Raw genomic sequence first — 110040 nt, 5'->3', positions numbered from 1 at the left:
GCGCAGTTCGAATGCGAAGGCCGTCGCACCGCCGACAGGAGGTTCGGCGAGCGCCGAACGACCGCACATTCCGGTCGCGTCCCTAGGGGACGTAGTGAGCAACGACCTCAACGACGTCGCGGGCCTCCCCGACGAACTCGGTATCGGGGACGACCTCGCCCGGGCGGAACAGCGCGTCTCCATCACCGTCGACACCCGGCGGTACGGCAAGGCGATGACCGTCGTCTCCGGGTTCGACGACTCGACGGACCTCGACGGCCTCGCCTCGACGCTGAAGTCGCGTCTCGCCGTGGGCGGGACCGTGACCGACGGGCGCATCGAACTGCAGGGCGACCACGGCGGTCGGTTGCCCGACGTCCTCCGCGAGGAGGGCTTCCGGGTCGACGGCTGACCGTCCGGTCCCCGCCGCGCACTCAGGCCTCGCTCTCCGGTGTGTCGACCGCCCGTCTCGCGAGCGCCACGTCCCCGAGCGTGGAGTGTTCGACGAAGTGGGTGACGATCCACGACTCGGCCTGCTGGAGGCGATACTGGAGCGTCGAGCGTGGCACCCCGAGCGAGTCGGCGAGGTCCGACAGCGAGAGGTCGCGGGGCGTCTCGTAGTAGCCGTTGGCGACGGCCGCCTCCACGGCGGCCCGTTGCTCGTAGGGGAGTTCTGCGACTGACACCGACCGGCCGAGCCACCTGGTGGGTTCACCCAGTTGTTCGAAGTGGAGCGAGAGCCCCGGTTGCAGGTGGGATTCGAGCGAGTCGTACAGGTCGCCGAGGCCGCTGTCGTCGCGCATGAGCAGGTGCCACTCGTAGACGTTCTCCCGGCGTTCGGCCTCCGCGATGACACCGTCGCCGAGGTAGTGGGCCGCGAGACAGGGCACGGAGTGACAGTCCGTCGTGGCCGCCCGGTACATGTACAGCGTCCGGGTGTGGCGGTCGGCGTCGAGGAGTTCGTACTCCCAGTCGGGGTGGTCGTGGGTGCCCGTGACGCACTCGAGGCAGTTCTCGTGCTCGTCGTACACCGCGTCGATTCGTTCGAGTGCCTCGTGCGGTCCCCCGATGCGGTCGATGCGCCAGATACCGCTCTTCGAGACGTGACAGGAGAGTGTCCTGGCGTGCGCGCTCGGGTACTCCATGAACAGATCCATGATGGGGTCGGCCCCCCGCTCGTACTCGACTCTGAAGACGAACTCCCGCATGGGAACCGGTTGGCACTCGCCGAACAAGAACCCACCTGCCGACGATGGGACCGGGTGGCCTCGGCGCTCGCCGAACGACCTCTTTCCCTTCCGCGGGCCGTATCCGGGAGTACCGATGGACACAACCCAGACGAACGACCCGCACGTCACGCGCCACGACTACGGCGACCGCTGGGTCGTCGCCGTCGACCTCGCCCCCCTCGGCGTCGAAGACGCGGACGTGACCGTCGACGTCGTCGGCGACGGTGCCGTCGTCGCCGTCGACACGCCCGCCGTCCGCACCCAGTTCGACCTCGACCTCCCCACCGACGAGGCCGACCACTCGATGAACAACGGCGTTCTCGTCGTCGAAGGCTCGCGGTAGCCCCGGAGGAACGGGGCAGTCGCCCCCGAGTCACGCCACGACGGGTGCGCGAGAGCGGCCGTCTTACTTTTCGCCGTCGCCGGGCGGCGTCTCCACGTCGAAGTCCGCGGGATCGGCCCTCGCGACCGCCGGAAGTTTCCGGAGGCGCGGGCGAAGGAGGACGTACAGCCCCGTGAACCCGAACCCGAAGGCCGCCAGCGCCATCGTGGTGGTCGTCCCCAGCGTTCGGGCGACGAGACCGCCGACGAGCGAGCCGAGGGGGAGCGTCGCCCCGGAGGCCGTCCCCTTGGTGGTCGAGACGCGGCCGAGCAGGTCGGCCGGGAACACGGTCTGGTTCAGCGTCGCCGTGAGCACGCCGCTGGCTCCCGCGGGCACCCACACGAGTCCGAACAGGACGACGGTGAGTGCCGTAGAGGGCGCGTACACCGCACCGAACCAGCAACACGCGGCCAGCGAGTGACCGACGAGGAGGAGTCGCCCGTATCCCACGCCCTCGAGTGCGGGCGCGACGAGCGACCCCACCAGTCGTCCGACGCCGAGCGCACCGAGCAACAGGCCGTAGACGGCGGGCCCGCCGAGTCCATCCCCGAACGCCGGCAGGATGGCGAGGGTCACTCCGGTCGCCAGATTGACCACCGCCGTCAGCAGGACCAGTTCGACGAAGACGGACCCGCGAAGCACGTCGACACCGGCCCGCAGGTCGCCGACGTACGACTCGAGGACCGACTCGTCGGTCTCCGCCAGTGCGTCGTCGGCCGCCCCCGAGGGGGGAACGGCGATGCCGACGAACAGCAGGCCCGCGAGGGCGAACGTGGCCGCGTCGACCAGGAGCAGCGTCGCCGCGCCGAAGACGGCGATGAACGCGCCGCCGAGCGCGTCGAACACCATGTCCAGCCCGAGCGTGACCGTCGCGAGCGCGGAGTTCGCCCGCGACAGCCGGGTGTCGTCGACGATGCGGGGGACGAGCGTCGCCTGCATCGGTGCCATCACCAGTGTCGCCAGCGTCAGAATCGGGACCACAGCGAGAAGGACGCCGACGCTCAGCCGTCCCGTCGCCGCCGCGAGCGGGAGCACGAGAACGACGACGCCCTGGACGACCTGTGACCCCACGAGCACGGGCCGGAGCGGGAGGCGGTCGACCACCGGCCCGGCGAGCACCTGCAGGAGCCACGGGAGCAACAGGAGCGCGTTCGCGAGCCCCGTGAGGACGGTCGATCCGCTGAGGTCGAAGACGAGCCACAGGATGGCGACGGTGTAGAGGCTGTCACCGGCGTTCGTCACGAACTGCCCGGCGAAGAAGCGCCGGAAGTCGCGGTTGCGCCAGAGCGACCGGTCCCGGCCGACCGGGTCGGTCGCGGTCATCCCGACCCACCGCCGACGGGCGTCGGTCGTGGTTCGACCGGTCTGCGTGACCGGGGGCGATGCGACTGCTGGCGCTGATACGGTGCGTGGACGGGCGAGCCCCGGCGACGGGCCGGTGGCTCGACGGATATTGGCATGTGCGTGCGTGTTCGACGGATGGACTGCGACTACCGGAGGTAGCGGAGCGAACCCGAGTGCTGCAGCTATCGGGCCCGCCGCGCGGCGGGGGGCGAGAGGGGGTCGAACACCGGGCGAGACGCGAACCGGCGGGTCATAGAACGCTTCGTACCGAGCGTGACCGACGACGAACATAGGTCTGGCGGTCCGTGACACGCTGACGCGGTCGGATACTCGGACCCACCGCGACCAGAGGGACCGCGAGCTGCACACTCGCGCAGACTGCGGGGAGGTGGTCGGATGGAAAATCCACCCCGCGACGACCGGCGAAACAGCTTCCCGAACCTCGGGTTCGGTGGGAGGAACTACGTATAGCGACATACGATGTACGAGCCCGCCACCGAACGCGGCTACCAACCTGTGTAATCCAATCTACACTGGGTGCCGACTCGTTTCCGCCGGGCTGCCGCCCGTTCTCGTGGTGTCGGCGGGGAGTCACCGTCTTCGAGCACGTCCGTCGGTGTCGCCTCTCTCACGGCGCCACGTCATACACGGGAACCGGGCGATACTCCGGCCACCCCCATATCCGTCGGACGGCCCGCTCGCAGAGCGTACCGGGGGCGGGCGGCGGGTCGGTCGAAGCCGAGGGCGACCCGCTTCGCTCACACACGTGCCCGTCGCGGGCCGACGACGGCGGCCCACGCGCGAGTCCGTGTGAGCCAGCGACCCCGGTCACGTACCGGACGTCCAGCCCAGCGAAGTGACCCCCGCCGGCCGGCGAGGTCCGTCGAGGCCGACCGAACGCGACGACCGGGCCCCCTACCACGGCGAGGCCTGAGCGGCCACTGAGTGGCCCCACGTCGAATCGCGCCCGACGCTCGTCGGAGAACCCATCCGACGCGAGAACGCTCCTGAAACAGCCCCTCGACAATCGAGGGGTCGACCGGGGCGTGCCCATCCACTCCCGACCGAGTGTCGACACCCCCATCCGACACGCGCCGAGACTCGACCCGGCGGAGTAGTGGACGCCCCCGGAGAGGCCGTCGGGTCGCTCTCGCCGTCGCCCACTCACCCACTAATCGTGGCTGGTGCAGTCATCGTCGATATCTACTAATCGTTTGTTGTACAGTATCTGCTAAGGTAATCGTCTATTGCGCTTGCAAAGTTACTGCTCTTTCAGTTCCACTCCCGACGATAAGGTGCATTATCGTCGTGTCTGACGTAGATTGATGTGGGGCCCGTTCGTCCCCCCGAAACATGACCGAACGCGACCGCGTGGCGGTCCAGACCTACGTCACGCGCGACCAGAAATCCCGGTGGGCCGAGGAAGCCGAGTCCCTCGACATGAGTCAGGCCGAGTTCGTCCGGACGATGGTGCAGGCGGGCCGGAGCGGCCTCCTCGCGGGGGGCGACCGGACGAACCCCGTCGAAGGCGGTTCTACGGACGCAACCCCAGGGGGTGACGGGATGAAGACGGCCCTCCTCGACCTGCTCCGCGAGGAGCCCCGGTCGTGGGAGGAACTGGTCGCCGGACTCACCGGTGACATCGAGGACCGCATCGAGGCGACCCTCGACGAACTCCAGAGCGAGAACCGCGTCCGGCACGACGGGCGGCGGGGCGGGTACACGCTGGTGGGCGATGAGCACTGAGAGTCCGCCCGCGGACGCGGAGGACCCCGTCGCGTACTTCCTCCAGGACATGACCTACCACGGCCGGGCCGAGCGAACCCGCGACGCCTACGAACGGGTCCTCCGCGACTTCGAGCGGTTCGTCGGGACGCAGGGGGCCACCCCCGCGAGCGCCAGCCAGCGCGAGTGTCTCGCGTGGGTCCACGGGTTGCGCGGCGACCTCGCGCCGAGTACGGTCGCCACCTACGCGACGTACGTCCACCGGTTCTACGCCTACCTCGTACAGGCGGGCGTCTTCGAGGAGAACCCCATGGCGCTGGTGATGGCCGAGATGGACGAGTCCATCGACACCGACCCCGCCCGCCGCGAGGTGAGCGTCCCCGCGATGCGCGAGTTCGTCGCAGATATCCCCCACCCGCTCGAACGGGCGCTGGTCGTCACCCTGCTCAAGACCGGGATGCGCGTGGGGGAGCTGTGCAACCTCGACCTCCGGGACCTCAACCTCGACGCGCCGACGGTGGACGAGCACTTCGACGCGCGCCCGCGACCACAACTGGACGGCCGGCCCGACTCGCTGTTCGTCGCGAGCGACGTGGCGCGCGGCCAGACCGTCAACGGCGAGGAGCGGACGGCCTCGAACAAGCGCAAGCGGGCGACGGTGGTGCCCGTCGACGACGAACTCGCCTCGGTTCTGGTCCGGTGGCTCGCCATCCGGCCCGACACCCCCTCTCCCGCCCGGCCCCTGTTCGCCGGCACGGGTGACGGATGGGGCGACCGTCTCACTCCGTCGCAGGTCCGCCGGGTCGTCAGGACCCACGCGACAGCGCGCGGGTGGTACCGCGCGGGCGGCGACGCGAGCGAGAACGTCACCCCGCACTACTTCCGGCACTTCTTCACGACCCACCTCCGGGACCGCACCGGGGACCGCGGCATCGTGAAGTACCTCCGCGGGGACGTCGCCACCGACATCATCGACACCTACACCCACAACTGGGGCGACCGGGTCCGGGAGGTGTACGAGGCGAACATCTACCGCCTCTCCTGACTCCGGGCCGACGTCCGACTATCCTGACCTCCTTCAGCCGACAGGTAGGACGTTCGCCTCGCGACTAGTAAATCCTATTTCGCTATATCAAATCGAGCCGGCGGCTCGCGCCGGAGCCCTGCTCACGAGGCCTGTGCGGAGTGGGTTCGGTGGGTTCGGGTCGGGAGGTCACCCATCGGGGCGCTCGACAGTACGTGAACCGTCCCGTCGAGGCCGGGTCCGTGACGTTCCGGGCGGTCGTCACGTCGTGCGAACCTGATAAAGCCGCAGCGCGCCTCGCTAGCGTATGAGCGTGGCTGTCGAGCTGGCGGTCCCCGGCGACTCCTTCGAGCTAGGGGAGGTCCTGACAGCCATGGAGGGAGTGTCGATCGAGATCGAGCGCGTCGTCCCCGTTCGCGAGCGCATTATCCCGTACGTGTGGGCGCTGGGTGACGAGCGCGACGTCGAGGCGGCCTTCGTCTCGCTCCCCTCCGTCGAGTCGGTCCGCCGAATCGCCGAAATCGACCAGTGGGGGCTCTACGAGGTTCGGTGGCACTACCCTATCAACGGACTTGTCGCCTCGCTCGCCGAGGCAGACGCCGCCGTCGTCTCGTTCGTCAGCCGGAACGACGAGTGGTATCTCGACCTCAGGTTCCCCTCGCGCGAGGACGTCACCGCGTTCTACGAGCAGTGCCAGTCGAACGACATCCCGGTCGCCATCTCCCGGATCAGCGATAGCCCGGGACCGACGGCACAGTCGAACCTGACTGACAAGCAGTACGACGCGCTGCTCGCGGCCTACGAGTCCGGGTACTTCGACATCCCACGACGAATCACGCTCACCGACCTCGCCGAGGACATGGACATCAGTACGCAGGCGCTCTCACAGCGCCTCCGGCGGGGCAACAAGGCACTCGTCGAGGAGTCGCTCCTCGACCGTGGTGCCCCTCCGACCGAGTTCGGCGTGGAATAAACGGTAGCAACGATGCTACCCAGCGAGTTTGTTCGTCGAGTGTCCATACCTGTCATGGACATCTCGTGTTCCCGGCAGGGGCGAGGTGGGGGGCAGTGAGTCGGCAGATGGAACGCGACGCGCCCGCACCGTCGACCGAGGAGGTCTTCGGGGCGCTCGACGACGAGACGTGCCGGTGTATCCTCGACCAGACGGCCGACGAACCGCTGAGCGCGAGCGAGATCGCCGGGGTCTGTGGCGTCTCCTCGTCGACCGCCTACCGGAAGATACGCCTGCTCGCGTCCGCCGGACTGCTCGCACGGACCACCCGCGTCCGGGTCGACGGCAACCACGCGAGCCAGTACCAGCGGTCGTTCGCCGCCGTCGTCGTCTTCCCCGGTGACGAGGGACTGGAGGTGAGCGTCCTCGCAGAGGAGTGGGTCGACGACAGCGAGGGGACCGATCCGCTCTCCCGGGACACGTACGAGCGACTGTCCGACGCGGGCGGTCCCTGACGCGGCGAAACCCGAAGCACGTCGGGTCCGACTGTTGGGACCTGATCACCACACTCATCTCATGCCGTTGACTCTCACCCTCAGCGACGAGATCCGCGACCGCCTCGATACCCACCTCGAAGAGGACGAGACCTACGAGGAACTCATCGAGGAACTGCTCAACATCTACGAGAGCACACGGTTCGTTCAGGAGGGCTTCTCGGAGTAGCGTCCCCTGCAGGGAGGACCAGTCGACGAACCCCCGCCGACAGGAGTGACCACGCCCTCTGCGAGAGCTTATCAGTCGGGACGCGGCCATCGCCCCCGTGACGTGACTGTCACCCGGCGATGGCACACGGGTGTGCGGCGCACCACCGCCGGGGTCGCCTTGCGCCGCCTGTTTGCCCGAGGCCCCACGATCAGCCGACCGTCCCGGTGACCGCCGCGTCGCGCTCGCGCGCCCGCCGAACCGTCCACCCGACGGCGGCGAGCGCGGGGAGACCGACCGCGAGCGTCCCCGCGAGGACCGCCCAGTCCCCAAGACCGAGCGGAACCGTCCCGAAGTACCCCGACAGCGGCGTGTAGAGCACGGTGAGGTGGAGCACGATCGAGGCGGCGACCGCGAGCGCGAGGTACGGGTTCGAGCGCAGGGAGGCCCCCCGCGTCCACCGGACGACGTACAGTTTGCCGAACTCGACGAGGACGAACCCGGTGAACACCATCGTCATCGCGTACGGGGTGACGCTCGGCGCGCCGTCGAGGACGACGACGAGGAGGCCGAGCATGAGGAGCGTCGTCACCCCACCCGCGCCGCCGACCAGCGAGAGCATCGGCCGATCGATGATACCCCTGTTGCGGGCGCGCGGGCGACGCCGGAGGACCTCCTCGTCGGACGGGTCTACGCCGATGGCGAGGGCCGGCAGCCCGTCGGTGAGGAGGTTGATCCAGAGCAGTTGGACGGCCGGCAGGACGAGATAGCCGAACAGCGACGCGACGAAGACGAGGGCGACCTCCGCGAGGTTCGCACTCAGGAGGTACGTGACGAACTTCCAGACGTTGTCGAACACCGTTCGCCCCCGACGGACCGCGTCGCGGATGGACGCGTAGTCGTCGTCCAGCAGGACGATGTCGCTCGCCTGTTTGGCCACGTCCGTCCCCCTGACCCCCATCGAGATACCCACGTCCGCGCTCTTCAGCGCTGGCGCGTCGTTCACGCCGTCGCCTGTCATGGCGACGGTGTGGCCCGAGGCCTGCAGCGACCGCAGGATACGGACCTTGTGCGTGGGCGTCGCGCGGGCCACGACCCCCACGGCCGTCAGTCGCTCTGCGAACGCCTCGTCGTCGAGTGCGTCGAGTTCGTCGCCCAGTACCACGTCGCCGGCGATGCCGACCTGTCGCGCGATGGCCGCCGCCGTCAGCCGGTTGTCCCCTGTCACCATCTTCACGTCGATGCCCGCTCGGTAGGTGTCGGCGATGGCGTCGGGCACCTCCTCGCGTGGCGGGTCGATGAGTCCGACCAGCCCCGCGAACACGAGGTCGGTGTCCGGGTCGCCACCTGATTCGTCGCCCGCCCGGTCGCGGGAGGCGACCGCGAGAACCCGGAGGGCGTCGTTCGCGAACGCCTCGACACGTTCGCGGATTCGGTCGCGGGCCGCGTCGTCGAGCGGTTCGGGTCCGTTCGGCCCGTGCAGGCGGGTCGAGCGGTCGAGGACCACCTCCGGCGCGCCCTTGACGAACACCACGTCGTCGTGGACCGTCGCCATCCGCTTTCGCTCGGCCGAGAACGGGACTTCGTCCCGACGGGGACGAGCGGCCCGGAGCGAGTCGGGGTCGAGTCCCGCCTCCCGGGCGGCGTCGACCAGCGCCCGCTCCGTCGGGTCGCCGGCACCGTCGGCGGCGTCGTTGCAGACCGCCCCGATTTCGAGGACGCGGCGGACCCGCGGGTCGCCGGGAGCGCCGCCGAGGGTGCTCGTCGCGTCGTCCACCCACACGCGCCGGACGCGCATCTCCCCGCGCGTGAGCGTCCCCGTCTTGTCGGTGCAGACGACGTCCACCGCGCCGAGGGCTTCGACCGCCGGGAGGGTCCGGACGAGGACGTTCTCGTCCGCCATCCGGCGGACGCCAAGCGCCAGCGTCAGCGTGACGACGGCCGGGAGTCCCTCCGGGATGGCCGCGACAGCGAGCGAGACGGCCGTCAGCGCCGCCTGCACGACGGAGGTCCCGCCGAGGACGAGGAAGGGAACGACCAGCGCCGAGAGCGCGAGGACCGCGACACCGAGACGCCGACCGAGGACATCCAGGTCGCGCTGGAGGGGCGTCTGCGGGCTCTCCGCGCGCGCGAGTTCCGCCGCGATGGCTCCCACTTCGGTGTCCATCCCCGTCGCCACGACGACTGCGGTGGCCCGCCCACTCGCGACGCTCGTCCCCCGGTAGACGAGGTTGGTCCGCTCCGCGAGCGGCGTCTCCGGGGGGAGCCGCCCGACGGCCTTCTCGACGGGGACACTCTCGCCCGTCAGTGCCGCCTCCTCGACCGAGAGCGACCGGCACTCGACCAGTCGCGCGTCCGCCGACACCACGTCACCGCCGGTCAGGTAGACGACGTCGCCCGGCACCACCTCGGTCGCCGGGACGGTCTGTCGCTCTCCGCCCCGTCGGAGTGTGACCGTCGGCACCGCGAGTTCCCGGAGGGCGTCGAGGCTCCGCTCGGCGCGGTAGTCCTGGACGAAGCCGAACCCACCGTTCGCGAGGACGATGACGGCGATGAGTACCGCGTCGACGACGTGGCCGACGGCGGCCGAGAGGACGACGGCTCCCACGAGGACGAGGACGAGCGCGCTCTCGAACTGGGCGAGGAGGACGCGCGAGGGGGACCGCGAGCCGTCGCCGACGACGTCGTTCGGTCCGACGGACGCGAGACGGGCGGCCGCCTCCTCGTCCGTGAGGCCCGGCTCGTCGGTTCCGAGCGCGTCGAACACCTCGGGGAGCGGGCGGGCGTGCCACTCCGTCGACGACTCGTCGAGCACCCCGACTGTCGACCCGTCGGCCTGTCTGCCCATCGCCGCTACGGGCCGCCCTCGTCGGCGGGGGCGACCCGGACGGCGGAGTGTTTGTACTCTGGGATGCGTGAGACGGGATCGAGGGCGTCGCCAGTGAGACGATTGACGAGCGGGTCGGCGAAGTGGAACGTCGAGAAGACCGTCCCGCGCCGAATCGCCGGGGTCAGGTCCGCGGTGGCCGTGACGGCCCCGCGGGCGCTCTCGACGGCGACCCTGTCGCCGTCGGCGATGCCCCGGTCCGCCGCGTCGTCCGGGTGTATCTGAAGGGCGTCCGCCGGCCGGAGTCGCACGAGAATCCCCGACCGGCGAGTGAGCGCCCCGCTGTTGAAGTGTTCGAGGACGCGCCCCGTCGTCAGGACGAGGTGGTCGTCGTCCACGCCGTCGGCGGGGTCGACGTGGTCGACGATTCGCAGGTCGGCCCGTCGTCGTCCGGACGCGAACCGGTCGCGGTGGAGGACGGCCAGGCCCTCGCTGGTCCCCTCGGGGAACGGCCAGCGCTGGCTCCCCGTCCCGATACCGTCGTAGGACATCCCGGCGTACAGGGGCGTCACGCGGCGGAGTTCCTCGAACACGGCCTCGGGACCGTCGTAGTCGAACGGGAGGTCCGTGAGCCGTCGGCCCACCGCACAGAGGATGTCGAGGTCCCTGCGGGCGTCCCCCGGCGGGTCGCCGTTCGGGCGCATACGGAGGACTTGCCGGTCGGTGTTCGTCACGGTACCGCCACGTTCGGCCCACGCGCTCCCGGGGAGGACCACGTCCGCGACGCGGGCCGTCTCGGTGAGAAAGAGGTCCTGCACGACGAGGCAGTCGAGGCGGGCGAACTGCTCGCGGACCCGGTCGGCGTTCGGTTCCGTGACGAGGGGGTTCTCGCCCAGCACGTAGGCAACGTGGACCGACTCACCGAACTCGTGGGTGGCCTCGACTTCCGTCAGCCCCGGCTCCGCGGGCGGGTCGAAGCCCCAGACCGCCGCCACCTCGCGCCGGGCGTCGGGGTCCGTGACCCGGCGGTATCCCGGGAGGACGTCGGGGAGGGCACCTACGTCGCCCGCACCCTGCACGTTGTTCTGCCCGCGAAGCGGGTTGACGCCCGCCCCGCGCTTCCCGACGTTGCCGGTCAGGAGCGCGAGGTTCAGGAGGGCGTGGACGGTGTCGGTCCCGCAGTGGTGCTGGCTCGTCCCCATCCCCGTGAGCATCGCGGCGCGGTCCGCCCCAGCGTACGCCCGGGCCGCCTCGCGCAGGGTATCGGGGTCGACGCCGGCGAGTTCGGCGGTCGCGGCCACGTCGACGCCCTCCGCGAACGCGCGGAACGCCTCGACGTTCGAAACCCGGTCAGCGAGGAACGTCTCGTCGGTCAGGCCCTCCTCGACGACGACGGCCGCCATCGCGTTGGTGAGAGGGATGTCGTAGCCCGGCCTGACCGGGAGGTGGTGGGTCGCGACGCGCGTCGTCTCCGTCTCGCGGGGGTCCACGTGAATCAGCGTCGCCCCGTCGCGTATCGCCGGGAGGAGGTACGACCGGAAGATGATGGGGTGGTTGACGGCGGGGTTTGCCCCCCAGACCAGCAGTGCGTCCGTCTCCCGGATATCCACGAGGGTGTTCGTCATCGCGCCCGCCCCGAAGCGCTCGCGCATGGCCGCCACCGTCGAGGAGTGACAGAGGCGCGCGCAGTTGTCCACGGTGTTCGTCCCGAGGGCGCGAGCCAGTTTGGCCAGCAGGTAGTTCTCCTCGTTCGTGCAGTTCGAGGAGGCGAAGAAGGCCAACGATTCGGGACCGTGGACCGCGAGGGCATCCGCGAACGCCGTCGCCACTCTGTCGAGGGCCGCCTCCCACGTCGCGGGGACGAGTTCGTCGTCCTCGCGGACCAGCGGGCGGGTTAGTCGCTCCTCGTGGTCGACCACGTCGAAGGCGGCGACGCCCTTCGGGCACACCTCGCCGCGCGTGTTGACGGGGCCGCGCCACCCACGGGCCGCCCCCGTCGCGGGGTCGTACTGGACACCACAGCCCACGCCACAGAACGGACAGACGCTCTCGCGGGGGGTGAACGTGCGTCCCGACGGGCGCTCCATGTGATACTATGTCTCGGGGAGGGGCTTAGCTGTGCTGTCGCTGTCACTATTGCTTTCTCCCCCCGCGACCAACGAACGGACGTGTCCGAACGCAGCGCCGAGTCGGGGACGTCCGGCCCTTCGCGTCCCGCGCACCTGTTCGCCGACGCGAGGAGTAGGCGGACGACGCTCCTCCTAGTCGTCGCTGTCGTCGGCCTGACGCTCGTCGGGGCCGCCGTCCTCCGGGCGCGCGTGTCGGCGCTGTCCGACCCCGTCGCCGTCCGGGCGTTCGTCGCCGGGTTCGGCGTCTGGGCGCCCGTCGCCTTCGTCTGTCTGCAGGCCGCACAGGTGGTGGTCGCGCCCGTCCCCGGACAGGTGCTCGGGTTCGTCAGCGGCTACCTCTTCGGCGTCGTCGCGGGGACGGCCTACAGCCTCCTCGGTGCCACTATCGGCAGCTACGTCGTCTTCAGGTTCTCGCGGGCGTACGGACGCCCCTACGTGGAACGGGCGCTCGACCCGGACGCGCTCGGCCTGTTCGACGACTTCGGCGACGAACAGGGTCTCCTCGCCATCTTCCTCGTCTTCCTCGTCCCCGGCCTCCCCGACGACGCAGTCTGCTTTCTCGCCGGTCTGACGGACATCGACCTGTCGAAACTCGTCGCCGCCTCGCTGGTCGGGCGCGCGCCGGGGTACTTCCTCGCCAACCTCGCGGGCGCGCAGGTGGCGGACGCACACCTCGCGGAAGGTCTCCTCGTCGTCGCCGCCCTCGTCGCCCTCACCCTCGTCGGCTACCTCCGCCGGGAGGCGCTTCTCGCGGCCGTCGCCGGCCGGTGACCCCTCTCGCTGGCGGCGAACCTCAAATCCGCTCGCGCCCGATCGTCAGTATGTACCGAACCATCCTCGTACCGACGGACGTTGACGAGAGCTACGGGATGACACCGGCGCCCGGGAGCTTCGAACTCGCGCTGGAGGCGTGGGAGGAACGCGGCCAGTCCGCCCTCGACGCCGTCGTGGCGGCGGGCGTCACCGTCGAGACCCACTGCCTGCGTGGCTCACCCTACGAGTCCATCCTGTCGTTCGCCGCCGACCACGACGTCGACCTCACCGTGATGGGTCGCCGCGGGGCGGGCGGCGTCGCGCGCCTCCACATCGGGAGCGTCACCGACCGCGTCATCCGACTCTCGGAGGTCCCCGTCCTCCCGGTCTGAGTCCGGGGCGCTCGTGCCTCACGACCGTTCGGTGACGAACAGGGAGAGGACCGTCACGACGAACACGGTCGCGACGACGCCGACGGCGAGGCCGGTGGCCCGGTGTGGCATTCCGTCGAGCACCCAGAGGACGCCGAGGACGCCCGTGTGGAGCGCCGCGAGCGCGTAGCACACCGGCCGCCAGAGCGGGGAGAGATAGAGGGCGACCCCGAAGCCGTAGGTCGCCCCCACGAGCGCGAACACCGGATCGCCCGTCACCATCCCGAGGCCGACATTGACGGCCGCGATGAGGAGTGCCGACCCGACGGCGACCCAGCGGAGCATCTCACGGCGCGTCGGGGAGGGGGTCCGCTGCCCGGTTATCGGTCCCGCCATCGACGTCACGCCCCCCTCCCGGCGGGGGTCCCCGGGCCGCCACCGTCCGGGCCGTCCCCTCGAACCGTCAGGACCGGCACGGGCGACTCGCGGACGACGCGTTCGGCGACGCTCCCGAGGAGGTAGCGCCGCAGATCGGTCCGCCCGTGCGTGCCCATCACGACGAGGTTCACGTCGTGGTCGGCGGCGTAGTCGATGACCTCAGAGGCGGGGACGCCCGCCCGGATGGACCCGACGCACTCGACTCCCGCCCGGGTCGCGACGGCGACGGCCTCGTCCGTCACCGCCTCGCCGACCGCCCGGATGGCCGCGACGACGTCGTCCGCGTGGGGGCTGGCCGGAATCGCCCGCGTGTCGACGACGAAGAGGACGTGCAGCGACGCGCCGTACTGCCCCGCGAGGTCGATGGCGTGGTCCAGCGCCCCCCGCGCGGGGTCGCTCCCGTCACCAGAACGTGACGGTTCTGGCTGGCTCACGAGAGCTTCGCTCTCGTGAACGTCCGTCGGCACGAGGATAGCCCGGTACATGGGGAGGGTAGGTCGCGGGTGGCCAAGAAGTGATTGTCGGGCGAGAGCTTAGGCCGACGCCCCGCCACCCTCACCCATGCTCGAACGGGTACTGGGCGACGACATCGACCCGCCGGGGCAGTACATCGCGGAACTCATCTACGGCGCGAACGACGGCATCGTGACGACGTTCGCCGTCGTCGCGGGGGTAGCCGGGGCCGCGCTCGACCCCGCCATCGTCCTCGTCCTCGGTGCCGCCAACCTGTTCGCGGACGGGTTCTCGATGGGGATGAGCAACTACCTCAGCCGACGGTCGGAGCGGGACTACCGTGCGGCCCGCAGCGGGGAGACGGCCGAACCGGGCGGCCGTCCACGCGACGACGGGAAGCGCCCCACGCGGACGGCCTTCGCCACGTTCGCGGCGTTCGTCACCGCGGGGGTGCTCCCGCTCGTCCCCTACCTCCTCGCGGTCGAACCGCTGTTCCCGCTGTCGGTGCTGTTCACCGGCGTCGCCTTCTTCGTCGTCGGGGCGAGCAGAAGTCTCGTCACCGCCCGGTCGTGGCTCCACAACGGCAGCGAGATGTTCGTCGTCGGGATGCTCGCCGCGGGCGTCGCGTTCGCCGTCGGAACGCTGTTGAAGGGGCTGGTCTGAGCGAAGCGGCCTACTCGGGAACGACGACCGACCGGAAGCGCGCCTCGTTGTCCATCATCGCCTGATACGCCTCGTCGGCCTCCTCCAGCGCGAACTCCTCTACCATCGGCGTCACGTCGCGCAGGTCGCTGAACTCCAGCGTGTCCTGTGAGTCCTTCGCGGTCCCCGAGGCCCACCCGGATACCGAGCGCTTGCCCATCACGAGTTGCTGGACGTCCACCGACACCGGTTCGCCGGGGACGCCGACGGCGACGAGTTCGCCGTTGTCACCCAGTCCGCCGACGACGGACTCGATGGCGTCCGCGCTCGGGGCAGTGGCGAGGACGACGGACGCGCCGCCCAACTCGGTGAGCGCCTCCGCGGGGTCCTCGCTCTCGGTGTCGACGTAGTGGTCCGCGCCGAGGTCCAGCGCGAGGTCCCGCTTCTCGGTGCCCCGCGAGAGCGCGACCGTCTCGAAGCCCGCACGACTGGCGTACTGCACCCCGAGGTGGCCGAGGCCGCCGATACCCTGCACGGCGACGAGGTCACCGGGACCGGCGTCCGTGTTACGAAGCGCGTTGAACGTCGTGACCCCCGCACAGAGCAGGGGTGCGGCGTCGACCGGTGCGAGGTCCTCGGGCATGGCGGCGAGTGCCTCCGCAGGGGCGGTCAGGTACTCGGCGTAGCCGCCGTCGAAGGCGATGCCCGTCACGAGGGCGTCCTCGCAGTTGATGAAGTCGCCGCGGCGACAGGCGTCACAGGTGAAGCAGTGCCCGCCGTGCCAGCCGACGCCGACGCGCTGACCCGCCTCCCACCCCTCGACGTCCTCGCCGACGGCGTCGACGCGCCCCGCCACCTCGTGGCCGGGCGTCCGGGGGTAGTCGATACCGGGGAACGCCCCCTCCTTGACGAAGGCGTCGCTGTGACAGACCCCGCAGGCGTCCACGGCGACTCGCACCTCGTTCGGTTCCGGGTCGGGTATCTCGCGGTCGACGGCCTCGAAGTCGCCGCCGGGTTCGGGGACCTGTACCGCTCGCATCGTGCTGTCGCTGGAGTCGGACATGTACCACCCGCTAGCCGCGGCGCGCGGATAACGTCGGGAGAATCGGCAGGACGTGGGGGCTACCGCCAGTTGGTACGGCGCGCTCCGGTGCGCTCCGACGCGCTACAGCGCCGCCAGTTCCGTCTCAACGGGGTCGAACAGCGCCTCGACCTCCTCGTGGACCGGCGTCGTCTCACGGTGGTTCTCCAGCAGGACCGTCTCGCTGGGGAACAGGCCGTCGCCGACGACGAGGCCGTGGTCGCGGGCGGTCGACCCCGTCACGGTCACGTAGACGCCGAGGCCGGCCTCGGAGATGGCGGCCTCCTCCTCCTCGCCCCCGCCGGGGTAACAGAACGTGACGTCTTCGAGGGCATCGGTGCCGAGGACCGCCTCCACGAGGCGTTCGTAGCGCGGGGAGATACACAGGGGACCCTCGTAGTCGGCGACGAACGAGCGGTCGAGGTCACCGCTCGCGACCTCCGGCGTGGCGAGGAGCGTGTGGTACACCGTGTCTCCGAGGCCCGTGACGACGCGCACGTCCGTGTCGCGCGGGTCGATGCGGTCGTTGATGTCCGCGATGTCCGCGAGGGGATCCGGGTCGAGACGGACGACTTCCTCCAGGACGAGGTCGGCGCTGTCGAACCCGAGCGCGAACTCGTGTTTCCGGAGCGCCCGGAACGGTTCCTCGCGGCCCACCAGTTGCAGGTCGTGGTCGCCCAGCGGGAACGTCGCAGAGTCGAAGACGATGCGCCGGGGGAACCCCTCGCGGGCGTCTCGCAACAGGGAGAACTCGGCGTTGCCGTCGCTGTAGTCGGCCAGTCGCTCGTAGACCGGACGGTCCGCGGTCTGGTCGTCCTTCGTCACCGCCTTCTCGTAGCGTAGCGTCGAGATGACCTCGTCAGCGAGTCCGGCCGTCTCCGTATGCGCGGCCACCCGTTCGAGCACTGCTTCGAGCGGGCGACCCTTGCGGGGGACGGCGACGCTGATGGTTGCCATTGTCGGGAACTCCACCTCCGGCGGTAAAACGCGTCCGATTGCTCCCCGCGCGGCGTGTTACTCGTCGTCCGACCCGTCGTCGGAGTCGTCGTCGGCCGCCGGTCCGCCGCCCGCCGCCGCGAAGACGCTCGCCATCCGCTCGCGGAAGCCCTCGAACTCGGCGAGGTCGGTCTCGATGGCGTCGACCCGGTCCCCGAAGTCGGATTCGACCGCGTCGACGCGCTCCGAGAGGGACTCGACCCGGTCGAGGTCCTCCTCCAGGTCGTCGAGGCGACCCGCGAGAGTCTCCATCCGGTCGAGGTCGTCCTCCAACGTGTCGAGTCGGTCGGTGAGCGACTGGACGCGGTCGACCTCCGCCTCGACGTCGTCCAGACGAGCGACGACCGCCTCCACGTCGTCGGCGACGGCGGCCTCCTCGCGCAGGTCCTCCAGTTGGGTCTCGGCGGCGAGTAGGTCGGTCCGGAGGCCGTCGACGCGGGACTCGACCCCGACGAGGCCGTCCTCTACGTCGTCGGCCGTGGCCGCGACGTCGTCCGTCCGGTCGTCGAGCGAGTCCAGTCGGGACTCGACGGCCCCGAAGCGGTCGTCGGTCTCGTCCTCGACGGCCCCGAGTCGCTCGCTCACGCCCTCGGCGCGCTCGTCGATGGCAGAGACGCGGTCGTCCACGGCGGTGACGCGCTCCCCGACGCCGTCCACGCGGCCGTCCAGCGCCTCGACCGACGTGCGGAGGTCGCCGAGGACCTGTTGGGCCTCGCCCTCCTCGTCGATGAACGCCTCCAGCGCGTCGACGTACGCGCGCATGTCGCTCAGTCCGCTCTGGACGTGTTTGAGTCGCGTCTCGACGCTGTTGGCCGCCGCGCCGCCGTCTCCACCCGCGGCGCGTTCCTCGGCGACGCCGAGGTGTTCTCTGAGTTCGGCGGCGACCTCGTCGTCGACCGTCCCGGTGCGGAGTTCGTCGACGAGGGCCGCGGCGACCCCGGACTCGAACGCGGGAGGTCGGTCGGCCGCCCCCACCCCCGCGCTCGGGACCGCGTCGTCGGAGCCGGCGGACTCGACGTCGGTGTCGTCCTCGGGCGAAGGCGTCTCGACGTCGGTGGTGGGGTCGTCGACGACGGCCTCGTCTGCATCGTCCGCCTCCGGTTCTGCGGGGGCGACTGCTCGCTCCGCGTCCGCCGCCTCGTTCCCGCCGGCCGGGGCGCCGACGGCGCCGGGGTCGTTCAGGTCGAGGGGGACGATCTCCTCCTCGTCCGTCTCGTCCTCGAGGCCGGGGACGGTGTCGGCGGTCCCGGCGATGACGTCCCGGACCACCTGGCTGTTGTTCGTCCCGACCGGGTCGTTCGCGGTGCGGTTCGTCTCGACGTCGGGCGCGCCGAGGAACTGGTCGCCGGAGCCGAACTCGCCGTCTCGAAGGCCGTACACCGTGGTGAACGACTCGCCGGGGTCGAACTCGCGCTCGAAGACGATTCGCGTCCCCTCGACGGTCCAGTACTCTTCGCCGTAGTCGGGGTGGAAGCCGACGTCCTCCGGACCGACCCCCTCGGGCAGGTCGTCGACCAGCCGGAAGGTGGCGGGCGTGTCTCGCTCCGACTCGACGACGAAGGCGATGGCCGGGACGGGGAACTCGTCCGGTTCGAACGATTTCTCCACGGAGATGCCGTCGGCCGCGACGGTGACGGCATCCGTATCAGCGGTACTCATCTGATTGAATCTACTCCTAGCCAGTAATAAAAGTATTCGTGACTATCGTAGCCGCCGGCTCAGACGGCCGCGCTGTCGCCGATTTCGAGCAGTTCGAGCGAGCGGGGGTGCTCGAAGCTCCGCGCGTGGTGGAACAGGGCGGTCGGGTCCGCGGTCAGGCCCTTCCACATGTCCCAGTGGGTGGGGAGCAGGCGGTCGAGTTCTAGCTGTGCGGCCGCCTCGACGACCATGTTCTCGTCGGAGTACCACTGCGTGCGCTTCGGTTCGCGCGTCTCCTTGTCGGGGAGCATCCCGACGCTCCCGAACGCGAGGGCCCCGAGGTCGACGTCGTATCGCTCGCCCACGGCCGCGAAGTCCTCGCTCGGGCGGGCGTCGCCACCGTGGAAGAACGTCCGACCCGCGTGCTCGAAGACGTAGGAGACGGGGTGCTCGGCGTCCGGGTCGTGGGCCGGTTCGACGTGGACCGTCAGTTCGCCGAGTTCGAGGGTGTCACCCTCCTCCACCTGCGAGAAGCGCTCGGCGTCGAGGTCCCACTCGTCACGCCAACCCTCCTCTTCCACCGCGTCGATGGACGCGTCGGGCGCGTAGAACGTCGCGTCCGTGTTGGCGAGGATGGGTGCCTGACTCGGCCCGTGGACGTGGTCGGTGTGTTCGTGGGTGGCGAGGACGGCGTCGGCCTCCCGGACGTCCGCCGAGTCGAACGGAACCGGGACCATCCGGACGGTCCGCGGCGGGTCGCCCGTCCCGAGGTACGGGTCGATGTACACCACAGTCCCGTCGCTCGCCTTCACGACGAAGCCGTTACAGCCGAGATACCAGACGCGCAGGCCGTCGGGGTCGCTCTCTTCGACGGCGCGCGGGAGCCAGTCGCCCCAGTCGGAGTGGACCTGTTCCATGGGCGTGGGTCCGGGCGAGCGCACCAAAAACGTCCACCTTCTGGTCGCGACGGGGGGTCGCTCGCGGTCCGACCCGCGGCCGCACGACCCCGTCCGAGGTGTCGCGAGACGGTCAGAACGTCAGCCGTTCGAACAGTCGACGCGAGAACCGCGGTCGACGCGACGCGTGCGAGTACACGGTGACCGTCGTGCACCCCGGCGTCGGGAGGACCGGCCGGTCGTCGAACAGGACGCCTCGAAGCCCCTCGTCGCTGCCGCGACGGACGACGACGTCGGGGTCCGACGACCGCCCGCCGTCGGCTCTGATGGGTTCTACGGAGACTGGAACCGAGCGGAGCGCCGAGAGTTCGGTCTGGTAGTCGCCGATCGTGCGCTCGTACTGATCGGTGCTCGCTCGGCCGGCGGGATACCGAAGCGAGAGGTCGCTCCCGTTCGCGACGGCGATGGCCTCGGCGACGTTGACTGCCAGTGGCGGGTAGGGGCCGCCGTCTCCGGAGAGCGCGACGCGTTCGGGCCGGTCGTACCCGAGGTTGTCCACGAGGAGCACGTCGCACGTGGCGTGACGAACCACCCAGTCGATGGGGTCGCCGAGCAGACGGGACCGGAGCCAGAGGGGTTCGTGTTCCGCGACGATGGCGTCGACCCCCCGGTTCGTCGCGAAGTTGACGACCGCGTGTTTCGTATCGTGGCTCACGACCTCGTCGGCCTCGATGTCGACGCCCACTCCCCCGAGAGCGACTCGATGCGGGTCTCGTAGGAGATGTCGGACGGCGACTGAGCCGTCACGTTCTCCGTGAGGGGGGCCTGGTCCGGTACCTGGGCGACTCTCGATGCGACCGTACACGACCGCTCCGTCGTAGCCGCATCCAGCAGGCATAACTACTCACGTCGTGCCCACGAACGTGTTCTACAGTGATCGACCTCTCAGAAGCGGGCGCGGGTGTCTTCTTCGGCGGAGTCACGATGGTTGCGTGGGGAATCTGGCTGGTCGTCGGGAACGCCGCATCCGAATCGATTGACCCGAGGACTGCCGCTGCGATCTCGTACGTCGTCGCGACGACCCTCGCCGTAGCCTACGTCGTCACCTCCGATGCGTCGCTCGCCGTCACCCCGCGGGGCGGAGTGCTCGCGGCCGTCGCCGGCGTCTTCGTGGCGATCGGCCTCATCTCGACGTACATCGGCCTCTCCGTGGGGACGACCACGACCGTTTCGACGGTCGGTGCGATGTACTTCGTCGTCGCGGCGCTCATCGGGATGGCCGTCCTCGGCGACGAGTTCACCGTGGGGAAGGGTGTCGGTCTCGTGCTCGCCGCCGTCGGGGTGCTCCTCGTCGCCCGATAGTCCGATACCGGTCGGGATATTTACGGTCCGTGCGTATCGTTCGGCGCGTGCCACGAGCCCGGTACCGCGAATCCTTCCAGGTAGCGCGCATATCGGCTTCCGTTCTGCCGGATGGAGGGGGTGAATCCATCGTGGCGGTGGTCTCCCTCACCCCGCATCACGGGGTCGGAGAAGGGTTTTGCCGGAGTGAAACGAACGCAGGTCGTGATTCCTAACTACGGGGACAAATACGGCGCGGAAGCACTGTTCTCGCCGAAGGAGGTGATCGAAATGGGGGGTGGGGGACTGCCCGACGTTCCTCCGGCGGTGGTCCTCGGCTACCAGCCGAAACTCACGGAGTTCGTCGAACCGCGGGCCGACTCGCCGGTCCAGATCGTCCGTTCACAGTCCCTGTACCCGGTGACGGAGACGGTCGGGTACGTTCCCGTCCACGAGTGGGGAACCGGCGCCCCGATATCGGCGATGGTCACCGAGAACGTCATCGCGGCGGGCGCCGAGGCCGTCGTCCTGTTGGGTGGTGCAGCAGGACTGCAGACGGACACCCCGCCCGAAGCGGCCATCCTCCCGACCGATGCCATCAGAGACGAGGGAGTCTCCTACCACTACGTCCCCGACGAGGTGTCGGTGACACCGACGGCGTCGCTCGTCGACAACCTGGACGGTGCTCTCTCGGAGGCGGGCTTCGACACACCGCGGGGGACGACGTGGACGACGGGCGCCTTCTACCGCGAGACGGTCCCCGAGATTAGGGCGTACGGCGACGACGGGGTCATCACGTTGGACATGGAATCCGCGGCCATCTGGGCGGTGTGTCAGTACCGCGGTGTCGACACCGCCTCCGTCCACGAGCAGGGAGGTGTTCTCACGCCCGAGGAGTGGCAGCCGGAAACCCACCAGAATCGGGGCGTGACAGAGATGTTCGACCCGGTCGTGGTCGGCTTGGAGAACCACCTGTCTGACACGTAGCTCCGCCGGACCGGAGGGGTCGGAGGTCCGAACGGCGTCCGGCCGACCCTGAATCTGCGTTCCGTGTCAGCGCGCAGAAGCGCGTAGAACGTCGAGCGGTCGTGTCTCCCCGCGGTAGACCCGCGCTCTCCGTCCGACCGGTCGATTCGGGCTATCGGCGACGCGAACAGTCCTCGCGGAGCGTCCGCGTGAGTGCGGCGAGCGCAGTTCTCGGAGTTCTCGTACCCCGGACGGCGAGTTCCAGAACCCGGCCTTCTCGTCTCGTTGTGAGACAGCGGAGGCGTCTCGCTTCCCACGGGCGACTTACGGGTCGTCCGTGGAGAACGGTGCCCGCAGCGATGCCGGGGGCACCGCGATGACATCCGACGAAGAAAACGGTGGGGGATTTAGTCCTGACAGCACCCGCCGGCCTTCTCGCCGAAGTCGACGGAGAGGGGTGCCGAAATCATCTCGTTGAGTTCCTGCAACTGGAGTTCGAGGTCCGAGCGGGCCTCGAGGAAGTCGGCCATCACAGGCACGTCGTGGAGTTCCTCCTGTGCGGCCTGCAGTTCGCGGAGGTCCTCGTTGGTCGCGTTGCCGGTCTGGCGGGCGAGCATGAACTCCTCGCGGAGTTGCTCGAACTCGCGGATACGCTCCTGGGCGTCCTCGCTGGCCTCGACCGCCTCTTTGGCCTCTGCGAACTCCCGGTAGGCGGGGAGTTCGGTGATGGCGTCGCCGAGGTCGGAGGCGAGTTCGGTCGCACGGGCGGCGGGGTGCTCGACAGCGTCGTCAGCCGGCGATTCGATGCTCATGGTCCGGCTTGGGACCCCGACGGTTTAGGCTTGCCGAATGTGCGAGTCGGGGCCGGGGGCGAAAGGTGTCCCGGACCGCCGGCACACGCGGTGGATTCATCGTCTCGGCGAACGTGGGTCGAGGGGAACATGAGCGACCAGACGAGCGACCGGACCACCGAGGGACGAGTCGTCAAGCCCGGCCAGACCGTGTACGACGAGGACGGGACCGCACTCGGCGTCATCCGCGGGTTCTCCGAGGAGGGGTTCCAGGTCCGCACCGACGAGTCCGTCGACCACATCGACTTCGAGGTGGACCCCGGCCAGGAGTTCGGCGAGGGCTACCTGATGTGGCGCTGTGCGGAGTGCGGCGAGATGGGCGACCTGGAGGGAGGGTATCCGGAGGAGTGTCCCAACTGCGGCGCGCCGAAGGAGGACCTGTACGCCTGGCTGGAGGACTGAGCTCCGACGACCAATCGCGGAGGTTAACCGCACCCAGCCATTGACGTCGGTAATGAGTCAGGAACCGCAGTCCGAGTACACCGAGGGCGACCTCCGGAACACGGGGATGTCCCTCAAACACGAGCGGACGTGGGACTACGAACTCGACCGCATCGTCGAGGCAGTCGAGGAGCGGGGCGCGAAGAAGGTCGGCCTGCAGTTTCCCGAGGGGCTGAAACGGCGCGCGCCGCACGTCGCCGACGACCTGCGCGACCTCCTCCCGGACGACGTGCGCGTGCTCATCTCCGGGCAACCCTGCTACGGCGCCTGCGACCTCGACACGTACATGATGCGCCGGACCGACGTGTTCGTCCACTTCGGCCACTCGCCGATGAAGGAGTCGGAGAAGATCATCTACGTCCCGCTGTTCTCCAACGTCGAGGTGACGCCCATCATGGAGGAGTCGCTGGCGGAACTCTCCGACCCCGCGGAGGACCCCGATGTGGGCCTCGTGACGACGGCCCAGCACATGAACAAGTTCGAGGAGATGCGGACGTGGCTGGAAGCACGGGGCTTCACGGTCCACACCCGCCGGGGCGACGACCGACTCACCCACGAGGGGCAGGTCCTCGGGTGTAACTACGCGAGCGCGGACATCGACGCCGATCAGGTGCTGTACGTCGGCGGCGGGAAGTTCCACCCCCTGGGCCTCGCGATGGAACATCCCGACAAGAACGTCGTCATCGCCGACCCCGTCAACAACGTGGTCACCGTCGCAGACACGGAGAAGTTCCTCAAACAGCGCTACGGTGCCGTCCACCGCGCGATGGACGCCGAGACGTGGGGCGTCGTCTTCTGTACGAAGATCGGACAGGGCCGCTGGGAGGTCGCAAACGACATCGTCGAGAACAACGAGAACGCCTACCTGCTGACGATGGACGAGGTGACGCCCGACCGCCTGACGAACTTCGGGTTCGACGCCTACGTCAACACCGGCTGTCCGCGCATCACCACCGACGACGGCCCGCAGTTCAAACAGCCGATGCTCACTCCCGGCGAGTACGAGATAGCCATCGGGGAGAAGCCCCTCGACTCGCTGTCGTTCGACACCTTCCACGGCACCTGGTAAGCGTCCGCTATCCCGACTCGGGCGTCCCTTCCGTCACCTCCGCGCTGATTCGGTAGTTCGATCCCTCGTACTCGAACACCCGCGGTTCCCCGACCCCGAACGGGGGACTCGACCCGGTCTCCCCGGTCAGTCGCACCGTCGCCGCGTCGTGTTCGACGGCGAGGGCGAGGGCGTCCCGAAGGGGGCGCGGATGCAGTCCCTCCTGTCGTACCTGTTCGGTGATGAGACGTCCCTCCGCGCTCTCGTCGGTTCGTTCCAGCGTGAACGTCGCCACCCGGTCGCCCGCTTCGAGGTGGCTCACGTTCCAGCGCCCGGTGACCGTCCCGCCCTCGACGGAGACCTTCGAGAGGCGGTCGGTCGTCGTGAGTTCGGCCGGCGGCCCCTGCAGGTCGAAGATGGCGACGGCGGCGGTCTTGGACTCGTGAGAGCCGCCTGCGAACCAGCCGTCGTTGCCGAAGGCGTAGCGCCCGCCGCCCAGTCCGCCGACGGTGCGGTCGGTCTCCCCCGCGTCCGGGCGCTCTCCCTCACCCCCGGCGAACTCGACCGTCCACGTGTACGACCCGCCAGCGGAAATCGGGGTGAGGGGTTGCGGCCACGCTCGCGGCGCGACGTGGAACCACTCGCCGTCGACCCGTTTGTGCAGGCGGGCGGCGTAGTGGTTGGTCTGGAACTCGGCGTCGGTGTCGTTCGAGAGGGTGAACGAGAGGTCGCCGGGGAGTTCCGCCGACGACGCCGAGGGCGTCATCCGCAGGGGTACGTCGTCGGGTGCCGCGTCCGAACAGACGACGGTGGTGGCATCGTACGTAGGACAGTCACCGGGGTAGGCCCGGAGATCCGGCGGGTCCGGTTTCTCGGTCGTGGTCGCCGTCTCGGTGTCGTCCGTGGAGGGGGTGGTCGTGGGTGCGTCGGTCGGTTCGTCGGTCGTGCCGTTCCCGGAGCCGTCGGGGTCGGAATCGGAGAGACAGCCACCGATTCCGACCGCCGCGAGCGCGAGGACCTGTCTGCGTCGCATACATCCACTCGCCGACACGTCGGTAAATACTTTCTCGTGAATCAGAAGGACTTCTTCAGGTCGTCCCCGATGGCGTCGAACGCCTCGCCCGCCGCGTCCATCGCCTCGGCGAAGTTGACGAAGGCGTGGATCATCCCCTCGTAGTGGTGGCGCGACACCGTCACACCCGCTTCTTCGAGTCGGTCGGCGTACGCCCGCCCCTCGTCGCGGAGGGGGTCGAACCCGGCCGTGATGACCGTCGCGGGCGGCAGGCCCGAGAGGTCACGCGCGAGGAGTGGCGCGGCGTACTCGTTTCTGCGCTGGGCCGGGTTGGGCAGGTAGTTCCCGTAGTAGTTGACCATGCTCTCCCACTCCAACAGGTAGCCCTCGCCGTTCTCCTCGTAGGAGTCGAAGCGCTGAATCATCGGAGAGGCCACTGCGGGGTAGATGAGTACCTGATGGGCGATGTCGGGGGCCGATTCGGGGGCGTCCCGCGGGCCGTCCCGACGCTCCGAGAGGCGGGCGGCCTCCCGGTCGTCGCGCGCCATCAGCGTGATGGCGGCGGTGAGGTTCCCGCCCGCGCTGTCGCCGCCGACGGCGACGCGGTCGGTGTCGACGCCGAAGCGGTCGCCGTGGGCACAGACCCACCGCACGGCGGCGTAGCAGTCCTCCAGTCCGGCGGGGAAGGGGTGTTCGGGCGCGAGGCGGTACTCGACGCTGACGACGACGCAGTCCGCGCGGTTCGAGAGGGCCCGACAGACGCCGTCGTGCGTGTCGCGGCTACCGAGGGTCCACCCGCCGCCGTGGAGGTAGACGAGCGCGGGGTGTGGGCCGTCGCCCTCGGGGTGGTAGACGGTCAGGGGGACGTCGCCTGCAGGACCGGGAATCGAGAACTCCGTGACCTCGTCGACGGGTTCGGGATCGGTCGGTGCGAAGAACTCCTCGGCGACGGCGCGCGCGTTCGCCGTCGAGAGCGAGTACGTCGGCGGCATCGGCGACTGGTCGATGGTGTCGAGGAGCGCCTGCGCCTGTGGATGCGGGTCGTCGGCCATGGGGAGGGTGCAACTGTCGGGACCGTAAGGGTTTCCTCGGTGAGCGTGGCTGTTCGGTGGACCGAAAGCACGCCCGCGACAGGTCGAAGCGCCCGAGGGGTGTCTCCCGCGTGTAGCTCCGTGACCGGGGGGTGCGTCGACCACGGCGACCGACGCTCCAACGGGCGCGCACCGGGCCGTCGGACGGCCCGCTGTATCCGTGATCGTCCTGACCCGTCAGCCCAGTCACGAGCGGGAGGAGCTATCCTCGTAGGGCCAACAATCATATACTCCAACTAGTAATGGTGTGCAATGAGCGACTTCGGCGACGTGGAGGAAACGCTCGTGGGGTGGTATCGACAGTACATCGGCGAACCGGAGCGACGCATCGACGTCTACCTCGGGTTCGCGCTCTTCTTCGGGGGGCTGGCCCTCGGCGTCGCGGGGCTCGTCCTGTTCGTCGCCGAGCAGGCCGCCTCCGGCGAGGGGAAACTCTACTGGCTCCGCGAGATAGCGTTCGCCATCGGCGCGCTCGGCCTCCCGGCGCTGCTGGCGGGCGTGACGGTGCTCCTCCCGGTCGAACGGCGTGCTCGGGTGGGCGCGTTCGCGGGCGGGGCTATCACCCTCGCCGCCGTCGGCTTCTTCGTCTGGGCGTACCCCTACCAGTGGGACACGACCAGCGGGGTGGACTACAGCATGCAGGGCGTCGCCGTCTACGCCGTCGGTCTCGTCACTGTCGTGGCGGTGACGGCGGCGGCGCTCGTGAGCTACCACGTCGAACGCGTCGCCCCGACCGAGAGTGGCGAGGCGGCGAGCGCCGGCCCCGAGGTGACGGACGAACAGGTCCGCCGGGACATCGACGAGGCGATGTCGGGCACCGAACTCACGTGGGGTGGCGTCGCGAAGGACGAGACGCGGCGTATCACGTTCAGCAGCGAGCGGGCGTCGGCTGACGCTGGACTCGACACCTCCGGGTTCGACGGCGTGGAGGCGAAATCCGTCCGCTCGTCGGGTGGGAGCGTCGACGCCGCCGTCGCCGGCCTGCAGGGGATGCGCGGGGACGCCGACCGGAGCGAACGCGGCGCGGGCACGGACGACCAGGCCGAGGCGCTCGCCGCCCTCCGCGACCAGCAAGCCCAGGCCGAGGCGGAGCGACCCGACGGGTTCGTCGCCCGCCTCCGATCGTGGCTCAGTCTCGGCTGACACCACCGACTACCCCTCCCCGATATCGCGCTCACAACCCCGCTGCACCCGAATTTACCGGATTCAGATACGCAATTAAAACAATACGATTAGAGAGAACGTTTATAACGATTTCCTCGAATTCAGAGGTATGGCGAAAGGCCTAGACGTCGGCACGATGAACCTGGTATCGGGTCGGCAAGACGAGGGCGACACCGTGTTCGTCCAGCAGCGAAACAGTTTCGTCGAAATCGAGTACTCCGACATGGCAGAGCAGATGCTCTCGCGGTCGGACGTCCTCCACATCCGCAAGGACGACACCGTCTACGTGGTCGGCGACGACGCGCTCAACTTTGCGAACATCTTCAAGCAGGAGACGCGCCGCCCGATGCAGCGCGGCATCCTCTCCTCGGACGAGAAGAGCGCCATCCCGATGATCAAGCTCATCATCGAACAGGTCGTCGGCGAACCGGACTACCCCGGCGAGACCATCCACTTCTCGACGCCCGCGGATCCCATCGACTCGGACCTCTCGACGCTGTACCACCAGAAGACCTGCGAGTCGTTCCTCGCGGACATGGGCTACAACCCCGAACCCATCAACGAGGGGATGGCGGTCATCTACAGCGAACTCGCGGACAACAACTTCACCGGCCTCGGCATCAGCTTCGGCGCGGGCATGACGAACGTCTGTCTCGCCTACTACGCCGTGCCCGTCATGACGTTCTCCATCGCCCGCGGCGGCGACTGGATCGACGAGCAGGCCGCACAGGCCACCGGCAAGCCCGTCGACAAGGTCACCTCCATCAAGGAGGACGACTTCGAACTCGACTTCCGCACCGACGTCGGCGGCGTCGAGGGTGCGCTGGCCATCTACTACGAGAACCTGCTCGACTACGTCATCCAGCACATCGCGCGAGAGGTCGACGACGAGGACGTCGAGGAGGGTCTCGACGTGCCCGTCGTCGTCACCGGCGGCACGGCGAGCCCGAGCGGCTTCGAGAAGCTCTTCGAGGACCACCTGAAGGACGCGAACCTCCCGTTCTCCATCAGCGACGTCCGGAGCGCCGACGAGACCCTCTACAGCGTCGCCCGCGGGTCGCTCGTCGCCGCCCGCAGCGAGGAGGACCGCGACGCTCCCAAGAAGAGCGCACCCGTCTCCTCTTCGAAGTCCGGGTCCAAATCTGGGTCCAAGTCGAAGGGCAAGTCGAAGTCCTCCGACGCCGGCAGCGACAAGAAAGAGGAGGAAGCCGCGGCGACCGAGGACTGACTACTCCGACCGGAAGCGGTCGATTGCCGCCTGCCAACTCTCGATTTCTCGCGGTTCGCTCCGGTGTTCGACGGTGACGCCGAGGTAGCCACAGGTCTCGCAGGCGACGGCCTCCCGCCCGAACAGGACGTACGCTTCGAGCGGCGCGTCACAGCGTGGACAGTCCATACCTCGTGTTCGGGTCGCGCGGGATGAATCTAACCCCCGGTCCGTTCCACCGAGTGTCACAACCGATGCGCCCGTGGGTCGCCCGTCGGCGTGCAGTTCCCGGACGGTGGCGGGTTCGTCGCGGAAGGCGGCGTCGAGGAGGCGGAGGGTCCGCGGACCGACGACGCCGTCGACCCGCAACGTTTGACCGCCCGCCCGCCGAACCCACGGCAGATGAACCGTCGCTCCCTCGAACGCCGCCTCGAATCGGTCGCCGGGTTCGACGACCCGCGCGTCGAGTGGGAGCAGTACCCGACGCCCGCACCGCTGGCGGCGCACCTCGTCCACCTCGCCGCTCTGCAGGGCGACTTCGACCGACCGGTCGTCGACCTCGGGACGGGCACCGGAATGCTCGCACTCGGTGCGCGCCTCCTCGGGGCGACCGAGGTGGTCGGCGTCGACCGCGACCCCTCGGCGCTCGCCATCGCCGTGGCGAACGCGGACCGGGTGGACGCGCCGGGCGTCTCGTGGGTCCTCGGCGACGCGACGCGACCCCCGCTCTGCCCGCGCGAGGCGACGGTCCTGATGAACCCCCCGTTCGGCGCCCAGCACGGCCGGGAACACGCCGACCGAGCGTTTCTGGACGCGGCCCGTCGCCTCGCGCGGGTCACCTACTCGGTACACAACGCGGGTAGTCGCGGGTTCGTCGAGGCGTTCGCCGACGACGCGGGCGGGACGGTCACGCACGCGTTCGGCGCGGAGTTCGACCTGGACCGGCAGTTCGCGTTCCACACGAGCGAGCGCCACACGCTCGACGTCGAGGTGTTCCGCGTCGTCTGGGAGTGAGCCGGCGAGAGGCCTTGTCATATCAACGGTTTTCGTCCGGACCCGCAACGTTCAATATCGGTCTCGGGTACTTCCGGGTGGTGTCGAACCGGCCGCTGAGCGCGTCTGTGGCGCGCTCAGTGGGCCGCCGACACCTCTCGGGGCGAGTGGCCTCCCCGCGGTCGGTCCCCCATGCGGACCCCCTCGCGTGGGCGAGGTCGGACCCGCCCCGACTCCCACTCGGTGCGCCCCCGCGGCACTCTCGTGGGGCTGACACCGTTCCGTGTTCTGCCGGTGGCTCAGGGTCTGCTCGGTTCCGTCGCGATGCGCACGCGCGTCCCGTTCGCGGTGCTCACGTAGATGCGGTCGCCGCGCGCGTGGTCCTCGCGCGAGAAGGTCAGGCCGCCGGCGCTGGTGGTGCGATTGACGCCCGGGAGTGCCGCCTTGCCGACGGTCTCGTCGGCCCGCGAGACGACCAGCGTGAACTCCCGACCGGGGACGAACGTGACGTTGCGCCCCTCAATGGTCGGGTCGGCGGTGCTCGGCTTCGAGGCGAACGCGAGGCGGCGGGTGTCGTCGTGTTCAAGGGAGACGACGTACGCCGTCCGGTTGCCGGCGGGCGTCCACCCCGAGAAGTTCGCGACGACGGTGTCCCGCCAGCCGAGGCCGCCCACACGGACGTAGCTCCGCCCGTCGTACGCGAGGCGACTCGTCGGGACCACCTCCCACCACACCTCCCGGTCCGCGCTGGCGACGATGACGCCGCTGGCGTTGACGCTCGAACTCGCGCCGAGGGCGTCGACGTCCACCGCGGAGACGTACTGGTTGGGCACGTCGTGGGCGTAGAAGACGGTGTAGTCGTGCACCTCGACGCTGTTCTGTTCGGTGACCCCCGCGTCTGGGTTCGCCACCGCGAAGAGGTTGAACGGGACGGCGACGAGTGCCAGCGCCAGCGTCACGCCCACCACGAGGCCGAACGTCGCCTCGCGGTACGAGAGGTCGATTCTCGACAGGAGCGTCCGGTCGGGGCTCCTGACCGCCGAGACGAACAGGGCCGCGAGGACGAACACGAGCGCCGTTCCCACCGCACGGTAGAGCCGGAACTGCCCGCCCGAGAGCGGGACGTACACCGCCCAGAGCCCCTGCGAGGCGGCGAACAGCAGCGTCGCCAGCCAGAGTCGAAGCGCGGAGGGGCGGGCGTCGCGCCGCCGCACGAGGAGGACGGCGAGGACCGCGCCGATGAACAGGCCGAGCGCGTGGCCCTGGATGGCGATGTTCGACCACCAGGGCGTGACGAACGCCGGCTGTCCGCCCGCCTCGACTGTCGGGGTGCGGAGCGCGCTGTACAGCAACGAGAGCACCTGCCCCGCCGTGAGGGCGACGACGGTGCCGATGGGGTAGCGAAGGAGGGCGAAGCCGGCGAAGCCGAAGACGACGCCCGAGAAGCCGATGGACGGGCCGAGGACGAACAGTCCGGTGAGGACGCCGACCGCGAGCGTCCCGGCGACGAACAGGGCGATGCGGGCGAACGGGTTCGTCCCGAGCGAGGTGAACGTCTGCCGCCCGCGCTCTCGGGGGTAGTGGCTCCAGGCGTACTCGGCCATCGTCCCGAAGGTGAGCGTGCCGACGAGGTTGCCCACGAGGTGGCCGAGGCTGGCGTGGGCGAACGGCGAGACGAGCATCCCCAGCGGATAGAAGTACGACCACGCGCGATACGGGAGGACGGTCGGTGAGTAGGGGTGGTGCCACCCGCCCTGGACGACCAGGTACACCCAGAGGACGAACAGCGTAATCGAGAACGTCCCCCACGGGACGCCGAGGACGAACCGCGAGCGGAGTCGAGGGCCGACGCTCTCGCCCACCCCCGCGAGTCGGAGCGCCACCCCGAACGAGAGGAGGGCGACGGCGACCAGTAGGAGTTGCTGGGCGGGGAGCCACCCCGGGGCCGTGACCATGTGAGGTGTCGGCGTCGCTCGCTATTTGAGGGTTTGCACCGCGACGGGGCGCTCGTGCTGGTCGGTCGAAGCTACCGAAAAGCGGACGGTGCCGATTCGCTCGACGCCGTCACGCGACGGGAGTGACGGTCTCGCCGACACGTCGTCCCGGTGCCGGCGCTCAGTACGTCGCCTCGGACGATGAACCTGTCCTCTCGGCAGGAGTACCGTCTCGGACGGTGGGCGATGGGACCGACGGCGCTCCCGCCGCCACGGACGCGACCGCCCCCTCCGAACACGTCACCTGGAAAGGAAGTTCCATCGTGACCGCCTCGTCGGGGCCGACGGGGACCGAGTCGCTGAACCGGTACGACCCGTCGGGAAGACAGCCCTCGGTTCCTGCGGGGGTGTACAGTTCGTACGTCTCGCTCACGGACGCGCCGGGCTTCAGGGGGACGACGGTAGCGATCGCGTTCACCGCCGCCGCGGGGGCGTCCGGCGGGAACCGCCAACAGCCGTCGATTCGGTCTTCGGGCGCGGTGGCCGGCCCCATCTCCGGGTGGAACAACAGGAGTCGGGCACCCGACGCCGACGGGTCCGAGCGCGGCACGGTGAACGGCGGCGTCGCGCCGAACAGCAGTTGCGTCTCGGTGCCCCCGACGTTCCGCAGGCGGAGTTCGACGCCGGCCGGGTGTCCCTCGGTCGCGTCCCGCGCGAGGGTGGCGGTCCACTCGAAGTCCGACGGTTCGACCGGCAACGCCGGGGACAGAGTTGGCGGGGACGAGGTCGGTTCCGAGCGTGACGTGGGGCGGTCGTCCGGTCGCTGGTCGACGGAGCGAGTCGAGCAGCCGGCGAGTGAGGAGAGCGCGGCCGCCCCGAGTCCGAGGAGCGTCCGGCGGGTCGGTGGAGGGACCATACGGACCTGTCGGTGTACGTGTACGAGTACGTTTCCCCGGAGGTCGGTTCGGGCGGTCGGTCTCGTCGCCCTCCTCAGAGCGGTTCCTCGCCGTCGATGATACGCCGTGCGCGGGCCGCTAGTTGCGGGACGCCCTCGCGCATCTTCGGGTACATCGGGTCGTCGGAGTTGCCCTCCAGGTACCGCCGGAAGAACATCTCGCCGAGGCCCGCCAGTTTGTAGACGGCGAGCGTCCGGTAGAAGCGGTCCGCCTCCCGGTCGTAGGTGAACCCGGTCGCGTCCTCGTAGCGCGCGACGAGTTCCTCGCGGGTGGGGTAGGCCTCGTGAGTCATGAAGTCCTTCGTGAGGGTGTCCGTCGCCTGCGGGGGGTCGGGATCCTTCGCGTCCCACCAGTACGACAGCATCCACCCGAGGTCCGTGAAGGGGTCGCCGAGCGTGCTCATCTCCCAGTCCATCACGGCGACGATCTCGGGGTCGTCGTCCGGCCCGTACATCACGTTGTCCAGTTTGTAGTCGCCGTGGACGAGCGTCGAGGGGGCGTCCTCGGGGACGTTCTCCGAGAGCCACTCCATCACGTCGTACAGTTCGGGCACCTCGCGTTCCTCCGTGGTCACGTCGAACGCCCACGTCAGCTGCTCGGACCAGCGCTCGACCTGTCGCTCGGTGAACCCCGGCGGGTAGCCGAAGTCCTCCAGCCCGACGGCCTCGTAGTCCACCAAGTGGATCTCGGCCAGCGTATCGACCAGTTCCTCGCCGATGCGCCGGCGCGCGTCGTCGTTCTGGAACCGCTCGGGTTCGCCCGTCCGGAGCACGTCGCCCTCGACGCGGGCCATCACGTAGAAGTCGCTGCCCATCACCGCGTCGTCGTCGCACGCGAGGATGGTCTCCGGGAGGGGTACCTCGGTCCCCTGCAAGGAGTCCATGACGTGGTGTTCGCGGAGCACGTCGTGCGCGCTCTCGGCCGTCTCGCCCGGCGGCGGGCGTCGGATGACGAGTTCGCGGTCGCCCCACGTGACGAACAGCGTCTCGTTGGAGTGGCCCTCCTGGTGGCGTCGCACCTCGTACTCCTCGACGGGGCCGAGTTCTGCCTCCAGATACTCCGCCAGTCGGTCCACGTCGACGAGTCGCTCGAAGTACTCGGTCCCCCGCTCGCCCTCGGTGCCGTCCTCGCTCACCGTGAATCACCTTCCATTGTTCACACTCTGGGAACCACGTGACGAATAAGTTGCGTCCATCGCGGTTCTGACGAACGGCGTATCTGCCGCAGCGCCAATCGATTTACATTGGTGTGTCCGTAGGGGAGGGTATGGAGTACGACGACTCCCCGCAAGCGGAGGACCTGCGAGCGCGCGCAAACTCGTTCATGGAGGAGGTGGTCATCCCGACCGAACGGGAGCACCTCGGCCACGGTCCCATCGACCCCGAGGTCGTCGAGGACCTGCGCGACCAGGCACGCGAGTACGACGTCTTCTGCCCACAGATCGGCGAGGAGTACGGCGGCATGGGCATGGACTTCCGCGACGTCCTCCCCCTCTTCGAGGAGGCCGGGCGCTCGGTCCTCGGCGCGCCCGCGATGCGCGTCGACGCCCCCGACGAGGGGAACATGCACACCCTGGAGATGTTCGGCACCGAAGAACAGAAAGAGGAGTACCTGAAGCCCCTCGTGAACGCCGAGATTCGCTCCGGGTTCTCGATGACCGAACCCAAGCAGGGCGCCGGGTCGGACCCGAAGATGATGAAGACCACCGCCGAGAAGGACGGCGACGAGTGGGTCATCGACGGCCACAAGTGGTGGACCACGAACGGCGGTATCGCGGACTTCTTCATCGTGATGGCGCTGACCGATCAGGACGCCCACCCGTACAACGGCGCGTCGCTCATCCTCGTCGACCGCGACGTGGAGGGCGTCGACGTGGTCCGCGACATCCCCCACATGGGCCAGTCGCTCATGGACGAGACGCACTCGGAGGTGCGCTTCGACGACGTCCGCGTCCCCGAGGAGAACCTGCTGGGCACCCTCAACGAGGGGTTCACCCACGCCCAGCAACGCCTCGGCCCCGCCCGTCTCACTCACTGCATGCGCTTTACCGGGATGGCGACCCGGTCGCTCGAAATCGCGAAGGCGTACGTCAGCGACCGCGAGGGCTTCGGGTCGACGCTCTCGGAGAAACAGGACCTGCGCTTTTCCATCGCGGAGGCGGAGACGAATCTCCACGCCACCCGGACGATGGTTCGCCACGCCGCCAAGCAGATTTCCGAGGGCAACGAGGCGCGCATCCCCGTCTCGATGTGTAAGGTGTTCGCCGCCAACGCCACGCAGGAGACCATCGACCTCGCCGTGCAGGCCTGCGGGGCCAACGGCATCGGGAAGGACCTCCCCATCGCGGACTTCTACCAGGCCGTCCGCGCGTTCCGCATCGTCGACGGGGCCGACGAGGTCCACAAGCGCGTCATCGCCCGCGACGCCTTCGAGGAGGTGGGCGACCAGTCGATGGAGAACCTGACGACGTTCTGAAGTCGGTCAGGTCGCGTTCGAGTCGTTCTCTCTCGTTTCTCTCGTCCCGTTCTCCACGTCCCCCGAGCAGTCGTCGGAAGCGGGGTCGACGCGGTACGTCTCGACCGCGTGCCCGAACGAGACGGCGTCGCAGTGGTTCGTCCCGAACGACAGGGACTCTCGGTTGACGAGGATACCGCCCGCACGGTTCGCTCCCGACCCGCGGTACCGACCCGGACAGACCACCGGGTACCACTCCGCCGACACCGACTCGCCCGACGCGAGCGACGCGCGCACCTCGTGGGTCGTTTCGAGTTCGCCGACGGCGGTGAACGTCAGGCCCGACCCCGGTTCGAGGCGGAACTTCCCGTCGACGAGCGTCTCGTCCCCGCGCGTGACCGACAGCGAGAGGCAGTACGCCCGGTCGTCGTAGTTCTCGACGTAGAACGGGTCGGGACCCTCGCGGGGTGGACGGGTCGTTCTCCGAGTAGTTTCCCTCGAACCGTACTCCCTCTCCTCTGGCGTCTCCGTCGGCGGGGACTGTCCCGGCGGGTCGGGGAGTGACGAGCATCCGGCGAGAGGGGGGAGGGTACTGCAACAGGCCGCGAGGAAAGCGCGTCTGGAGGGACGGGACATGGGTCGAACGTTCTCGTGCCGAGACAAGTACTTTCAGGGGGTGTCGAGTCAGTCGAACTGCGCGACCCACGTCTCCCAGTGGAAGACGGCGTAGTCGGCCTTCGCGGGGCTGTCGAGCGTGAACGTGTTCGCCTCGGCGTCGTGAGTCGCCTCCACGCGCACGAACGTCTGTGCCTCCCGGTCGAACCGGACCAGCACGAGGCCCGACTCGTCGCCGTCGGGGACCCGCGACTCGTCGTACTCGACGGTCAAGGACGACTCGCCGTACGTCTCGGGCAGGTCGAGGCCGACGATTTCCGAGGCGCGCGAGGCGTTCGTCCCCTCGTTGTAGAGACAGCAGAACCACGGCTCCCGGACCTCGACGTCGGTGTACTGCCCGCCGACCGCGTGGCGTTCGCCCGTGACGCTGAGCGTCGCCCCCCGGTCGCTGTCGGTGCGCGTGACGACGTCGTCCGGTCGGGGGCGGTTCTCGATGGACCGCTTCGCCTCGTCGTACCAGGCGGGTTCCTCGACGCTCGTCTCGCCCACGTCGGTGACGCGGAGCGTCTGCGAGACGGTCCGCTCCCCGCCGTAGTCGTAGACCATGTGGGCCTCGTAGCGGACCAGACGGCCCGCCTCGGTGAAGTAGGCGTCGCGGGTGAACGCCGAGATGTTCTCCGGGGACACCTCGCCCGTGACGGTGCCAATCTCGCGGACGACGACCTGGTCGAGCGACGTGACCGTGTAGTGGTGGAGCGTCGTTCCCTCCGCCTCGACGGTGCCCGCATACTCGAAGTCGTACTTGTCGAACGCGCCGGCCTCGACGCCCGCGAGGGCCTTCCGTCGTTCGACGGCCCGTGCCTCGTGGTAGCGCCGCTTGCCCGTCGAGAGGACGCTCATCTCGACCGCCCCCTCGCCGAACGACCCGTAGGTGACCGCCGTGAGGCCGTCGATGTGTTCGATCGAGCGGTTGTAAGTCTCGGCGTCGAGGTCCGAGCGGATGGTCGTGTTCTGCGTGACGTCCACGCTGGCGCTCCGGAACTCGAACGTGGACCGGACGGTGACGGACCCCCGCTCCTCGACCAGTCCGGTGTGTCTGGCGAGGATGGCCTCGCCGTCGGGGAGCGTCGCCGGGTACGGCCTGCCGTCGGCCGTCGCCGTTTCGTCCGCCCCGCCGGGCGCGTCCGTCGTCCCGACCGGTGTTCCCGGCGCGTCAGTGGTCGTCGTCCCGTCGCGCTCCGACCCCGTCAGGCCGCCCAGACACCCCGCCGTGACGACCAGAACCGCACAGAGGAGCGCCGCCAGCGCGCGGCGCGACCGGCTGTTTACAACTACATTCATGTTTTCATACTATACTGGCGACACATAATCGTACCGCCGCGCGGCGGACACCGACCACCTAATAGCGAGACGGGACGAACGCCGGGCATGACTGTGGACGAGTCGGCGCTCCGGGGACTGGCGTCGTCGGTACGGGACGCCGACCGGGTCGTGGCGATGACTGGCGCGGGCGTCTCGACGGCGTCCGGCATCCCGGACTTCCGTGGGCCGGACGGCCTCTGGACGCGCTACGACACGGGGGACTTCCACGTCTCGCGCTTCCGGTCGGACCCGGCGGGGTTCTGGCGAGACCGTCTCGAACTCGCCGCCGAACTGTACGACGGGGACGTGGAACCGAACGCCGCCCACGAGGCACTCGCGGAGTTGGCCGGGGCGGGCCACCTCACCGGTCTCGTCACGCAGAACGTCGACGGCCTCCACGCGGCGGCGGGCCATGAGGACGTGGTCGAACTCCACGGGAACGGACGGCGGGTGGTCTGTACCGACTGCGGACGGCGGTTCGACGCGCCGCCGGTCCGCGAACGCGTGCGGGCGGGCGAGGTGCCGCCCACCTGCGAGGAGTGCGAGGGCGTGTTGAAACCGGACGTGGTGCTGTTCGGCGAGCAGTTGCCCGAGGGCGCCCGCCTCCGGGCGCACTCGCTCGCCCAGCGCTGTGACGTGTTCCTCGCCGTCGGGTCGTCGCTGACGGTCGAACCCGCGGCGGGGTTTCCGCGCGAGGCGGCCACGCGCGGGGCGACACTCGCCGTGGTCAACTTAGAGAAGACGCCCGTATCGGGGCGGGCGGACTACGACCTCCGGGTGGACGTGACCGAGGCCCTCCCGCGACTGGCCGAACTGGTGACCGAGTAGGGCGCGCGGGCGAGGAGTTTTGGTACCCCCCTCCGTGGGTCAGCCTGCCATGGGATACGAAGTGGTACACACCGACGACGTGGCGCTGACCGACCTCTCGCAGGTCGAGGAGATTCCCCCGGACCTCGACATCCGGGCCGTGGACGAGGCGCTCGGCACCGAACAGATGAAGGTGAAGGTCTGGTACTTCGACCCCGGCGAGGAGATTCAGTACCACGCCCACAGCGAACAGGAGGAACTCTACTACATCATGGAGGGGGAGTTCTCCCTGAAACTCGGGAAGTCGGGCGAGGAGGAGTTCGTCGAGGCCGGGCCGGGGACGTTCTACGTCGCCGGCCCGGAGACGGGTCACGGCCACCGGTACGTCGGTGAGGACCGGGGCGTCGTCCTCGCTCTCGGCGCGCCGGCCGTCGACGACCCGGGACTCGACCCGCACAGCCTCGACGACTGAGTCGCGGGGGGTCGAGACTAGTTCCCGCGCGAGGAACGCGCCTCGCGTATCTCCGCGCCGTCACGGAGTTTGTCCTCGCACTGCGGGCAGACACGGACGGAGTTCATCCCGTCCGGCGCGAACACTCGGACGTACGCCTCGGTGACGAACGACTCGCAGTTTTGGCACGTAGGCATCGTGACCGAAGGTAACCGACACCGACGTAAATACCTGTGTCACTCGGAACGAAATGACAGCCGCTCAGTTCGCGTAGGACGTCTCGATGTACTCGTTGATGCGTTCGGACTCCGCCATCGTCAGGCCCCGCGAGTCGTCGACGAGGACGGGGACGCCGCGCTGGCCGGAGACGCGCTTGACCTCGTCGCGCTTGGAGTGGAGGCCCTCCACCCAGACGCTCTCGAAGTCGAGGTCGTGTTCCTCCAGTTTGTCGACGACGAGTTCACAGAACGGACAGCCCTCGAGTCGGTAGAGCGTCAGCGTCATACTGGTACGCTGGTCCCCCAGCGACAAAAACCCCACCTCCCCCGGGTCGTCGTGACGAATCCTCGCCGCGCGCGCCACGCTTTTGCCGGGCGGGTGTGAGGTCCACCCATGCCACCGCAGGAGGGTGACGACGCGCCCGATTTCGAGACGCTGTTGTGTACCGGCGAGACGTTCCGTTCGACGCGCTTCGCCGACGTGGCGAGCGAGGGAGCCGTCCTCGTCTTCTCCGCGTTCGCCTTCTCCGCCATCGCCGAGAACTGGTGGAAACGCTACGAGCGCGCCGGGTGGGCCGACTTCGACGTGCCCGTCGTCGGCGTGAGCCGCGACGGCCCCTACGCGCAGAACGCCTTCCTCCGCGAACTGGAGAGTCCGTTTCGTCTGTTCGCGGACACGGACGGCACCGCCGCCGACGCCTACGGCCTCCGCCGGGAGCGCGACGGGATGGCGAACGTCACGACGCCACAGCGCGCCACGTTCGTCGTCGACGGGGAGATGCGCGTCGCCTACCGGTGGGTCGCCGACGACTGGATCTCGCCGGCACCCCGAGACGAGGTGGAGGCGGCCGTCGCGAACCTCTGACCCCGCTCCGGGGTCGAGGGTCCTGCCAATTCTGTGATGTGATCCGTGGTACCTATACACGTTCGGCGACTGCGGGGGAACATGCCCGCCGACGCGGTTCGAAAGGGGTTCGTCACGGGACTGGTCCTGGTCGCGCCGCTCGCTATCACCGTCTGGGTCGCCCTGTTCGTCTACGGCCTCCTCCTCGGCCTCGTCCAGCCGTTCGTGAGCTTCGCCATCCGGGACAACCCGCTGTTTCAGGTGCTCGCCGTCGTCTGTCTGTTCGTCCTCGTCACCGTCCTCGGCCTCGTGGTCCGCAGGGGCATCGGCTGGGGGGCGTTCACGCAGTTCGACGAGGGCATGGAGCGCATCCCCGTCCTCCGGGCGGTGTACTCGAGCGCCCGGCAGGCCTCGAACGCCATCGTCGGCCGCGAGGGGCAGTTCGAGCGCACCGTCATCGTCGAGTGGCCCCGCGAGGGGGCGTACACGCTCGGGTTCGTCACCAACGACACGCCCGACCGGGTGAGCCGGGAACTCGCCGACCGGGTGGACAGCGAGCGCTGTTACAACGTGTTCGTCCCGATGAGTCCCAATCCGATGGGCGGCTTCCTCGCGGTGTTCCCCGAGTCCGACATCGTGGCGACGGAACTCACCGTCAAGGAGGGCCTCCAGATGGTCATCACGACGGGGATGACCGGCGAGGAGCGCGTGAATCTCGAGGAACTCACCGGGAACGGCGGGTCAGTGGCCGCCGGGACCTGACCGGGCACCAAGACAGATATCCCCCCGTCGAGAGTCCCTGTCATGGTACATGAGAACGTACTCGACCAGTTCGACCTCGCGGGGTCCGTTGCGCTCGTGACCGGGGCCGGGAGCGGTATCGGTCGCGCGTACACCACGGGCCTGTCACAGGCCGGGGCCGCCGTCGCGTGTCTCGACGTCGACGGCGACCGGGCCGAGTCGACGGCCGCCTCGCTCGACGGCCCCGCCCTCGCCGTCGAGGCGGACGTGACCGACGAGGACGAGGTCGACGCGGCGGTCGACCACACCGTCGAGGAACTGGGCGGTCTGGACGCCGTCTTCCCGAACGCGGGTATCGGCGGTGCCCGGGAGCCGTTCTACGACCTGTCGCTCGCAGACTGGCGTGCGGTCCTCGACGTGAACCTCACCGGCGTCTTCCTCACGGCGCGTGCCGCCGCCCGGGCGATGATGGACGCGGGCACGGCGGGCCGAATCGTCAGCACCGCGTCCATCTACGGGTTCGTCGGGAGCTACACCGGGACCGCACCGGCGTACGCCGCCTCGAAGGGCGGCGTGACGAACCTGACACGCGAGATGGCCGTCGCACTCCTCCCGCACGGCATCCGCGTCAACGCCATCGCGCCGGGGTTCGTCAGCACCGACCTTGCCGACGATGCCATTGGGACGCTCTCGGAGACGGCCGTCGCGGAACGCGACGAGGCGCTGGGCCGTCGGACGCTCTCCGACCGCCCCGCCGACCCGGCGGCCCTGATGGGGACCGCGGTGTTCCTCGCCTCGCCCGCCGCGTCGTACCTGACCGGCCAGACGATTCCAGTCGACGGCGGCTGGCTGGCGCGCTGACCGTGCGGTCCGGGGACGCCTGCACCCGCCCCGTCGCACGTCAAGACGGATATAGCTCCGGCGAGAGCCCCTGCTATGGGAGACGGGAACGGAGACAGGAGCATGCCGGAGCAGTTCGACCTCGCGGGGTCGGTCGCGCTCGTGACGGGCGCGGGCGGGGGCATCGGCCGCGCGTACGCCGAGGCGCTCTCGGAGGCGGGCGCGGCCGTCGCGTGCCTCGACGTGGACGCCGACGCCGCGAGCGAGACGGCGGCGGGTCTCGACACCCGCTCGCTCGCGCTGGATGCGGACGTGACCGACGAGATGGCGATGGAAGAGAGCGTCGCCCGGACCGCGGCGGACCTCGGCGGCCTCGACGTCGCGTTCGCCAACGCGGGCGTCGGCGGCGTACAGGCCCCCGTGGCCGAGTACGACCTCGACGAGTGGCGTGCGGTCCTTGACGTGAACCTCACCGGCGTCTTCCTCACCTGCCGGGAGGCGGCGCGGGCCATGCGCGAGACGGGCGGGGGGAGCATCGTCACGACGGCCTCGATCTACGGCCACGTCGGGAGTCTCGCGGGGACGCAACCGGCCTACAGCGCCGCGAAGGGAGGGGTGGTGAACCTGACACGCGAGATGGCAGTCTCCTTCGCCAGACACGACATCCGCGTCAACGCCATCGCGCCGGGGTTCTTCGACACCGACCTGCTCGATTCGGGCCTCGGTGCCCTCTCCGAGGAGGGCCGCGAGCGGTTCGACCGGGCCATCGACCAGCGCACCCTGCTCGGGCGACGGGGCGACCCGTCGGAACTGAAGGGCCTCGCCGTCTTCCTCGCCAGCGAGGCGTCGAGCTACGTCACGGGACAGTCGTTCCCCGTCGACGGCGGGTGGCTGGCGCAGTAGTGTGGTCGGCGCTCGTTCATCTCCCCGGCGCGCCTCCTCGTACCATGACCGACCCGGAACTCCTCCGTCGCGTCGACGCGGCCCTCGCCCTGCGTGGGGCGTGGCTCGTGCTCACGGTTCTGCTCGCGTGTTTCGCGCTGATGACGGTGAACCTCGCCGTCGGCCTCCTCGCACTGGCGACGGTGCTGGTCGGGGCGCGCTCGTATGTCCGGGCGAGACGAACGCAGTCGGCGGATGACTTCGACCCCCGACGACCGGCGGGCCGGTAGGCGAGCGCGCTACTCGACGCCCATCTGCTTGGCGATGGTGTTGAGCTGAATCTCGTCGGTGCCCTCCACGATGCGCAGGAGGCGCGCGTAGTGGAGGTGGTCCATGAACGGGTTGTCCTCCGCGAGGCCGTTGCCCCCGTGGACCTGCACCGTGTCGTCGGCGATGTCCCACATCGCGTTCGTGGCGACGTACTTGAACACGGAGGAGTCCTCGATGGCCTCCTGTCCGTCGTCCATCTTCCAGGCGAGTTTCAGGCCCGCGGCGTCGGCAGCGTAGTTGTGCGCCCGCCCCTTCGCGACCTTGTGGGAGATGCCCTGGAACGACCCGATGGAGTGCCCGAACGCCTCGCGGTCGTTCGCGTACTGGACCGCCCGGTCGAGGAGGTACTCACCGAAGCCGACCGCCTCCGCGCCGAGTTCCATCCGGCCCAGCGAGAGGAAGCCCATCGCCTCGTAGAACGCCTCGTCGGGCGTCCCCAGCACCCGCGAGTTGGGCACGCGCACGCCGTCGAGGTGGACCTCGGCCTGCAGTCCCTCGGCCCCCACGGCGTTGTTGAAACTGCCAACCTCGTACTCGTCGGCTTCGACGAGAAAGCAGGTGATGCCGCCGTAGCGCCCCGCCTCCGCCTGTGGCGTCGTCCGGGCGAACACCTGCAGGAAGTCGGCGTAGGGGGCGTTCGTGATCCACTGTTTCGTGCCGTCGATGACCCACTCGTCGCCGTCCTTCTCGGCGCGCGTCTCCATGTTCGGCGAGTCCGACCCCGCTCCCGGTTCGGTCTGGCCGAACCCGGTGGACTTCTCGGCGCGGACGACCGGTTTCAGGTACTCCTCGACTTGCTCGCCCTCGGCCTGTAGGAGGAGCGGTTTCGGTCCCTCCGGCCCGGCGAGTATCTCGCTCGCGAGTCCCGTCCCGTGGCTGGCGACGTGCTTCTTCGCGCGGTACCACGTCACGTTCGAGACGCCTTCGCCCCCCGCCTCCTCGGGGAGGTTCATCGCGTAGAAGCCCGCCTCGGCACTCTTGCGTCGGACCTCACGTATCGCCTCCAGCGCCTCCTCGACCAGTCGCCCGTCGTCCTCGTGGCGCTTGCGCGGGTTCGACCACGTCTCGCCGAGGTCGTCCTCCAGCGGGTCGACCTCCCGCTCGACGAACTCGTCGAGGCTCCCACGAATGAGCCGCCACTCCTCGTCCTCCTCGAAACTGACCCCGGACGGGACCGTGTCCTGCGTTGCCATACCGCCACCTCCGGGCGAGGGGTCTTAACCGCTGGGTGGCCGCGCTCGGTACCAAGGGCAGGGACCGCGGCTTCCGTCAGTCTCGCTCGCGGTTCCCGGACCCTTCAGATCCCGCGATTCTCGCTCGCGTAGCTCGCTCCGAATCACGCACTCCGACCCGCGCTACTCGCGGGTCACTATCGTTCCCCGCTCGTTCTGTTGGAGGTTCTCGCTACGCTCGAACCTCCCTACTCCTCACGGCACCCGACAGTCGCCGTTCGGACTCCGCGGTTCTCGGCCCCTTCGGGCCCTCCGAACCGCGCTACTCCCCCAGTCGCACATCCCCGAACTCCTCGCGGAGGGTCATCTTGTCGAACTTGCCCGTCGAGGTGCGAGGGATGGCGTCGACGAAGCGGTACGTCTCGGGGAGCCACCACTTGGGGAACCGGTCTGCGAGGTGCTCGCGCAGGTCCTCGTCGGTCGCGTCGTGGCCCTCCCGCAGGACGACGCAGGCCATCGGCCGCTCCTGCCACTTCTCGTGGTCGACGGCGATGACGGTGGCCTCCGCGACGGCCTCGTGGGCCATCAGTTCGTTCTCCAGTTCGACGCTCGAAATCCACTCCCCGCCGGACTTGATGACGTCCTTCGTCCGGTCGACGATGTCGACGTACCCCAGTTCGTCGACGGTGGCGATGTCGCCCGTTCTGAGCCACCGCTCGCGAGACGAGTCTCGCTGCTCCCCGCTCGCGTCGCTCGCGGGGACGTCCTCGACGAACGACTCGCGGTTCGCCTCCGGGCGGTTGTGGTAGGAGTCGACGACCCACGGGCTTCTGACCTGCAGTTCGCCCATCGCCTCGCCGTCGTGGGGCAGGTCCTCGCCGTCTTCATCTCGGATTCGCAGTTGCATCCCGGGGACGGGGACCCCCGCCATCGCCCGGCGGCGGTACTGTTCTTCGGGGTCGGCGTCCGCGACTTCCTTCCGGAGGGTGCTCAGCGTCCCCAGCGGGGAGGTTTCGGTCATCCCCCAGCCCTGCAGGATGGGCGCGTCGTATCGCTCGTCGTACTTGCGGATGAGCGACTCGGGCGGGGCGGAGCCGCCGACGGTGAGGCGGTCGATGTTCGAGATGTCCACCTCGGGGTTCTCGTCGAGATACTGGGCCATCTCCAGCCAGATGGTCGGGACGGCGGCGGACATGGTCACCTCCTCGCCGTCGATGAGTTCCGCGACAGAGCCGGGGTCCGTGTGGACGCCGGGCAGGACCTGCTTCGCGCCGACGAACGTGGCGGCGTAGGGGATGCCCCACCCGTTGGCGTGGAACATCGGGACGACCGGAAGGACGGTATCGGCCTCCCCGATGCCGTTGGCGTCGGTGTGCCCCGACATGAGGCTGTGGAGGTGGATGCCCCGGTGGGTGTAGGCGACGCCCTTCGGCTTGCCCGTCGTCCCGGAGGTGTAGCACATCCCGCACTCGCTCTCCTCGTCGATGTCGGGCCAGTCGTACTCCGTCGGGTGGCCGTCGAGGAGGTCCTCGTAGGCCACGACCGGGTCCAGCGAGGTGTCGGGTACCTCGTCGGCGAGGACGACGTACTGTTCGACCGTCTCCAGCGAATCCGCGTTCGCCTCCACCTTCTCGAGGAACGCCGGATCCACGAACAGTACCCGGTCCTCGGCGTCGTTGACGATGAACTGGAAGTGGTCGTCGGGCAGGCGCATGTTGCACATGTGCATCGACCGACCCGAACACGGCGGCCCGAAGTACAGTTCGAGGTGGCGGTAGTTGTTGGCCGCGACCGTGGCGACCCGTTCGCCACGGCCGACGCCGAGGTCGTCGAGGGCGTGGGCGAGTTGCGCCACCCGCACCCCGAGGTCCGCGTAGGTGTAGCGATGGAGGTCGCCGGAGGGGGTCTTCGTCACGATCTCGCGGTCCGGGAAGAGGTCGACGGCCCGGTCCAGTAGCCCGTTCAGCGTGAGTGGAACGTCCATCATGGCGTGTGTAGCCACATGCCATATCACACACCATAGCTGTTCGGACTCCCAGTAAGTGACACTCGGCGAGATATTTATATCCCCTAACACCTACTGGGACATACTGACGGCTGGCACACGCGGCTGGTCGTCGGTAGTGGGACACGCGATGTACGGCGGTGCGAGCACACACGGTCGGAACGGACACAGGTGGGCCGACTCGACAGACCGCCAGTGCGCAGGGGTGACCACCCGTCTCCCCCTCGCGCGCGGCCCGGAACGCCACGGTGGTGGCACACACCCTCGCCGCTGCGCGTCGGGGAGAATGGCATCCGGACACTCCCCGGGACGCGAACGATTTATCCTTCCAGACCCATGATTCACGGTATCGCGAGTCACACATGACGGGAAACAAACGGGGGACTGACAGGAATGCGGGAGGCGGGGAGCCACGGCGCGGGGAGACCACGGGAGGACTCGCGGGCCTGTCGCTGAGTCGCCGGACCGCACTCGGGTTGCTCGGCGTCGCGGGGGGTCTCGGTCTGGGGTCGGCGGGGACGGCGGGCGCGCAGATGGCGAGCGAGGCGTTCTCGGCGTCGCTCGGGTCGTCCATCGACCTCCCGCAGTCGTCGGGGCGGGTCGTCACGTTCGACCGGGTGGCGTTCGACGACGGGGGGAACTACGACGCCGAGACGGGCCAGTACACCGCCTCGGCCTCCGGGCGCTACCGGATAGACACCGCCGGCGAGTTCCACATCCCCACGGTGCGCGGCGCGGGGGTGAAACTCCTCGTCCGGGTCAACAGCACTCCGCGGGCGATGTCCGTCGCCGCGGGCGCGACGGACGTCAACACCACCGCCTCCGTGTCGAAACTCGTCGACCTCCACGCGGGGGAGTCCGTCGACGTCTTCGTCACCTACAGCAGCACCGCACCCTCCGACCCGGCGGTCGTCGTGGGACAGCTCCAGCCGCTCACCTTCCTCACCGTCGACCGGGTGGGGTGAGCGCGGGACTGAATCTTAAGCCCCCCGCCCCCTCACCGCGTGGTATGCGCCTCGATGGCATCCGCGTTCTCGACCTGACCCGCCTGCTTCCCGGCCCCTACGCCACCCAGTTGCTCGCCGACCTCGGCGCCGACGTGGTGAAAGTCGAAGACACCGGTGCGGGCGACTACGCCCGACACATGCCCCCCACCACCGACCGCGGGGTCGGCGGCGTCTTCGACGGCGTCAACCGGGGGAAGCGCTCGGTCGCCCTCGACCTGAAGGACGACGACGCGTGCGAGGCGTTCTACGCGCTCGTCGAGGAGAGCGACGTGGTCATCGAGGGCTTCCGCCCCGGCGTCGTCGAGCGCCTCGGTGTGGACTTCGACACCCTGCGGGAGTACAACCCGGACCTCGTCTACTGCTCGCTGACGGGGTACGGCCAGACCGGTCCGCTGTCGGACCGGGCGGGTCACGACCTGAACTACGTGGGTCGGACGGGCTTTCTCGACATGAGTCGCGACGGCGAGGACGACGCCCCCTCCACGCCCGGCTACCAGGTCGCCGACCTCGGCGGTGGACTCTGTGCCGCGTTCGGCGTCGTGAGCGCCCTCCTCTCGCGCGAACTCGGTGGCGGCGGCGGCGAGTACGTCGACGTGTCGATGACCGACGTGGTGCTGTCGTTCTCCCAGACGGTCGCCCACGGGGCGCTCACGGCGGCCGACGGGGGCGGCGAGGGACCGCGACCGGGCGGGACGCCGCTGACCGGCGGCTACCCGTGGTACGACGTCTACGAGACGGCCGACGGGCGGTTCGTCACCCTGGGGGCGCTCGAACCCCAGTTCTGGGAGGCGTTCTGCCGGGGCGTCGACCGCGAGGACCTCGTCTCGTACCACGGGACGGAGGACCCGGCCGAGCAGGCGGCCCTCCGCGAAGAACTCGACTCGCTGTTCGCGGGGCGGACGCGCGACGAGTGGGCGGACGCGCTCGGCCCCGACACGGCGGTCGAACCCGTCCTCACGCCCGCGGAGGCCGTCGCCGACGAACAGTTCGCCGCCCGCGACGTGGTCCAGGGCGGCGACCACCCCCGCGTGGGCTTCCCGGCGGTCTGTGACCGCCCGGAGACCGACGAGTCGGTGCCCGGCCACGGCGAACACACCGCCGAACTCCTCTCGGCGGCGGGCGTGAGCGACGAGGACCTCGAACGGCTCCGCGAGGGGGGCGCGATTCGCTGAGCGCCGTCGGCCGCGACCCGCAGGTCGCGTGGCACGGATTTATCCCGTCGGCGGGGCACGTGGTGCCATGCGACTTGGCGTACTTGTACCAGCAGTCGACGACCCGACCGCCTTCACCGTCCGCGCCGAGGACCTCGGCTACGAGTCCGCGTGGATGGGCGAACTCTGGGGCGAGAGCTCCGTCGTTCGCCTGACGGACGTGGCCGCCCGGACGGACGACATCGAACTCGGGACGGCCATCCTCAACGTCTTCTCGCGCACCCCCGCGGTGCTGGCGATGACAGCGAAGACCATCGACGACCTCTCCGACGGGCGGTTCACGCTCGGCGTCGGCACCAGCACCCGGAAGGCCGTCGAGGACCTCCACGGGATGGAGTGGGACGACCCGAATCCCATCCGGCGCGCCCACGAGTGCATCGAACTGACGAAGGCCTACCTCTCCGGTGAGGGGCGCGTCACCTACGATGGCGACGTGTTCCACGCCGCCGACTTCCCGTCGCTGGACCACGACGTGCCCATCTACCACGCCGCCCTCGGCAGCGCGAACCGGCGGGTCGTCGCCCGCCTCTGTGACGGCTGGATCCCCCACAACGTCCCGTTCCCGGACCTCGCCGACTCCTTCGAGTACATCGCAGAGCACGCGGCGGAGGCGGGCCGCGACCCCGACGCCATCGACGTGGCCCCCTACGTCCCCGCCTGCGTGAGCGACGACGCCGACGAGGCCCGCCTGATGGTCCGCAAACACCTCGCGTACTACGTCGGGAGCGGGAAGGGCTACCAGCGAGCAGTCGGCGGACGGTTCCCCGAGGAGGCCGACCGGGTCGCCGACCTGTGGCACGAGGGCGACCGGGGGGCGGCCGCCGAGGCCGTTACCGACGAGATGGTCGCCGCCCTCGGCGTCGCCGGCACGCCCGAGGAGGCCCGCGAGCAGTTGCGCGAGATCGGGGAGATGGACGTCGTCGACCGACCGCTCCTGACCATCCCGAACAGCGCGGGCCACCTCGCCGAGCGAACGGTGGAGGAACTCGCCCCCGTGCGGTTCTGAGGCTCTGAGGCTCTGAACCGGCTCAGCGCCCGCCTGCCAGTTCCGACCGGTGGACGAGTACGGACTCGTCGAGGTCCGAGACGCTCGCCGTCCCCGTGTTCGACAGCGAGACGTCGAGGTCGCCCCGGACGTTGGAGAGCACCTCGCGGACGCCCGCCTCGCCGCCGACGGCGAGGCCGCAGGCGAACGGGCGGCCCACCATCGCGGCGTCCGCCCCGAGGGCGAGGGCCTTCACGATGTCCGGTCCCCGCCGGATGCCGCTGTCGAAGGTGATGGGCACGCGACCCATCACCTGGTCGGCGATGCCGGGCAGGGCTTCGAGCGCCGCGATTTCGCCGTCGAGTTGGCGGCCGCCGTGGTTCGAGACGGCGATGGCGTCGACGCCGCGCGAGATGGCCTCCTCGGCGTCGTCGGGGTGGAGCAGGCCCTTCACGACCACCGGGAGGTCGGTCATCCCGACGAGGTCCTCGACGTCGTCCCAGTCGAGCGCCGGGTTGCCGAACACGTCGAGCCAGTGGTAGATGGCCGCGGACTCGTTCTCCTCCGGTGGCTCGTCCAGCCCCTCGCGGAAGGCGGGGTCCGAGAAGTAGTTGCCCAGTCCCGCGCCGTCGAGACTTGGGCTGTAGCCGCCCTGCAGGTCGCGCTCGCGCCACCCGAGGATGGGCACGTCGACGGTGACGACGATGGCGTCGAACCCCGCGTCCTCGGCCCGCCCGACGAAGCTCTCCATGATGGCCCGCTCCGACGACCAGTAGAGCTGAAACCACTTCGGCGTGTCACCGAGGGTGTCGGCCACCTCCTCGATGGTGTGCGAGGAGACGGAGCTGAGGCACATCGGGACGTTCAGGTCGGCGCAGGCACCGGCGGTCCCGAGTTCGCCCGCCTCGTGGAAGATGGTCTGGTTGCCGATGGGCGCGACCATGAACGGGACGTCGAACTCCCGGCCGAGGAGGTCGACCGAGAGGTCACGCTCGGAGACGTCCCGCAGGAGGCGGGGGACGATACGCCACTCGCGGAACGCCTCGCGGTTGGTGCTCATCGTCGTCTCCCCGCCCGCCCCGCCCGCGAGGTAGTTCGCCGGACCCGACTCCATCGCCTCCACCGCGCGCGCCTCCAGTTCCTCGTAGCGGACCGGGAGGTCCGGCGGGTCGTCCGCGAGCATCCCGGAGGCGATGACGTCGCGCTGTCGGTCCTGTCCGTACGGCTCGGAGGGGTCCTCGACCATACGCGGGCGTCGGAGGGGCGGTACATAAGTGGTGTGTGGGAAGGTGGCAGACTGGGCACCAGTACACGAGAGGGACTCTCGCACACAGTCGAATACAGAGCCGAGCTGAATTAATATTAAATCGACTCTGAGTGGACGTTGTATCGTCATGTCACGAAAAGACGGCGGTCGAAGCCGGGATGCGGGCGACCACGCCGACCTGTCGACGAACCGGCGGTCCTTCCTCGCCGGAACGGCGGCACTCGGCGTCGGGATGGTCACCGGCGGTGCGGGCGTCGTCGCCGGCGACGACGGCGACGGCACAACGCAGGACGGCGAGATGCCCGCCCCCAGCGTCGCCCGTGCGGCGGACGGGATGGTCGCCTCCGTCCACCCACAGGCCTCCGAAGTCGGGAAGCGCGTCCTCGCAGGCGGTGGCAACGCCGTCGACGCGGCGGTTGCCGTCCAGTTCGCCCTGAACGTCACCCAGCCGCACACCTCCGGCATCGGCGGCGGCGGGTTCATGCTCGTCTACGACGCCGACGAAGACGAGACGTACGCCGTCGATAACCGCGAGCGCGCCCCGCTGAACGCCGAGAAGGACATGTTCCTGCAGGAGAACGGCGAACCCATCCCGTTCGGCGAGCGCATCGGTCTCGGGCAGGCGGTGGGCGTCCCCGGCACCCTCCGTGCCTGCGACGTCGCGCTCAAGCGCTTCGGGAGCCGCGACATCGCGGACCTCATCGAACCGGCCATCCAGTTGGCGAAACCTAACGGGACCCGGGTGGAGGTGGACGCCTTCGTCGCCCAGTCCATCCGCGAGAACATGGGCCGCTTCAACGACGCCGCGCGCGACCTGTTCGTCCCGGACGGCGAACCGCTCTCGGAGGGAGACACGCTGGACCAGCCTCACCTCGCGGAAGCCTTCCGGCGCATCCGCGACGAGGGAATCGGCGCGCTCTACGGCGGCGAGCTCGGACAGGCGCTCGCCGACGTGGTCCAGGAGGAGGGTGGCTCCATGACAGTCGACGACCTCGCGCGCTACAACGTCACCATCGACCACGCCGAGCACGCCGAGTACGACGGCCTGACGGTGCGGACGATGTCCCTGCCGAGTTCCGGCGGTCTCACCATCGGGCACATCCTGAACCTCGTCGACCCCCTCGACCTCGGGCAGTACGACCCCCGCGACGCGGCGAAGTACCACGCGCTCGTCGAGGCGTTCGGCCTCGCGTACGCCGACCGGGGCGAGTACATGGGCGACAAGGCGTTCGTCGACGCGCCGTGGCAGGGGCTCTTCGACGAGGCGTACCTCGCGGAGCGCCGGGGCCTCATCCCGCCGCACAACGCGAGTCCCGGGCGGCCACAGCCCGGCGACCCGTGGAGCTATCAGCCCGGGAACCCCTACGTCGTGGAGGCACCCTCCGTCGACGTGGGGAGCGAACCCGGCGGGTCCCGCGCCTCCTCGCGGAACACGAGCCACACGACGCACTTCACCGTCGCGGACGGCGACGGCAACCTCGTCTCGTGGACGTCGACCATCGAGCAACTGTTCGGTTCCGGCATCGTCGTCCCCGAGTACGGCGTCGTGCTCAACAACGAACTGACGGACTTCGACGCGGTACCGGGCGGTCCGAACGAGGTGGCCCCGACGAAACGGCCCCTCAGTTCGACCAGCCCCACCATCGTCTTCGAGGACGGCGACCCGCTCATGACCGTCGGCTCCCCCGGCGGCAAGACCATCATCACCACCGTCGCGCAGGTCATCGTGAACGTCGCCACGTTCGGCCTCTCGCTCCCCGAGGCCGTGCGTGAGCCGCGCATCTACAACGACACCGACCCCGAGGTGCTCTGGGAGCCGGCGGTTCCCGACGGGACCGTCTCGAACCTCCGCGAGCGGAACCACACGCTCCAGCCCGAACCGCGGCAACTCGGCAACGTCCAGGCAATCCGCGTGACCGACGACGGCTACCTCGACGTCGCAGACGGGCGACGGGCGGGGCTGGCGACCGGAACCGGCGGGGACGAGGAGGACGACGACTGAGGACGGTCGGTACCCCTCCCCGGCGCGGAGTCCCGTCCCGACAGACGGTACCCGCTGGCGGAAGGTGAGGTTTTAATCTAACCCCGTCGTCCGTGCAATCGATGCCTGTCAAGTTCGAGTGTTATCAGACTGGGTGTAGCTTCATGATCCGTGCGGACTCGGAGGACGAACTGGTGTATCTCGTCCAGGAGCACGCGGAACGGACCCACGACCTGTCCCTCGAAGGGGAGGCGATCCGCTCCGAGGTCGAGCGCGCGTAACGAGTCACCCGGCAGTCGCTCCCGGACCCCGAAGACGGGGTCGGTTCGTGCTATCACTACCACCGGAAGTCGGTCGGGGAACGCGACCGACCCACTCACTGCGGACTGCACACCATGGAACGTGACGACGCACCCGAGATAATCAAGCGGGCAGAGTTACTGTCACACCTCCGCGAGGGACCGGCAGACACCGAAGCGCTCGAACGGAACTCGAGTGCGTCCCGGTCGACGGTCCACCGCGCGATGCGGTCGCTGACGGAGAAGGGACTCGTCGAAGACGTCGACGGCACGTTCGGGCTGACCGGCGTCGGGGAGGTAGTCGCCGCCCGCACCGACACGTACCTCTCCGAACTCGAGTCGATAGCGCGGCTCGAACCGCTCCTCAACGTCGTCGACGCCGACTCGGTCGACCTCCCGCTCGAGCACCTGACGGACGCGACGGTCGTCCGCCCGCGAGCGGGACATCCACACCTGGCGGTCAAGCGACTGCGCGACATGCTCGCCGACGCCGACTCGATGCGGATGTTCTCGCGGGTCGTCTCCCCGATATACGTCGACATCGCCAATCGCTCGGTCCGGAACGGGGCCGAAATCCAGGCCGTGTTCAACCGGGAGGTCGTCGACGTCCTCTTCTCCGAGTACGGCGCGGAGTCACGCGAGTCGGCCCGGACCGGGCGGTTCGAGGTGAAGATACACGACGAGTGCCCGTTCGAGTTGTTCCTCTTCGACGAGCGGGTCGGTCTGACCGCCCACGACTCGGAGGGACTCCCGACGGCGTTCGTCGAGACGTCGAACCCGGCGGTCGCCGAGTGGGCCGAGTCCCTCTTCGGGCGCTACTGGAGCGACGCCGAGTACGCGACCCTCTTCTGAGCCGGGACGCCGGGGACACGGACGTCCGCACCGGCGGCTGTTCACCGCTGAAACCTGTGTCATCACTGCGACTGATGTCTTTTTTGAACACCACCACCAGCAGATATAAATCCGACAGGCGCGACCTCCGCCCGTAGCGACGTCCCCGCGCCCGACGAGCGCATCCAATCGACGATGACACACGACTCATACGACTCGTTCCGGTTCGACGAGACGACCGGGACTTACCGGAGCGAGTACGACGCGTCCAGTACAGCAGACGCCGAGCGGGTACTCCTCGGTATCGCATCAGCCGTCGCGAAGATCCGGGGGGTGCCGGTGACGGAGTCGACGTCCCTGAGCGACGTAGTGGCCGTCGAACGGGTCGCGCACCTCATCGCGGACCGGCAGGATCGTCCGGAGTCCCCCGTTGTCACGTTCACCTACGAGGAGTCGCGGGTCACGATTACCGACGGTGAGGTCGTCATCCGACCGCCTTCGGAAACCTGACCGGCCATATCCGGCAATCGGCCATTAAATATATAGCTCGGATCCTGCTTGAACTAGTAGGAGTTCCTGATGGCCGACAAATCAGACCGGTCTCTGCCCCGCGAACGGCAGGATATCGTGTCGGACGGTGGCGAGGACGAACTGTCGCTCGACCGCCTGTTCTCGGCACTCGCGACGGCCCGCCAGCGGGCCGTCCTCTCGCTCCTGGTCGACGAGGAACGGGCATCTCGGGACGAGGTAGCGTCGCAACTCGCGGCCGTGGAGTACGACGTCCCGCGGGAGGAGGTGACCGACGACCAGCGCGAGTACCTCGTCACGGCGCTCCACCACATCGTCCTCCCCAAACTCTGCGAGGCGGACCTGGTGGAGTACGTCAGCGAGTCCGGGACCATCTCCCGGGGGTTCTCCTTCGAGCGAGCGAAGCCGTATCTCGAACTGGCACACCAACACGAGGACGGGAGCGGGACCTGACCGGCACCGCGCACGCCCCCGACCGCGGTCCGGGTCGACGCGGACGACCACGCCACCGTTCGCGTCGTACCGCGACGAACCGGGGGTTCCGTGGCACGTCGGGTGGCGTTCGGAGCGGTTCCCTCCGGGAGGTCCCCCGTACCGGCGCGATCGTCATGCCGTAGCTTGAACACCCCCGCCGGGGAACGAACCGTCGTGAGACGAGCGCTCCCCGCAGACGACACGACGACGAGCGTTGGCGAGGCGACCGATGGGGGGTGAGGCACTCCCGGACGTCCGACCGTCGGCACTCGCGGACCCGGACGACGCCTTCGACCCCGGCGACGTCGACGACTCGGCGGCCAACTCGGTGTTCCCCCAGTCGGTGGCCAGCGGGGGGCCGACGCCCGCCGGCGTCGTCCTCTGGACGCGCCTCGACGGGGAGCGATACGACCCCGCCGACCCCGTCCGCGTCGTCGTCGCCGAGAACCCGGACTTCGAGGCGGTCGTCGTCGACGCCCACCTGCCCGCCGACCGCGTCGACCCGGCGTTCGACTACACGGTCCGCCTCGACCTCGACGGCCGCCTCGAGGTGGACACGACCTACTACTACCGCTTCGTCCACGACGGCGTCGCCTCCCGGACCGGGCGCTGTCGGACGCTCCCCGACCCGGAGGCGAGCGTCGAGTCGGTCCGGTTCGGCGTCCTCTCGTGTCAGGACTACGAGAACGGCTACTACGGCGCGCTGGCCCACATCGCCGAGGAGGACGTCGACTTCCTCCTCCACCTCGGGGACTTCATCTACGAGTCGGCGGGCGGCCTGTTCGCGGCCGACGACGGGGCGCGCTACCCCGACCGCAACCCGACGCTCCCGAGCGGGACCGACCGGGCGACGACGCTCGCGGACTTCCGGGCGCTCCACCGCCTCTACCGGTCCGACCGGAACCTCCAGTGTGCGCTCGAAGCGCACACGCTCGTCGCCGGGTGGGACGACCACGGGGTCTCGAACGACCGCTACTGGGACGACGCGCGCGACGTGCCGGTCCTCCCGGACCACCCCGAGGGCGACGACCCCGAAGTCGCGACGGCTCTGCTCCACGCCGGCATCCGGGCGTGGTACGAGAACGTCCCCTCGCGGGTCCACTACGACCCGGACGAGGAACACCCCCACGAGTCGTTTCGCCTCTACCGGTCGCTCCGGTTCGGCGACCTGCTCGAACTCCTCGTCACCGACAACCGGTTCTACCGCGACGGACCGCCCCCACGGGCGCTCTCGCTGTTCGGCGTCACCCTCGGCCTCGGCGGCGAGGGCGACCCGGACCGGTCGATGCTCGGCGACGACCAGCGGGAGTGGTTCGCCGACCGGACCGCCGCGGCGGACACCCGGTGGCTCGGGTGGGCCAGCGCCGTCCTCACGATGCCGTTCCGCGTCGGCGTCGGCCCGTTCGCCGTCCACCCGAAGGCCGACTCGACGTGGGACGGCTTCCCCTACGAGCGCAAGCGAGTGTTCTCCGACCTCCACGACGCAGACCCGGCGGTCGTCACGCTCAGCGGCGACCTCCACTGCTCGCTCGCGGGGACCCAGCGCCTCGACGGGAGCGACGGCCCGGCCGTCGGGACGGAGTTCATGGGACCGCCCGTCACGAGCGTCAACTTCTCGGAGACCTTCGGCGTGGACGACGGCCTCGCGGCGCGACTCGCGCGCCCGCTCTTCCGGCGTGCGATGCCCGCGATGAACCCCCAGATGGCGTTCTTCGACAGCCACGAGTGGGGCTACGCCGTCGTCGAGTTCTCGCGGGAGGCGTGTACGTACACCGCCTACGCGGTCGACAAGACGGTCGACCGGCCGAACGACGACAGACGGGTGCTGGCCCGCGCGCGGCGACACTTCGGCCGGGAGGACGGCGACGGCACCGCGACGGACGCACGCTGACCGAGCGAGTACCGCCCACACCGGGCGTGTGGGCCCCAATGAGGACGTCCAAAACAGTTTGGTGATGGCTATACCCTGCCGCGCCGTGTCGGTCCGGGTACTCCCATGCCGACCGACGAACCCCCGCAGTCGAGGCAGGTGAGTCGCCGATGAGCAGTCGCGCAATCGTCACGTGTACGGCGTGCGGTCAGGCCTACGCCGGACGCGAACGCGCCGACGGATCGTTCATCCTCCCCACCGAGGACGGAGAGTGCAGGTGCGGCGAGACGGCCGTCGAGCGGTTCAGCATGGACGGGCCGACGACGTCGGCGACCTGAAGCGGGCTACGCTCTCGTCCCGCGACGTTCTGCGAGGAACCGCGCCAGGGAGCGGCGCTGGAGGAGGACAAACCCGAGCAGGATGACCGCGAACCCGACGACGGTGAGCGGCGTGATGGGTTCGTCCAGCAAGAGTGCGCCCGCGACGGTGGCGACGACCGGCACCACGTAGGAGACGAGGTTGCTCTGGAGGGGACCGTAGGTGCCGAGCAGGTGGAAGTAGATGAGGAAGGCGACGGCGGTGGCGAGCGTCCCGAGGTAGACGACGGCCGTCAGCACCGCCGGCGAGAGCGCGCCGGGGACGGACTCCCCGGTGGCGAGGCTCCCGACGTGGAGGAACACCGCCCCGGCGAGCATCGACCACCCGGTCAGCCCGGCATCGTCGAGCGACGGCGACAGCCGCCGGATGAGGACACTCCCGAGGGCGACGCTGGCGGCGGCCGCGAGGATGAGGAGTTTGCCGACGACGCCCGCCGCGAGCGGGTTCCCCGGTTCGGGTCGGGCGATGATGACGACGCCGACGAGGCCGAAGCAGACCCCCAGAAGGCCGGTCCGCGAGAGGCGCTCGTCCGCCAGCAGGAGGAAGGCGAACACCGTCGTCAGGATGGGGATGAGGCTGTAGATGATGGCGGCGACGCCGCTGGTCGTCGTCTGCTGACCGACGAACAGCAGGCTGTTGCCCGCGACGAGGAACACCCCGCCCGCGAGCACCGCCAGCACGTCGTCGCGGCCGGTCGGCCGCCAGCGCTCGGTGCCGAAGACGGCGTACGCGAGGAGGGCGACGGCGGCCACGTCGTAGCGCGTCGCCGCGAAGAACAGCGGGTCGAGCGCCGACAGCCCCACCGTGATGGCGGGGAACGACAACCCCCACAGGAGACCGAGCGAGAGGAACAGCGCGACGGGGCGGAGGCGGGACACGCCTCCCGTTGGTGAAGTGGGGTGAAGAACCTACGCCACGTCCCGCCGGGTCGACTCGACCACCTCGTGGGTCGGGAGGGCGCCCATCGCGCCGTGGGCGGTGGTCGCCGCCGCGCCCGCCGCGACGGCGAACCCGAGGGCGTCCGGGAGCGACTCGCCGTCCCGGAGGGCCGCTATCGCGCCGGCGGTGAAGGCGTCGCCCGCGCCCGTCGTCTCGACGGCGTCGACGGGGACGCCGTCGTGGTCGAAGCGGCCCGCTCCCCACGGCGCGTCCTCCGTGGCGAGTGCGCTCGCGCCGTCCGCGCCGCGCGTGCGGAAGACCGTGTGCGGGCCGCGGTCTGCCAGCGCCGACACGGGGTCCGGGAAGTCGTAGCCCGCGAGCGAGAGGTCCTCCTCCGAGACCTTCAGCACGTCCGCGCGGGCGACGAGGCGGTCGATTGCCGCCCGCATCGTCTCCCCGTCGGCGAACACCTCCGGGCGGACGTTCGGGTCGAACGAGACGGTACACCCCCGACTGCGGGCGCGTTCGACGAGGCGGACCGTCGCCCGCCGTGCCTCGGGGAAGCCGAGCAGGAACCCCCCGACGTGGACCCATCCCACCGAGTCGAGGACGCCGTCGGGGACCCGGTCGGCGTCCAGCGCCACCGTCTCCGTCCCCGACGCGTAGAAGCGAAAGCGGCCCTCGACACCCGGTTCGGTGAACGCCAGCGCCGTCGTCCCCGACCCGCGTTCGACCAGCGTGTCGGAGACACCCTCGTCGGCGAGCGTAGTGGCGAGGAAGTCGCCGAACCGGTCGCCGCCCAGTCGCGTCCAGAACTGCGGCGGGTCGCCGAGGCGGGCGAGGCCGACGGCGACGTTCGCGGGCGCACCCCCGGCGTGACGATGGAAGGTCTCCCCGTCGGTTCCCGCACCACCGGCCGGGAGCATGTCCACCAGCGTCTCGCCGGCCACCAGCACCCCGTCGTCGGTCATGGCGGGCTTACTCGCCCCCTCGGTTAAGTAGTTCAGCACTGAAGCCGGGGTATGGCCCTCCCCGCCCGTATCCTCGCCCTCGTGGCGCTCCTCGCGCTCGTCGGCTGTCTCGGCCTCGGCACCATCGACCCCCCGCCGGCCCCCGACCACCCGGAGACGCTGACCGCAGACCGGGTCGCGGACTACGCCAACGCCAGCGAGACGACCAAGCGGCACCGGGCGGCCGCGGACCGGGGCGCGACCGAAGAACGCCTCGCCTGCGGCGCGACGACGCTCGGGACGACCGACCGGGCGGGTTACGCGTTCGTCGGGTGTAGCGGCGGGTTCAGCTACGGTGACCAGACTGGCACCGGGCGCTGGCAGTCGGTGTACCGGGTCACCACGTCGAGCGAGACGCGCATCGGCGAGGGGACGGTGACGCGGCGGGACGGCGGCGACGGCCGGGACGACCGGAACCTCGCGCTCCGCGTCTACAGTTTCGCCGAGGAAGGGCGGACCGTGACGGTGACACTCGAACCCGTCGGGCCGAACGCCTCGGGGGACGCGACGACCGACGAGTTCTCGGTGGGTCCCGACACGGGCGTCTACGTCTCCGCCGTCGCGGACGACCCGCGGACCGACGCCTACCGGGTGACGGCGACGCTCGACACCGGGGAGTCGGTCACGTTTCGGTGGGATTCGGGAGAGCGGCGGTCGCTCGCCGGGACGGTCCCCGTCGTGGTCGTCACGAGCGAGGGGAGCGTGGTCGGGGGAGTCGCCCCCGTCCCCCGCTAGAACGAGAAGAGGTCGATGCCGCCGGTGACGCCGACGACCTGTCCCGTCACGTAGGAGGCCTGCTCGCTGGAGAGGAACGCGACCATGTCGGCCACGTCGCGCTCCTTCCCGAGTTTGCGCATCGGCGTCGCCTTGGCGATGCGCGCGAAGTGCGAGTCGAACTCCTCCAGTTCCTCGATGGACATGTCTGCGAGCGCCTCGACGACGATGTTCGGCGCGATGACGTTCGAGGTGACGCCGGACTGCGCGCCTTCGAGGGCGAGGGTCTTGCCGAAGCCGATGAGCGCGGCCTTCGTCGCGGAGTAGGAAATCTGCCCGAAGCCGCCCTGCCACCCCGCCATCGAGGACATGTTGATGACGCGGCCCCACCCGCGGTCGCACATCGCGGGGAACACCTCACGGGTGACGTTGTACGCGCCGGTGAGGTTGATGGCGACGTCGCGGTCCCAGACGTCGTCGTCGAAGTTCGCCACCCGGTCGCGGGCGTCCACCATCGCGGCGTTGTTCACGAGGACGTCGACACCGCCCGTCTCCTCACGGAGGGCCCCGACGGTGTCGGCCACGTCCTCGCGGTCGGTGAGGTCGCAGACGACGGCGTGGGCGGTGCCCCCGTCCTCACTGATTTCGTCGGCGACGGACTGGGCGGCGTCCTCGTCCACGTCGAGGACGACCACCTCGGCGCCCTCCTCCGCCAGCACTCTGCAGTCTTCGCTCCCGATGCGGCCGCCGCCGCCCGTCACGAGGGCAGTGCGGTCACTGAGTCCAAGGTCCATTGCGACCCTGATGTGGCGGGTCCGTGATAAATAGCTATCCCGGGGTCACGCCGGTCGGTTTCAGGGGCGCAGGAGGTTTACTGTCCCGCCGCCTCACGAACGCCATGGACGAACACGAGGAGTGGGCGGCGGACCTCCAGCGCCAGCGCACACAGAAAGACGAGTACTTCGCTCAGAACCCGCGCTCGCCCATCCCGGCGAGCCAGCGCGGCGACTTCGACGGCCTCTCGTACTACCCGCCGGACGAGGACTACCGGTTCGAACTCCCCCTCCACGAGTTCGACGAACACGACGAACTCGAGGTGGAGACCACGACGGACGGCCGGCGGACCTACCTCCGGTGGGGCGAGTTCCGCTTCTCGCTCGACGGGTCGGAGTACACCCTGACGGCCTATCGCGCCGACGCCGACGACGGCCGCCTCTGGGTCCCGTTCACGGACGCGACCAACGGCGAGACCACCTACGGCGGCGGGCGCTACCTCGACCTCGAACCGGAGGACCGCGCGGCCGACGGCTCCTGGGTGCTCGACTTCAACGACGCGTACAGCCCCTTCTGCCTCTACTCGGAGCGCTACGAGTGCCCGCTCGTCCCGAGCGAGAACCATCTCGACGTCCCCATCGAAGCCGGCGAACGCGCCGACTACTGACCCGCGACGACTCGCGACGATTACTGACGACTCGCGACGACTACTCCCGACGCACGCCCGCGATGTCCAGAATCTCGCGGAAGTCCTCGACGACGTAGTCGACGTTCTCGGCCGGGCCGTCGGTCGCCTCCTCGCCGTAGGCGACGGTGACGAGGCCCGCCTCCTTCCCGCCGCGCATGTCGTGGTCGTAGCGGTCGCCGACGTACAGCGAATCGCCGGGGGCGACGGGGGCCTTCGAGAGCGCCGCCTCGAACATCGCGGGGTCCGGTTTCGTCCGGCCCACCGCCTCGGAGGTGGTGACGTGATGGAAGCGCTCCCAGATGCCGAACTGCCCGAGCATCCGTTCGGCCTCCCACGTGTCGATGTCGCTGATGACGCCGAGGTAGACGCCCGCCCTGTCGAGCGCCTCCACTACCTCGACGGCCCCGTCGACGGGTCGGATGTGCTCGGCCGTCGCCTCCTCGAAGAGCGGCCGCCACTCCGCTTCCGCCACCTCGCGGCCCGTCGCTTCCTCGATTGCTCGCTGGTAGCCCGGCAGGGCGCGCCGGTACTCGGTGCCCTCCCGCCCGGAGAAGTACGCGCCGAGCGCGGACCGCCAGTCGTCCGCGAGGGCGTCGCTGTCGGCGATACCCTCGCGTTCGGCGAACCGGTCGAGGAAGGTGACGTAACCCGCCCGCACGGAGGCGAGGTCCAGCAGGACCCCGCCGATGTCGAAGAACGCGCCCTCGTAGTCCGTCATGGGCGGAGAGGGGAGGCCGAGCGGGATGAGCCTACGGGTTCGCGCGAAGGCGGCCGACCCCTCAGGGGGCCGGGCGGTCCGTGAGCGTCACGTCGAGGGTCCGGCGCTCGCCGTTGCGCAGGACCGTCACCCCGACGGTGTCGCCGGGGCTGGTCTCCAGCGCGAGATACGCCGAGAACGCCTCCAGCGTGTCCACGGGTTGCCCGCCGAGTTCGAGGACCACGTCGCCGCCGACCGGGACCGTGACGTCGTCGACCTGTTCCTGACTGCTCCCGCGCAGGACGCCCTCGGCGGGACTCCCGGGGACGGTCCGGAGGACGATGAGGCCCCGCGGGCGGTCGGCCGCGAGGTCGTTCGCCCGCGCGACGGTGGGGGTCACCTCCGTCAGCGAGACGCCGACGAACGAGTGTTCGAAGGTACCCGACTCGACGAGCGCGGGAACGACCCGGCGTGCGAGGGGGGCGGAGATAGCGAACGCGATGTTGTCGCCGCCGCCGGAGTTGACGACGCCGAGGACGTCGCCCCCGAGGCCGACGAGTGGACCGCCGGAGTTGCCGGGGTTGACTGCCGCGTCCGTCTGGATGGCGTCCGGTATCGGAACCCCCGCGGGACTCGGGATGAGGCGGTCCGTCCCGCTGACGATGCCCGCCGACACCGACCCCGCCAACCCGTAGGGGTTGCCGATGGCGACCACCTCCTGTCCGATGACGGGGTCGCGGTCGGCGAACGAGACCTGGGCGGCGCCGTCGGGGAGGTCCTCGACGCGCACCACCGCGAGGTCGGCGAAGATGTCGCGGCCGACGACCCGCGCGGCGCGCTGGCTGGCGTCCTCGAACCGCACCGACACCTCCTCGGCGGCGGGACCGGTCGGCGACCCGGTGGAGACGCCGGGCGTGACGACGTGGTAGTTGGTCACGAGGTGGCGGTCGTCGACGACGAACCCCGTCCCCTGTCCCCCCGACCCGACGACCACCTGGGCGATGGCGGGCGAGACGTCCCGATAGACTTCGGTGTAGACGCTCTCGGCGCGGGCCGTCGAGAGCGACCGGGTCACCGTCGGGGACGTGGTCCCCCCGGACTCGGTGGGCGCATCCGTCGTCGCCGACGAATCGTCCGGCGAGTCCGACCCGCCGAATCCGCTGCACCCGGCCGCGAGCGCCGACCCGACGACGCCGAGGACCGCCCGCCGCCGCATCGAATCAGTCATGCCGGTGAGACGAGCGGGTGCGACAAAAGGCTACGGCGCGGGCGAGGCGTCCTCGGGGAGCGAGTAGCGGCGCACGCCGTCGACCGTCTCGCTCTCGAGGCGGCCCGCCGATTCGAGGTGGCGGAGCGCGCCGACCACCTCGGCGACGATGTACTCGATACCCCGGTCGCGGACGCGGCCCTCGGTCACGTCGAGTGCCGACGGCGGTTCGTCGGCGTTTCTGACGGCCTCGACGGTCCGGTCGAGCATCCGGTCGAGGGATTCCCGGTCGCGCCGGACGACGCCCGCGAGGTCCGCGTGGGCCGGGCCGTGCCCGGGGAGGACGCGCCGGGGGTCGTCCGTCTCCGCGAGGTCGTCCAGTCGGTCGAGTGCGGCGTAGAAGGCGTCGATGGCCTCGTCGACCTCGCGGTCGAGGCCGGCGTGGAGCGCGACGGGCCGGAACGGTTCGATGGCCATGTCGCCGGCGACGAGGACGCCCGACTCGGGCAGGTGGTAACAGCAGTGGTCGGCCTGGTGGCCGGGGGTGTGAATCGGCTCGACGCGGGTGCCGCCGACCTCGAACGGGTCGCCCTCGCGCACCCAGTGGTCGACCCGTTCGGGGGGCAACAGTCCCCGGTTGCGCCGGAGCGACTCGACGGCCATCGAGACGGCCCCCTCCAGTTGGTCGTCGGTCAGGCCCGCCGCCGTCGCCGTCTCGCGCACTGCGGTCTCGAGGTCGTCGAGGTCGCGCTCGAAGCGGTCCCCGACGCCGGCGGGGACGTACACGGTCGGGTCGGCCTCGTCGAGGACCGTCCCGACCTGCCCGACGTGGTCGACGTGCGGGTGGGTGAGCACGAGGCAGTCGAGGTCCGCGACGTCGAAGTTCCGGTCGGCGAGTGCCCCCCGGAGGACCGACTCGCACTGGGGGCCGGGCATCCCGGCGTCGACGAGCGTCAGGGTGTCCTCGCACTCGACGAGGTAGCTGGCGACGTGTCCCGGCGGCCAGTCCACCGGGTACTCGATGCGGTGGACGCTCGACGTGTCGGCGTGCCCGTCCATCGGGAGAACCGTCGGACGGCCCGAGGATAAACCGTTCCCTCCGTGGCCGGGCCGGTCGGGTAGCCGGTGCCTGCCGACCGGAGGGGGCCGTTGGGCACTGCTTAACTTAGTGCCCGCAGGGTGACAGACGACCAACAATGAAACGACGACGGTTCCTCACACTCTGTGGCGTCGGGACGGCCGGAACGCTCGCCGGGTGTGGCGAGGACACCCGTCCGTCGATGTCCTCCCGGCGGCTCACCACCGTCGCGGGCCCCGCGCAGTTCGGTGACGTGGTGGTGCAGTCTCTCGGCGGCGTGACAGTCGACGAGACGGCCACCCTCACGGTATCGGCGTTCAACTACGGCAGTGAACCGGGCACGTTCACCGACCGCCTCGTCGCCATCGAGGGCGGCCTCGACTTCGCGACCGACGTCCGCATCGAGAGCGTCGCGGCCGGCGAACGCGGGAGTCAGGAGGTCGATCTGACCTTCGACAGCGCCGGGCGCTACCGGTTCCGACTGGAGGGGGCGGACGTGTTCGCCACGGTCAACGTCGCCGGCGAGACGGCCGAACTCGGCGAACCGCTCACGGTCGGCCCGCTGGAGGTGACGTTCTCGGAGGTGGCCTACGAGCCCGACCTCTTCTACCAGTACAAGGAGCGCTCGCGGACCATCACCGACCTCATGTGGACGGCACCCAGCCAGGCGCTCGCCGTCGTCCGCGGGACGGTGAAGAACGTCGGCGACCAGCAGGCGGCCCTCGACCCCGCGACCCTCTCGGTGCAAGACGGGGAGGTCCTGGTCGAGGTGGAGGGCGAGGACCTCTCGGCCATCCGGGTCGACGGCCGACCGCTCGTCGGGCGGGCCGTCGCCCCCGGCGCGTCCGCCACCGGGTGGGTCGTCGTCGAACTGACGCGGAACCGGGCGCTCGGGGGGCCGGCGCTCGGCTGGCAGACCGACGGGGACCTCGACTCCGCCCCCGAGAAGCAGTGGTCGCTCCCCGCCGCCGACCCCTTCCCCGAGTTCGAACTGGAGGCCTTCGAGGTGCCCCAGCAGCAGTCCGTCGGGACGGTGAACTACGAACTCCGGGTCCGCAACGTCAGCGAGGTGGGCGGGACCTACCGCGGGGCGGTCCACTACCGCACCGAGGGGTGGGGCTGGCGGCCGAGCAGCGTTCAGGAGGCGTACCTCGAACCGGGAGCCTCCCGGACGTTCACCGGGCGGACCCGGTGGCCGTTCGTCGACCCGGCGCGGTGGCGCGCCCTGCCGTTCGAGGCGAAGCGCGACGTGACGTTCGAACCGCTTACCGTTCCCTTCGGCGAGCAGGTGACCATCGCGGACGGGTCGACCGCGGTCGTCAGAAACCCGCGGTTCATCGACAGCTACGAGTACGAGGTGACGGTCACGGAGACGCCCCAGACGCCCGCCCCCGGCGGGAACAACACCAGCGGCGGGCCGACCGAACCCGTCGAGCGCGTCGTGCGGCGCACCCAGCGACCCGCCGACGTGGGCGACGGGAAGTTCCTCCTCGTGGACGTGGCGACGCGCGCCGGGCGCGACGACGCGCGCGTCGCACAGGAGGACTCCTTCGACGTCGTCGTGGACGGGACGACCTACGAGGTGGACCACGCCCACCAGTCGGTCGCCCCGCGAATCCGCTACTTCGACGTGAGCGGCGACACGCGCTACGGCCAGCTGTTCCGGGGGACGCTCATGTACGGCGTTCCGTCGCGCGCCTCGCTGAACACTCTCTCGGTGCGCTACCGCGAGGACTACCACAACACCTCCGTTCAGGCGACCTGGCAGGGGTAGCGTTAGCGTATCGCGCTAACCGCTGGACTAATGTAACGGCGCACGGTTGTTCGCGTGAACAATGGTAACACAAGGTGAGACGCGATGACGACGGAACAGTTCAGCGTCGCCGGCGAGACGGCCATCATCACGGGGTCCTCACAGGGCATCGGTCGGACCACCGCCGAACGGTTCGCCGAGGACGGCGCGAACGTCGTCGTCACCTCCCGGTCCCAGGAGAAGGTCGACGAGGTGGCCGACGGCATCAACGAGTCCGACGCCGCGGGTCGGGCCATCGCCGTCGAGTGCGACGTGCGCGAGCGTGACGCCGTGGAGGCGCTCGTCGAGGCGACCGTCGAGGAGTTCGGCGGCGTCGACGTCCTCGTCAACAACGCCGGGGCGTCGTTCATGGCCAACTTCGAGGAGATCAGCGAGAACGGCTGGAAGACCATCGTGGACATCAACCTCCACGGGACGTACCACTGCTCGCAGGCGGTCGGCGAACACATGCGCGACGGCGACGGGGGCGTCATCGTCAACCTCGCGAGCGTCGCGGGCACGCGCGGGTCGCCGTACATGAGCCACTACGGCGCGGCGAAGGCCGCCGTGGTGAACCTGACGACGACGCTCTCCTACGAGTGGGCGAGCGACGACGTGCGCGTCAACTGCATCGCCCCCGGGTTCGTCGCCACGCCGGGCGTCGCCAGCCAGATGGGCGTCGAGGCCGACGACGTGGACCGGAGCGATGTGAACCGGCGCATGGGGCTGAGCGAGGAGGTGTCGGACCTCGTGCAGTTCCTCGCCTCGCCCGCCTCCTCGTACATCGTTGGCGAGACCATCCAGATTCAGGGCGTGCCCCGAATCGACGAGAGCGTCGAGGTATGAGCGCGGACCGCGACGTCTTCCTGCCGGTGGCCGCCCAGCCGAGCGTGGAGGCACTGGTCGAACAGGCACAGCGTGCCGAGGACCTCGGCTACGACCGGGCGTGGCTCCCCGAGACGTGGGGCCGGGACGCGGTGACCGTCCTCACCAGCATCGCCCGCGAGACCGAGTCGATAGGCATCGGGACGAGCATCATGCCGCTGTACTCGCGGTCGCCCGCCCTCGTCGGGCAGACGGCCGCCACGCTCCAGGAGGTCAGCGACGGGCGGTTCCGCCTCGGTCTCGGGCCGAGCGGTCCCATCGTCATCGAGAACTGGCACGGCGTGGAGTACGGCAACCCGCTCAAGCGCACCCGCGAGACGGTCGAAATCGTCCGGCAGGTCATGACGGGCGAGGAGGTGCGCTACGACGGCGACCAGTTCGAACTCGGCGGCTTCCGCCTGCGCTGTGCGGCCCCCGACCCCGCCCCGTCCATCGACGTGGCCGGGATGGGGCCGAAGGCCGTCGAACTCGCCGGACGCTTCGCCGACGGCTGGCACGCCCTCATGCTCACGCCCGACGGCCTCGAAGACCGCACCGAGGACCTCGAACGCGGCGCGGAACTGGGTGACCGCGACCCCGACGACCTGCAGGTGACGCTGTCGCTGACCTGCGCGGCCCTGGAAGACCGGGAGCGCGCCCGCGACATCGTCCGCCAGCACACCGCCTTCTACGTCGGCGGGATGGGGACGTTCTACCGCGACAACCTCGCCCGGCAGGGGTACGAGGAGACGGCGAACACCGTCTACGACGCGTGGAACGACGGCGAGCGCGAACGCGCGACCGAGGCCATCGACGACGACCTGCTCGACGAACTGGCCGTCGCCGGGACGCCCGACGAGGCCCGCGAGCGAGTCGAGGCGTTCGCCGCCCTCGACGGCGTGGACGCGGTGTCGATCTCCTTCCCCCGCGAGGCGACACAGGAGGAGATCGCGGCGACCATCGACGCGCTGGCACCCTAGCGAGTCCCGAGACACCAATTGCCACTGTTCGTGGTAACACTATACACATTAACAGTCGGGGTAACTTTCCGAGTTGCGGCGAACGATGTTGAATTGGAAGCTGATTTAAGCGTCAACTGGTAGTTCCCTCCATGGCAGACAGCAACAGGTTCCATCGGAGAACATTCCTCAAGACCGCCGGCGTCGCCGGCGCCGCAGCGCTGGCCGGCTGTACGGGCGGCGACGGCGGCGGCGGGAACGGGTCGGGCGGGTCCGGTGGCTCCGGCGGGTCGGGCGGCGCGACGGACATGGTCATGCTCACGTCGACGGAGACCACCGCGGCCTACGCGATGAGCCAGGGCATCTCCGCGACGGTCAACGAGAACAGCGACGCGGTGCGTGTCGACGCGCGCCCCAGCGAGGGGACGAACGCGAACGTCGGCCGCCTCAACCGCGAGGAGGCGCAGATCGCCTACATCCAGAACTGGACCGCCGCGAAGATTCGCAACGGCGAGGACCCCTTCGCGGACCTCTCCTTTACCCCCAACCAGGTCCACCACCTCTACGACCTCGGCTGGTTCCTCTGTAGCGCGAACGACGGCTGGAAGAGCGTCACCGACATCGAGTCGGGCAGTCGCGTCTCGCCGACGCCCCGCGGGTCGGGCACCGCCGAGATGCTCGAACACGCCCTGGGCTACGTCACGGACGACTACGAGCGCATCAGCGTGGACTACGGCGGACAGGCCAGCGCGATGAGCGAGGGTCGCCTCGACGTCGGCGCGGGCACGTTCGTCAACTTCTCGGTCGAACCCGGCTGGCTCCAGGAGATGAAAGGCACTGTGGACCTCCGCCTGCTCGACTGGCCGGACGACATCACGGCGAAACTGGAGGAGGACGGCTCGCTGCTCGTCACGGAGATCGATACGAGCGACTTCGAAGGCTTCGGCTACAAGCCTGACACGCTCACCGCCCCCTCGCTGTCGTACAACTTCATCGTGCGCAACGACTTCAGCTACGACGCGGTCTACAGCTACCTCGAGACGCTCCACGCCAACCGCGAGGGCCTCGGCGAGTTCCACGGCCTGCTGAAGCCGCTGGCCGACGAGGGGTACTTCCTGAAGAACGCCTACGACATGCCGTTCCACCCGGCGGCGGCCGACTTCTACGAGGAGATCGGCATCTGGAGCGACGAGTTCACCCGCGGCGAAGAGTGACCTCATGAGCACGTCAACTGACGTCTCCGAGGGTCTCTCGGGGATGGACGACGTCCGCGCGGCGGTGCGCGGGTGGTTCGACCGTCCCCGCGGCGAACTCACGCTCCGCGGGGTCATCGCCACGCTGGCCATCGTCCTGAGTGCCTACACCTTCTACTACGCGAACACGCTCGTGTTCGTCCGGGTGCGCCACTCCAACATCTTCCTCGGCCTCGGCATGGCGCTGTTCTTCCTCTACGAGGCGCTGAAACACCGCTACGGGACCGACGACGTCGTGGCGTACCGTGACCGCGAGCGCGCCCCGCAGGACTCGATTCTGGCGCGGGCGCGCACTGTTGGCGGGTCGTTCGACTGGGTCGTCACCGTCGTCGAGGCCGTCCTCATCCTCGGTGCGGCCTACTACGTCGAGACGAACTTCGACCGCCTGCTGAACGACGCCGTCGTCATCGGCTACACGGACACCGACTTCCTCGTGGGAGCGGTGATCGTCCTCCTGGTCGCCGACGCGACCCGGCGGGCCTACGGGTGGGCCATCACGAGCGTCGTCGCCGCCGCCATCGCCTACGCGATGGCCGGCCCGTGGCTCCCCAGTTTCCTCGGCCACACCGGCATGTCGTGGCAGGAGGTGGCCCGCTACGGCGCCATCGGCCTCTCGGGGACCTACGGCTTCATCCTCGGCGTCGGGACGACGTGGGTCGCCATCTTCATCATCTTCGCCGGGATGGCGAAGACGTTCGGCGCACTCGACTACATCCTCGACGCAGGCCAGAGCGTCGGCAAGCGCATGCGGTCGGGCGTCGTGCAGGTGGCCGTCGTCTCCAGCATGGCGATGGGGTCCATCACGGGCAGCGCGGCGGCCAACACCGCCACGACGGGGAGTTTCACCATCCCGATGATGCAGCGTCAGGGCGTCCGCGACGACTTCGCGGCGGCCATCGAGAGCGTCGCCTCCTCGGGCGGGCAGATGATGCCGCCCGTGATGGGCGTCGCCGCGTTCATCATGGCCGACATCCTGCAGGTGGGCTACGTTCGCATCATCCAGGCGGCCATCATCCCCGCGCTGCTGTTCTACTTCAGCGTCGGTATCGCGGTGCAGTTCGTCGTCCTCCGGTTCGGCTGGACGACCGAACGCGACCGCTCGGGCAACAGCTTCGCCCAGACCCTGTTCAGCAGGGGGACGCTGTTCACCATCGGCTACCTCCTCGTCGCCGCCGCCGCGTTCGTCGTCGTCCGCGGGTTCGCGGGTGCGCTGGTCGCCGGCGCCGCCGCCCTCGCGGCGATGCTCGCGGCGCGCTTCGTCCAGTCGCTCGTCACCCAGTCGGGGACGACGGCCGTCCGCGAGGACTTCGGCGGGTCCGTCGCCGGGTTCTTCTCCGGGGCGCACTTCGCCGTCCCGATGGCCGTCCTCGTCTACACGCTCGTCGTGATGCGGTTGACGCCGCTCTCGGCGGGCCTGTACACGGCGGCCACCCTCGTGGCGACCATCTTCGTCCGCCGCCTCGTCGTCGACGACTCCCCGCTGTGGGGGCTGGTCAACGCGACGACGGGGACGGTAAAGGGTCTCCGCGACGGCGCGGTGGACATGTCGCCCCTCGTCGGCGTCCTCGCCGCGATGGGCATCATCATCAGCATGCTCACGCAGACCGGACTGGCCCAGAAGATATCCATCCGGATGGTCGGCCTCGCCGGCGGGGTGCTCATCGCCGTCCTCGTGATGGCGATGTTCCTGTCCATCCTGTTCGGCCTCGGGATGCCGACGCCGGCGGCGTACATCCTCGTCGTCATCCTCGTCGCGCCGGGTATCATCGACGTGGGCGTGCCGGAGATCATCGCCCACCTGTTCGTGTTCTACTTCGCCATGCTGTCGGCCATCACCCCGCCCGTCGCGGTGGCGGTGGCGGTGGGGTCGCGCATCGCGAACGCGAACTTCATGCAGACGGGGTTCCAGGCGCTCCGAATCGGCGCGCCCGGGTTCCTCATCCCGTTCGCACTGGTCGCGAACCCGAGTCTCGTCTACTGGGAACTGCCGGCGACGCCCATCTACACCGTCATCGTCTTCGTCGGCGTGGTGGCGCTGGTGACGGCGACGACGGCCTACGACGGGACCCACGAACTCGGCTGGGGCCACCGAATCGCGTACTTCACGCTCTCGGTGGCCGCGCTGTACGCGCCCATGCTCGTCGTGCAGGCCGCGGCGGCACTGCTGGCCGTCGCGGGCCTCGCACTCGCCCAGATGGGTCGCCTGCCCCTCTCCGGGACGAGCGAGAACGTCGGGCGCTGAACCGGGTCCACCCGACCCGGTGACGGACTCTCCAGTCCGGGTCCGTCGCTCGTCGCCCGGTGGGGGACGCACCCGACCCGAGACTCGACGGCGCGGGTGCCCGCCCGTCCCCGGACGACCGGGACGCGGCGACTGACATCGATGTTCCTCGCCCGCGTCGTTCGATAACACACAGCTATATCGTCCCCCCGTCGCACAGTTCCTCCATGACCGACACCCCCGAGGACTACACCGGCGCGGACCTGTTCGTGGACATCCTCGAACGGTACGGCGTCACCCACCTGTTCGGCAACCCCGGCACGACCGAACTCCCCATCATGGAGGCACTGGGCGACAGCGAACTGGAGTACGTCCTCGGCCTCCACGAGGACATCGCGGTGGGGATGGCCGGCGGCTACGCCCAGACGAAGCGCTACCACGCGCAGGACGACGACGAGGTGATGCCCGCCTCCGTCGTGAACCTCCACGTCACGCCCGGCCTCGCCCACGGACTGGGCAACGTCTACGCCGCGAGCATGACCGGCGCGCCCGTCGTCGTCACCGCCGGGAACCACGAACTCGACTTCCGCCACGAGGAACCCATCCTCTCGGGCGACCTTCTCGAACTGGTCCAGCAGTTCTGCAAGTTCAGCGCGGAGGTCACCTCCGTCGACGCCCTCCCCCTCCTCCTGCGTCGGGCGTTCCGCATCGCGCTCACACCCCCGATGGGACCGGTCTTCCTCTCGCTCCCGGCGGACGTGATGATGACGGAGACGGAACAGACACCGGAACCGCTCGGCGCGATTCCCACGGCGGGGCGGGGCGACGCCGCACAGATAGCCGAGGCCGCCGAGTTGCTCGTCGAGGCGGAGAATCCGGTGCTGGTCCTCGGCGACCACGTCGCGCGGGCAGGCGGGGCGGAGGCCGCCGTCGAACTCGCCGAGGCGACGGGGGCGCGCGTCCACGGCGAGATGCTCGCCTGCGAGGTGAGTTTCCCCGGCGACCACGACCAGTGGCTCTCGTTCGTGCCGCCCAGAGAGGAGTTCGCCTCCATGCTCCTGAACACCGACACGCTGGTGTTCGTCGGCACCTCGACCAACACCACGCTCCTCCCCCACGAGTCCGACCTCGTCCCGCCAGAGGCGGCCTGCGTCCACGTCGGGAACGACGCCGACGAGGTGGGAAAACTGTACCAGGCGGATGCCGCCGTCGTCGGCGACCCCGGCGAGGTGATGGGCGAACTCGCGGGCCTCGTCCGCGAACGACTCGACGACGGCGAACGCGACCGCCGCATCGAGGACGTGATGGAACTGAAGGAGTCGATGGCCGGCACCCTCGCGGGCGTCGGCGCGGGCGACGCCGAGGAAGGCGACACGCGCGCCTCGAAGGCCGAACTCGTCGACGCCATGGGGTCGGTCGCCCCGGACGCCTACATCGTCGACGAGGGCGTCACCTCGAAGTACCCGCTCATGCTCCGCTGGCCCCTCCAGCCGAACCAGTTCATCTCGAACAAGGGCGGGGGACTGGGCTACGGCCTCCCGGCCAGCGTCGGGGCTGCCCTCGCCGAGAGCGAACGCGACGACCCCCGGGACGTGGTGGGGTACGTCGGCGACGGCTCGTACCTCTACTACCCCCACTCGCTCTATTCGGCGGCGCGCTACGACCTCGATTTGACGGTGGTGGTCTCGGACAACCGCAACTACCGCATCCTCAAGGACAACACGAACGCCCTGTTCGGCGGGACCGACGAGGACCACACCTTCGTCGGGATGGACTTCGAGCCGCCCATCGACATCCCGAAGAACGCCGAGAGCCACGGCGCGGAGGGGCGGTTGGTCGAGAGCGCCGACGATATCGCGGGCGCGTTCGAGGACGCCGTCGGGACCCCCGGGCCGGTGGTGCTCGACGTCATGGTCCACGACTGACGGTCGGCCGAATACGGGCACGCGCCCCTACAGCAGCCACGAACGGCGACGAACGCGGCGAGCTCAGAGGTCTTTCTCGATGACGTACCCCCACCGTTCGTAGTCCCGGCTCTCGTAGTACTGGTGAACGCCCTCCCGCTCCAGTGGCGACGCCAGCGCGACGGCGTCACAGTCCCGGTCGTCGGCCCACCGCTCGACGGCCGCCAGCAGCGCCGACCCGTGTCCCTCTCCCCGCCGGGATTCGTCAACGACGAGGTCGTAGAGCCACGCGTGACGGACGTGGTGGAGGACGTGCGCGACGAGCACCCCCGCGACGCCGACTAGCTCGCCGTCGACGAACCCGCCCAACAGGTGATACTCCTCCTCACCCGTCCACTCCAGTACTTCCTCGGGGTCGGCGTCGCTCCAGAGTTGGCGGAGGACCGGAACCGCCTCCCGTCGCTCGTCGTCGGTCAACTCGCGGGCGTTCATGCCCCCGCATGACGGACCGGGGCGGATGAAGCTGTTCGATGCGTGGTACCACGCCTGGAGACGACGACGGTCCACAGTCGTTCATCGAACCCATCGAGAGTCCAGTTCGGCCGAGTTCGCCGGTTCCGGTCTCAGTCGTCGGCCTCCGCCGTCCGCATCCGCTCGCCGTCTGCCGTCTCGGGGAATATCTTCCCCGGATTCAGCGTGTCGTTGGGGTCGAGCGCCCGCTTGACGCGGCGCATCGCCTCGACGCTCGCCTCGCCGTGTTCGAGGTCCATGTACTCGCGCTTGCCGAGGCCGATGCCGTGTTCGCCCGTGGCGGTCCCGCCGAACTCGATGGCCTTCTCCACGACGCGCGTGTACACCTCCTTGCCGGCCTTCCGCGCCTCCGGATTCCCCTTCTCGACGAGGGCGGTGTAGTGGACGTTGCCGTCGCCCGCGTGCCCGAAGCAGGGGACGGGTATGCCGTACTCGGCTTCGAGGTCCTTCGCGTAGGCGATGATCTCGGGGAGTTTGCTGATGGGGACGGTCACGTCGCCTGGCTGGAGGGGTTCGAGGTCCGGGTCCCACGCCCGGAGGGCGAACGCCAGTTCCTTTCGCGACTGCCAGAGGGTGTCCATGTCCTCCTCCTCGGCCATCTCGAAGCGCTGGACGTCGTGCGACTCGAAGATAGCCTTACAGAAGTCTATCTCCTCCTCGATGCCGTGGTTGGCGTGGAACTCGATGAACGTCATGGGGGCGTCGGGGAGACCAGTGTCGAGGTACGCGTTGGCGATTTCGGCGCTCGTCCCGTCGATGAGTTCGATCTTGGCGACGTCCACGCCCGAGCGCACGGCGTCGAAGACGGCCTCGGCGGCGTCCTCCAGCGTCGGGAAGATGGCCCGCCCGCCGCGAATCTGCTCCGGGAGGCCCTCCAGTTCGAGGGTGGCGCGCGTGACGACGCCGAGGGTCCCCTCGCTCCCGACGAGGAGGTGCTTGAGGTCGTAGCCGCTGGAGGTCTTGACCGCCTTGCTCCCCGCCTTCACGACCGACCCGTCGGCGAGCACCGCTTCGAGTTCGAGCACCCAGTCACCCACCTCGCCGTACTTCACGGTCTGCATCCCACTGGCGGCGTTCGCGATCATCCCGCCGATGGTCGAGAGGTTGCCCGAGGAGGGAAGCGGCGGGAAGAACAGCCCGTGGCCCTCGACCGCCTCGTTCACCGCCGAGCCCATCACGCCCGGCTGGACGTCTATCTGGAAGTCGTCGGGGCGCACGTCCAGCACCTCGTTCATCTCCATGAGGTTCATGCTGACGCCCGCGTGGGCGGGGACGGCGTTACCCTCCAGACTCGTCCCGGCGGCGTAGGGCGTCACGGGAACGCCGCGTTCGTCGGCGGCCGCGAGGACGCGCGAGACCTCCTCCGTGGTCTCGGGACGGACGACGGCGTCCGGCACCACGGCGCGGTCGCTCCCCTCCGTCCCCCAGTCTGCCGAGTGGTCGGTCCGGTCGCCCTCCTCGAAGGAGACGGCGACGTCGAGGTCTTCGAGGAACGAGCAGTCGTGTGTCATACGCTCACGTCGGGGTCGCCGGGTGGTTAAGTCTAGCGCGTCACACGGGGATCGTGGAGGCGGTCGGGATAGCCGCGTCGCCCGCTTTTATCTCACCGCGGTCCGACCATCGCGTATGCGAGCCATCGAGATCACGGAGTTCGGCGGGACGGAGACGATGAACGTCGTGGACCGGGACGTGCCGGACCCCGGCGAGGGGCAGGTCCGCATCGAGGTGCGGGCCGCGGGCGTCAACTTCGCCGACATCATGCAGCGGCGGGGCCACTACCACGGCGGCCCGGAACCGACGTACGTGCCTGGGATGGAGGTCGCGGGCGTCGTCGACGCCGTCGGCGAGGGCGTCGACCGCGAGGAAGGCGAGCGCGTCGTCTCGCTGGTCGGGCGCGGCGGCTACGCCGAGTACGCCGTCGCGGACGCGGGCGGCCTGTTCGACGTCCCCGAGTCGATGTCCTTCGAGGAGGCCGCCGGCTTTCCCGTCCAGTTCCTCACCGCGCACAACGTGCTCCACGAGTGGGGCGGACTGGAGGAGGGCGAGTCGGTCCTCATCCACGCCGCCGCAGGGGGCGTCGGGACCGCCGCCGTCCAGATAGCGCGTGAGGCCGGCGCGGAGACGTTCGGCACCGCGAGCAGTCGTGAGAAACTCGACCTCGCCTCGGACCTCGGACTGGACCACCCGATAAACTACACCGAGGAGGACTTCGCCGCGCGGGTGAACGACCTCACCGACGGCGACGGCGTGGACCTCGTCCTCGACGGCATCGGCGGCGAGACGACCCAGGAGAGCCTCACCTGCCTCACGCACTTCGGGCGGATGGTCAGTTACGGCGCGGCCAGCGGCGAACCGGGCCACCCCGACACCGCCACTCTCCTGTTCAACAACCAGCGTGTCATCGGCTACCACCTCGGGCAGGGGATGGCCCGCGACCCACAGCGGGTCATGCAGGCCGTCGGACCCCTGACGGAGATGCTGGCCGACGGTACCCTCGAAGTAATCGTCGGCGAGACGTTCGACCTCGGGGACGCCGCCGAGGCCCACGAGTACATCGAGAACCGCGAGTCGAGCGGGAAGGTCGTCCTCGTTCCCTGATCAGGGAAGCCACCCGAGGTCGATACCGTCGCGCCGCCCGTCGAGGACGGCGAACGCCTCCCCGCGGCGGAGTTCCAGCCACCGGAGCAACCGCTCGGCCCAGACCAGTTTCCTGTGTTTCGTGGGGTCCACGCTCGGGTCGTCGAAGTCCCACCCGGGGAAGACGAGTTCCCGTGCGCCGAAGTGGTCCGCGAGGAACGCCGCCCGGTCGCCGTCGGTGAACCCGCCGAAGTTCTCGACCCCGCCGACCGGTTCGGCCTGCGTCGTCGGGAGGACCCACTCCCCGTCCATACGGGGGACCCACTCCTCGACGGCGGGGAGGTTGTCGCCGTGGGCGTGGGCGGCGACGGGGACGCCCTCGCGGGTCAGCTCCACGGCGGTCCCCGGGTTCTTGTCGAGGTCCGTCACCATCAGGTCCACGTCGATACCGGCATCGAGACAGACATCCGCGGCCGCGGAGGCGGCGACGACGTACTCCGCCTCGCGGACCAGCGGGAGGTCCTCGGGGAGGGAGGGAGCGGCCCCGACGACGGCGACGAACGACCCGTTTAGCCCCTGCAAGCGCTCCTTATCGAACGCGTTGGTCAGGTCGGCGAGCCGGTCGCGGGCGCGTTCGTCGGCCGCCCGCCCGAAGCCGAAGTCGGCCAGAATCGCCTCGTAGACGGGTTCCCACGCTGTGTAGTGCATGCTATCGGGAACAAATATCGATGGGCCGGGCGGTCACGAGTACCCCTACCCGTGTGACCGACCGGCTCGCATCCTTCGGTTCCGGCGGGTGCGGCATAAGTTTTCTCTTACTTGCTGAGTGTTTGTCGGACGGACGTATGACGCGACTCCTCGTGCGAACGGCACTCACTCGACCGATTCGCGGAGCACCCCGGACAGGGCATCCAGTGCGTCGGGGAGGTCACGGGACAGTCCCCGGAGCGCGCCGGGCGTCCCGACGAGCAGGCCGCCCCGCTCGCCGGGCACGTACCGCGCCCCGTGTTCGACAGCCAGCGCCGAGAGCGTCTCTCGCTCGTCGGCCGTGAGTCCCGTCACCTCGAAGACGCGGGTGACGGCGTGCGCCGCCGCGTCGGAGTCGCCGCCGACCCGGTCGAGGTGGCGTTCGGCCTCGCGTTCGGTCGTCACGTCCAGTTCCTCGACGGTCGGGTCGCGGACCCGGTGACGCGAGAACGCCTCCCCGACGAGGGCGGCGTCGCGCGTCTCGGCCACGTCGTGCGTGCGGACGACGTGCGCGCCGCGTTCGACGGCCATCGCGGTGGCGGCCAGCGAGACGGGCAGCGCCCCCTCGGTGTCGCGCCCCGCGATGTCGCGCAGGAAGTTCTTGCGGTTGATGGAGACGAGGATGGGCCGTCCGAGGCCGCGGAACTCCCGGAGACGTTCGAACGTCTCGCGGTCGTGTGCGAGCGTCTTGTCCTCGGACCACCCGCCGAAGGCGGGGTCCACGATGGTCTTGTCCGTAAAGCCGTTGAGCGAGAGGGCGTCGTAGATGTCGTCGACTTCCTCGACCGCGCCGGGTCGTTCGAGGTCCGGCGGCGAGGCCATCTTGGCGACGGCGGCGTCGTACTCCTCGCAGACGCGGGGCATCTCGGGGTCGGCGAACCCACAGATGTCGTTGACCATGTCGAACCCACGGTCGAGGGCGGCCTCGGCCACCTCGTGGTAGCGCGTCTCGATGGAGAAGACGGGGTCGCCGGAGACCGACTCGATGGTCTCGACGGCGGTGTCGAGGCGTTCGAGTTCGCCCTCCGCCGAGAGCACCTCGAAGCGCTTGTTCGCCGATTCGAGGCCCACGTCCACGATGTCGGCCCCCTCGCCGACGAGCGACTCGTCGACGAACTGCGCCGCCTCGCCCGGGTCGTCGAAGACGCTCGGCTTGTACGGCGACTCGGCGGAGACGTTGAGCACACCCATGATGCGCGGTGGGTGGTCGTCGCCGATGCCGAGGCCCGCCGCGTCCACGTTTCGCATACCGGACTGGAGGGGTGGGCGACTCATAGCCGGTGCGATCGGCGAAGGGTTATTCACGGATTCGAACTATTCTGACTCGTGTACTGGCGACCGGACCGAGGCCTGCAGGCGCGGATGGCGCTCACGCTCGTCCTCCTCGCGGGGGTAGCGGCGCTGCTCGCCGGGAGCGCGTTCGTCCTCCTCGTCGTCGCCTCCCTGCTCCTCCTCGCCGCCCTCGCGTTCGCGGGAGGACTGCTCGCGGACGCCCTCGGCTACTCCCTCGCTGCGGTCCCCGGCGGAGTGGCCGCCGCCGCCCTCGGCGTGGCGGTGCTCCTCGCCGCCCTCACGCTCCTCGTCGCCACCGTTCGACTCGTCGTGCGGGAGTTCCGCGGAGACGGGATGGTCCTCGCGTCGCTGGACGCCCGTCGCCCCGACGGGGCCGAACGGACGCGACTCGCACCCCTCGTGGGACGGTGCGCCCAGCAGGCGGGCCTCCCCGCGCCGAGCGTCCGCGTCCGTCCCGTGGACGCGCCGGAGGCGCTTTCGGTCGGCTACCGTCCCGAGACGACGACGCTCGTCGTCTCGACGGGGCTGCTCGACGCCCTCGACGACCGGGAACTGGAGGCCGTCGTCGCCCACGAACTCGCCCACGTGAAGAACCGCGACGCCGCGGTCATGACTCTCGCCTCGCTCCCGGTCGCCGGGGCCAGGGCGCTCGCCGACCGGGAGGCGGCCGACGAGGACGCCGCGTCGTTGCTGGTCTACCTCGTCGGGGCGACCACGGGTGTCCTCGGCCGCGCGCTGGTCGCCTCGCTGTCGCGGGCCCGCGAGGTGGCCGCGGACCGGGGTGCCGTCGCCATCACCGGCGACCCGTCGGCCCTCGCGAGTGCGCTCGGGACGCTCGATTCGGCGCGCTCCCGGCGACCTGCACGCGACGGCCGACACCGCAGCGACGTGGCCGCGGCGCTCTCCATCCTCCCGACGGACGCGGGAGCGGCGGTGGACGGGGACGACCTGTTCGCCTACGAACGACGCTGGCTCGCGCGGAAGGTCTATCACACCCACCCGCCGACCGACGAGCGACTCGCCCGTCTCCGGGCGCTCGAACGCGCGAACGAACGGTAGTGAGCCGAACCGTTATGTCGGTGCCCGGGTACGTCGAAGTATGAACCGGTCCCCGGACCCCTCCCTCCGGCGACGGATGGCGCTGACCCTCCTCGCCCTCGCCGCGCTGACACTCGCCTTCGGTGCCGCTATCGCGCTCCTGCTCGCGTGGGGGCTGGCGTGGCTCACCGGCGCCGTCGGCCTCGCAGTCCCGACGCCCGCACTGGTCGCCGTCGGGGCGGTGGCGACCCTCGTCTCGGGGGGCGTCCTGCTCCGGCGCGCCCTCCGGCAGGACGCGGCGAAGACGTTCGACGCCGAGCGGGTCGGGCCGGGGGAGTTCCCCGCCCTCCACGCGACGGTCACGCGACTCGCACAGGCCGCCGACCTCCCAGTGCCGGCAGTGTACGTCGCAGACCGCGAGACGCCGCTGGCGATGACGACGGGGCTCTCGACGGACGACGCCGAACTCGTGGTCTCGACGGGGCTGCTCAACGCACTCGACGACCGGGAACTAGAGGCCGTCGTCGCCCACGAACTCGCCCACGTGAAGAACCGCGACGCGGCAGTTATGACCCTCGTGGAGCTACCGCTTGCGAGCGCCCGGAAACTCGCACACGTGCTCCAGAGCACTGCCGGCGTCCACTTCGCGCTCGTCGGCGTCGCCATCGGGTCGTTCCTGTTCTGGGCAGGCGGGCGGACGCTGGTCGCCTCGCTGTCCCGGAGCCGTGAACTCGCCGCGGACCGGGGGGCGACGGCGCTCCTCGGCGACCCCGCACCCCTCGCGAGTGCGCTGGAAACGCTGGCCCACGACGCCACTACGGCTCCGAAACTCGACGCGCGCGAGGAGGGACTCGCCGCCCTCTCGGTCGTCCCGGCACCCGAGGACGACCCCGGCCCGAAGCTCACGTGGGAGAAGCGTCGGCCCATCGCGTGGAGCATCAGACACCCGGTCCGCCGCCTCCGACGGTACGTGACCGTGAACTACCTCCGGCCTCTGCGAGCGACTCATCCACCGACCGACGAGCGGATCGCCCGCCTTCGCCGCCTGTCGAACGACGCCGCGGGCCCGTGACTCGTCGGTCGGGGCCGACATCGAGAGTGGCCTGGTCCCCCGACCGTTCCCTCTAGAGAGAGATGGCTGCGGCGCTCCTCGACTCCGTTTCGACCGTCCTGGTGGCGACGCTCGCACCTCGCCACCCTCGCCATCGCGGAACCGGCCACCGACGGGAGTTCGGGGGCGGGGGTTCTGGCTCCCGGCCGGGCGCGCGTCCTCGCGACCCACCCCCGACCGGGGAGCGGGTCGACCGCCTTCGCGCCCTCGAACGGCCGACAGAAGGCACGAGCGAGTGATATCGCCGACAGAGACCTCCAGGCTGGCGATTTTCACACACTGAGGACAGTAATCGGAAATTCCCTAATCCTTTGGGCGGGACTGCTATCTCACTCTCCAGAGTAGCGAGAGTCGAATGTCGGGACGTGGCACGCGAACTGACGTGGAACCGCGCGGAAACACGACGCCGTCGCCCTCCACCGACGAGCCGGTCCAGCCGTCGCTCGGCCTCGACGGTCTGTTCGACGTCCTCGCCGACGAGGAGCGCCGTCGCATCGTCCGCTGGCTCGTCGACCAGGAGGAGGACGTCGACCGGACGGACCTCGTGAGCGCGATGGGGACGGGTGACGAGGAGGAAGACCGTCACCTCGAGACGTCCCTCCACCACGTCCACCTCCCCACACTGGACGACGCCGACGTGGTCGACTACGACCCGGAGACGGGCGACGTGCGGCCGGCCGCACACCTCGACGTCACGATGTCCTGTCTGGCGACGGTCGAGGGCGTCCACATGTTCGCGGAAGACCACGCCTGAACCGACGGCCCGACCTGGCCGGGACCGGTGGGACTACTCCTCCGACGCCTCGTACAGCGACCCGAGGAGCTTGTTCAACCCCACCTGCAGGTGCTGGTGGAAGGTGGGCGGAGAGATGTCGAAGGAGGCGGCGATGGCCTCGCCGGAACTCTCGCGCGGCCACGAGAAGTAGCCGGCGCGGTAGGCCGCCTCCACCATCTCCGACTGGCGGTGGGTGAGGCCCGCGTCCTCCGCCGGGTCGGCCCGGTTCGTGTCCGCCGCCCGGTCGCGGTCGCGCCGCGCCAGCAGGTTCGAGTCCGGGTAGGCGGCGGCCAGGGCGTTCGTTAGCGCCCGGACGTCCGCGTTCGGTTCCGCCTCGACGACAGTGCGGAGGCCGCCGTCGCTCGCCGTCGCCGAGCGGACGTTCACCCCCTGCGTGGCGAGTTCCACGAGCGGCGAGCGCTCGAGCGCGCACTCGAAGAGGTGGACGTCCCCGCGCTCCGTGACGTGCCGGACGCTGTCGACAGCGGGCGACTCCTCTGCGAGGGCGACGAACCGTTCGGGTTCGGTTCCCGAGACGGCGAGGTAGGCGACGGCCGCCCCACGGGTGACGGGGACGAACCCGTCGAGGCTGACGGTGCAGTCGGCCTGTCCCGAGACCCACGCGAGGAACGAGGACTCGTCGGCGACGCCGAACTCCAGTTCGAGGACGGCATCGCCCGCGAGGAGCTTCTGGCTCCTGATGGCGGCGGTGGCGTACCCCATCGTCTCGCCCAGTGCGCCGAGGGCCGCCGCCTCCCAGTCGTCGAAGCGGGTGCGCTGGTACTCGGACGCCGACGGGGGGTGGACGACCAGCGCGCCGAACGTGCTCCCGCGGTTGACGATGGGCACGGCGAGGTACGCGTCGGTGTCCAGCGCCCCGAGGACGGGGTCGGACGGGTCGCGCCTGACGGCGGGGCCCCCGGCCTCGATTGCGGCCCCGACGCCGCTGTCCGCCACAGCGGTCGACGTCAGCGACTCGACGCCCGAGCGCTCGGCCACAGAGAGGTCCGGCCCCGTGCGGACGGTCAACCCGCCGTCGGAGACGTCGCGCTCGACGGTCCAGACGCCCTCGTAGAACGACGACTCGCCGAGGCGAGAGCAGACGAGTTCCTCGACGGCCGTCCGGGACCCGACGTCGAGGAGCGACCGGACGACGTCGCGCACGAGGTCGCCGACGGCCGCGAGCGTCCGGAAGTCCTCCGAGCGCCGGCGGACGCGCAGTTCGGCGAGTTTCTGGTCGGTGACGTTGAGGTGGACGACGAGCGCGAAGCGCTCGCCCTCGTGGGCGAACGGCACCGCCCGCATGGTGAACCAGCGGTGCTCGTCGGGGCCGTGACACGGGTAGCCGAGCGAGAAGTCGTGTCGGTCGCCCGCGAGCGTGGCACGGAGGCCCGTCGCCGCCTCGGCCGCCCGGTCGTCGTCGCTGGCGTCACACACGGCGAGGTAGTTGACGCCGATGCAGTCGGCGTCGTCGAAGTCGTTAGCCTCGCCGAACGCCCGCCACGCGCGGTTGGTGTAGACGATAGTGCCCGAGGCGTCGACGATGGCGAGTTCGGTGGGCAGGAGGTCGAGGCCGCTGCGGGCGAGCGGTGCGAACTGGGGAGGCGCTCCGAGGTGGTCGACCGCGGCCGCCACCTCGTGGTCGTCTGTGCCCGTCATGGGTGTGTGATGGGTGTGATAGTTTCACTCGATTATCCGAACGTAAATACACTGTGTCAACACGCACCGGGTCCGAGGAACGGGGTCCTTTTCACGCCCCGACGGATAGCTCGGGTATGGCGAAGGTCAGCATCGGTCTCCGGGGGTGGCGCTTCGACGAGGAGGCCGTCCTCGACGACGACGGGGCGATACGACCGCTCGCGCAGATGCCGGAGGAGGCCCGCGAGCGCATCGCGCGACTGGCGACGCTCGTGAACAAACCCTGTGACGCCTGCTGGCTGATTCACGGCGAGGAGGAGAAGGAACGCTCGAAGCAGGCTCGCGTGGTCTACGGCGAACCCCTCGGCGAGGTCCTCCTCTGTAACGACCACGAGGCGGACTTCCTCTACTGGTTCCGTGAGGAGGACGGCAGCGACCTCGCGGGCAACCGCCTCATGCAGAACGCCTTCCACCAGTGGTTCGACGACGGCGGGCGCGCACCGGAGGACTACGGCGGGATGGACCACGTCGACACCGACCCCGACTCGGTGGTCCAGCCGGACCCCAGTCAGGACCTCCCGGACCTCGAACAGGAACTCGCCGACATGACCGACGAGGAGCGCGAGGCGCTGGACATCGACCTCTCGGACCTCGACATCTGACGCTCGACCGGGTCGCCGGGAACGACCCGGAGCGCGGCGAGACGCGCCGCTTTTCCCCCTCGGCCGGCAACCCGCACCGATGAGCATCTCGGTCGCCGTGGTGGACGCGGAGACGCCGGGCAACGTCGGCACCATCGCCCGCGCGATGAAGAACTTCGGGTTCGAGGACCTCCTCCTCGTGGACCCGCCGGAACTCGACCCGGACGGCGAGGCGTACGGCTTCGCCGGCCACGCCCGCGAGGACGTCCTCCCGAACGCCCGCAAGGTGAGCTTCGACTACCTCGTCGAGCACTACCACACCGTCGGAACGACGGCGACGACCAACGAGGACCACCGCCGACACATCCGCTATCCCTTCACGACGCCCGCCGACCTCGCCCAGTCGCTTCGGGGGGTGGAGACGGACACCTGCCTCGTCTTCGGGCGCGAACGCGTCGGCCTGCACAACGAGGAACTCGAACGCATCGACGAGGTGTGCGCCATCCCCGCGAGCGCCGAGTACCCCGTCCTCAACCTCGGACAGGCGGCCACCGTGGTCCTCTACGAACTCCGCGAGTTGACCGTCGAGGAGACCCAACTGCCCGACGCCATCGAACGCGCTCCGGAAGGCGACATCGAGGGCCTGCACGACCAGTTCGCCTCGTTCCTCGACGCCCTCCGACACGAGGACTCGCGCCGGCCGAAGACCGAACGCCTGTTCCGACGACTGCTCGGGCGCGCCCACCCGACGACGCGGGAGGTCAGCACGCTTCGAGGCGTCTTCCGGAAGGCGGAGGACGGCCTCAGGTACGGGTTGCCGGGCGACCGAGAGGAAGGGGAATAGTCGGATTCAGGCGCGCTTCTGTATCTCCTCGCGGAGGACGGAACTGACGACTTCTCCGTCCGCCTTCCCGCGGAGTGCGCCCATCGCCTCGCCCATCAGCGCCGAGAACGCCCCCATGCCCTGCTCCTCGACCTGTTCTTCGTTTCGCTCCACCACCTCGACGATGGTGGCACGGACCTCTTCGTCGTCCACGCCGCCCAGTCCGGCCTCCTCGGCGGCCTCCTCCGCCGACAGGTGGGGGTTCTCCGCGAGGACGCGAAGGACCTCCCCGACGCCCTCCTTCGCGAGGTCACCGGACTCGACGCGGTCGAGGACGGCGAGGAAGTGTTCCTCGCGCAGGTTCCCGACGGGCACGTCGTCGCGTCGGAGTTCCGTCACCGTCGATTCGACGGTGCCGGCGGCGAGGGTGGCGTCCACGCCGCGGTCGACGGCCGCCTCGAAGACGGGCATCCGGCGGCCGTAGGCCACCTGCTCGGCGAGGCCCTCGTCGAGGCCGTACTCGGCGGCGTAGCGCGCCACCTTCTCGGTGAGCAGCTCCGGCGTCTCCACCTCGGTCATGTCCAGTTCGACGGGCGGGACGTCCGTCTCGGGGTACATCCGGGCCGCGCCGGGGAGCGGTCGGAGGTACCGGGAGGTGCCGTCATCGTTCGCGCCACGCGTCTCCTCGGGGACGCCCGCGATGGCCGCCTCGGCACGTTCGACGACGGCGTCGATGGCGCTCTCGGCGACCGACGCGGAGGCGGCGACGAGGGCGACGGCGTCCTCCTCGCTCGCACCCACCGCGTCGCGCAGGGCGTCGACTTCCCCCTCGGTGACGCCGTAGGCGGGCAGTTCGTCGGTGTGGAAGATGCCGCCCGCGCCCGAGCGCTTGGCGTGGTCGGAGAGTTCGGTCCCCAGTCGGCGGTCGGGCTGAATCTCCCGACCGACGAGACCGTCGAACCCGTAGAGCGGGACGGCGAGGACGGCGTTCGCGGAGGCGATGATGCCACTTTCGGAATCAGTGAACACGTCGGTGACGTCCTTGGGGTCGCCGACGCTCGCCCCTCGCTCCGCGAGTTCGTCGCGGATGTCCACGAGGGCGACCTGTCGGGCGACCTCGTTGCGGACGATGTCGTCGATGTCGTCGAGGCTCTGGACGCCCTTCAGTTCGACGCGGGCGCCCTCCGCGATGGAGATGTTCACGTCCTGCCGGATGGTCCCCAGCCCGCGTTTGACCTGCCCGGTCGAACGCAGGAGCATCCCGATCTGCGCCGCCGCCTCGCGGGCCTGTTCGGGCGAGCGGATGTCCGGGTCCGTGCCGATTTCGATGAGCGGGATGCCCAGTCTGTCCAGCGAGTAGACGACCCCCTCGTCGGTCTCGTCGACGCGGCCCGCCGACTCCTCCTCCAAGAGCATGTCGGCGATGCCGACCGGCCCCTCGCTCGTCTCTATCTGGCCGTCGGTGGCGACCAGCGACGAGCGCTGGAACCCCGAGGTGTTCGAGCCGTCCACGACGATCTTCCGCATGACGTGGGCCGTGTCGACGGGCGTGGCGTCGAGCAACTGCGCGATTTCGAGGGCCACCTCCAGTGCCTCGTCGTCGAGTCGGTGGGGCGGTTCGTCGTCCTCCTCGACCAGACAGGTGGTGTCGAACGCGAGGTACTCGAACTCGCGGTCGACGCGGCTCTCCTCCAGTGCGGCGTCGTCTATCTCGCCGAGTTCCGAGCGGGTGGGGTGCAGGTAGCGGGTGAGCGTCCGGACCGCCTCCTCCGGTTCCCGGCGCTCGGTCGGGCACCCGCAGTAGAGCTTCGTGGCGGTGTCGAGTTGCTGGTGGATCTCCAGCCCCGCCACGAGGCCGAGTGCCTCGTAGTCGTGTTCGGAGTCGCTCATTGGGGGAGAGTGCGGGGTCGTCGGCTAAAAAGGATGCAGTCTCGGGACCACAGGGGAGGGGGTGCCAGCGCTTTAGCACCTGCCCGCCGTAGCGACCAGTATGCACCCGGCCGCCGTCGTCGCCCTCGTCGCGAGCCTCCTCCTCGCGGGGTGTAGCGGCCTCGGGCCGGTGAACCCCGACCCGACGGTGACGCCGGCGCCCGTCCCGGCGGACGACCCCGCGGTTCCGGGGTTCGAGGGGACGCTGCCGGCGGGGGTCGAACCGTCGGGTGTGACCGACACCCGCGCGCTCGGGCGCGCGCACGCCGAAGAACTGAGCGGTCGATCCTACACCCTCGAACTCGTCGAGGCGCGGGCGCGTGACTCACACGCCCTCCCCGTCGTGCGCCACGAGGAGTCCGTCCGGGTGCGCCGTCCCGGACTGTACCGCCACGACAGCGTCGTCAGGCGGGCGTGGCTGGGACACGGCCTCGACCGGGAGGAGCGCACCGCGGTCTACGCCGACGGGACGACGCGCTACGTCCGCACCGTCGAGAACGGGACCGCACGGTACGAGCGAGGCACCGTCGCCCGGTGGCGGAACTGGTCGGGGACCCACGCCCAGCAGGCGGGGCGGGCCGTCGGCCGCTACCTCGACGTGACGAACGCGACGCTCTCGACGGTCGACCGCGACGGGAAGCGCCTCCTGCGCGTCCGGGGGCGTGGCTCGCGGACCGTCGAGGGCGAGCGCTACCGGGTGGAGGCGCACCTCGACGGCGCGTTCGTCGTCTGGCTGGAGGCGCGCTGGGTCGAACCGCGCGAGGACGAGGACGTGTTCGTCCGCGTCACGATGACCTACGACCGCGTCGACGCGACGACGGTCGCCCCGCCCGGGTGGTACGGGGAGGCGCTTCGCGCGACGGAGGGAGGAGGGGACGAGGCGAACGCGAGTTCCTGACCCGCCTCAGACGACGCCGAGGCGGCGGAAGAACGAGACCTGACGGTAGAGCCGACAGCCGAGACAGACGTCGGTGGCGGCCGCGAGGCCCGCCAGCGCGGCGACGACCCCGGCAATCGCGTAGCCCACCAGCAGGAGTCCGGCGAGGAGGGCGACGCCCGCGAGGGCGGTCGTCACCGCTCCCACGAGTTTCGCGAAGCGGTGGGGCGCGGCGGGTTCACGCTCTGCGGGCCGACCGACGACGGGGACCACCGCGCGCTTCCAGAGCACGCCGTAGAGGTCGAGGCGCCACTCCGAGAGGACCGCGAGGTTCAGGACGAGAGCGACACCGTCGCTCGTCGGGCGGTCGGTGGACGTGAGCGTAGCCATCGTCGGGAGGAGGGCGGTAGCGGGAAAGGCGGTTTCGCGGTCGTTCGCGGTGCGGGCCGTCGCGTGGGCCGTGTCTGTCGTGTCGGTCCGGTCGGACCCGATACCTCCTCACTCCTCGTCGCCGAGGATGCCGGGCGTCGTCATCGCCATGGGGTCGAGGACCTCGTCGGCCTCGCTCTCGGTCAGATAGCCCTTCTCGATTGCCACCTCGCGGACGGTCTTGTCCTCCTTGAGCGCCGTCTTCGCCACCTCGCTGGCCTTGTCGTAGCCGATGGCGGGGTTGAGCGCCGTCGCGAGGGCCATCGAGCGCTCGACCTGTTCCTCGCAGGTCTCGCGGTCGGCCTCCAGTTTGGCGACGAATCGCTCGCCGAACACCTCGGCGGAGTTGGCCAGCAGGTTCGCCGACTCGAGGAAGTTGTGTGCGAGGACGGGCTTGTAGAGGTTGAGGTCGATCTGTCCCTCCGCGGCACCGGCGCTGACGGCGGCGTCGTTGCCGACGACCTGCTTGTGGACCTGGTTGACGGCCTCGGCGACGACGGGGTTGATCTTCCCGGGCATGATCGAGGACCCCGGCTGGTTCTCGGGCTGGTCGATCTCACAGAGACCGTTTCGCGGCCCCGAGGCGAGCAGACGGAGGTCGTTGGCGACCTTGTTCATCGACCCGGCGACGACGCGGAGGGCGCCGTGGGCCTCGCTCATGGCGTCGTGGGCGGCCTGCGCCTCGAAGTGGTTGTCCGCCTCGCGGAACGGGAGGCCGGTCTCCTCGGCGATGTACTCCGCGGCGAGGGCGGGGAACTCGGGGTCGGTGTTCAGACCCGTTCCGACGGCGGTGCCGCCGAGGGCGAGTTCCGCGAGGTGGTCCTCCGTGTTCTCGACGCGCTCGATACCCTTCTCGACCTGCGCGCGGTAGCCGCCGAACTCCTGTCCGAGGGTGACGGGCGTGGCGTCCTGCAGGTGCGTGCGGCCGGTCTTGACGATGTCGGCGAACTCCGCCTCCTTCGCTTCGAGGTCGTCGCGCAGGGATTCGAGGGCGGGGACGAGGTCCTTCGCGACGGCTTCGAGGGCGGAGACGTGCATCGCGGTGGGGATGACGTCGTTCGAGGACTGTCCGAAGTTGACGTGGTCGTTGGGGTGGACGACCCGGTCGCCGATTTCGGCACCCATAATCTCGGCGGCGCGGTTGGCGATGACCTCGTTGGCGTTCATGTTCGAGGAGGTGCCCGACCCGGTCTGGAACACGTCGACGGGGAACTGGTCGTCGTGGTCCCCCGCGATGACCTCGTCGGCCGCCTCGACGATGGCGTCGGCCTGTTCGGCGTCGAGGTGGCCGAGGTCGGCGTTCGCCCGTGCCGCGGACTTCTTCACGACGCCGAGCGCGCGGACGAACCGCCGCGAGAAGCCGATGCCCGAGATGGGGAAGTTCTCGACCGCGCGCTGAGTCTGTGCCCCCCAGTAGGCGTCCGCGGGCACCTGCATCTCGCCGAGGCTGTCGCGCTCCGTTCGGTACTCGCTGGTGTCGTCGCTCATATCTCGGGAGACAGGCCGGGCCAGCGTAAAACCCACCGACTCCCCCTCGCCCCACCCCGAGGAGATGTTCTTTCGATCTCGAGTAAACTTTTTCACCTCGTAGGCGTAGGAGTACCCATGAGCACGGGAACGACTCGCAGTGACACGGGCCCCGAGGTCGGAGAGCGCATCGGCGTTCGCGTCGAACTCGCGGGGACGCTGGTGGCACGCGCCGGTCTCCGACGGGCGCAACTCGCGCTCCCGACGGGGGCGACGGTCGCGGACGCGGTCGAGGAACTGGCGGCCGAACACGGCGCGCAGGTGCGCCCGGCGCTCCTCAAGGGGAGCCGACTGCGGCAGGGCACGGTCGCGACCCGACGGACCCAGGGGTCCGTCGAACGGGTCGGCGCGGACTCGACGCTCGCCCACGGCGACCGGGTCAGAATCGAGTTCATCTGCTGAACCGCGAACCGGCGGCGAGAACGGGTCGTTCCTATTCGAGGTCCACGAGTCGGTCCAGCGCGTAGACGATGCGGAGCATCGAGGCCGCGTCGTCCCGGTCGAAGACCAGTTCGTCGGTGCCGAGGACGTGTTCGAGGACCACCTCCGAGGCGTGGTCCGGGGCCGCCGCGACACCGCAGTCGTTCTCCTCGGCCCACTCCATGACCCGCAGGTCGCTCTTCGAGTCGCCCATGACGAGGGCGAACGGGTCGTCGACGCCGAGGACGTCGAGGGCACCCTCCACGCCCGCGACCTTGTCGAGTTCGAGGCTTCCCACCTCGGCAGCGTCGCCCTCGTAGTAGCCCACGTCGATGCGCTCGTAGGTCGCGACCACGTCGCTGGCCACGTCCTCGGTGTCGGTGTCGGGGACCTCGCCCGCGCGCTCCAGTACCTCGCGGAGTTCCGGGTCGGCGGCGGCGTAGAACGCGCGAGCGGTCTCGGGCGACCCGTCTGCGACGGCCTCACCCACGAGGTCGATGAGGTGGATCATCCCCTCGTCGATGACGTCGACGGCCTCCGCGCTCCCGGTCTGGAAGTTGGGCTTCAGGGTGACGTTGAACTCGTTGCCCTGCAGGTGACAGCCTCGCCGGACCGACTCGGGAGCGTCGCGCAGGGCGCGCGAGCGCACCTCGTCGAACACGTCGCGGACGTCCTCGCCCAGCGTCTCGTAGAGCAGGCGCTTCGTGTCGGTGCCGTGGCCGGGCGTGAACACGCCGTTGCCCGCCTCGTAGACGATGGAGAACGTCCCCGAGTGGACGAGTTCGTTGCCCAGTCCCTGCGTGATGAACCCCTTGACGTTCTCCAGCGTCTGGCCGGTGCAGATGACGATGGGCATCCCCTCCTCGTGGAGTTCCGTCAGGAGGTGGAGCGTCTCGCGGGGAATCTCGTTGTCGGTGCGCCCCGCCGACCGGAGCGTCTCGTCCACGTCGAGGACGAGGACGTTCACCGCTCGGCCGTACTTCGTACAGAGGTCGAGGGCGGTGAACGACTCCTCGCGGGTGGCGTGGGCGGCGATGGCCGCGAACGTCTCTCCCGCGGGGAACGCTTCCCGGATATCGTCCTTGCGCCGGTCGAGTTCGTCGCTCGCGCGCCGCCAGTGGTCGAGGGCGACACGCGACCCGAGGGCGGGAAAGAGGTCGACGAAGCTCTGGTACTCCCGCAGGGTGGTGGCGTCGAAGCCGTCGTACAGTTCGTACAGGCGGTCGTAGCGGTTCATCGGTCGGTCCTCGCGTCCACCACGATCTCGTGGGCCTCCACGTCCTCCAGTGCGGCCACCCGCCCGCCGACGGTGACCCGTCCCGTGTCGGTTTCGAGCGCCATCGTCGCTATTTCACTGGTATCGAGCATCTCCACGTCGACGATGCGCCCGGTGACCGTGCGTCGTTCGCCCGTCTCCACGTCGCGCCCCTCGATGGTGGCGTAGAGGTCCTCCTCGACCTCGCGGACGTCCTTCAGACACCGGCGGATGGAGGCGTACCGGCGGGGGAACGGGCGCGGGTCCCGGTTCGACACCAGCGGTTCGGCCGTCGTCCACAGCACCGTGTTGAAGAAGCCGCCGACGAGGAACCCGAGCGCAGACCGGTTGAAGATGACGCCGTATCGCTCGGCGGTGTCGGTGAGGGCGTCCTGCGTGGCGTACACCGAGCGCTCGCCGTCCGCGACGGCCATCACCGGCGTCGTGATGCCCCGGCGGACGCGGGACTCGGTGGCGACCCCCGCGTAGTCGAAGGCGTCGGTCGTGGGGGCGTCGCGCGCGGGCGTGACGATGAGTTCGACGGTCACGTCCGCCTCGACGGCCTCGCGGAGGTGGTCCTCGAAGCGGTCGAGCAGTTCGGGCGTGAGCGAGCAGACGAGTTCGTACTCCGCGCTCTCGATGACCGCATCGAGGTAGCGGACGACGCTCGGGCGCGACTTGACGAGCGAGACGGCCTCCGTCTCCCGCGTCGGGGCGGTGTAGCGGGCGGCCAGTTCCTCGACCATCTCCTCCAGCGAGCGCTGGACCGAGGGGAACACCTCGGCGGGGTCGAGGGCGACGACGCGCATCGGACGCGACTCGCGGACCTCCACGACCCCGCGGTCGCTCAGTTTGCGGACCGTATCGTACACCCGGGGCTGAGGGATGTCCGTGTGGTCCGCGATGTCGCTCGCGGTGAGTTCGCCGTGTTCGAGCACCGCCAGGTACGCCTCGATCTCGTACTCGCCGAAGTCGAAGCGGTCGCCCATCGCCTCCAGAGAGTCTCGCAGGTCGTCCGCGGTCATTGCCAGCGCTTGTCATCGCCACCCGAAATATTTACTGGTAAGCGAGTTGCACACTCTTCGGAATCGCGTACCATGACTGACGTACTCACTGTCGGCGAGACGATGGTGCTGATGAACCCCACCGAGACGGGTCCGCTGCGGTACGCGGACCGGTTCTCGAAGCGCATCGGCGGGGCGGAGAGCAACGTCGCCATCGGCCTCGCGCGACTCGGCCACGACGCGACGTGGGTCAGCAGGGTGGGCGAGGACCCACACGGCCGGTACGTCCGCGACACCGTCCGCGGGGAGGGCGTCACGACCGAGGTGGCCTTCGACCCCGACGCGCCGACGGGGCTGATGTTCAAGGAGCGCCGCGAGGTGGGCGAGAGCCGCGTGTTCTACTACCGCGACGGGTCGGCGGCGAGTCGCCTCGACCCCGAGGACGTCCCCGCGAGCGTGGTGGGTGAGAGCGAGTTCCTCCACCTGACGGGCATCACGCCCGCTCTCTCTGCGTCCTGTCGCGACCTCTGTTTCGAGGCGGCCGCCCTCGCCCGCGAGCAGGGCACCCGGGTGTCGTTCGACCCGAATCTCCGGTTCAAACTGTGGGACGAGGACGCGATGCGCGAGACGCTCCTCCCCCTCGCCGAACGCGCTGACGTCGTCTTCCCCGGCGTCGAAGAGGGGAAAGTGTTGCTGGGGACGACCGACCCCGCGGAGATCGCGGCGGGCTTTCGCGACCGGGAGGCGAGCGAGGTGGTCGTCACCCTCGGCGGGGAGGGCGCGTACGTCGCGACGGCGGACGTCGCCGAACGGGTCCCCGCCGTGCCCGTCGAACGCGTCGTCGACACCGTCGGCGCGGGCGACGGCTTCGTCGCGGGCTACCTCTCGGGACGACTGGACGGCCTCGAACCCCTCGACGCGGCAAAGCGGGCGGCCGCCTGCGGTGCGCTCGCCACCACCGTCGCGGGCGACATCGAGGGGCTCCCGACCCGCGCGGACCTGGAGCGGTTCGCGGCCGACACGGAGCGGGTAGCGCGCTGAACCGGCGGAATCAGCGACCGAAGGCCGCGCCGACGATCCCGACGAGGCCGGAGACGCCCCCGAGGAGTCGCTCGGACGCGGTCGGGGCGACGAGGTCCTCCTCCACGAGGTACGGTTCGAACGCCCGCAGGAGGGGGAGGGGTTCGACGGTGCCGCGCGACTGGTCGTAGTCGACGATGCCGTGTTCGTCGAGTTTCGGCAGGTGCGCCTGGTACAGCGAGATGTAGACGCGCTTCCGTTGCTGGGCGGTCAGTTCGTCCACGTCGACGTCGTTCTCGATGGCGGCGATGTGCTCGGCGACGACCCCTACGTTCACCAGCCAGTCGCGCTCGGCGAGGAACGCGAGCGCCCGACGACGGCGCTCGTTCTGCAGGATGTGGTACGCGTCGTCGCGAGTGACCCGGGCGGGTGCCTCGCCGTCCGCCACGTCCGGTGCGGTTCCCGTCGACCCATCCGTCTGCTCTCGCTCGGAACTCATTCGAGTGCACCGACGGGGATCGGGAGGGTAAATGGGTGGTACCGTTTACACCGACTCCAGACCGTTCACGACTGTTCTAGAATAAAGATGTTGTTGCCAGTGTGAAACGAAGGGTACAGCGGTTTCCGCCCATCGTTGCGCCGACGAAACTGTCTCGCCAGGTGGGCCGGGGTGCGAATCGACGGTTCGCTGACGCGATTCAACTACGTCGAATCGAACGGGGCGGAGCAGAGCTCCGTTAGCTCGACGAAGCTTACGCTTCGTCAAACAACTCCTCACCGTCGACGAGGTGGTCCGCGACGACGTCCATGTCGAGGGTGATCCCGAGGCCGGGGCGCTCGGGAACCTCGATGCGCCCGTCCTCGATGACCGCCTCCTCGACGAGGTCCGACCACCAGCCGAGTTCGTAGGAGTGGTACTCGACGGCGAGGGCGTTGGGGATCGCCGCGCCGACGTGGGCGCTCGCCATCGTCGCTACGGGCGAGGAGACGTTGTGCATGGCGACGGGGACGTAGTAGGTGTCCGCGAGGTCCGCAATCTTGCGCGTCTCGCGCATCCCGCCGACCTTCGGCATGTCGGGGGCGACGATGTCGACCGCCTGCTCTTCGAGGAGGCGACGGTGGCCGTGCTTGCGGTAGACGTTCTCCCCGGCGGTAATGGGCGTCGTCGTCCCCTTCGTGACCGTCCGCTGGACGTCGTGGTTCTCGGGGGGGACGGGGTCTTCCAGCCACCAGACGTCGAACTCCTCGATGGCCTTCGCCAAGCGGTCGGCGCTGTTGGGCGAGTAGGTCCAGTGGCAGTCGAAGGCGACGTCGGCGCGGTCCTTGACCCGCTCTGTGACGGCCTCGACGATGCGGGCCTTGTGCCGGACCTCGCCGCCGCGCAGGTGGCGGTTCGCGCGGTCTTTCTCGTGGCCCGAGGGCACGTCGAGGTCGAACTTCAGCGCGTCGTAGCCCAGTTCCTCGACGACGCGTTCGGCCTCGTCCGCGCAGGCCTCCGGGTCGGCCTCGTCCGCGGTGTGACAGTCGCAGTACACCCGGACCTCGTCGCGGTACTTGCCCCCGAGCAACTGGTAGGCAGGGACGTCGAGCAGTTTCCCTGCGAGGTCGTGGAGCGCGATTTCGATGCCCGAGATGGCGGTGACGGTGACGCCGCCGACGGCCCCCTCGCCGGACATCTTCTGGACGAGGTGTTCGAACAGGCGGTCGATATCGAGGGGGTTCTCCCCGACGACGAACGGCTTCATCCGTTCGACGAGTTCCGGGACGCCCGCCCCCCAGTAGGCCTCGCCGGTGCCGACGACGCCCGCGTCGGTGTAGACGCGCACGAGCGTCCACGGGAAGTTGCCGTCGACCATGCAGGTCTGGACGTCGGTGATCTCGACGTCGCGGGAGCCCCGCGAGTTCGAGAGCCCCATCGTCTCCGAGGAGAGGTCCCGCATGGTGTACTCCGCGTTCGGGTCGTGTAGCGAGGCGTAGTCCCGGGCCATGTGGCAACTCTTACTCGAACGGGAGTAAAACTTTCTGGGGCTACCGGACGCAGGAGACGGTGACCTGACGAGTCGCCGTGACGGAGACGCCGTCACCGCCGTCGGTACCGACAGCAGTGATGGAGAGCGTGAGGACCTCGGAGGGGCGATCCGCCGGACAGGTGACCGACACATCCACCGGGGCCCGTTCCCCGACCGCGAGGCCGACCGTCTGCGTATCGGGGCCGACTCGCGGCATCCCGGGCCCGGCGTCGAGTTCGACGGTCACGTCCACGGGCGTCCGGAACCGGTTGGTTACGTGGAGCAAGACGACGGTCCGCTCTCGCTGGCCCGGTGGCTCGGCGACCCCAGCGGCCGTCCCGGTCGTCCGCGCGGCGGTCCCCGCACCCGGGTCCTCCCCCTCGTTCGGCGTGTCCGCATCGGTCCCGAAGGGCGGTCCGGCACTAGATTCGCCGCCCTGTCCGGGACGCGCGCTCGCCACCTGCAGTTCGTCGGGAATCTCCAGTCCGAGGTAGGCGTCCTCGTCCTCGACGACGCTGACCGAGACGCCCCGGTCGACGGACGCCGCGGAGAAGGCGCCGGTGCCGACGACGAGACAGACCGCCGCGCAGACGAGCAGGAGGTGTCGGAGGCGAAAGCTCATCGCTCCACCCGCCCCGGCGGGTCGTCGGCCGACCCGAGGCGCATCCTGCGCGTGAGGTAGGTGTGCGCCGCCGCCGAGACGACGAGCGAGGCCACGAGGAAGACGAGCCACGACGTCGGCGGCAGGAGGGAGAAGGGTGCCACGTCCACGAGGACGCCCGCGAGGACGACGGCGTTCACCCCCGCGAGCCCGATGTAGTACCGGCTCCACGGCACGTCCGGGCCGGGGACCACGTCGAGGTACACCTCCAGTTCCGTCGCGGGGTCGGACAGTTCGACGTGCCCCCGTTGCTGGTCGTACTCCACGAACCCGCAGTCGTCCATCTTCGGCAGGTGGAACTGGTGGAGCGCCGTCGAGACGCGGTTGCGCTCGGCGGACGTGAGTTCGCGCACCTCCTTCTCGCACTCCCAGGCCGCGACGTGGTCGACCACCTGCCGCAGGTCCACCACCGGCGAGTCCGCCTGCTTCAGGTAGTGGTAGGTGAAGCGCCTGCGCTGGTTACTCAACACGTCGAAGACCTCTGCTTCGGTCAGTTCTGCCTCCTGTGTCTCCTCGTCGGGTTCGAGTCGTGCCGTCGCGTTGCTCATCCTGAATACCCCCGTAACTCGTGTGTTTGAGGTGAATGGTCAGACTTAAGTATGGGTCTCTATCACGGGAAATCAGGTGATACAGAGCATCTGACGCGAAATTATCTGTCGAAAATGCAATTGTTAAGGAAGGTAAACCGTCGGTGCCCGGAATAAATCTCCGATTACGGGCGTTCGAGGGTGTCTATACGACCCCACAGGGTGCGTTTGCGAGAACTGGTGGATTTCTATTGAGTTACCGAGGCTCTATATTCCTAATCGGGTATGTGTCCTCGGGTTGGGTAAGCGCGCCACGGACGGTGCGTGTGAGACCAACGATGCAACGGCGAAAATTCCTACTCGGTGCAGGATCGCTCGCTGCCGCGGGGGCAGCTGCAACAGGGACTGGTGCGGTCAACTACTTCCGAGCAGAGCGGTCGATGAATGTTTCGACAGCGAACGACAGTAACGCGTTCATTCAGCTGGTTTCGACGAGCCCCTATGCTAGTGAATCTGCGAATGGGACGCTCCAGTTGAACTTCAATCAGGATTCTAACGTTGGTGGAGAGGGCCTCAACAAAAACGCGGATTCGCGGATTGACGGAGTCTTCGAGATTCGGAACAGAGGTGGCACGGGGATGGGATTCTGGATCGACGATGGAGGCAGCTCCGCGGTGGAATTCTTTGAGGAACAAAATAGCTCCTACCCGACGATGGAGTCGTCAGGTGATGCGGTTCCGGTTGGTCCCGGCGAAAGCGTGGGTGTGACTATTGCGTTCCTTCTTCAAGAGAATTCGTACTCGGACGTCCCCAACGAGATAACGATTGCAGCGGACGAATCACAGTACCCGTAGTCGTATCCCACTCAAGAACAACTTGTTTATCATTCGATGAGCGATCGGATACTACCTCATTTCTTGTCCAAGTCTGTCGGAGGAGTGGCAATACTCCTCGTAGTCTTACTTCTCGTGCAGGCGTCAGGACAACTGTTCCTGATCGGATTTGTCGAGTCGGGTAGTATGGAACCCACGTTGAATCAAGGTGATGGATTCATTGCCGCACCGATAGCTCTCGCGGGAAGCCCCGAGGCAGGTGACGTAATTACATACGACGCTGAAGAGTTGCACGACGGCGGTTTGGTGACCCACAGAATCGTGAGAGATACACCCAGGGGGTATATCACTCAGGGCGACGCCAACCCGTTTACTGACCAAGACGGGGAAAGCGAACCACCAGTCAAGGACGCCCAAATCGTCGCCAAAGCTCTCCAGATAAACGGACAGGTCGTCGTCATCCCGCACCTCGGCACCGCAGTTGAGGGCATCCGGGGCGTCCTCACCACGGTCCAGACCTCCCTCGCCTCCCTGTTCGGCACCCGTTCGCTCCTCGGGGCGCAGGGACTGGGCTACCTCCTCTTCGCGTTCGCGGGGCTGTTCTACGTCGTCGACTGGTACCGCGAAGGCTCCGTGAGACGGCGCACACGCTCTACGAAACGCGACACGGGCGTCCCGATGCGCCTCGTCCTCGTCGGGTTCGCCCTCCTCATCGTCGTCGGGGCGACCACCGCGATGGTCGCTCCCGGCGGGACGCAGGAGTACGGCGTCGTGAGCGCGGAGTTCGAGTCCGAGCGCCCGGACGTCATCCCCGTTGGTGAGTCGAAGACCCACGAGTACGTCGTCGGCAACGGCGGCCTCCTCCCGGCGCAGGTGTACGTCGAACCGGCCAGCGAGGGCGTCGCCGTCTCCGACCAGCGACTCCACCTCGCGGGCGGCGAGGAGACGACGACGGACGTGACGCTCTCCGCGCCCGACGAGACGGGCTACTACCGTCGGTACGTGGTCGAACACCGCTACCTCGCCGTCCTGCCGGGCGGCGTCATCGACGCCCTCTACGAATTTCACCCGTGGGCACCGATCGTCGTCATCGACGCGCTACTCGCGGGCGCGTTCCTCGCGCTGACGCTCCCGTTTGCCCCGTCGGGTCGCGTGCGCGAGCGCTCGCGCGAGACGGGGTCCACGCTGTCGAAGTTCTCGCGCCGCCTCGACAGGTTGCTCGGCTGAGAAATCGGCCATTAACTAACCTCGCTATGACGAACAGTCGAACAGACATGTCGGACTGGACACTGCGGGCGCAGCGGTACGTCGAGGCGTACCTGCCGGTGGTCGTCGTGGCGCTCGTCGTCCTCGGGTTACTGGGGGGGTGGCTGACGTACACCGGGTACGCGACCCCCGGCACGCACGAGGAGACGCTGGTGGAGAGCACGTGGACCGAGCGGACGGCCTTCGACCACCACGCGACGGTTACCGAGCCGAACCGATTGTACGAGGTGGGGACGACGCTCCACAACCAGTCGGCGTACTTCACGGCCATCGCGCCGGTGCTGAACGGGAGTTTCGCGTACACCTACGGGGCCAGCGACTCCGGGAGCCTCTCGGCGGACGTGCGGACGGTCCTCGTCCTCCAGTCCGTCGACCGCGAACGCGGCGGGAACACGACGGTGTACTGGCGGCGCACGGAGCCACTGGGCGGGACGCAGGTCGCGGGCCTCTCGCCGGGCGAGCGCGTCGCCGTCCCGTTCTCCGTGAACGTCAGCGCCGCGCAGAACCGGACCGAACTCATCACCGAGGACCTCGGTGGGACCGTCGGGCAGGTGGAGGCCGTCGTCCGCGCGCGCATCGACGTGGAGGGGACGGTCAACGGCGAGCAGGTCGATCGGACCGTCGTCCGGGACCTCCCGCTGGAACTGGGAACGGCCTACCGTATCGCGGGGAACGGGTCGGCGAGCGAGCGCTTCGCCGACGAGCGCACCGTCGTCGTCCCGAACGAACCGGGTCCCGTGGAGCGCTTCGGTGGCCCCGCATTCCTCCTCGCCTCGCTGCTCCTGCTCGGTACCGTCGCGGTCACGGCGCGCGACGACGAGTTCGGGCTGTCCGCGGAGGAGCGGGAGCGACTGGGCTACGCGGGCGACCGGGCGGAGTTCGACGAGTGGATCACTCGCATCCGCCTGCCCGAGACGGTGCTCGACCGGCCGCGGGCGGAGGCCGACTCGCTCGCCGACCTCGTGGACTTCGCCATCGACACCGACAGCGGCGTCGTGGAGGACCCCGACGGCGACGCCTACTACGTCGTCCACGACGACCTGCTGTACGTCTACGAACCACCGACGACCGGCGCGGAGAAACGAGCGGGCGAGCGAGGCGAGGACTGAGCCGCCTCGGGGTCAGAGCAGGTCGCGGTCCCGCAGGTCCGATTCGAGGTCGTTCCTGTCCGCGTCGTCCATCCCGCGGAGGGGGCTCCTGAGGGGGCCGGCGTCGAACCCGCGAAGCGAGAGGGCGGCCTTGACGCCGGCCATGTACGGGCCGCGCTTGAGCGCGCGACGGACGGCGTACACCTCGCGCTGGAGGGCGCGGGCGCGGTGCTCGTCGCCCGCGTCGTACGCCTCGTAGAGGTCGACGACGAGTTCCGGGAAGGCGTTGGCGACGGCGCTGATCACCCCCGAACAGCCGAGGTCGAGTCCGGGGACGAGCAACGAGTCCGACCCCGAGAGGAAGGTCAGGCCCTCGCAGTCGGCGACCGCCTGTCCCAGCCACGGGACGTCCTTGCTGGAGTCCTTCAACCCCGCCACGCCGTCGATGGCGGCGATGTCGCGCATCGCGTCCAGCGAGAGGTGGTTGCCCGTCTTGGACGGGATGTGGTAGACGTACACCGGGAGGTCCACGCTCCCCGCGACCCGGCGGTAGTGTTCGACCGCGCCCGCGTCGTCCAGCGGGTAGTAGAACGGCGTGACGACGACGAGGCCGTCCGTGCCAGCGTCCGCGGCGCGTCGGGCGTGTTCGACCGTCTCGTGGGTGCTCGGCGCGCCGACGCCCGCGATGACGGGCACCTCTGACACCTCGTCCGCGACGGCCCCGACGACCCGCGCGCGTTCCTCGGCCGTGAGGAGGGCGAACTCGCCGTTGGTCCCCAGGGGGAACACCCCGTGGGCGCCGCGGTCCACGACGAACCGGGCGTGAGCGGCGGTCGTCTCGGCGTCGAGCGATTCGTCCGCGTGGAAGGCCGTTACCGTCGGCGGGACGACGCCGTGCAGGTCGAGAGGGTCGTCCGCTCCCGGTGGTGGCGCGTTCGATGGCATGGTGGATGACAGGAGCGCGGGCGTGAAAGTCCGTCGCCCGCTACGGAAGTTTTAACTCGGTATAGAATAAGTATTTCCATCAAGGGAGACACAGTCATGCAAGCACTCGTCGCGCGGGGGGACGGAACGCCGCCGGAACTCGTCGAGCGACCGCGCCCGGAACCGGCGGCGGGCGAGGCCCTCGTCCGGGTTCTCCGGGTGGGTATCGACGGGACGGACCACGAGGTCGTCGCCGGGAACCACGGGTCGCTCCCCGAAGGGGCGGACGCCATCGTCCTCGGCCACGAGGCGGTGGGCGTCGTCGAGGACCCGAACGGGACCGATCTGCGGGAAGGGCAGGTGGTCGCGCCGACGGTCAGGCGGCCCCCGGCGGGGGGCACGAACGAGTTCTTCGAGCGGGGCGAACCCGACATGGCACCGGAGGGGATGTACGTCGAACGCGGCATCGACGGCGCCGACGGCTTCATGGCCGACTACGTCACCAGCCCCGCCGAGTACCTCGTGCCGGTGCCCCGCCACCTCGCCGAGTGGGGGTTGCTCGTCGAACCGCTCAGCGTGAGTGAGAAGGCACTCGAACACGCCTTCGCCTCGCGGTCGGCCTTCGAGTGGACTCCCGAACGGACGCTCGTCCTCGGCAACGGATCGCTCGGCCTGCTCACCCTCGCGATGCTCGTCGGACGCGACGACGTCGAACGGGCCTACTGTCTGGGGCGGCGCGACCGGCCCGACCCGACCATCGACTTCATCGAGCGACTGGGCGCGACGTACGTCGACTCGCGGACGACGCCGGTCCCCGACATCCCCGACCGGTACGAACCGATGGACCTCGTCTACGAGGCGACGGGCTACGCCCGGCACGCCGTCGAGACGGTGTCGGCCCTCGCGCCGGGCGGGGTCGGCGCGCTGGTCGGCGTCCCCGAACCGTGGACCTTCGAGGTCGACGGCGGGCAGTTCCACCGCGACCTCGTCCTCGGGAACCGGGCGCTGGTCGGGACGGTCAACTCCGGGCGCGGGCACTTCGAGACGGCCGTCGAGACCCTGCAGGGCCTCCCGGAGTGGGTCCCGGAGGCCGTCCTGACGGACGTGGTCGCCCCCGAGGAGGCGGGGGGGGCCTTCGCGGACGGCGACGAACGTACTATCAAGACGGCGGTCGAATTCAGCACTATATGAAGAACGTCGACGACCTCATCGAGAACGCATCGGCACTGGCAGAGCGCGGCCTGTCGAAGGGCGAGATAGCCGACGAACTGAACGTCTCCCGGGAGACGGCCCGCTGGCTCGTCGAGCGCGGGAACACGACGACCACCCGGACGGCGAGCGAACCGGACGACATCCACGTCGACTGGTCGGCCGTCGGGAGCGGCGGCGACCGCCTCGAACACGTCGGCAAGGCGATGGCCGACCTCCTGCGCGATGCCAACGGCGAGGTGGACGTCACCGTCGGCATCGAGAAGGCCGGCGTCCCCCTCGCGACGACGGTGGGGCGCGAACTGGCGACGGACCTCGCGACGTACACGCCCGCGAAACACCAGTGGGAGGAGGGCGAACTCGACGACCGGGGCGGGAGCTTCTCGCGGAACTTCGCGCCCATCGAGGGACGCGACTGCTACGTCGTGGACGACACCGTCACCAGCGGAACCACCCTCGCGGAGACGGTCCGGGCCGTCCGCGAACACGGCGGCAACCCCGTCGCTTGCGTCGTCCTCGTGGACAAGCGCGGCGTCGACGAGGTGGAGGGCGTCCCGGTCCACTCGCTCATCCAGGTCATCCGCGTCGGCACGAGCGAGTAGACCACTAACCAGTCCCAGCTGAATACTGTCTTCGACCCGAGGGCGTGAAAACGCTTAACAGTTCCCTCATGGTTGTTCAGACGTTCCACGGCGGCGGCCCAGTGACCGCCACCGGACGGAGCGAGGTGCACATATGTCAGAAGACACGTACGTCGGAGCGGTCGACCAGGGAACGACCGGGACGCGGTTCATGGTGTTCGACCACGGCGGTCGCGTGGTCGCCAACGCCTACGAGACCCACGAACAGATCTACCCCGAACCCGGCTGGGTCGAACACGACCCGGCCGAAATCTGGGAGAACACCACCGAGGTCATCCAGCGGGGCCTCTCGAAGGCCGATATCGGCCCCTCCCAGCTCGCGGCCATCGGCATCACCAACCAGCGCGAGACCACCCTGCTCTGGGACGCCGACACGGGTCGTCCGGTCCACAACGCCATCGTCTGGCAGGACCGACGGACGACCGACCGCATCGAGCGGCTGCAGGCGGAGGGGAAAGACGAGGAGGTGCGCGCGAAGACGGGCCTCCAGCCGGACGCCTACTTCTCGGCGACGAAGGCCGAGTGGCTGCTGGACAACGCCGACCCCATCAAACTCCAGCGGGCGCGCCCGGCGGACGTCCGGGAGCGCGCCGAGGAGGGCGAGGTGCTCTTCGGCACCATCGACTCGTGGCTGACCTACAACCTGACGGGCAACCACATCACCGACGTCACGAACGCCTCGCGGACGATGCTGTTCGACATCCACGACATGTCGTGGGACGACGACCTCCTCGAGGAGTTCGACGTGCCCCGCGCCTGTCTCCCCGAGGTCCGCCCGTCGAGCGACGCGGACTACTACGGCTACACCGACCCCGAGGGGTTCCTCGGGGAGAGGGTTCCCGTCGCGGGAGCGCTCGGCGACCAGCAGGCCGCGCTGTTCGGCCAGACGTGTTTCGACGCCGGCGACGCGAAGAACACCTACGGGACGGGCTCGTTCTTCCTGCTCAACACGGGTAACGAGGCCGTCGAGAGCGACCACGGGCTGTTGACGACGGTCGGCTTCCAGCGCTCGGGCGAACCCGTCCAGTACGCGCTGGAGGGGTCCATCTTCATCACCGGGGCCGCGATCGAGTGGCTGGAGGACATCGACCTCATCGGGAACGCCGCCGAGACGGAGAACCTCGCACGCGGGGTGGACTCCACCGACGGCGTCTACTTCGTCCCGGCGTTCACCGGTCTCGGCGCGCCCCACTGGGACCAGCGCGCACGCGGGACCGTCGTCGGCCTGACCCGGGGGACGCGCAAGGGCCACCTCGTCCGGGCCACCCTGGAAGCCATCGCCTTCCAGACGCGTGACGTGGCCGAGGCGATGCGCGACGACAGCGGCATCGAACTCACCAGCCTCCGGGTCGACGGCGGCGCGGTCAAGAACAACTTCCTCTGTCAGTTGCAGGCGGACATCGTCGGCACCGACATCGTCCGGCCCGTCGTCGACGAGACGACGGCGCTCGGTGCCGCGTACGCCGCCGGCCTCGCCGTCGGCTACTGGGAGACGGTCGACGAACTCCGCGACAACTGGCAGGTCGACCGCGAGTTCACGCCCGACGCCGACGCCGACCTCGAACGGCGCTACGGACGCTGGAGCGAGGCCGTCGAGCGCTCGAAGGACTGGGCGCGGGAGGAGGAGTGAGATGGCGCTGGAGGACCTCTGGGCGCTCGAGATGCTCATCGCGGCGTTCGCCGGCGGGGCGTTCGGCGCGGCACTCGGTGCGCTCCCGGCGTTCATCTTCACCGGGTTCGCCGTCATCGCGGGCGAGGCCGCGAACGTCGCCACCCGGGCGGTCGGGGAGGCGGGCGGCGTGGACCCGGAGGCGGTCGGCACGACGGGCATCACCAGCGCCGTCGCGTTCGGGCCGGTGTTCTCGCCGGCCATCAGTTTCGCCGGGGGCGTGGCCGCCGCGGCCTACGCCTCCCGACGGGGGTACATGGACACCGGTTTCGACTACCACGAGGCGAAGAACATCGCCTTCGCCCTCGGGACGAAACCCGACGTGCTGGCGGTCGGCGGCGTCTTCGGCGTCCTCGGCTACTGGCTGACCGTCCTCTCGGGGACGTTCGCCCTGCCGTACGACTCCATCGCGATGGGCGTCGTGCTGTCGGCGGGCATCGCCCGCGTCGCCTTCGGCTACCCGCTCATCGGGAAGGTCCGCGGAGCGAGTATCCTCGACATGAGTCCCTTCGCGCGCGAACAGCGACGCGTCATCGGCGACGCGGCCACCCGCCGAGACGACCCGACGGCCGACGGCGGCGAGGCGCGGGGCCGGTTCATGGTCGAACCGTGGCTCCCCCACCAGTACGAGTGGGCGAACGTCGCGACCATCGGCGTCGTCGTCGGCATCCTCGGGGCGTTCATCGCCATCCAGACGGGGAGTACGTTCCTCGCGTTCGGCATCAGCGCGGCGAGCCTCGTCTTCCTGAACTGCGGCGTCGAGCAGATACCCGTCACCCACCACATCTCGCTGGTGAGCAGTGCGGCCGCCGTCGCGGTGACCGCAGAGGGGACGGGCCTCGTCTCGGGCGGACTGCTCCTCGCCGTCCTCGTCGGCGGCCTGTTCGGGTGTCTCGCCGCCCTGTTCGGCGAACTGTTCCAGCGTATCTTCTACGCGCACGGCGACACCCACTGGGACCCGCCCGCCGCGGCCATCGTCTTCGGGTCGTTCCTCATCGCCGTCTGCTATCTCGTCGGGATATTCCCGGGACACTCCTACGTCCCGGTCCTCGGCGCCTGATCCAGGTCGGGAACGGCCCCGGCGCGGCCGTCGGACTTCCGCCCCGTTCGTCTTCTCGCCTCGCGCGACCCACGTTCGCGATGCGACCGGACAGCCGTGGTCGCGTGTCGGGCGTCCGCGAATAGTGGCCCGACGAGGTGGCCCGTCGAACGGCTACTCCGCGCGCTCGGCGTACTCCTCCGGCGTGAACGTCTTCAGTTCCAGCGCGTGGATGTCGCGGGTCATGTGGTCGCCGAGGGCGTCGTAGACGAGTTGGTGTTGCTGGACGAGCGACTGCCCCTCGAAGGCGGGTGAGACGACGACGGCCGCGAGGTGCGTGTCGTCGTCGGGGTTCCGCGGGCGGAAGACGTCCGCCTCGCAGTCTGCGATACCGTCCTCGATGAGCCGCTCGACTTCCTCGGGTGTCATGGTCGGGCATCGGTGAGCGACGGGAATAAGCGACGGGTTTCGGAGAGCCGCGGACGCGGAAAACGAGACAGTCGGTCGACGTTCAGCGGCGAACTTTCGACGCGCTCTTCTTGACGCGGGAGGCGATGCCCTCGCGCATCGGCTCGGCGTGTTCGTGGACCGGGAACGCGATGCGGCAGGTGGTCTTGTACTGGACGATGTCGCCGTCGACCACGTCGGCGGTCATGTCCGTCACCTCGATGCCGTGGATGTCCTCGATGGTGTAGGCGGCGTCGCCGAGGGCGTTCTTCGCGGCGTCTTCCCAGGACTTCTCCGAGGTACCGAGCAGTTCGATGATTTTTACGGCGGTCATAGCCGAGTGTCATACGACGCGAGTGTTTATCTCGTTAGCAGTCACCATCTGATACCGGACCACGCGGTCCTGGCCCTGGCAAGTTTTACACGAACGTTCCACACGTAGCAAGGTTTAACCCCGTCAGCCCTTACCACTGTTACGTCATGGCATATCAACGGAAGTTCACGCTGGAGGCCGACGGACCCGAGCGAGCGGGCGGAGAACTCACCGTCGAGGACATCGAGGCGTTCCTCGAGGAGTGGGAGGGTCACTCGCCGCGCCTCCTGAGCGCGACGTTCGAGGTCGAAGACGAGGTGTGTGACCCCTCGTAGTCAGAGCCAGTCGTCGAGACCCGTCTGCGTGACGGACTCCTCGATGCGCTCGAAGCCGCGGTCGACCTCTCCTTCGGGAACACCCCACTCCTCGCAGACGTAGGTGCGCGCGGCGTCGACGTCCGGGTCGAGGTCCGGGTCGAAGTCGTAGTCGTCGGTCGTCGCCGGGTGGAGAAACAGCTCGCGGATGCGGTCGGCGTTCTCCACGTAGACGTCGCGCGCCTCGAGGACGCCCCACAGGTCGCCGTGTTCGCGGACCAGTTTCACGGCCGTCTTGGGGCCGATGCCCGACACCCCCTCGTTGAAGTCCGTCCCACAGAGGATGCCCACGTCCACCAGTTGCTCCCACGTCAGGTCGTGTTCGTCGAGGGTGGCCTCGAAGTCCATCAGTTCCGGGTCGCCCTTGCTCGTCAGTTGCCGGAGAGTGAGCGGCGCACCGAGGAGGAGCGTGTCGTAGTCCTCGCTGCCGACGTAGTCGACCGCCCCCTTCCGGGCCATGTACGACGCCTGCGCCTCCCCCTCGGCCGGTGCCTCGATGACGGGCACGTCGAGCAACGAGAGGAGTTCACGCGTGGTCTCCAGAATCGTGGGCGTGAGCCGCTGGGTCCGGGACTCGAGCGTCGCTATCTCGGCGGCGTCACCCCCCTCGCGGGCCTCCTCCAGTTGTTCCTCGTAGCGTTCGCGCTGGGCCTGCCGGTCGCTCACCTCCGCGTCCTTCAGTTCGGTGACGCCGCCGTCGAAGACGAACACCGGCGAGAGGTCGTGCTCGAAGAACTTGGGGAGCCCCTGGACGACGCCGATGAGGTTCGCCACCTCCTCGCCGTCGTGGGTGTACTTGTGACTCGACGTGAACCGGACGGTGGTCGTGAGGTAGCGGTAGAGCCAGTTGTGCGCGTCGACGGCGACGGTCCCGGAGAGGTCGTCGAAGGACACCTCGCGGAGGACCGCCAACTGCCGGAGGTCTGCGTTTCCCATTGACGGTGGTAGTCGGCGCCGTCGCTTGAACCTCCCGACCCTCGCTGCCCCCGCGACTCAGGCGGTCAGTTTCAGCCCCGCGATGCCCGCGACGACGAGGAGGATGCAACCGACCCGGAGGACGGAGCGGGGTTCGCCGAACAGGACGATACCACCGACGGCGGTCCCCACCGCCCCGATACCCGTCCAGACGGCGTAGGCGGTGCCGACGGGGAGCGTCCGCGTCGCCTTCGCCAGCAGGGCCATGCTCACGGCGAGGGCCGCGACGGTGCCGACGCTCGGCCAGAACTTCGAGAAGCCCTCGGAGTAGCCGAGGCCGAGCGCCCACCCCACCTCGAACAGTCCCGCGACGACGAGCGTGCCCCACGCGTGGTTCATAGGCGGGGTCCGTACGGGAGGGCCGAAAGCCCGCCGGTCCGGGGCGACCGCTCAGAACTCGGTGACGACCTCGACCCCCCGCGTGTCGTAATCGGACATCGCGGCGAGGCGGTCGGAGACGTCCTCGAGTCCCACCTCCCGGGTGACGAGTGCGGCGGGGTCGAGGGTGCCGGCAGCCATCATGCGCAGGAGTTCGTCGTAGCGCGAGGGCGGCATCCCGCGCGACCCGAGGAAGGAGACGTCCCACCGGGTCATCGAGTCGGTGGGGAGCGACACTTCGCCGCGTTCGGCGTCCGTCGTCAGGCCGACCTGCAGGTGGGTCCCGCGCGTCCGGAGACACTCGACGCTGTTGCGACACGTCTCCGCGCGCCCGAGGGCGTCCATCGAGACGTGCGCGCCGCCGTCGGTAATCGAGCGCACCTCGCCGGGCACGTCGGTGCCCTCCTCGGCGAGAACGGTCGCCTTCGCCCCGAGGTCCGCGGCCATCCCCAGAGGACCCTCGCGGATGTCGACGGCGACGACGCTCGCGCCGAGGGCGCTCGCAATCTGGACGGCGGAGAGGCCGAGGCCGCCGCAACTGTGGACGGCGACCCAGTCGCCGCCCGCCACGCGCGCCCGGTGGGAGAGGGCGTGGAACGCCGTGACGTACCGACAGCCGAGGGCGGCGGCCTCGGTGGTCGAGACGCCGTCCGGCAGGCGCGTGGCGTTGAACTCGGCGTTCGGGACGTGGACCCGTTCGGCGAACGCGCCGGGGACGCTCGCCTCGAAGCCGAGTGCGTTCCCGTCCGAACAGACGTTGCCGTGGCCGTTCTGACACTGGTGGCAGGTGCCGTCGCCGAGGTTGAACGGGACGACCACCCGGTCGTCGGGCGCGAGTGTCTCGACGCGTTCGCCCACCTCGACGACCCGGCCGGCGGGTTCGTGTCCGAGGATCTGTCCCAGTGGCACCCGGTCGTCGGCCCACTCGCCGTGGCCCTGCCAGGCGTGCCAGTCGCTCCGGCAGATGCCACACGCCTCCACCTCGACGACGACGCCGTCCGGGTCGGGGGCGGGGGCGGGGACCGACTCGACCGAGAGCGGTTCGCCGTACTCCCGCAGGACTGCCGCGCGCATGTGGCGAGGTGACGCGGCGGGGGGTTAACTCCCCCGGCGGTCCCCGTCGGGGGGCGAGTCGTCCCCGGGGCGCGGCGGGGGACCGCGTTCGGTGCGTTCGGCGACGAACCGTTTCTCCTCGGGGGAGAGGTCCCGGTCGGCGAAGCGGGCGAGGCCCTCCCGGTACCTCGCCCCGTCGCTCGGGTGCTCCATGACGAGTTCTGCGATACCCGTCTCGCGGCCCGAAAAGCCGAAGCCCGCCTTCGAGAGTGCCTCGTAGGAGTAGGGGTTGTTGACGGCGATGCGGACCCGTTCGTAGCCCGCCTCGTGGGCGCGGCGGGTGACGAACGCGACGAATCGTGAGCCGATACCCTCGCCGCGCCGGTCGGCCCGGACGGTGACGTACCGGAGCCAGAGGGTGTCGGGGTCGGTCCGGTCCTCGTTGAACGCGACGGCCGCGAGGACCCCTTCGGCGTACCCCTCCCGGGCGTCCGGGAACGCGGAAACGGTGTCGCCTTCGACGGCGACGGCCTTCCCCGTTGAGGACATGACGAACTTCCCCGCGTAGGCGAACCGCTCGTGGTCCAGTCGGAGCGTCACCCCGTCGTCGGGCCAGCCGAGCAGTTCGAAGCGCACGGGGGGCGTTCGCCCCGCGGGGGGATGTAGGCTCGGGACGCGAACCGCGGGGGAACTCGTCGAGGACGGACCCCGGAACGGGCAACTGAAGTCCGCGCCGCCCGGACCCGGTGACATGAGCACCTCCACGGCCACGCTGGGGGGCCGCATCGACCCCTCCCCGACGACGCTGAAAGTCGCGCTGGGCGACGTGCTGTTGATAGCCGTCTTCATCGTCGTGGGGGAGTTCTCTCACGGCGTCTCCGTGCTCGAACGGCCGCTGTGGGTCCTCGGCACCGCGATTCCCTTCTACGTCGGGTGGGCGCTGGTCGCGCCGCTGGTGGGGGTGTACGGGCGGCGCGCCCGCGAACAACCGTGGCTCGCGGCCCTGTTGACGGCGGGCGCGTGGACGGGCGCGGCGCTCGTCGGGCAGTTGCTCCGGGGGACGGACCTGTTCCACGGGAACCTCGCGCTCCCGTTCGTCGTCGTCTCCATCGCGGTGGGACTCGCCCTGCTGGTGCCGTGGCGCGTCGCGGTCAGCGTGCGCGCGTGAGCAACAGGAGTCCCAGACCGCCCGCGACGAACCCGAACACCGAGAGGACGGCGAACAGCGTCGGCGGGGAGAACTCGGTGAGGGCGACGCCCGCCACCGTCGCGCCGAGTGCGCCGACGCCGAAGACACCGAGGTAGGTGAACCCGTAGGAGAGCCCCCGCGCCGAGGGGGGCGTGTACTCGGCGACGGTGGCCTGGTAGAACGGCTGGACGACGAACAGGAAGAACCCGAGGACGGCGCTCAGGACGAGCAGGGGGAGGAGGCCGGCGTTCGCGGCGGGGAGGTAGACCAGCGCGATGACCCCGAGGCCGCCGTAGCCGAGCGCGAGGCCGAGTTCGACGGGGATGTGGTCGGTGAGCTTCCCGCCCGCGTACTGGCCGAGGACGCCCGTCGCCAGCAGACCCGTGTAGATGTAGTTGCCCGGCTCGAAGGTGCGCCCGAACGCCTCCACCGGCTGGATGGCCTCGAAGCCCTCGAACAGCGCCGGGAGGAAGGTGAGCGTCCCCCTGTAGTACAGCCCCGAGAGCATCACGGCGGCGAAGACGGCGAGGAACGCGCCCGTGAACAGCGTCCGGGAGACGGAGAGGAACTCGCCCAGCGAGTCCACGCCGGGGTTGGCCTTGCTCCCGCCGTCTTCGCCGCCGTCGGCCGCGACGGCGGCCGTCTCGTTGACGTCGATACGCACCGCCAGCAGGACGCCGGCCAGCGCGGGGAGCGCGAGCAGGGCGGCGACGAGTCGCCAGTCGTCCGTCAGCGCGAACAGGAGAATCGTCGTGAGGAGCGGGCCCATCGCGGTGCCGATGTTGCCCGCGGTGCCGTGGTAGGCGAAGGCGCTCCCGCGTTCCTCGACGCCGCGCGTGAGGAGCGAGAGGCCCGCGGGGTGGTAGACGCTCGCCGAGACGCCCCACACCACGAGCGCGAGCGTCACCACGGCGAGGTTCCAGGGCGACGCCGCGGGTGCGAGACTCAACAGGAGGAACGAACCGCCCATCCCGACGAGGCAGGCGACGATGAGGGCCTTCGACCCGCGGCGGTCGGCGAGAATACCGGCCGGGAGCGACCCGAGGCCGAACAGCGAGAACCCCACCGTCAGCGCGAGGCCGATGGCGGCCTCCGTCGCGCCGAACTGCGAGAGCCAGATGGGGACGAACACCGGGAAGGCGAACTCGTAGGTGTGGACCAGCGAGTGCGCCAGCATGACCAGTCCGGTTATCGCCCGGTCGTTGTCGTTCACGTCCGACCCTCGGATACGACGCGTTTGAAGCCGTCGGTTGAACCGATACTTCCGTTGTGACGAACGACAGCTATATCAATGTCTCAGCAACCCGCCGCAGTCGGGTGATTTCGCTTAGAATAGCACTCATAACTTATGCGAAACCACCACAGGTGGTATCCCTCCAGTATATGTCGGGTACTGTCGAACCTATGGGTCGATTATTCGATAGATTTATATGTGTGTTCACCATCTGTAATGATATACTATGACTGGGTACTACGACATCGTTCTCGGCCTCATCCCGCTCGCACTCCTCGGCATCTCCGGAACGCTCGTCCTCGCCGGCCTCAACGTGACGACGGCCGTCCCGCTGGCCGCGAGCGTCGCCGTCGCACTCGTCGGCCACGCGCTGTTCGTTCGCTCGCCGACCGACGCGACGCCCAACCCCCGACGCGTCA

At 69.5% G+C, this 110040-nt stretch carries 115 protein-coding genes (1 of these 115 running past the window's edge); 62 read left to right on the top strand and 53 right to left on the bottom strand.

The window, feature by feature from the left end:
• Positions 1-94: 94 nt before the first annotated feature.
• Complete coding sequence (yciH, locus tag NKG96_RS08315) at positions 95-391, top strand: stress response translation initiation inhibitor YciH (RefSeq protein ID WP_254538070.1); 297 nt, start codon at positions 95-97, stop codon at positions 389-391.
• A gap of 22 nt (positions 392-413) precedes the next feature.
• On the opposite strand, the gene NKG96_RS08310 is transcribed toward yciH, so the two are convergent.
• Positions 414-1187, bottom strand: a complete 774-nt coding sequence (locus NKG96_RS08310; protein ID WP_254538069.1) for a helix-turn-helix domain-containing protein — start codon at positions 1185-1187, stop codon at positions 414-416.
• 115 nt (positions 1188-1302) lie between these two features.
• Between NKG96_RS08310 and NKG96_RS08305 the strand changes: the two genes are divergently transcribed.
• Positions 1303-1551: a DUF7127 family protein gene (locus NKG96_RS08305; protein ID WP_254538068.1), complete on the top strand. Its 249-nt coding sequence runs from the start codon at positions 1303-1305 to the stop codon at positions 1549-1551.
• A 63-nt stretch (positions 1552-1614) separates the two neighbouring features.
• Here the strand turns inward: NKG96_RS08305 and NKG96_RS08300 are convergent, their stop codons facing one another.
• Positions 1615-2913: an MFS transporter gene (locus NKG96_RS08300; protein WP_254538067.1), complete on the bottom strand. Its 1299-nt coding sequence runs from the start codon at positions 2911-2913 to the stop codon at positions 1615-1617.
• A gap of 1374 nt (positions 2914-4287) precedes the next feature.
• Between NKG96_RS08300 and NKG96_RS08295 the strand changes: the two genes are divergently transcribed.
• From NKG96_RS08295 to NKG96_RS08275, 5 genes are all read left to right on the top strand, one after another.
• Complete coding sequence (locus tag NKG96_RS08295; RefSeq protein ID WP_254538066.1) at positions 4288-4680, top strand: DUF5805 domain-containing protein; 393 nt, start codon at positions 4288-4290, stop codon at positions 4678-4680.
• The gene (locus NKG96_RS08290) at positions 4670-5704 is read left to right on the top strand and encodes a tyrosine-type recombinase/integrase (protein ID WP_254538065.1); all 1035 of its coding nucleotides are present in this window, start codon (positions 4670-4672) and stop codon (positions 5702-5704) included. Before NKG96_RS08295 ends, NKG96_RS08290 begins: the two co-directional genes overlap by 11 nt.
• Before the next feature lie 286 nt (positions 5705-5990).
• Entirely contained in the window at positions 5991-6656 is a 666-nt protein-coding gene (locus NKG96_RS08285; protein WP_254538064.1) for a helix-turn-helix domain-containing protein, read from the top strand.
• Positions 6657-6751: 95 nt separating this feature from the next.
• Complete coding sequence (locus NKG96_RS08280; RefSeq protein WP_254538063.1) at positions 6752-7150, top strand: ArsR/SmtB family transcription factor; 399 nt, start codon at positions 6752-6754, stop codon at positions 7148-7150.
• A 61-nt stretch (positions 7151-7211) separates the two neighbouring features.
• The gene (locus NKG96_RS08275) at positions 7212-7358 is read left to right on the top strand and encodes a DUF7557 family protein (RefSeq protein WP_254538062.1); all 147 of its coding nucleotides are present in this window, start codon (positions 7212-7214) and stop codon (positions 7356-7358) included.
• 190 nt (positions 7359-7548) lie between these two features.
• Here the strand turns inward: NKG96_RS08275 and NKG96_RS08270 are convergent, their stop codons facing one another.
• On the bottom strand, positions 7549-10185 hold the full coding sequence (locus tag NKG96_RS08270) for a cation-translocating P-type ATPase (RefSeq protein WP_254538061.1): 2637 nt from the start codon (positions 10183-10185) through the stop codon (positions 7549-7551).
• 5 nt (positions 10186-10190) lie between these two features.
• Positions 10191-12251, bottom strand: a complete 2061-nt coding sequence (gene fdhF / locus NKG96_RS08265; protein WP_254538060.1) for a formate dehydrogenase subunit alpha — start codon at positions 12249-12251, stop codon at positions 10191-10193.
• An 81-nt stretch (positions 12252-12332) separates the two neighbouring features.
• Here fdhF and NKG96_RS08260 point away from each other — a divergent pair, with 81 nt between their 5' ends.
• Positions 12333-13064, top strand: coding sequence for a TVP38/TMEM64 family protein (locus NKG96_RS08260; RefSeq protein WP_254538059.1), 732 nt, complete (start codon positions 12333-12335; stop codon positions 13062-13064).
• A gap of 50 nt (positions 13065-13114) precedes the next feature.
• Positions 13115-13438, top strand: a complete 324-nt coding sequence (locus NKG96_RS08255) for a universal stress protein (RefSeq protein WP_254538058.1) — start codon at positions 13115-13117, stop codon at positions 13436-13438.
• 18 nt (positions 13439-13456) lie between these two features.
• On the opposite strand, the gene NKG96_RS08250 is transcribed toward NKG96_RS08255, so the two are convergent.
• Together NKG96_RS08250 and NKG96_RS08245 are read right to left on the bottom strand one after the other, a co-directional pair.
• The gene (locus tag NKG96_RS08250; protein WP_254538057.1) at positions 13457-13813 is read right to left on the bottom strand and encodes a hypothetical protein; all 357 of its coding nucleotides are present in this window, start codon (positions 13811-13813) and stop codon (positions 13457-13459) included.
• A 5-nt stretch (positions 13814-13818) separates the two neighbouring features.
• Positions 13819-14340: a universal stress protein gene (locus tag NKG96_RS08245; protein ID WP_254538056.1), complete on the bottom strand. Its 522-nt coding sequence runs from the start codon at positions 14338-14340 to the stop codon at positions 13819-13821.
• Positions 14341-14416: 76 nt separating this feature from the next.
• Between NKG96_RS08245 and NKG96_RS08240 the strand changes: the two genes are divergently transcribed.
• Positions 14417-14971 carry a VIT1/CCC1 transporter family protein gene (locus NKG96_RS08240; RefSeq protein WP_254538055.1) on the top strand — a complete coding sequence of 185 codons (555 nt, stop codon included), beginning with the start codon at positions 14417-14419 and terminating at the stop codon, positions 14969-14971.
• A 10-nt stretch (positions 14972-14981) separates the two neighbouring features.
• Here the strand turns inward: NKG96_RS08240 and NKG96_RS08235 are convergent, their stop codons facing one another.
• The 5 genes from NKG96_RS08235 to NKG96_RS08215 form a co-directional block, all read right to left on the bottom strand.
• Positions 14982-15989 carry an alcohol dehydrogenase gene (locus tag NKG96_RS08235; protein WP_368409299.1) on the bottom strand — a complete coding sequence of 336 codons (1008 nt, stop codon included), beginning with the start codon at positions 15987-15989 and terminating at the stop codon, positions 14982-14984.
• Between the two features lie 126 nt (positions 15990-16115).
• Complete coding sequence (locus NKG96_RS08230) at positions 16116-16988, bottom strand: phosphoribosyltransferase HisG-related protein (protein WP_254538053.1); 873 nt, start codon at positions 16986-16988, stop codon at positions 16116-16118.
• Between the two features lie 57 nt (positions 16989-17045).
• On the bottom strand, positions 17046-18686 hold the full coding sequence (locus NKG96_RS08225) for a hypothetical protein (protein ID WP_254538052.1): 1641 nt from the start codon (positions 18684-18686) through the stop codon (positions 17046-17048).
• Between the two features lie 59 nt (positions 18687-18745).
• On the bottom strand, positions 18746-19582 hold the full coding sequence (locus NKG96_RS08220; RefSeq protein ID WP_254538051.1) for an MBL fold metallo-hydrolase: 837 nt from the start codon (positions 19580-19582) through the stop codon (positions 18746-18748).
• Between the two features lie 112 nt (positions 19583-19694).
• Positions 19695-20306 carry a universal stress protein gene (locus NKG96_RS08215; RefSeq protein ID WP_254538050.1) on the bottom strand — a complete coding sequence of 204 codons (612 nt, stop codon included), beginning with the start codon at positions 20304-20306 and terminating at the stop codon, positions 19695-19697.
• A gap of 191 nt (positions 20307-20497) precedes the next feature.
• Here NKG96_RS08215 and NKG96_RS08210 point away from each other — a divergent pair, with 191 nt between their 5' ends.
• Both NKG96_RS08210 and NKG96_RS08205 read left to right on the top strand, forming a co-directional pair.
• Positions 20498-20923: an EamA family transporter gene (locus tag NKG96_RS08210; protein ID WP_368409298.1), complete on the top strand. Its 426-nt coding sequence runs from the start codon at positions 20498-20500 to the stop codon at positions 20921-20923.
• Between the two features lie 204 nt (positions 20924-21127).
• Entirely contained in the window at positions 21128-21889 is a 762-nt protein-coding gene (locus tag NKG96_RS08205; protein ID WP_254538048.1) for a phosphorylase family protein, read from the top strand.
• Positions 21890-22275: 386 nt separating this feature from the next.
• On the opposite strand, the gene NKG96_RS08200 is transcribed toward NKG96_RS08205, so the two are convergent.
• On the bottom strand, positions 22276-22680 hold the full coding sequence (locus NKG96_RS08200) for a YlbF/YmcA family competence regulator (RefSeq protein WP_254538047.1): 405 nt from the start codon (positions 22678-22680) through the stop codon (positions 22276-22278).
• A 129-nt stretch (positions 22681-22809) separates the two neighbouring features.
• Between NKG96_RS08200 and NKG96_RS08195 the strand changes: the two genes are divergently transcribed.
• The gene (locus tag NKG96_RS08195; RefSeq protein ID WP_254538046.1) at positions 22810-23121 is read left to right on the top strand and encodes a DUF7130 family rubredoxin-like protein; all 312 of its coding nucleotides are present in this window, start codon (positions 22810-22812) and stop codon (positions 23119-23121) included.
• Between the two features lie 52 nt (positions 23122-23173).
• Positions 23174-24229, top strand: a complete 1056-nt coding sequence (dph2, locus tag NKG96_RS08190) for a diphthamide biosynthesis enzyme Dph2 (protein WP_254538045.1) — start codon at positions 23174-23176, stop codon at positions 24227-24229.
• A gap of 7 nt (positions 24230-24236) precedes the next feature.
• On the opposite strand, the gene NKG96_RS08185 is transcribed toward dph2, so the two are convergent.
• Together NKG96_RS08185 and NKG96_RS08180 are read right to left on the bottom strand one after the other, a co-directional pair.
• Positions 24237-25241: a hypothetical protein gene (locus tag NKG96_RS08185; RefSeq protein WP_254538044.1), complete on the bottom strand. Its 1005-nt coding sequence runs from the start codon at positions 25239-25241 to the stop codon at positions 24237-24239.
• 41 nt (positions 25242-25282) lie between these two features.
• Positions 25283-26272, bottom strand: coding sequence for an alpha/beta hydrolase (locus tag NKG96_RS08180; protein ID WP_254538043.1), 990 nt, complete (start codon positions 26270-26272; stop codon positions 25283-25285).
• Between the two features lie 291 nt (positions 26273-26563).
• Between NKG96_RS08180 and NKG96_RS08175 the strand changes: the two genes are divergently transcribed.
• Together NKG96_RS08175 and NKG96_RS08170 are read left to right on the top strand one after the other, a co-directional pair.
• Positions 26564-27454, top strand: coding sequence for a cell division protein CdpA domain-containing protein (locus NKG96_RS08175; RefSeq protein WP_254538042.1), 891 nt, complete (start codon positions 26564-26566; stop codon positions 27452-27454).
• 130 nt (positions 27455-27584) lie between these two features.
• A complete protein-coding gene (locus NKG96_RS08170) occupies positions 27585-28703 on the top strand; it encodes a cell division protein FtsA (RefSeq protein ID WP_254538041.1) in 1119 nt (372 codons plus the stop codon).
• On the opposite strand, the gene NKG96_RS08165 is transcribed toward NKG96_RS08170, so the two are convergent.
• On the bottom strand, positions 28704-28871 hold the full coding sequence (locus tag NKG96_RS08165; RefSeq protein ID WP_254538040.1) for a hypothetical protein: 168 nt from the start codon (positions 28869-28871) through the stop codon (positions 28704-28706).
• A 213-nt stretch (positions 28872-29084) separates the two neighbouring features.
• On the opposite strand from NKG96_RS08165, the gene NKG96_RS08160 reads away from it, so the two are divergent.
• Positions 29085-29696, top strand: a complete 612-nt coding sequence (locus tag NKG96_RS08160) for an METTL5 family protein (protein WP_254538129.1) — start codon at positions 29085-29087, stop codon at positions 29694-29696.
• Between the two features lie 278 nt (positions 29697-29974).
• On the opposite strand, the gene NKG96_RS08155 is transcribed toward NKG96_RS08160, so the two are convergent.
• The 3 genes from NKG96_RS08155 to NKG96_RS08145 all read right to left on the bottom strand — a co-directional run bounded on the left by NKG96_RS08155 (position 29975) and on the right by NKG96_RS08145 (position 33700).
• Positions 29975-31630, bottom strand: a complete 1656-nt coding sequence (locus tag NKG96_RS08155; protein ID WP_254538039.1) for a rhomboid family intramembrane serine protease — start codon at positions 31628-31630, stop codon at positions 29975-29977.
• Between the two features lie 160 nt (positions 31631-31790).
• Positions 31791-32525, bottom strand: coding sequence for a hypothetical protein (locus tag NKG96_RS08150; protein ID WP_254538038.1), 735 nt, complete (start codon positions 32523-32525; stop codon positions 31791-31793).
• 74 nt (positions 32526-32599) lie between these two features.
• Positions 32600-33700 carry a phosphotransferase family protein gene (locus NKG96_RS08145; protein WP_254538037.1) on the bottom strand — a complete coding sequence of 367 codons (1101 nt, stop codon included), beginning with the start codon at positions 33698-33700 and terminating at the stop codon, positions 32600-32602.
• A gap of 131 nt (positions 33701-33831) precedes the next feature.
• On the opposite strand from NKG96_RS08145, the gene NKG96_RS08140 reads away from it, so the two are divergent.
• Complete coding sequence (locus NKG96_RS08140; RefSeq protein WP_254538036.1) at positions 33832-35040, top strand: acyl-CoA dehydrogenase family protein; 1209 nt, start codon at positions 33832-33834, stop codon at positions 35038-35040.
• Between the two features lie 6 nt (positions 35041-35046).
• On the opposite strand, the gene NKG96_RS08135 is transcribed toward NKG96_RS08140, so the two are convergent.
• Complete coding sequence (locus NKG96_RS08135) at positions 35047-35655, bottom strand: Ig-like domain-containing protein (protein ID WP_254538035.1); 609 nt, start codon at positions 35653-35655, stop codon at positions 35047-35049.
• A gap of 48 nt (positions 35656-35703) precedes the next feature.
• The gene (locus NKG96_RS08130; RefSeq protein ID WP_254538034.1) at positions 35704-36975 is read right to left on the bottom strand and encodes a DUF7537 family lipoprotein; all 1272 of its coding nucleotides are present in this window, start codon (positions 36973-36975) and stop codon (positions 35704-35706) included.
• 87 nt (positions 36976-37062) lie between these two features.
• Between NKG96_RS08130 and NKG96_RS08125 the strand changes: the two genes are divergently transcribed.
• Entirely contained in the window at positions 37063-37824 is a 762-nt protein-coding gene (locus NKG96_RS08125; protein ID WP_254538033.1) for an SIR2 family NAD-dependent protein deacylase, read from the top strand.
• A gap of 49 nt (positions 37825-37873) precedes the next feature.
• Positions 37874-38275, top strand: coding sequence for a cupin domain-containing protein (locus NKG96_RS08120; RefSeq protein WP_254538032.1), 402 nt, complete (start codon positions 37874-37876; stop codon positions 38273-38275).
• Between the two features lie 17 nt (positions 38276-38292).
• Here NKG96_RS08120 and NKG96_RS08115 read toward each other — a convergent pair whose 3' ends face one another.
• Positions 38293-38451, bottom strand: a complete 159-nt coding sequence (locus NKG96_RS08115; RefSeq protein WP_254538031.1) for a DUF7563 family protein — start codon at positions 38449-38451, stop codon at positions 38293-38295.
• Between the two features lie 64 nt (positions 38452-38515).
• Positions 38516-38758, bottom strand: a complete 243-nt coding sequence (locus NKG96_RS08110) for a glutaredoxin family protein (RefSeq protein ID WP_254538030.1) — start codon at positions 38756-38758, stop codon at positions 38516-38518.
• Between the two features lie 108 nt (positions 38759-38866).
• Here NKG96_RS08110 and NKG96_RS08105 point away from each other — a divergent pair, with 108 nt between their 5' ends.
• From NKG96_RS08105 to NKG96_RS08085, 5 genes are all read left to right on the top strand, one after another.
• Entirely contained in the window at positions 38867-39337 is a 471-nt protein-coding gene (locus NKG96_RS08105; protein ID WP_254538029.1) for a peroxiredoxin family protein, read from the top strand.
• 81 nt (positions 39338-39418) lie between these two features.
• On the top strand, positions 39419-40078 hold the full coding sequence (locus NKG96_RS08100; protein WP_254538028.1) for a DUF502 domain-containing protein: 660 nt from the start codon (positions 39419-39421) through the stop codon (positions 40076-40078).
• A 42-nt stretch (positions 40079-40120) separates the two neighbouring features.
• Positions 40121-40918: an SDR family NAD(P)-dependent oxidoreductase gene (locus NKG96_RS08095; RefSeq protein ID WP_254538027.1), complete on the top strand. Its 798-nt coding sequence runs from the start codon at positions 40121-40123 to the stop codon at positions 40916-40918.
• A 75-nt stretch (positions 40919-40993) separates the two neighbouring features.
• Positions 40994-41800, top strand: a complete 807-nt coding sequence (locus NKG96_RS08090; protein ID WP_254538026.1) for an SDR family NAD(P)-dependent oxidoreductase — start codon at positions 40994-40996, stop codon at positions 41798-41800.
• A gap of 44 nt (positions 41801-41844) precedes the next feature.
• On the top strand, positions 41845-42069 hold the full coding sequence (locus NKG96_RS08085; protein ID WP_254538025.1) for a hypothetical protein: 225 nt from the start codon (positions 41845-41847) through the stop codon (positions 42067-42069).
• A gap of 9 nt (positions 42070-42078) precedes the next feature.
• Here the strand turns inward: NKG96_RS08085 and NKG96_RS08080 are convergent, their stop codons facing one another.
• Both NKG96_RS08080 and NKG96_RS08075 read right to left on the bottom strand, forming a co-directional pair.
• Positions 42079-43302, bottom strand: coding sequence for an acyl-CoA dehydrogenase family protein (locus tag NKG96_RS08080; protein ID WP_254538024.1), 1224 nt, complete (start codon positions 43300-43302; stop codon positions 42079-42081).
• Positions 43303-43603: 301 nt separating this feature from the next.
• On the bottom strand, positions 43604-45265 hold the full coding sequence (locus tag NKG96_RS08075) for a long-chain fatty acid--CoA ligase (protein WP_368409297.1): 1662 nt from the start codon (positions 45263-45265) through the stop codon (positions 43604-43606).
• Positions 45266-45648: 383 nt separating this feature from the next.
• Here NKG96_RS08075 and NKG96_RS08070 point away from each other — a divergent pair, with 383 nt between their 5' ends.
• The 3 genes from NKG96_RS08070 to NKG96_RS08060 all read left to right on the top strand — a co-directional run bounded on the left by NKG96_RS08070 (position 45649) and on the right by NKG96_RS08060 (position 48510).
• On the top strand, positions 45649-46251 hold the full coding sequence (locus NKG96_RS08070; protein WP_254538022.1) for a C1q-like domain-containing protein: 603 nt from the start codon (positions 45649-45651) through the stop codon (positions 46249-46251).
• 44 nt (positions 46252-46295) lie between these two features.
• Positions 46296-47465: a CaiB/BaiF CoA transferase family protein gene (locus tag NKG96_RS08065; protein WP_254538021.1), complete on the top strand. Its 1170-nt coding sequence runs from the start codon at positions 46296-46298 to the stop codon at positions 47463-47465.
• 67 nt (positions 47466-47532) lie between these two features.
• Positions 47533-48510: an LLM class flavin-dependent oxidoreductase gene (locus tag NKG96_RS08060; RefSeq protein ID WP_254538020.1), complete on the top strand. Its 978-nt coding sequence runs from the start codon at positions 47533-47535 to the stop codon at positions 48508-48510.
• Between the two features lie 22 nt (positions 48511-48532).
• Here NKG96_RS08060 and NKG96_RS08055 read toward each other — a convergent pair whose 3' ends face one another.
• Entirely contained in the window at positions 48533-49735 is a 1203-nt protein-coding gene (locus NKG96_RS08055; RefSeq protein ID WP_254538019.1) for an alpha-hydroxy-acid oxidizing protein, read from the bottom strand.
• A gap of 148 nt (positions 49736-49883) precedes the next feature.
• On the opposite strand from NKG96_RS08055, the gene ggt reads away from it, so the two are divergent.
• From ggt to NKG96_RS08020, 7 genes are all read left to right on the top strand, one after another.
• Entirely contained in the window at positions 49884-51758 is a 1875-nt protein-coding gene (gene ggt / locus NKG96_RS08050; RefSeq protein ID WP_254538018.1) for a gamma-glutamyltransferase, read from the top strand.
• Positions 51759-51859: 101 nt separating this feature from the next.
• Complete coding sequence (locus NKG96_RS08045) at positions 51860-52018, top strand: DUF1059 domain-containing protein (protein WP_254538017.1); 159 nt, start codon at positions 51860-51862, stop codon at positions 52016-52018.
• Between the two features lie 114 nt (positions 52019-52132).
• Positions 52133-52888 (top strand): helix-turn-helix transcriptional regulator, encoded by a 756-nt coding sequence (locus NKG96_RS08040; protein WP_254538016.1) that lies wholly within the window; start codon positions 52133-52135, stop codon positions 52886-52888.
• A 174-nt stretch (positions 52889-53062) separates the two neighbouring features.
• Positions 53063-53377, top strand: coding sequence for a HalOD1 output domain-containing protein (locus tag NKG96_RS08035; RefSeq protein ID WP_254538015.1), 315 nt, complete (start codon positions 53063-53065; stop codon positions 53375-53377).
• A 69-nt stretch (positions 53378-53446) separates the two neighbouring features.
• Positions 53447-53848, top strand: coding sequence for a DUF7344 domain-containing protein (locus tag NKG96_RS08030; protein ID WP_254538014.1), 402 nt, complete (start codon positions 53447-53449; stop codon positions 53846-53848).
• A gap of 250 nt (positions 53849-54098) precedes the next feature.
• Entirely contained in the window at positions 54099-55760 is a 1662-nt protein-coding gene (locus NKG96_RS08025) for an alkaline phosphatase D family protein (protein ID WP_254538013.1), read from the top strand.
• A 149-nt stretch (positions 55761-55909) separates the two neighbouring features.
• Positions 55910-56077: a hypothetical protein gene (locus NKG96_RS08020; protein ID WP_254538012.1), complete on the top strand. Its 168-nt coding sequence runs from the start codon at positions 55910-55912 to the stop codon at positions 56075-56077.
• Between the two features lie 6 nt (positions 56078-56083).
• Here NKG96_RS08020 and NKG96_RS08015 read toward each other — a convergent pair whose 3' ends face one another.
• Positions 56084-56995: a DMT family transporter gene (locus NKG96_RS08015; RefSeq protein ID WP_254538011.1), complete on the bottom strand. Its 912-nt coding sequence runs from the start codon at positions 56993-56995 to the stop codon at positions 56084-56086.
• Positions 56996-57025: 30 nt separating this feature from the next.
• Positions 57026-57967: a carbohydrate kinase family protein gene (locus NKG96_RS08010; protein ID WP_254538010.1), complete on the bottom strand. Its 942-nt coding sequence runs from the start codon at positions 57965-57967 to the stop codon at positions 57026-57028.
• Positions 57968-58018: 51 nt separating this feature from the next.
• Here NKG96_RS08010 and NKG96_RS08005 point away from each other — a divergent pair, with 51 nt between their 5' ends.
• Positions 58019-58741 (top strand): hypothetical protein, encoded by a 723-nt coding sequence (locus NKG96_RS08005; RefSeq protein ID WP_254538009.1) that lies wholly within the window; start codon positions 58019-58021, stop codon positions 58739-58741.
• Here the strand turns inward: NKG96_RS08005 and NKG96_RS08000 are convergent.
• On the bottom strand, positions 58738-59514 hold the full coding sequence (locus NKG96_RS08000) for an SDR family NAD(P)-dependent oxidoreductase (protein WP_254538008.1): 777 nt from the start codon (positions 59512-59514) through the stop codon (positions 58738-58740). The genes NKG96_RS08005 and NKG96_RS08000 overlap by 4 nt on opposite strands.
• A gap of 104 nt (positions 59515-59618) precedes the next feature.
• Between NKG96_RS08000 and NKG96_RS07995 the strand changes: the two genes are divergently transcribed.
• Complete coding sequence (locus tag NKG96_RS07995) at positions 59619-60161, top strand: DUF1684 domain-containing protein (RefSeq protein WP_254538007.1); 543 nt, start codon at positions 59619-59621, stop codon at positions 60159-60161.
• 40 nt (positions 60162-60201) lie between these two features.
• On the opposite strand, the gene NKG96_RS07990 is transcribed toward NKG96_RS07995, so the two are convergent.
• The 3 genes from NKG96_RS07990 to NKG96_RS07980 form a co-directional block, all read right to left on the bottom strand.
• Positions 60202-60900, bottom strand: coding sequence for an HAD family hydrolase (locus NKG96_RS07990; protein ID WP_254538006.1), 699 nt, complete (start codon positions 60898-60900; stop codon positions 60202-60204).
• Positions 60901-60961: 61 nt separating this feature from the next.
• Positions 60962-62107, bottom strand: a complete 1146-nt coding sequence (locus tag NKG96_RS07985; RefSeq protein ID WP_254538005.1) for a S1C family serine protease — start codon at positions 62105-62107, stop codon at positions 60962-60964.
• Between the two features lie 30 nt (positions 62108-62137).
• The gene (locus tag NKG96_RS07980) at positions 62138-63145 is read right to left on the bottom strand and encodes an MBL fold metallo-hydrolase (protein WP_254538004.1); all 1008 of its coding nucleotides are present in this window, start codon (positions 63143-63145) and stop codon (positions 62138-62140) included.
• A gap of 137 nt (positions 63146-63282) precedes the next feature.
• Here NKG96_RS07980 and NKG96_RS07975 point away from each other — a divergent pair, with 137 nt between their 5' ends.
• From NKG96_RS07975 to NKG96_RS07950, 6 genes are all read left to right on the top strand, one after another.
• Complete coding sequence (locus NKG96_RS07975) at positions 63283-64938, top strand: hypothetical protein (RefSeq protein ID WP_254538003.1); 1656 nt, start codon at positions 63283-63285, stop codon at positions 64936-64938.
• A gap of 84 nt (positions 64939-65022) precedes the next feature.
• Positions 65023-65802 carry an SDR family NAD(P)-dependent oxidoreductase gene (locus NKG96_RS07970; RefSeq protein WP_254538002.1) on the top strand — a complete coding sequence of 260 codons (780 nt, stop codon included), beginning with the start codon at positions 65023-65025 and terminating at the stop codon, positions 65800-65802.
• Positions 65799-66800, top strand: coding sequence for a TIGR04024 family LLM class F420-dependent oxidoreductase (locus NKG96_RS07965; protein WP_254538001.1), 1002 nt, complete (start codon positions 65799-65801; stop codon positions 66798-66800). The genes NKG96_RS07970 and NKG96_RS07965 overlap by 4 nt, the downstream gene beginning before the upstream one ends.
• Positions 66801-66931: 131 nt before the next feature.
• Positions 66932-67993: a TAXI family TRAP transporter solute-binding subunit gene (locus NKG96_RS07960; RefSeq protein ID WP_254538000.1), complete on the top strand. Its 1062-nt coding sequence runs from the start codon at positions 66932-66934 to the stop codon at positions 67991-67993.
• A gap of 4 nt (positions 67994-67997) precedes the next feature.
• Positions 67998-70274, top strand: coding sequence for a TRAP transporter permease (locus tag NKG96_RS07955; protein ID WP_254537999.1), 2277 nt, complete (start codon positions 67998-68000; stop codon positions 70272-70274).
• Between the two features lie 206 nt (positions 70275-70480).
• Positions 70481-72178, top strand: a complete 1698-nt coding sequence (locus NKG96_RS07950; RefSeq protein WP_254537998.1) for a thiamine pyrophosphate-binding protein — start codon at positions 70481-70483, stop codon at positions 72176-72178.
• 63 nt (positions 72179-72241) lie between these two features.
• Here the strand turns inward: NKG96_RS07950 and NKG96_RS07945 are convergent, their stop codons facing one another.
• Both NKG96_RS07945 and NKG96_RS07940 read right to left on the bottom strand, forming a co-directional pair.
• Positions 72242-72649: a GNAT family N-acetyltransferase gene (locus NKG96_RS07945; RefSeq protein ID WP_254537997.1), complete on the bottom strand. Its 408-nt coding sequence runs from the start codon at positions 72647-72649 to the stop codon at positions 72242-72244.
• 131 nt (positions 72650-72780) lie between these two features.
• The gene (locus tag NKG96_RS07940) at positions 72781-74199 is read right to left on the bottom strand and encodes an FAD-binding oxidoreductase (protein ID WP_254537996.1); all 1419 of its coding nucleotides are present in this window, start codon (positions 74197-74199) and stop codon (positions 72781-72783) included.
• 115 nt (positions 74200-74314) lie between these two features.
• Here NKG96_RS07940 and NKG96_RS07935 point away from each other — a divergent pair, with 115 nt between their 5' ends.
• On the top strand, positions 74315-75286 hold the full coding sequence (locus NKG96_RS07935; RefSeq protein WP_254537995.1) for a quinone oxidoreductase family protein: 972 nt from the start codon (positions 74315-74317) through the stop codon (positions 75284-75286).
• Here the strand turns inward: NKG96_RS07935 and NKG96_RS07930 are convergent, their stop codons facing one another.
• Positions 75287-75973 carry a 6-hydroxymethylpterin diphosphokinase MptE-like protein gene (locus NKG96_RS07930; protein WP_254537994.1) on the bottom strand — a complete coding sequence of 229 codons (687 nt, stop codon included), beginning with the start codon at positions 75971-75973 and terminating at the stop codon, positions 75287-75289.
• Between the two features lie 165 nt (positions 75974-76138).
• Positions 76139-77260, bottom strand: coding sequence for a dihydropteroate synthase (locus NKG96_RS07925; RefSeq protein WP_254537993.1), 1122 nt, complete (start codon positions 77258-77260; stop codon positions 76139-76141).
• A gap of 78 nt (positions 77261-77338) precedes the next feature.
• Here NKG96_RS07925 and NKG96_RS07920 point away from each other — a divergent pair, with 78 nt between their 5' ends.
• The 3 genes from NKG96_RS07920 (at position 77339) to NKG96_RS07910 (ending at position 80208) form a co-directional block, all read left to right on the top strand.
• A complete protein-coding gene (locus NKG96_RS07920; RefSeq protein WP_254537992.1) occupies positions 77339-78364 on the top strand; it encodes a M48 family metalloprotease in 1026 nt (341 codons plus the stop codon).
• 40 nt (positions 78365-78404) lie between these two features.
• Positions 78405-79415 carry a M48 family metallopeptidase gene (locus tag NKG96_RS07915; RefSeq protein WP_254537991.1) on the top strand — a complete coding sequence of 337 codons (1011 nt, stop codon included), beginning with the start codon at positions 78405-78407 and terminating at the stop codon, positions 79413-79415.
• A 394-nt stretch (positions 79416-79809) separates the two neighbouring features.
• Positions 79810-80208, top strand: coding sequence for a DUF7344 domain-containing protein (locus NKG96_RS07910; protein WP_254537990.1), 399 nt, complete (start codon positions 79810-79812; stop codon positions 80206-80208).
• A gap of 33 nt (positions 80209-80241) precedes the next feature.
• Here NKG96_RS07910 and NKG96_RS07905 read toward each other — a convergent pair whose 3' ends face one another.
• Entirely contained in the window at positions 80242-81888 is a 1647-nt protein-coding gene (locus NKG96_RS07905) for a bacterio-opsin activator domain-containing protein (protein ID WP_254537989.1), read from the bottom strand.
• Positions 81889-82004: 116 nt separating this feature from the next.
• On the opposite strand from NKG96_RS07905, the gene NKG96_RS07900 reads away from it, so the two are divergent.
• Both NKG96_RS07900 and NKG96_RS07895 read left to right on the top strand, forming a co-directional pair.
• The gene (locus NKG96_RS07900) at positions 82005-82529 is read left to right on the top strand and encodes a DUF8114 family protein (protein WP_254537988.1); all 525 of its coding nucleotides are present in this window, start codon (positions 82005-82007) and stop codon (positions 82527-82529) included.
• Positions 82530-82608: 79 nt separating this feature from the next.
• Positions 82609-83352, top strand: coding sequence for an RNA methyltransferase (locus NKG96_RS07895; protein WP_254537987.1), 744 nt, complete (start codon positions 82609-82611; stop codon positions 83350-83352).
• Positions 83353-83358: 6 nt separating this feature from the next.
• On the opposite strand, the gene gatE is transcribed toward NKG96_RS07895, so the two are convergent.
• Positions 83359-85221, bottom strand: a complete 1863-nt coding sequence (gene gatE / locus NKG96_RS07890; RefSeq protein WP_254537986.1) for a Glu-tRNA(Gln) amidotransferase subunit GatE — start codon at positions 85219-85221, stop codon at positions 83359-83361.
• A gap of 100 nt (positions 85222-85321) precedes the next feature.
• On the opposite strand from gatE, the gene NKG96_RS07885 reads away from it, so the two are divergent.
• Positions 85322-86158, top strand: coding sequence for a hypothetical protein (locus NKG96_RS07885; RefSeq protein ID WP_254537985.1), 837 nt, complete (start codon positions 85322-85324; stop codon positions 86156-86158).
• 6 nt (positions 86159-86164) lie between these two features.
• Here the strand turns inward: NKG96_RS07885 and NKG96_RS07880 are convergent, their stop codons facing one another.
• Together NKG96_RS07880 and NKG96_RS07875 are read right to left on the bottom strand one after the other, a co-directional pair.
• Positions 86165-86527, bottom strand: coding sequence for a DUF4395 family protein (locus NKG96_RS07880; RefSeq protein WP_254537984.1), 363 nt, complete (start codon positions 86525-86527; stop codon positions 86165-86167).
• A 108-nt stretch (positions 86528-86635) separates the two neighbouring features.
• A complete protein-coding gene (locus NKG96_RS07875) occupies positions 86636-88054 on the bottom strand; it encodes a class II fumarate hydratase (RefSeq protein ID WP_254537983.1) in 1419 nt (472 codons plus the stop codon).
• Positions 88055-88171: 117 nt separating this feature from the next.
• On the opposite strand from NKG96_RS07875, the gene NKG96_RS07870 reads away from it, so the two are divergent.
• Entirely contained in the window at positions 88172-88495 is a 324-nt protein-coding gene (locus NKG96_RS07870; RefSeq protein WP_254537982.1) for a MoaD/ThiS family protein, read from the top strand.
• Between the two features lie 31 nt (positions 88496-88526).
• On the opposite strand, the gene NKG96_RS07865 is transcribed toward NKG96_RS07870, so the two are convergent.
• The gene (locus tag NKG96_RS07865; RefSeq protein WP_254537981.1) at positions 88527-89750 is read right to left on the bottom strand and encodes an HAD family hydrolase; all 1224 of its coding nucleotides are present in this window, start codon (positions 89748-89750) and stop codon (positions 88527-88529) included.
• Entirely contained in the window at positions 89747-90793 is a 1047-nt protein-coding gene (trmB, locus tag NKG96_RS07860) for an HTH-type sugar sensing transcriptional regulator TrmB (protein ID WP_254537980.1), read from the bottom strand. The genes NKG96_RS07865 and trmB overlap by 4 nt, the downstream gene beginning before the upstream one ends.
• A 72-nt stretch (positions 90794-90865) precedes the next feature.
• Here trmB and NKG96_RS07855 point away from each other — a divergent pair, with 72 nt between their 5' ends.
• Positions 90866-91813 (top strand): sugar kinase, encoded by a 948-nt coding sequence (locus NKG96_RS07855; RefSeq protein ID WP_254537979.1) that lies wholly within the window; start codon positions 90866-90868, stop codon positions 91811-91813.
• Positions 91814-91823: 10 nt separating this feature from the next.
• Here NKG96_RS07855 and NKG96_RS07850 read toward each other — a convergent pair whose 3' ends face one another.
• The 4 genes from NKG96_RS07850 to NKG96_RS07835 all read right to left on the bottom strand — a co-directional run bounded on the left by NKG96_RS07850 (position 91824) and on the right by NKG96_RS07835 (position 95010).
• Complete coding sequence (locus tag NKG96_RS07850) at positions 91824-92291, bottom strand: DUF7344 domain-containing protein (protein ID WP_254537978.1); 468 nt, start codon at positions 92289-92291, stop codon at positions 91824-91826.
• A gap of 253 nt (positions 92292-92544) precedes the next feature.
• Positions 92545-93780, bottom strand: coding sequence for a mandelate racemase/muconate lactonizing enzyme family protein (locus NKG96_RS07845; protein WP_254537977.1), 1236 nt, complete (start codon positions 93778-93780; stop codon positions 92545-92547).
• 40 nt (positions 93781-93820) lie between these two features.
• Positions 93821-94423, bottom strand: a complete 603-nt coding sequence (locus NKG96_RS07840; RefSeq protein ID WP_254537976.1) for a hypothetical protein — start codon at positions 94421-94423, stop codon at positions 93821-93823.
• Positions 94420-95010 carry a DUF7344 domain-containing protein gene (locus NKG96_RS07835; protein WP_254537975.1) on the bottom strand — a complete coding sequence of 197 codons (591 nt, stop codon included), beginning with the start codon at positions 95008-95010 and terminating at the stop codon, positions 94420-94422. Before NKG96_RS07835 ends, NKG96_RS07840 begins: the two co-directional genes overlap by 4 nt.
• Before the next feature lie 317 nt (positions 95011-95327).
• Between NKG96_RS07835 and NKG96_RS07830 the strand changes: the two genes are divergently transcribed.
• From NKG96_RS07830 to NKG96_RS07820, 3 genes are read left to right on the top strand one after another with little or no spacing between them, the layout of a single operon-like run.
• On the top strand, positions 95328-95843 hold the full coding sequence (locus NKG96_RS07830) for a DUF1102 domain-containing protein (RefSeq protein WP_254537974.1): 516 nt from the start codon (positions 95328-95330) through the stop codon (positions 95841-95843).
• A gap of 36 nt (positions 95844-95879) precedes the next feature.
• The gene (locus NKG96_RS07825; protein WP_254537973.1) at positions 95880-97049 is read left to right on the top strand and encodes a signal peptidase I; all 1170 of its coding nucleotides are present in this window, start codon (positions 95880-95882) and stop codon (positions 97047-97049) included.
• 47 nt (positions 97050-97096) lie between these two features.
• Positions 97097-98197 (top strand): DUF5305 domain-containing protein, encoded by a 1101-nt coding sequence (locus NKG96_RS07820; protein ID WP_254537972.1) that lies wholly within the window; start codon positions 97097-97099, stop codon positions 98195-98197.
• A gap of 12 nt (positions 98198-98209) precedes the next feature.
• On the opposite strand, the gene NKG96_RS07815 is transcribed toward NKG96_RS07820, so the two are convergent.
• Complete coding sequence (locus NKG96_RS07815) at positions 98210-99121, bottom strand: dihydrodipicolinate synthase family protein (RefSeq protein WP_254537971.1); 912 nt, start codon at positions 99119-99121, stop codon at positions 98210-98212.
• 96 nt (positions 99122-99217) lie between these two features.
• Between NKG96_RS07815 and NKG96_RS07810 the strand changes: the two genes are divergently transcribed.
• The 4 genes from NKG96_RS07810 (at position 99218) to NKG96_RS07795 (ending at position 103679) form a co-directional block, all read left to right on the top strand.
• Positions 99218-100291, top strand: coding sequence for a glucose 1-dehydrogenase (locus NKG96_RS07810; protein ID WP_254537970.1), 1074 nt, complete (start codon positions 99218-99220; stop codon positions 100289-100291).
• Positions 100288-100911, top strand: coding sequence for a transcriptional regulator GfcR (gene gfcR, locus NKG96_RS07805; protein WP_254537969.1), 624 nt, complete (start codon positions 100288-100290; stop codon positions 100909-100911). The genes NKG96_RS07810 and gfcR overlap by 4 nt, the downstream gene beginning before the upstream one ends.
• A 133-nt stretch (positions 100912-101044) precedes the next feature.
• A complete protein-coding gene (gene glpK / locus NKG96_RS07800) occupies positions 101045-102580 on the top strand; it encodes a glycerol kinase GlpK (RefSeq protein WP_254537968.1) in 1536 nt (511 codons plus the stop codon).
• A 1-nt stretch (position 102581) separates the two neighbouring features.
• Entirely contained in the window at positions 102582-103679 is a 1098-nt protein-coding gene (locus NKG96_RS07795; protein ID WP_254537967.1) for a DUF7973 family transport facilitator, read from the top strand.
• Between the two features lie 153 nt (positions 103680-103832).
• Here NKG96_RS07795 and NKG96_RS07790 read toward each other — a convergent pair whose 3' ends face one another.
• On the bottom strand, positions 103833-104087 hold the full coding sequence (locus NKG96_RS07790; RefSeq protein ID WP_254537966.1) for a BolA family protein: 255 nt from the start codon (positions 104085-104087) through the stop codon (positions 103833-103835).
• A gap of 82 nt (positions 104088-104169) precedes the next feature.
• Positions 104170-104439 (bottom strand): dodecin family protein, encoded by a 270-nt coding sequence (locus NKG96_RS07785; protein ID WP_254537965.1) that lies wholly within the window; start codon positions 104437-104439, stop codon positions 104170-104172.
• A gap of 146 nt (positions 104440-104585) precedes the next feature.
• Here NKG96_RS07785 and NKG96_RS07780 point away from each other — a divergent pair, with 146 nt between their 5' ends.
• Positions 104586-104753 (top strand): hypothetical protein, encoded by a 168-nt coding sequence (locus NKG96_RS07780; protein WP_254537964.1) that lies wholly within the window; start codon positions 104586-104588, stop codon positions 104751-104753.
• Here NKG96_RS07780 and fen read toward each other — a convergent pair whose 3' ends face one another.
• The 4 genes from fen to NKG96_RS07760 are packed head-to-tail and all read right to left on the bottom strand — an operon-like array spanning position 104754 to position 107834.
• Positions 104754-105728 (bottom strand): flap endonuclease-1, encoded by a 975-nt coding sequence (gene fen, locus NKG96_RS07775; protein WP_254537963.1) that lies wholly within the window; start codon positions 105726-105728, stop codon positions 104754-104756. It abuts the gene before it with no gap.
• A 57-nt stretch (positions 105729-105785) separates the two neighbouring features.
• Positions 105786-106106 carry a quaternary ammonium compound efflux SMR transporter SugE gene (gene sugE / locus NKG96_RS07770; RefSeq protein WP_254537962.1) on the bottom strand — a complete coding sequence of 107 codons (321 nt, stop codon included), beginning with the start codon at positions 106104-106106 and terminating at the stop codon, positions 105786-105788.
• Positions 106107-106157: 51 nt separating this feature from the next.
• Complete coding sequence (locus tag NKG96_RS07765; RefSeq protein WP_254537961.1) at positions 106158-107219, bottom strand: zinc-dependent alcohol dehydrogenase family protein; 1062 nt, start codon at positions 107217-107219, stop codon at positions 106158-106160.
• Positions 107220-107243: 24 nt separating this feature from the next.
• Entirely contained in the window at positions 107244-107834 is a 591-nt protein-coding gene (locus tag NKG96_RS07760; protein WP_254537960.1) for a GNAT family N-acetyltransferase, read from the bottom strand.
• 115 nt (positions 107835-107949) lie between these two features.
• On the opposite strand from NKG96_RS07760, the gene NKG96_RS07755 reads away from it, so the two are divergent.
• Positions 107950-108366: a DUF3054 domain-containing protein gene (locus NKG96_RS07755; protein ID WP_254537959.1), complete on the top strand. Its 417-nt coding sequence runs from the start codon at positions 107950-107952 to the stop codon at positions 108364-108366.
• Here NKG96_RS07755 and NKG96_RS07750 read toward each other — a convergent pair.
• Positions 108350-109600 (bottom strand): MFS transporter, encoded by a 1251-nt coding sequence (locus tag NKG96_RS07750; protein ID WP_254537958.1) that lies wholly within the window; start codon positions 109598-109600, stop codon positions 108350-108352. The two genes, NKG96_RS07755 and NKG96_RS07750, sit on opposite strands and share 17 nt — an antisense overlap.
• Before the next feature lie 247 nt (positions 109601-109847).
• Here NKG96_RS07750 and NKG96_RS07745 point away from each other — a divergent pair, with 247 nt between their 5' ends.
• Positions 109848-110040: the 5' portion of a DUF8015 family protein gene (locus NKG96_RS07745; RefSeq protein ID WP_254537957.1), read on the top strand. 11 nt of this gene lie beyond the right edge of the window; only the first 193 of its 204 coding nucleotides appear in the window; it begins with the start codon at positions 109848-109850; its stop codon lies off the right edge, out of view.

This window comes from Halomarina litorea (genome assembly GCF_024227715.1).
Classification (GTDB): domain Archaea; phylum Halobacteriota; class Halobacteria; order Halobacteriales; family Haloarculaceae; genus Halomarina; species Halomarina litorea.
The sequence above is the reverse complement of the archived record's forward strand: the minus strand, read 5'-3'. Positions and strand labels throughout refer to the sequence as shown.

Coding starts and splice junctions, on each gene's coding strand:
- NKG96_RS08310 (WP_254538069.1), bottom strand. CDS start 1,187: ATGCGGGAGTTCGTCTTCAGAGTCGAGTACGAGCGGGGGGCCGACCCC.
- NKG96_RS08305 (WP_254538068.1), top strand. CDS start 1,303: ATGGACACAACCCAGACGAACGACCCGCACGTCACGCGCCACGACTAC.
- NKG96_RS08300 (WP_254538067.1), bottom strand. CDS start 2,913: ATGACCGCGACCGACCCGGTCGGCCGGGACCGGTCGCTCTGGCGCAAC.
- NKG96_RS08295 (WP_254538066.1), top strand. CDS start 4,288: ATGACCGAACGCGACCGCGTGGCGGTCCAGACCTACGTCACGCGCGAC.
- NKG96_RS08290 (WP_254538065.1), top strand. CDS start 4,670: ATGAGCACTGAGAGTCCGCCCGCGGACGCGGAGGACCCCGTCGCGTAC.
- NKG96_RS08285 (WP_254538064.1), top strand. CDS start 5,991: ATGAGCGTGGCTGTCGAGCTGGCGGTCCCCGGCGACTCCTTCGAGCTA.
- NKG96_RS08275 (WP_254538062.1), top strand. CDS start 7,212: ATGCCGTTGACTCTCACCCTCAGCGACGAGATCCGCGACCGCCTCGAT.
- NKG96_RS08270 (WP_254538061.1), bottom strand. CDS start 10,185: ATGGGCAGACAGGCCGACGGGTCGACAGTCGGGGTGCTCGACGAGTCG.
- fdhF (WP_254538060.1), bottom strand. CDS start 12,251: ATGGAGCGCCCGTCGGGACGCACGTTCACCCCCCGCGAGAGCGTCTGT.
- NKG96_RS08255 (WP_254538058.1), top strand. CDS start 13,115: ATGTACCGAACCATCCTCGTACCGACGGACGTTGACGAGAGCTACGGG.
- NKG96_RS08250 (WP_254538057.1), bottom strand. CDS start 13,813: ATGGCGGGACCGATAACCGGGCAGCGGACCCCCTCCCCGACGCGCCGT.
- NKG96_RS08245 (WP_254538056.1), bottom strand. CDS start 14,340: ATGTACCGGGCTATCCTCGTGCCGACGGACGTTCACGAGAGCGAAGCT.
- NKG96_RS08240 (WP_254538055.1), top strand. CDS start 14,417: ATGCTCGAACGGGTACTGGGCGACGACATCGACCCGCCGGGGCAGTAC.
- NKG96_RS08235 (WP_368409299.1), bottom strand. CDS start 15,989: ATGCGAGCGGTACAGGTCCCCGAACCCGGCGGCGACTTCGAGGCCGTC.
- NKG96_RS08230 (WP_254538053.1), bottom strand. CDS start 16,988: ATGGCAACCATCAGCGTCGCCGTCCCCCGCAAGGGTCGCCCGCTCGAA.
- NKG96_RS08225 (WP_254538052.1), bottom strand. CDS start 18,686: ATGAGTACCGCTGATACGGATGCCGTCACCGTCGCGGCCGACGGCATC.
- NKG96_RS08220 (WP_254538051.1), bottom strand. CDS start 19,582: ATGGAACAGGTCCACTCCGACTGGGGCGACTGGCTCCCGCGCGCCGTC.
- NKG96_RS08200 (WP_254538047.1), bottom strand. CDS start 22,680: ATGAGCATCGAATCGCCGGCTGACGACGCTGTCGAGCACCCCGCCGCC.
- NKG96_RS08195 (WP_254538046.1), top strand. CDS start 22,810: ATGAGCGACCAGACGAGCGACCGGACCACCGAGGGACGAGTCGTCAAG.
- dph2 (WP_254538045.1), top strand. CDS start 23,174: ATGAGTCAGGAACCGCAGTCCGAGTACACCGAGGGCGACCTCCGGAAC.
- NKG96_RS08185 (WP_254538044.1), bottom strand. CDS start 25,241: ATGCGACGCAGACAGGTCCTCGCGCTCGCGGCGGTCGGAATCGGTGGC.
- NKG96_RS08180 (WP_254538043.1), bottom strand. CDS start 26,272: ATGGCCGACGACCCGCATCCACAGGCGCAGGCGCTCCTCGACACCATC.
- NKG96_RS08175 (WP_254538042.1), top strand. CDS start 26,564: ATGAGCGACTTCGGCGACGTGGAGGAAACGCTCGTGGGGTGGTATCGA.
- NKG96_RS08170 (WP_254538041.1), top strand. CDS start 27,585: ATGGCGAAAGGCCTAGACGTCGGCACGATGAACCTGGTATCGGGTCGG.
- NKG96_RS08165 (WP_254538040.1), bottom strand. CDS start 28,871: ATGGACTGTCCACGCTGTGACGCGCCGCTCGAAGCGTACGTCCTGTTC.
- NKG96_RS08160 (WP_254538129.1), top strand. CDS start 29,085: ATGAACCGTCGCTCCCTCGAACGCCGCCTCGAATCGGTCGCCGGGTTC.
- NKG96_RS08155 (WP_254538039.1), bottom strand. CDS start 31,630: ATGGTCACGGCCCCGGGGTGGCTCCCCGCCCAGCAACTCCTACTGGTC.
- NKG96_RS08150 (WP_254538038.1), bottom strand. CDS start 32,525: ATGGTCCCTCCACCGACCCGCCGGACGCTCCTCGGACTCGGGGCGGCC.
- NKG96_RS08140 (WP_254538036.1), top strand. CDS start 33,832: ATGGAGTACGACGACTCCCCGCAAGCGGAGGACCTGCGAGCGCGCGCA.
- NKG96_RS08135 (WP_254538035.1), bottom strand. CDS start 35,655: ATGTCCCGTCCCTCCAGACGCGCTTTCCTCGCGGCCTGTTGCAGTACC.
- NKG96_RS08130 (WP_254538034.1), bottom strand. CDS start 36,975: ATGAATGTAGTTGTAAACAGCCGGTCGCGCCGCGCGCTGGCGGCGCTC.
- NKG96_RS08125 (WP_254538033.1), top strand. CDS start 37,063: ATGACTGTGGACGAGTCGGCGCTCCGGGGACTGGCGTCGTCGGTACGG.
- NKG96_RS08120 (WP_254538032.1), top strand. CDS start 37,874: ATGGGATACGAAGTGGTACACACCGACGACGTGGCGCTGACCGACCTC.
- NKG96_RS08115 (WP_254538031.1), bottom strand. CDS start 38,451: ATGCCTACGTGCCAAAACTGCGAGTCGTTCGTCACCGAGGCGTACGTC.
- NKG96_RS08110 (WP_254538030.1), bottom strand. CDS start 38,758: ATGACGCTGACGCTCTACCGACTCGAGGGCTGTCCGTTCTGTGAACTC.
- NKG96_RS08105 (WP_254538029.1), top strand. CDS start 38,867: ATGCCACCGCAGGAGGGTGACGACGCGCCCGATTTCGAGACGCTGTTG.
- NKG96_RS08100 (WP_254538028.1), top strand. CDS start 39,419: ATGCCCGCCGACGCGGTTCGAAAGGGGTTCGTCACGGGACTGGTCCTG.
- NKG96_RS08095 (WP_254538027.1), top strand. CDS start 40,121: ATGGTACATGAGAACGTACTCGACCAGTTCGACCTCGCGGGGTCCGTT.
- NKG96_RS08090 (WP_254538026.1), top strand. CDS start 40,994: ATGGGAGACGGGAACGGAGACAGGAGCATGCCGGAGCAGTTCGACCTC.
- NKG96_RS08085 (WP_254538025.1), top strand. CDS start 41,845: ATGACCGACCCGGAACTCCTCCGTCGCGTCGACGCGGCCCTCGCCCTG.
- NKG96_RS08080 (WP_254538024.1), bottom strand. CDS start 43,302: ATGGCAACGCAGGACACGGTCCCGTCCGGGGTCAGTTTCGAGGAGGAC.
- NKG96_RS08075 (WP_368409297.1), bottom strand. CDS start 45,265: ATGGACGTTCCACTCACGCTGAACGGGCTACTGGACCGGGCCGTCGAC.
- NKG96_RS08070 (WP_254538022.1), top strand. CDS start 45,649: ATGACGGGAAACAAACGGGGGACTGACAGGAATGCGGGAGGCGGGGAG.
- NKG96_RS08065 (WP_254538021.1), top strand. CDS start 46,296: ATGCGCCTCGATGGCATCCGCGTTCTCGACCTGACCCGCCTGCTTCCC.
- NKG96_RS08060 (WP_254538020.1), top strand. CDS start 47,533: ATGCGACTTGGCGTACTTGTACCAGCAGTCGACGACCCGACCGCCTTC.
- NKG96_RS08055 (WP_254538019.1), bottom strand. CDS start 49,735: ATGGTCGAGGACCCCTCCGAGCCGTACGGACAGGACCGACAGCGCGAC.
- ggt (WP_254538018.1), top strand. CDS start 49,884: ATGTCACGAAAAGACGGCGGTCGAAGCCGGGATGCGGGCGACCACGCC.
- NKG96_RS08045 (WP_254538017.1), top strand. CDS start 51,860: ATGCCTGTCAAGTTCGAGTGTTATCAGACTGGGTGTAGCTTCATGATC.
- NKG96_RS08040 (WP_254538016.1), top strand. CDS start 52,133: ATGGAACGTGACGACGCACCCGAGATAATCAAGCGGGCAGAGTTACTG.
- NKG96_RS08035 (WP_254538015.1), top strand. CDS start 53,063: ATGACACACGACTCATACGACTCGTTCCGGTTCGACGAGACGACCGGG.
- NKG96_RS08030 (WP_254538014.1), top strand. CDS start 53,447: ATGGCCGACAAATCAGACCGGTCTCTGCCCCGCGAACGGCAGGATATC.
- NKG96_RS08025 (WP_254538013.1), top strand. CDS start 54,099: ATGGGGGGTGAGGCACTCCCGGACGTCCGACCGTCGGCACTCGCGGAC.
- NKG96_RS08020 (WP_254538012.1), top strand. CDS start 55,910: ATGAGCAGTCGCGCAATCGTCACGTGTACGGCGTGCGGTCAGGCCTAC.
- NKG96_RS08010 (WP_254538010.1), bottom strand. CDS start 57,967: ATGACCGACGACGGGGTGCTGGTGGCCGGCGAGACGCTGGTGGACATG.
- NKG96_RS08005 (WP_254538009.1), top strand. CDS start 58,019: ATGGCCCTCCCCGCCCGTATCCTCGCCCTCGTGGCGCTCCTCGCGCTC.
- NKG96_RS08000 (WP_254538008.1), bottom strand. CDS start 59,514: ATGGACCTTGGACTCAGTGACCGCACTGCCCTCGTGACGGGCGGCGGC.
- NKG96_RS07995 (WP_254538007.1), top strand. CDS start 59,619: ATGGACGAACACGAGGAGTGGGCGGCGGACCTCCAGCGCCAGCGCACA.
- NKG96_RS07990 (WP_254538006.1), bottom strand. CDS start 60,900: ATGACGGACTACGAGGGCGCGTTCTTCGACATCGGCGGGGTCCTGCTG.
- NKG96_RS07985 (WP_254538005.1), bottom strand. CDS start 62,107: ATGACTGATTCGATGCGGCGGCGGGCGGTCCTCGGCGTCGTCGGGTCG.
- NKG96_RS07980 (WP_254538004.1), bottom strand. CDS start 63,145: ATGGACGGGCACGCCGACACGTCGAGCGTCCACCGCATCGAGTACCCG.
- NKG96_RS07975 (WP_254538003.1), top strand. CDS start 63,283: ATGAAACGACGACGGTTCCTCACACTCTGTGGCGTCGGGACGGCCGGA.
- NKG96_RS07970 (WP_254538002.1), top strand. CDS start 65,023: ATGACGACGGAACAGTTCAGCGTCGCCGGCGAGACGGCCATCATCACG.
- NKG96_RS07965 (WP_254538001.1), top strand. CDS start 65,799: ATGAGCGCGGACCGCGACGTCTTCCTGCCGGTGGCCGCCCAGCCGAGC.
- NKG96_RS07960 (WP_254538000.1), top strand. CDS start 66,932: ATGGCAGACAGCAACAGGTTCCATCGGAGAACATTCCTCAAGACCGCC.
- NKG96_RS07955 (WP_254537999.1), top strand. CDS start 67,998: ATGAGCACGTCAACTGACGTCTCCGAGGGTCTCTCGGGGATGGACGAC.
- NKG96_RS07950 (WP_254537998.1), top strand. CDS start 70,481: ATGACCGACACCCCCGAGGACTACACCGGCGCGGACCTGTTCGTGGAC.
- NKG96_RS07945 (WP_254537997.1), bottom strand. CDS start 72,649: ATGAACGCCCGCGAGTTGACCGACGACGAGCGACGGGAGGCGGTTCCG.
- NKG96_RS07940 (WP_254537996.1), bottom strand. CDS start 74,199: ATGACACACGACTGCTCGTTCCTCGAAGACCTCGACGTCGCCGTCTCC.
- NKG96_RS07935 (WP_254537995.1), top strand. CDS start 74,315: ATGCGAGCCATCGAGATCACGGAGTTCGGCGGGACGGAGACGATGAAC.
- NKG96_RS07930 (WP_254537994.1), bottom strand. CDS start 75,973: ATGCACTACACAGCGTGGGAACCCGTCTACGAGGCGATTCTGGCCGAC.
- NKG96_RS07925 (WP_254537993.1), bottom strand. CDS start 77,260: ATGCGAAACGTGGACGCGGCGGGCCTCGGCATCGGCGACGACCACCCA.
- NKG96_RS07915 (WP_254537991.1), top strand. CDS start 78,405: ATGAACCGGTCCCCGGACCCCTCCCTCCGGCGACGGATGGCGCTGACC.
- NKG96_RS07910 (WP_254537990.1), top strand. CDS start 79,810: ATGTCGGGACGTGGCACGCGAACTGACGTGGAACCGCGCGGAAACACG.
- NKG96_RS07905 (WP_254537989.1), bottom strand. CDS start 81,888: ATGACGGGCACAGACGACCACGAGGTGGCGGCCGCGGTCGACCACCTC.
- NKG96_RS07900 (WP_254537988.1), top strand. CDS start 82,005: ATGGCGAAGGTCAGCATCGGTCTCCGGGGGTGGCGCTTCGACGAGGAG.
- NKG96_RS07895 (WP_254537987.1), top strand. CDS start 82,609: ATGAGCATCTCGGTCGCCGTGGTGGACGCGGAGACGCCGGGCAACGTC.
- gatE (WP_254537986.1), bottom strand. CDS start 85,221: ATGAGCGACTCCGAACACGACTACGAGGCACTCGGCCTCGTGGCGGGG.
- NKG96_RS07885 (WP_254537985.1), top strand. CDS start 85,322: ATGCACCCGGCCGCCGTCGTCGCCCTCGTCGCGAGCCTCCTCCTCGCG.
- NKG96_RS07880 (WP_254537984.1), bottom strand. CDS start 86,527: ATGGCTACGCTCACGTCCACCGACCGCCCGACGAGCGACGGTGTCGCT.
- NKG96_RS07875 (WP_254537983.1), bottom strand. CDS start 88,054: ATGAGCGACGACACCAGCGAGTACCGAACGGAGCGCGACAGCCTCGGC.
- NKG96_RS07870 (WP_254537982.1), top strand. CDS start 88,172: ATGAGCACGGGAACGACTCGCAGTGACACGGGCCCCGAGGTCGGAGAG.
- NKG96_RS07865 (WP_254537981.1), bottom strand. CDS start 89,750: ATGAACCGCTACGACCGCCTGTACGAACTGTACGACGGCTTCGACGCC.
- trmB (WP_254537980.1), bottom strand. CDS start 90,793: ATGACCGCGGACGACCTGCGAGACTCTCTGGAGGCGATGGGCGACCGC.
- NKG96_RS07855 (WP_254537979.1), top strand. CDS start 90,866: ATGACTGACGTACTCACTGTCGGCGAGACGATGGTGCTGATGAACCCC.
- NKG96_RS07850 (WP_254537978.1), bottom strand. CDS start 92,291: ATGAGTTCCGAGCGAGAGCAGACGGATGGGTCGACGGGAACCGCACCG.
- NKG96_RS07845 (WP_254537977.1), bottom strand. CDS start 93,780: ATGGCCCGGGACTACGCCTCGCTACACGACCCGAACGCGGAGTACACC.
- NKG96_RS07840 (WP_254537976.1), bottom strand. CDS start 94,423: ATGAGCTTTCGCCTCCGACACCTCCTGCTCGTCTGCGCGGCGGTCTGT.
- NKG96_RS07835 (WP_254537975.1), bottom strand. CDS start 95,010: ATGAGCAACGCGACGGCACGACTCGAACCCGACGAGGAGACACAGGAG.
- NKG96_RS07830 (WP_254537974.1), top strand. CDS start 95,328: ATGCAACGGCGAAAATTCCTACTCGGTGCAGGATCGCTCGCTGCCGCG.
- NKG96_RS07825 (WP_254537973.1), top strand. CDS start 95,880: ATGAGCGATCGGATACTACCTCATTTCTTGTCCAAGTCTGTCGGAGGA.
- NKG96_RS07820 (WP_254537972.1), top strand. CDS start 97,097: ATGTCGGACTGGACACTGCGGGCGCAGCGGTACGTCGAGGCGTACCTG.
- NKG96_RS07815 (WP_254537971.1), bottom strand. CDS start 99,121: ATGCCATCGAACGCGCCACCACCGGGAGCGGACGACCCTCTCGACCTG.
- NKG96_RS07810 (WP_254537970.1), top strand. CDS start 99,218: ATGCAAGCACTCGTCGCGCGGGGGGACGGAACGCCGCCGGAACTCGTC.
- gfcR (WP_254537969.1), top strand. CDS start 100,288: ATGAAGAACGTCGACGACCTCATCGAGAACGCATCGGCACTGGCAGAG.
- glpK (WP_254537968.1), top strand. CDS start 101,045: ATGTCAGAAGACACGTACGTCGGAGCGGTCGACCAGGGAACGACCGGG.
- NKG96_RS07795 (WP_254537967.1), top strand. CDS start 102,582: ATGGCGCTGGAGGACCTCTGGGCGCTCGAGATGCTCATCGCGGCGTTC.
- NKG96_RS07790 (WP_254537966.1), bottom strand. CDS start 104,087: ATGACACCCGAGGAAGTCGAGCGGCTCATCGAGGACGGTATCGCAGAC.
- NKG96_RS07785 (WP_254537965.1), bottom strand. CDS start 104,439: ATGACCGCCGTAAAAATCATCGAACTGCTCGGTACCTCGGAGAAGTCC.
- NKG96_RS07780 (WP_254537964.1), top strand. CDS start 104,586: ATGGCATATCAACGGAAGTTCACGCTGGAGGCCGACGGACCCGAGCGA.
- fen (WP_254537963.1), bottom strand. CDS start 105,728: ATGGGAAACGCAGACCTCCGGCAGTTGGCGGTCCTCCGCGAGGTGTCC.
- sugE (WP_254537962.1), bottom strand. CDS start 106,106: ATGAACCACGCGTGGGGCACGCTCGTCGTCGCGGGACTGTTCGAGGTG.
- NKG96_RS07765 (WP_254537961.1), bottom strand. CDS start 107,219: ATGCGCGCGGCAGTCCTGCGGGAGTACGGCGAACCGCTCTCGGTCGAG.
- NKG96_RS07755 (WP_254537959.1), top strand. CDS start 107,950: ATGAGCACCTCCACGGCCACGCTGGGGGGCCGCATCGACCCCTCCCCG.